This is a genomic window from Streptomyces gobitricini, from assembly GCF_039532985.1.
GTDB classification, from domain to species: domain Bacteria; phylum Actinomycetota; class Actinomycetes; order Streptomycetales; family Streptomycetaceae; genus Streptomyces; species Streptomyces gobitricini.
This window is the reverse complement of the sequence record NZ_BAAASR010000006.1, coordinates 169369-279707: the sequence shown is the minus strand read 5'-3', so window position 1 is coordinate 279707 and position 110339 is coordinate 169369. Positions and strand designations below refer to the sequence as shown.

Genomic DNA, 110339 nt, shown 5'->3' with positions numbered 1-110339 from the left:
GTCGGTTCCTCCTCGGTCCCTGCGAGGACGTTGCGGCACTGCTTCGTACCAGGCTCCCCACGCCCTGAGAGCCCTTGTTCACCCGCCTGTAACAACGGGCCGTAAACACAAAAGGATCCGGGGGCTGCGTCGCCCGGATCCTCTGCCCAGGAGAATAGCCCACATGAGTTCCGGGGGAGAGGGCGCATTTCACATCGTGGATGTTTCCTCGCTCACGTCCGGTCCCCCGCGCGCAACGCCGCGTACATCCGACGGTGTCCGGACCGGAGCGGTCCATTCGCCGTTCGCGGCACCGCACACACCCAGTGTCACGGACCCGGCCGTCGTTGTCGCCCACGGCTTCACGGGCTCGGCCGGCCCGCCGGCCCCCCGCCGGCCCGCGGCGCGGTGGGCGCGCGGCCGGTGGTGCTGCGGCACGCGGCGGGCGACGCCCTGCTCACCCGTACCGCGGACCGGCTGTCCGTGCCATAGCTCATGATGGATGCCGACGAGGCCGACGAAAGGAGTGCCGCTATGGCAGCGGGGACCATCCGCTACTGGGCCGCGGCCAAGGCCGCCGCCGGGATCGCCGAGGAGCCGTACGCGGCGGAGAACCTGGCCGAGGCGCTGGACGCCGTGCGCGAGCGGCACCCCGGGGAGCTGACGCGGGTGCTGCGGCGGTGTTCGTTCCTGGTCGACGGCGACCCCGTCGGGACCCGGAGCCATGAGACCGTACGGCTTGCCGAGGGCGGCACGGTCGAGGTGCTCCCGCCGTTCGCAGGAGGGTGAACCCCACAGCATGAGCAGCGATCAGCAGTACCCGTACGGGCACGGGCACGGGTACCAGGACCCGGACGTCGCGCAGACGTGGGAGGGCCAGACCTGGGACACCCAGTACCAGCCGGCCGTCCACCCCACGCCGCACCAGCAGCCCGCCCAGCCGTACGCGGTGGACACCGCCCACCTCCCCGCGCAGGGCGCGGGCGTGCCGGCGGGCCCGGGCTCGTACCCGCTGCCCCCCGAGGTGCCGTACGACACGCCGACCACGTACCTGCGGCCGGTCGCCCCCGACGCGGCGCCCGCACCGGCGCATGGGCCCACGCATGGGGCCGCACCCGCGCACGCACCCGCGCCCGCGCATCGGGCCGCGTCCGCGCAGGGCCCCGCCGCCGAGCCCGCCGGCCCGGGGTACGGCACGCCCACCACCTCGGGGCACGTACGGCTGACCGACGCCCAGCGGGCCCGCGCCGAGGGCCGTTCACCGATCATCGACCCGGGCATGCGGCCGGCCGTGCTGACCGCCGCCCTCGGCGGCCTCCTCGCGGCGGGAGCCGCCCTCGGGCCGTACGGCCTGCTCGTACCGCTGGTCCTGCTCCAGGCCGTCACGGCCGCCGGCTGGTTCCGCCTGAACGGCATGTGGCCCGCCCGCCAGGGCATCGCGCTCGCCTTCGCGGGCGGCCTCACCGCGGACGTCGCGCTGCTCGCCGCCGGCCGGGAGCACGCGCCCGCCGCGATCCTCGGCACGCTCGGGGTGTGGGTGCTTCTCGTGATCGTCCTCCAGCTGCGCAGCCACGCGGGCTCCGACGAGCGCCAGTACGGCCTGATGGCCACCGTCGCCTCGTCGGCGCTCGCGGTCGTCGCGGCCGGGTACCTGGCCGCCGCGTCCGACGCGGTCGTGGTGGGCGGCCTCGCGGTCGCCGTGACGATCGTGGCCCGCGCGCTGCCGCTGCCGGGCGCCGCGACGCTCGTGGTGGCGCTGCTCGCGTCCGCCGGTGCCGGTGTGGCCGCCGGCGGGGCGGCCGGCATGGGGGCGCAGGGCGCGCTGCTGGGGCTGGGCGCGGGGGTGTGTGCCCTGGTGGGGCACCGGGTGGCCGCGTACGACTACCCCTCCCGCTTCGTCCACATGACGGCGGGGGTGGCGCTGCCGCTCGCGCTCGCCGCGCCCGCCGTCTACCTGCTGGGGCGTGCGCTGGCCTGAGTGACGCGTGTGGGGGAAGGGGAACCAACGGGTGGCTTCGCGCGTCGATCATGACGTGACGGGGGCGGTCGCGGACAGGGTGGGGGAACACCGAGCAATGCGAGCACTGCGAATACTGCTGATCACCGCCGTGGTCCTGGGTGGTCTCTTCGTCATCGCCGACCGCCTGGCGGTGAACTACGCCGAGTCCGAGGCGGCCGAGCGCATACGGGCCAACCAGGGACAGGCCGGCTCCGCCGACGTCTCGATCAAGGGCTTCCCCTTCCTGACCCAGGTCATGGGCAAGGAACTGGACCGGGTCGACGTCACCCTCACGGGCGTGGAGGCGACGGCCGGCGGCCGCAAGGTCCGCGTCACCGAGATGAAGGCCGCCCTGCACGACGTACGGCTGGGGAACAACTTCTCCCGTGCCGTCGCCGCCTCGGCCGACGGCACGGCCCGCATCTCCTACGCCGACCTCCGTGAGGCGTCCAGCGAGGACGTCACCGTGGGCTACGGCGGCAACGGCAAGGTCAAGGTCACCGGCACGGTCGACATCCCGGTGCTGGGCAGCGTCACCCGCAGCGTGCTCTCCTCGGTCAGTCTGGCCGGTGACGACACCATCCGCGTGCGCGCCGACGAGGTCCCCGGTGAGGGCATCCCGGGCGTGGAGGAGCGCGTGCGCGAGCGCACCGACTTCGACCGCCAGGTCGGCGGGCTGCCGGCCGGCCTCAAGCTGCGGAAGGTCGAGGCGACGCCGGAGGGCGTGGTGGTCACCGTCGCCGGCACGGACGTCGTCCTGACCGGCTGAAAACCCGCCTTCCAGCCACATGCTGAGACGGGGTGGTCCGATCCGCAGATGGCGGGTGGCAAAGCCCCGCGCCACGGTCGGCCGCCGCCTCTCCCAGGCGTCTCTCGTCCCACATGGCGGACGATCGTGTCTCACGATACGACACGCCGGTGACACGGCCGCCCGACCGTCCCTACGATCGGCGTCATGAAGCGACAGGCGGACCTCACGAAGCGGCGGGCAGTAGACCTGTGCCGCGTCGCCGCCATGCTCTGTCGCTCCGTCTGAGCGGGAGCCCGCCTCCCGCATTCCCGGGCCCGTCACGCACCGCGAGGCCCACCCCTGTGCCGAATCCGCCGCGTCCACCCGTACCCCCGTACCGAGAAGCGCGCAGAGGCGAAGAGCACCCGGCACCACCCCGCCACACCCCGCCGCACACTGCCCCGGAGGAGAACAGTATGAGCCGCAGCGACGTCCTGGTAGACGCCGACTGGGTCGAGGCCCACATCGACGACCCGAAGGTCGTCATCGTCGAGGTCGACGAGGACACCTCGGCGTACGACAAGAACCACATCAAGAACGCCGTCCGGATCGACTGGAAGCAGGACCTCCAGGACCCGGTCCGCCGCGACTTCGTCGACCAGGAGGGCTTCGAGAAGCTCCTCTCCGCGAAGGGCATCGCCAACGACGACACCGTCGTCCTCTACGGCGGCAACAACAACTGGTTCGCCTCGTACGCCTACTGGTACTTCAAGCTGTACGGCCACGAGAGCGTCAAGCTCCTCGACGGCGGCCGCAAGAAGTGGGAGCTCGACTCCCGCGACCTGGTCGACGGCTCCGAGGTCCCGAACCGCCCGGCCACCCAGTACAAGGCCAAGGCCCAGGACACCTCCATCCGCGCCTTCCGTGACGACGTGGTGGCCGCGATCGGCAGCCTGAACCTGGTCGACGTGCGCTCCCCCGACGAGTTCAGCGGCAAGCTGCTCGCCCCGGCGCACCTCCCGCAGGAGCAGTCGCAGCGCCCCGGCCACGTGCCGAGCGCCCGCAACATCCCGTGGTCGAAGAACGCCAACGACGACGGCACCTTCAAGTCCGACGAGGAGCTGAAGGCGCTGTACGCCCAGGAGCAGGTCGACCTGGCGAAGGACACCATCGCCTACTGCCGCATCGGTGAGCGCTCGGCCCTGACCTGGTTCGTCCTGCACGAGCTGCTCGGCCAGGAGAACGTCAAGAACTACGACGGCTCGTGGACCGAGTACGGCTCCCTCGTCGGCGTGCCGATCGAGCTCGGCGCCAACAAGTAACCCGGACCTCCCGTCCTCCCTCCCCCGAAGACCCCTCAGGAGTACCCATGTGTGGAGCACAGGCCGGCGGCCCGGACGCTTCGACGATCAAGCCCGGTGAGACCACGATCCAGGGCCAGGTGACCAAGGACGGCGAGCCCGTCGTCGGTTACGTGCGCCTGCTCGACTCGACCGGGGAGTTCACCGCCGAGGTCCCGACCTCGGCGACCGGCCAGTTCCGCTTCTACGCGGCCGAGGGCACGTGGACCGTCCGCGCCCTCGTCCCGGGCGGCACGGCCGACCGCACGGTCGTCGCCCAGCAGGGTGGCCTGGCCGAGGTCGCCATCGCCGTCTGACGGCACCGCCGTACTGGCCGAAGGGCCGCGCCTCCTGGGGGTTGGACGCTTACCGGGACCGAGGTGCGGCCCTTCGGTCGTTCCCGTCCTACGCTGGACGTATGTACGCCCGGCGTCGGCACGTCTACTTCGGGATGATGACGGCCTGCCTGGTGCTCTTCGTGGGCGCCTGGGCCGTCGTACGGCTGTGGTCCACGCCCGCCGCCGTCGCCATGTGCTTCGTCGCCATGGTGATCCCGCCGGTCGCCGCGATGGTGGCCAACCGGCGGGGGCCGGAGGACCGCTGGTGGGACGATCCTTCCGGCGACCCGACGTCCGACGAGTGGTGGGACGAACTCGACGGCAAGAGGAAACGCCAGTGAGCGGAAGCGCCCCTGCGCCCCCGGCGTCAGTAGACGAGCGCCTGCGTACCGTCCGTCATCGCCTCGCTGACGAAGACCTGCGCCCCCGCGATCCGCACGCCCTCCAGCACGTCCTTCTCCGTGATCTCCCGCCGTGCCGCGCACTGGGTGCACAGCGTGATCCGCCCGGCCGCCAGGATCGAGTCGATCAGGTCCGGCAGCGGCGCCGCGTGCGGCAGCTCGAACTCGGCGGCCCGCCCCGGCAGCGCGAACCACGAGGACTCGCCGGTCAGCCAGAGCGAGACCTCCACCCCACTGGCCACGGCCACCGCCGCGACCGTGAAGGCCTGCGAGCAGCGCTCGGGGGCGTCGGCCCCCGCGGTCACCTTGATCACGAGCTTCTTCGCCATGTGCGGAACTGTAGTGCGCCCCGCTGGGCCGAACCTCACACGGAGGGCCGTGCCCCCACCCATTACGCTGGGACCCGGCCCTTTCTTCGCCCACACCGCTCACCGAGGAGCACCCTGTGCTTGAGGCTTTCTTCTCCGCCCTGCTGGTCCTGGTCTGCGTCGGCGTGCTCGGCTTCGCCGTCCTGGTCGTGAAGAAGCTGTACCAGGGCCAGCGCTGACCACTCCTACAGATCGACTGAGCTGCTCATGATCGAGATTCCGTCCGACCTGAACCCGGACCTCGTCCCCCTCGCGTTCCTCCTGGGCACGTGGGAGGGCGCGGGCGTCTCCGACTTCCCCGGCGCCGAGAAGTGCAACTTCGGCCAGTCCGTGACCTTCAGCCACGACGGCCGGGACTTCATCGAGTACACCTCCCGCACCTGGGTCCTGGACGCCGAGGGCAACAAGGTCAAGCCCCTGGAGTCCGAGAGCGGCTACTGGCGCGTCGACAAGGAGCGCAAGGTCGAGATCGTGATGGTGCGCGACCAGGGCATCGTCGAGGTCTGGTACGGCGAGCTCGCCGACCAGAAGCCGCAGATCGACCTGGCCACCGACGCCGTCGCGCGGACCGCCGCCTCCGGGCCCTACAGCGGCGGCAAGCGGCTGTACGGCTATGTGAAGGGCGACCTGATGTGGGTCGGCGAGAAGTCGACCCCCGAGGTGCCGCTGCGCCCCTACATGTCGGCCCACCTGAAGAAGGTCGTCACGCCCGAGCAGGTCGAGTCCTGGGCCAAGGACCTCGGTGACCTGCCGGACGACGGCATCGCGTTCTTCAAGTAACCCTCGGCCTTCGCGGTCGGTGCTCCTACACTGGAGCGCGTGGTGAGCACCGACTGGAAGAGCGACCTGCGGCAGCGCGGCTACCGGCTGACTCCCCAGCGCCAGCTTGTCCTGGAGGCGGTGGACGTCCTGGGGCACGCGACGCCGGACGACATCCTCGGCGAGGTGCGCAAGACCGCCTCGGGCGTGAACATCTCCACCGTCTACCGGACGCTGGAGCTGCTGGAGGAGCTGGGCCTGGTCAGCCACGCCCACCTCGGCCACGGTGCCCCCACCTACCACCTCGCCGACCGGCACCACCACCTCCACCTGGTGTGCCGCGACTGCACGGACGTCATCGAGGCGGACGTGGAGGTGGCCGCCGAGTTCACCGCGAAACTCCGCCGGACCTTCGGTTTCGACACCGACATGAAGCATTTCGCGATCTTCGGGCTGTGCGAGAGCTGTACGAGGAAGGCCGAGGGGGCGGGGGAGGCCGGGGAGGCCGAGGCTCCGTCCGGCGGCGAGTCGTAGGCTGATCACATGCTGCGACAACCACCGACCAGCCCCCTCCTGTCCCTGCCCGGCGCCGTACCCGCCGAGGGGCGCGACGAAGGTGTCGCCGCGCACTACGGCGACCTGTTCCGCGAACAGCGCGCCCTCGCCGCCGGCACCGGCCTGGTCGACCTGAGCCACCGCGGGATCGTCACCGTCACCGGCGACGACCGGCTCGGCTGGCTGCACCTGCTGCTCACGCAGGCCGTCAGCGATCTCCCGCCGGGCCGGGCCACCGAGGCGCTGATCCTCTCCGCCAACGGCCACATCGAGCACGCGCTGTACCTCGTCGACGACGGCGAGACGGTCTGGGCCCACGTCGAGCCCGGCACGCAGGAGGCGCTCATCGGCTACCTGGAGTCGATGAAGTTCTTCTACCGGGTCGAGGTCGCCGACCGGACGGACGACTTCGCCGTCGTCCACCTGCCGGCCGGTTCGATCGCCGACGTCCCGGACGGCGTCGCCGTACGGGAGACCTCGTACGGCCGTGACCTGTTCCTGCCGCGCGCCGACCTGGCCGCCTACGCCGGGAGCAACGGGCCGCTCGCCGGCATCTGGGCGTACGAGGCGCTGCGCGTCGAGGGGCACCGGCCCCGGCTCGGGTTCGAGACCGACCACCGCACCATCCCGCACGAGATCGGCCTGATCGGCACCGCCGTCCACCTCCAGAAGGGCTGCTACCGCGGCCAGGAGACCGTGGCGCGCGTCCACAACCTGGGGAAGCCGCCGCGCCGGATGGTCTTCCTGCACCTCGACGGCAGCGATGTGCACCTGCCCCCGCACGGCACGCCGATCAGGCTGAAGGCCGACGGCGAGGAGGGCCGCCAGCTCGGCTTCGTCACCACCGCCGTACGCCACCACGAGCTCGGCCCGATCGCGCTCGCCCTGGTCAAGCGCAACGTACCGGTGGACGCGGAGCTGCTCGCGGGCGCCACGGCCGCCGCCCAGGAGGTCGTGGTCGAGGCCTAGCGGGTCGTTCGACGCCCGGGAGGCCGCGGTCGGGGCCCGGGGAAGCTCAGACGTCGACGACGATCGTGAACGGGCCGTGGTTGGTGAGCGAGACCCGCATGTCCGCCCCGAACCGGCCCGTCTCCACCGTCGCCCCCAGCTCCCGCAGCCGCGCCACCACCTCGTCGACCAGCGGCTCGGCGACCTCGCCCGGCGCCGCGGCGTTCCACGTGGGGCGGCGGCCCTTGCGGGCGTCCCCATAGAGGGTGAACTGCGAAATCACCAGCAAGGGCGCATCCACGTCCGAGCAGGACTTCTCGCCCTCCAGGATCCGCACCGACCACAGCTTCCGGGCCAGCTGCGCCGCCTTGTCGGGCGTGTCCTCATGGGTCACGCCCACCAGGACGCACAACCCCTCGCCCACGATCCGGCCGACCGTCTCACCGGCGACGACGACCTCGGCCCCGTCGACCCTCTGTACCACTGCGCGCATACAGACCAACCTATCCGCGTCCGAACGGGTGCAGGCGACTGCATTGACACCGGCACAAATGGCACCATGCCTCTCAGGCGGTGCTTCCCCTCGGCCCTTCGGGCCCGGGGAGACCTCGAGCACCGGTCGAGGGGACGGATTCCTATGAGCACACCTGGCGCCGGGCAGACGCCGCATCCCGCACCGATGACATGCGCCGGTGGCAGGGGGCCGCTGCGGCCACCCACCCAGCGGACCGGTGACGCCGTCCTGCCGGAGGCGCGGCAGCACGACGTGAGGACCATGCGGCTGCCGGAGCTGCGCGCCCTCCGCCGGGACTCGCACGGCGACGAGGCGGACCTGAGTTACGTACGGAGGCTGCTCCAGGGCCGGATCGACATCCTGCGCGCCGAGCTGGCGCGCCGCGGCGGGACGGAGATGCCGGTGGTCGACCGGCTCTCCGAGATCCTCACGGACACCCCGTCGCGGCACCGGTCGTCGGCCCGCCACGTGACGATGGGCACCCCGCGCGGCGAGGAGTACCGGCGGCTGGCCGCCGAGATGCTGTCGGAGGTCGAGCTGTCGGACCTGACCGCCCGAACGGACGAAGAGCTGCACGCCGCGATGGGACGGCTGGCGCGCTACGAACAACAGGTCTCCCGCCGCCGGCAGCAGCTCCAGCGCACGGCCGACGACTGCAGCGCCGAGATCGCCCGCAGGTACCGTGAGGGCGAAGCACAAGTGGACGACCTGCTCCGCTGAGGACGCGCGGGGGCGGGTCGCCGTCCCCGGGAAGGAAGGCCGGCCGCCATGTCCTCCTCCGCCACCTCAGTCATCCGCCCGGTCCTCGCCGAGGTGGTCCGCTCCGGGTTCGTCGAGGGCCACCACCGGGGTTCGCTGGTCCTGCTCGCCGAGGACGGCACCGTCGGGACGTCGGCCGGGGATCCCGCGGCTCCGGTGTTCCCGCGCTCGTCCAACAAGCCCATGCAGGCCGCGGCGGTGCTGCGGGCGGGCGTGGACCTCGCCGGGGAGCGGCTGGCGCTGGCCGCCTCCAGCCACTCGGGCGAGCCGTTCCACCTCGACCTCGCCCGCAAGATGCTCGCCGAGCACGGCTTCACCGAGTCGGACCTGCGGACCCCTCCGGGCCTGCCGCTGGACCCGGTGGAGGCCGAGGCGCACCTGACCGCCGGCGGCCTCCGGGAGCGGATCGCCATGAACTGTTCGGGCAAGCACGCGGCGATGCTGGCCGCCTGCGCGGTGAACGGCTGGGACCCGGCCACCTACCTGGACCCCGGTCACCCGATGCAGCGGCTCGTCCGCGACGAGGTCCAGGCGGCGTCCGGCGAGACGGTGCGGGTGGTCGGCACGGACGGGTGCGGGGCGCCGCTGATGGCGATCAGCCTGGTGGGCCTCGCGCGGGCGTTCCGCTCCTACGTGCTCGCCGAGCCTGGGACGCCGCAGCGGCGGGTCGCCGACGCGATGCGCGCGCACCCCGAGTACGTGGCGGGGACCCGGCGGCCGGACACCTGGCTGATGCGGGAGGTGCCGGGGGCGCTGTCCAAGATGGGCGCCGAGGCCGTCCAGGCGGTCGCCCTGGCGGACGGCCGGGCGCTCGCCTTCAAGATCGACGACGGTTCGGGACGTGCCCTGGGCCCGGTCCTCGCGCGGGCGCTGCGGATGTTCGGCATCGACGCCCCGGTGGTCGCCCGCATCGGCGACGCGCCGCTGCTGGGTGGTGGGCAGCGGGTCGGGGAGATCCGCGCGGCCTTCTGAGCGGGTCCGGCGGGCTGGTCCCTCCGGAGCGGGCGCCGGGAAAACCGGATGCGGGTGGCGGGCTCCGCCGCCTAGCGTGCCGCGCATGAGCCTTGAGGTCCGTACGGTCAGCGAGTCCGAGTTCCCCGACTGGCTGCGCGCCCGCCGGGTCGGGTTCATGCAGCCGCCGACCGCCCCGGACGAGGAGGCCGCGCAGAAGCTCCCGTACGTGGACCTGGCCCGCACCCGGGGGGCGTTCGACGCCGGGCGCTGCGTCGCCACCTTCCGCTCGTTCGCCCAGGAGCTGACCGTGCCCGGCGGGGCCCGGCTCGGCGCGAGCGCCGTGACCAACGTGTCCGTCTCGCCGACGCACCGGCGGCGCGGGCTGCTGAGCCGCATGACGGCGGTGGACCTGGCGGCGGCAAAGGAGCGCGGTGAAGCCGTCTCGACGCTGGTCGCCGCCGAGTACCCGATCTACGGGCGGTACGGGTACGGACCGGCCACCTGGATCACCGAGTGGACCGTCGACGTGCGGCGCGCCGGTCTGGACCCGCGCTGGTCCGGGCCGGACGACGGCGGCCGCGTCGACCTGGTCCGGGCGGAGGACGTCCGCGAGGCCGGCCCCGCCCTCCACGACCGGCTCGCCACCGTCCGGCACGGCGTGGTCAGCAGGGACCGGCGCGCCTGGGAGGTCGGCACGGGCGCCGCGCTCCTGCCCGGACAGCCGTGGACGGAACCCTTCTACGTGACGTACTGCTCCGCGACGGGGGACCTCGAGGGGTACGCCTGCTACACCACGGACGACACCTGGGAGGACAAGCAGCCGCTGTGCGGCGTGTCCGTGCGCGACCTGATCGCCGTGACCCCGGCCGCCGAGCGCGCGCTGTGGCACTTCGTCTGCTCCATCGACTGGGTGACCACGGTCAAGTCCGGCTACCGCGCCCCCGACGACCTGCTGCCCCTGCTGCTGCCGGACCCCAGGGCGGCGCGCGTCACGACCCACGCCGACCTGGTCTGGCTGCGGATCCTCGATGTCGTACGGGCCCTTGAGACACGTGCGTACGCGGGGACCGGCGCCCTCGTGCTGCAACTGGCCGACCCGGCGGGCCTGGCGGGCGGCCGTTTCCGGCTGGACGCCTCGCCCCAGGGCGCGTCGTGCGCGCCGACCACCGCGTCGCCGGATCTCACCATGGACGTGGCGGAGCTGGGGACGCTGTACCTGGGGGACGAGTCCGCGGTACGGCTCGCGGCCCTCGGGCGGGTGGAGGAGTCGAGGCCGGGCGCGGCGGCGGTGGCCGACGCGCTGCTGCGTACCTCGCGCCGGCCCTGGTGCCCGGACGTGTTCTAGCCCTGTGCGGGCCCGCCGGTATCTGACACCCTCGTCCCACCTGGTCCCCGACCCTCTGGCGGCAAGCTGTGTACGACGACCTCCTCGACGTCATCGGCGGCACCGAGTACGTCCTGTTCGGTTTCGACGGCCCCCTCTGCCGTCCCCGCGCCGCGGCGGCCGCGTGGCCCACGCCGTACGCCGACCCTCTGGTCCGCACGCTCGCCGCGGTCGGTACGGGGCTCGCCGTCGTCGGCGGCACCTCTCCGGCGGCGGTGCGGCGCTACCTCGAGGGCCGGGGCCTGGCCGGCTGTTTCGGCGCGCGCGTGTACGGCGATGTCGCGGGCGCCCTGGCCTGGCCGGGAGCGCGGCCGGCCGTGTCCCTGATGATCGGCGCCACTCCCGCCGAACTGGCGGCCGCGGGGGAGGCGGGTGTGCCGTTCCTCGGTCACGGCCCTGACGAGCAGGGGGCCGACCTGCTGCGCCGGGCCGGTGCGCGGTGGGTGGTGCCGTCGCTGGAGCCGGTGCTCATCGCGGTGCGCGCGGCGGCCCGGCGCTCAGCGGGTACGTACACGGAACAGCGCGCCTGACAGGCGCCCCGCCGCCCACGCGGCTCCCGGCGCACCGGGCGCGCGCCGGGGCGCCGGTGCGGAGCCGACCGGCGCCCCGGCCGGGCTGGCCGGGCCGGGGCGACCGGGCCGGGGCGATCGTGCGTAGGCTCGGCGCCATGAGCGGTGAGATGGGGCTGCGCGAGCGCAAGAAGCAGCGGACGTACCGGACGATCTCCGACACGGCGATCGCCCTCTTCCTGGAGAGGGGCTTCGACGAGGTCTCGGTCGCCGAGGTCGCCGCGGCCGCCGAGGTCTCCAAGCCCACGCTCTTCCGGTACTTCCCGGCCAAGGAGGACCTGGTCCTCCACCGGTTCGCCGACCACCGCGAGGAGGCGGCGGGCGTCGTGGCGGGGCGCCCCGGCGGCGTCGGTCCGCTGGAGGCCCTGCGCCGTCACTTCACCGACGGGCTCGCCCGCCGCGACCCGGTGACCGGGCTGAACGACGACCCGGACGTGCTCGCCTTCCACCGGCTGCTGTACGGCACCCCCAGCCTGGTCGCCCGGCTGTACGCGTACCAGGGCGCCTCCGAGACGGCACTGGCGGACGCGCTCGGCGGAGGCGGGGTCCGGGAGCGCCTCGCGGCGGGCCAGATCGTCGCCGTACAGCGGATCCTGGCGGAGGAGAACTGGCGGCGTGTCGAGGCGGGCGAGAGCGCCGACGCGGTGGAGGCGGACGCGGCGGCCGCCGCCGCACTGGCCTTCCGGCAGCTGGCGGAGGGGCTCCGCCTCTGACCGACGGCGCCGCCGCGCTCCGGGCCGGGCCGCTCGGAGGCGGAACGGCCGCGCTCCGGGCCGGGCAGCACGGAGGCGGAACCGCCGCTCCCCCTGCTCGGAGCGGCGGCCCCCCGGGTGGTCACCACATGACGGGCAGCCGCTCCGGAATCCGCTTCATGAAGCCGGTCCGCCACACCAACTGCTGGATCGGCACGGCCAGCTGGAGGCCGGGCATCCGGTCCAGCAGGGTCTCCAGGGCGATCTCCGCGTGCTTCTTGCCCAGCGCGGTGGCGGGGCAGTAGTGCCGGCCGCCGCCGAAGGACAGGTGGGCGGTGTTGTTCTCCCGGGTGAGGTCCACGGTGTGCGGGTCGGTGAACGCCTCGGGGTCGAAGTTGGCGCCCTCGACCAGGACCAGGACGAGTTCGCCCTTCCTCACCTCCACGTCGCCGAGTGTCACGTCCTCCGTCGCCAGGCGGGGCAGCCCGTCGCCGATGGAGAGGTTGATCCGCAGCAGCTCGTCGACGGCCGCCGGGATCCTCGCGCGGTCCGCGAGGAGTTCGGCCGTCAGCTCGGGGTGCTGGATGAGGGAGAGCAGGGCCATGGTCAGGAAGCCGGACGTGGAGATCACCCCGGCGCCGAACATGGTCACACCGACCGTCGCCAGCATCTCGTCGGTGAGGTGGTCGTACTCCGGGTCCCCGCGCAGCGCCGCCAGCTCGGCCATCAGCCCGGTGGTGGCCGGGTCGTCCAGGCGCTCCACCATGTAGGCGATGTCGCGGTCCCAGTTGAGCGCGGCGCCGGTGACCGGGCACGCGGAGTTCATGAACGCGATGTCCAGGCTGCGCGTCAGCCGGGGCGCGTCCGCCTGCGGGATGCCGAGGATGTGGCAGTGCATGGCGGCGGAGTAAGGATCGGCGAACTGTCCCCGCAGGTCTCCCGGAGCTCCGGCGTCGAGGATGCGGTCGACCAGGTCGGCGGCGGCCGACCGCATCCACTCCACCAGGCCGGGAGCCTTCGGGTTGAGTGCCTTGAGCACGGCCTTGCGCAGGCCGGCCCCGGTGATGTTGCCCATGTTGTTGACGACCTCGGGCGGGATCGTCAGCGCGTACTGCCGGGGCACGCCCGGCGCCGAGGTGTCCTTGAGGCTGAAGCGCGGGTCTTCCAGGACCTGCTTGCACAGCGCGTGCGAGGACACCAGCCAGGCCTCGTCGCCGGCGATGGTCCGCACCCGCTTGACCGGTTCCTCGCGCAGCAGCGCGAGTTCGTCGGGAAGCCGGTCGCCGTGCCAGGAGAACGGGAACGCGAGGAGCTCGTCGGTCAGTGTCTCAACGGACATCGGAGGAGTCTCCTTCGGGGGCGTGCTGTGCGAGTGGTGCGTGCGGTACGGGGGTGACGACGGCGTGGCCCTGGTTGCGGGAGGCCCGCAGCCCGGAGCCGCGCGAGTAGAGCAGCTCGGCCATCGGCAGCAGCTGGTGGTAGCAGTTGAGGGACGACGGCACGCCCAGGATGGCGGGGGTGTCGAGGAACAGCGGGGCCTCGGCACAGACGTACTCGACGCACACCTCGCGCTGCCGCGCCGTGGGCGTCCTCCCGTCCAGGACCTTGGAGGAGAGGTACGCGCCGATGAGCGCGTCGCACGTCGCGCGGAAGTCGGGATCCGTCTCCAGCCGGCTCAGCAGGTGCCGGTGGATCTCCCGGTACGCCGGATTGTCCACGAAGGCCGACATGGGATGGGCGCGCAGGCGCCGTCCGTCGGGGTCGACGGAGGCGACGGCGTTGGTGACCTTGGCCCGCACGCCGCGCAGGTTCTTCACCGCCTTGCGGCGGGCGTCGTCGGGGGTGTAGCCGGATGCCTCGTACATTTCGGCCACATGGAGGTCGGTGTAGACGAAGTCCACCCGGTCGAAGTGGGCGGTGCCCCAGCGGGCCAGGTCGGTGACGCGCTGGGCGGAGAAGTAGCTGTTGCCGGGGGAGACGCCGATCACGGCATGGGCGCCCTCGGCGTGGATCACCCGGCAATGGGCGGTGTAGGGCTGAACGGTGAACGGTCCGGCAGTGGTGTCCGGAGTGGTGAAGGGCCGGATCTCCAAGACGGTGTCAGTCGTCAACTGGGAAGTCCTTCGCGCCGCAAGTCCCGGAGGAGCCTCGTGCTCCTGGTGTGGCGACGACGCCGTGAAGTTAACTTCCGGCCACGGAGAGTGTCAATGAAGAGCCGTTCGTTACTCGCGCGTACGTGCGGAATCACGCTCTGTGTCAGTCGCCGCCCACGATCCACGACCGAGTAAGAAATATTACTCAGTTGCATTATTCTGGCGGCATGACGTCACTCGACCAGGAACTGAGCAAGGAACGCACCCACCACGACACCTGCCGTGCCGCCCTGCGCCGCATGGTCGACGGCGCCGCCCACCAGGTCGTCACCGGCGAGGACGTCTCCGCGTCGGGCGCCGACGCCGAAATACTCGGCCGCCACCTGCGCGGCCGCGCCAAGGCGCTGTGCGAGGAGCCACCCGGCCCGCTGTTCTTCGGCCGCATCGACCACGAGGACGGCCTGCGCCACCACATCGGCCGCCGCCGTATCGGTGAGCACCCGGCGGCCCCGCCGCTCGTCGTCGACTGGCGGGCACCCGTCGCCCGCGCCTTCTACCAGGCGAGCGCCCGGGACCCGCAGGGCGTACTGGTACGCAGGCGGTTCGGCTGGGCACCGTTCAGCGACGGCGACTCCGCCGACCTGACCGGGCTGGAGGACGAGCACCTGGCCGCCGGAGAGGCCGGCCCGCCGAGCGCGATCCTCACCGGGGAGATCGAGCGCCCCCGGATCGGGCCCATGCGGGACATCGCCGCCACCATCCAGCCCGAGCAGGACGACCTGGTACGGGCCGGTCTCACCGAATCCCTGTGCGTCCAGGGCGCGCCCGGCACCGGGAAGACCGCCGTCGGGCTCCACCGGGCCGCGTACCTGCTCTACACCCACCCGCAGCGCATCCGGCGCGGCGGGCTGCTGATCCTCGGCCCGAACCGCACCTTCCTGTCGTACGTCTCCGAAGTCCTGCCCGCGCTCGGTGAGTCGGACGTCCGCCAGTCGACGATCGAGGAGGAGACCGACCGGGGGCACCAGGTGCGGGCCGCGGACCCACCCGAGGCGGAGGCGGTCAAGCACGACGCCCGCATGGCCGGCGTCCTGCGCCGCGCCTTGTACGCACGCGTCACCCCGCCCGCCGAGGCGCTCGCCGTGCCGGACGGCTCCTACCGGTGGCGGGTGCCGGCCGCCGAACTCGCCGAGATCGTCGACGGCGTACGGGCGGAGGCGCCGCCCTACGCGGTGGGGAGGGAGCGGGTACGGGGCCGGGTGGTGCGGGCGGTCCAGCTGCGGGCGGAGCGGCGGGCCGGACCGAGGAGCGCGGCGTGGACGCGGCGGACGGGGCGGGCGCGCGCGGTGACCGCTCTGGTGGACGTCTGCTGGCCGAAGGTCACGCCGGAGGAGGTCCTCGCCGAGGTGCTGACCGACCCGGACGACCCGGTGCTCACCGACGCGGAGCGGGAGGCGATCCGGTGGCGGCGGCCCCCGCGCTCGTACCGGTCGGCGAAGTGGAGCGCGGCCGACATGCTCCTGCTCGACGAGCTCGCCGGGCTGGTCGAACGCCCCGCCGGGTACGGCCACATCGTGATCGACGAGGCCCAGGACCTCTCCCCGATGCAGTGCCGCGCGATCGCCCGCCGCGCGGGCTCCGGCACGCTGACCGTCCTCGGCGACCTCGCGCAGGGCACCACCCCGTGGGCCGCCCGCGACTGGCCGGGGCAACTGGCCCACCTGGGACGGAAGTCGGTGCCCGTGATCGCCCTGACGACCGGCTACCGCGTCCCGGCGGGTGTCGTCGCGCTCGCCAACCGGTTGCTGGGCGCGCTCGACGTGGACGTACCGCCCGGCCGGTCACTGCGCCGGGACGGCGAGGTGACGGTCCGCGAGGTGCGGGACGTGCGGGAGGCCGTGGCCGGTGCCGTGCGGGCGGCGCTGGCGCGCGAGGGCTCCGTCGGTGTGATCGCCGCGGACCGCGCGGTCGCCGGTCTGCGCGCGGCGCTGGACGCGGCGGGTCTGGCCGGACCCCGGGTGGCGGTGCTGCCCGCCACGCTTGCCAAGGGCCTGGAGTACGACCACGTCGTCGTCGCCGAACCGGCCGACATCGTCGCGGCCGAACCGCGCGGGCTGAACCGTCTGTACGTGGTCCTCACCCGCGCGGTCTCCCGCCTCGACATCGTGCACAGCAACCCGTTGCCCACACCGCTCCGGCAGGCCTGAGCCGGCGCGGGCGGCCGAGCGGTCGGTCGGACCAGGATCGGCACGCTTTCGGCGAGGCGGGTCGGCGTGGCTCCGGGCGGCGCGCCAGAGGACACTTTTGCAAGCACTCGCTTGCAAAAGTTAGCAAGGCGGGGCACCATCGAGGCATGGCATCACTCAACGTCGGCAATCTCGGGGAGTACCTGCGCGAACAGCGGCGTAGCGCCCAGCTGTCGCTGCGCCAGCTCGCCGACGCCGCCGGGGTGTCCAATCCGTATCTGAGCCAGATCGAGCGCGGGCTGCGCAAGCCGAGCGCGGACGTGCTCCAGCAGGTCGCCAAGGCGCTGCGGATCTCCGCCGAGACGCTGTACGTGCGTGCCGGGATCCTGGACGAGCGGGAGCGCGAGGAGCTGGAGACGCGTGCCGTCATCCTCGCCGACCCGTCGATCAACGAGCGGCAGAAGCAGGTGCTGCTCCAGATCTACGACTCGTTCCGCAAGGAGAACGGACTCGATACGGAGACGAAAGGTGCCGACAACACCACTGAGGACGGCACCTCACCCGAACTCTGACTCTGCGATCCGGGAGGACCACAGCCGTGGCCATCATCGAAGAACTCCGCACCCCCCTCTACTTCGCCGCCGGTACGGCCGACCTCGCCGTGCGGCAGGCGAAGAAGGTGCCCGGCCTGATCGAGCAGATCGCCGCGGAGGCACCCGCCCGCATCGACGCGGTGCGCAACACCGACCCCAAGGCCGTGCAGGAGAAGGTGAGCACCCAGGCCAAGGAAGCCCAGGCCAAGGTCACCGAGGCGCTCGGCTCCCTGGACACGGACCTGAAGAAGTTCGGTGAGAACGCCCAGCACCTGGCACTGCGCGGCGTCGGCGTGGCGGCCGAGTACGCGGTCAGGGCCCGGGAGGCCTACGAGAAGGTCGCCGAGCACGGTGAGCAGGCAGTGAAGCAGTGGCGCGGCGAGGCGGCCGAGGAGATCAACGAGATCGCCATCGCCGTCGAGCCGGACCCGGAGCCGAAGACCACCGAGCCGGAGGCCGGGGCCGAGGCGCCCGCCGCGAAGAAGACCTCCCCGGCGAAGCAGGCCCCGGCGCCCCGCAAGCCGGCCGCGAAGAAGACGACGGCCTCCGACTCCTGACCGGCCGCCGCGGCGCGGCACCCCGGGCGGGTCCGCCCGCCCGCCGGCCGCCCCGACGGCGCACGGCTCCGGCCGGGCACGTTCGGGGTGGCCGGGGCGTTGTACGGGTACCTTGGCCGCGAGGTGTCCCACTCACTGACTAGGCGGTGCTCAGCATGTTGCTCGCTGGATTCAGCACGTTCCTCTTCCTGCTCAACCTGGCGATGCTCCTGATCGCCGTGGTCGCCCTGTTCATCGCGGTCACGGCCCGTGAGGACGCCTACCGCGCCGCCAACAAGCAGACCAAGATGTTCTGGCTGGTCATCCTGGGCGTCACGGTCGCGGTGAACCTGCTCGTGCCGATGCTGTTCCTGCAGATCGCCGGGCTCATCGCCTCGATCGTGTTCATGGTCGACGTGCGGCCGGCCCTCCAGCAGGTCTCCGGCGGCCGCGGCGGCCCCCGCGGCGGGTCCAGCAGCGACGGGCCGTACGGCCCCTACAACGGAGGCCGCTAGCCGCCGGGCCCGCACCGCCGCCGCGGGCTCCGGGCTCCGGCCCCGGTCAGCGGCGGCGGGATGCCCGGCGGCCCGCCGCGCGGTCCGGGCGCGTCACCCGGTCGGCCGACCGCTCGCGGGCGAGCAGCAGCACCGCCACGTCGTCCGTCAGCTCCCCGCCGTTCAGCTCCCGCACCTCCGCCACCGCGGCCTCCAGCAGCTCCTCGCCGCCCAGGCCCCGCGCAAGCTGGCGGTTGATCATCTCGACCATGCCGTCCTGGCCCAGCCGGGGCGACCCCGGGCCCGCCGAACGGCCCTCGATCAGGCCGTCCGTGTACATCATCAGGCTCCACGAGCCGCCCAGCTCCACCTGGCGGCGCGGCCAGCGGGCGCGCGGCAGCAGCCCCAGCGCGGGCCCGCCGTCCTCGTACGGCAGGAGCCGCGCCGCCGCGCCCTGCCGGGCGATCAGCGGCGAGGGGTGGCCCGCCAGGCACAGTCCGGCGCGGCGCCCGTCCGGCGCGATGTCCACCGTGCAGAGGGTCGCGAAGATCTCCTCGTTGTCCCGCTCGTGCTCCAGCACCTGCTGGAGCGTCGAGAGGAGCTCGTCGCCGCACAGGCCCGCCAGCGTCAGCGCCCGCCACGCGATCCGCAGCTCCACGCCGAGCGCGGCCTCGTCCGGCCCATGCCCGCACACGTCACCGATCATGGCGTGCACGGTCCCGTCCGGCGTGCGGACGGTGTCGTAGAAGTCGCCGCCCAGCAGCGCGCGCGAGCGCCCCGGCCGGTACCGGGCCGCGAAGCGCAGGTCGGAGCCCTGGAGCAGCGGCGTCGGCAGCAGGCCCCGCTCCAGGCGGGCGTTCTCCTGCGCGCGCAGCCGGGACTCGGCCAGCTTCACCTGCGCGGAGTCGGCCCGCTTGCGCTCCACCGCGTACCGGATGGCCCGGCTGAGCAGCGGTCCGTCCAGCTCCTCGCGGCACAGGTGGTCCTGCGCCCCGGCGCGTACCGCATCGGCCGCCAGCCCGGCGTCCCCCGACGGGGTCAGCGCCAGGACGGCGTGGCGCGGCGCGAGGCGCAGTACGTGGTGCAGCGGGGCGAGCCGGTCGTCGTCCGTCCGGCAGGAGGCCGGCGCGAGGTCGACGAGTACGCAGTGCACGTCGTCGGTGAGCAGCCGCTCGGCCTCGGTGAGGTTGCGGGCGGTACGGATGCGGACCCGGTTCCCGGACGCGTCGACCAGCTCGGGGACGGTGAACGTGCCCGCGGGGTCGTCCTCGATCACCAGCAGGACGAGGTCGGCGCCGCCGACCACCGCGGGGGCGTGCGCCGCCCGGCCGGGCGCGCCCGGGCCGCTGGAGACGTCCGGAGCACTCGGTGTGCCCGGTGTGCCCGGTGTGCCGGCACTGCTCGGGCCGCCGCTCGCTGTGCTCACCCTCTGTCGCGGTACGGGTACGGGCATCGGTTCGGTTCCTTCCCTCCCCCCGAGGGCACGGTGGCGCGTCGGCCGACACACCACCGACGGGGACCCTAGCGGTCGGCGACGGCCGAGCGGAATGGATATGAGCGAAGAGCCGATGGCATATGCCGCGCGGCGGGAGGTAGTTGGGCAGCCCGTCATGACGAACCTCACGCGCCCCGTGTAGACCCGGTCACATTCCGGACCTGTACGACACGCGTGGAGCACCTCTCACTTGTCCGGGCGTACGACTCCGAGGATCGCCATCGAGCCCGCCCCCGCCACCGTCACGTTCCGTCCCGGCCGCGGTGCGTGGATGATCGCCCCGTCGCCGATGTAGAGGCCGACATGGCTGGCGTCCGCGTGGTAGATGATCAGGTCGCCGGGCCGCATGTCCGTGACGTCGATCCGCGGCAGCAGCCGCCACTGCTCCTGCGAGGTGCGCGGGATGGCCGTGCCGGCGGCTGCCCACGCCTGCGACGTCAACCCCGAGCAGTCGAAGGATCCGGGACCCTCCGCGCCCCACACGTAGGGCTTGCCGAGCTGGGCCGTCGCGTACTCGATCGCCTTCCTGCCCCGTGGGCCGGCGGCGTCGGCCGCGGCACCCTTGAGCACACCGGACCCCAGCCACGCGGTCTGCGCCCGCGCCTGCTCGGCCTGCTCGAGCCGCAGCAGCCGCCCACGCTCCTCGGTCCGGAGCCGGGACTCCAGCTTCTTCGCGGCAGCGATCTTGGTTTCTATCCGCTTCTTCGTCCTGGCCTGCTGGAGCCGGGTGGCCTCCAGCCGGGTCAAGTGGGCGCCGGCGTCCTGGGTGTACGCCTCCAGGTCGGCCTGGCGTTCCCCGAGTTCGGCCAGGAGGTCCTTGGTGGCCTTCTGGCCCTGCTGGAGACGGCCGACGCCGTTGAGGAAGAGCTGCGGGTCGTCGGTGAGGACGAGCTGCGCCTCGTCGGGCATGCCGCCGTTGCGGTACTGGGCGCGGGCGGCCGCCCCGGCCCGGTTCCTCAGGTCCGCGATCCGGGCCCGGCCGTCCACGATCGCCTGCGCCAGCTTCACGATCTCGGCCGACTGCTTCTTCGCCCGCTCCTCGGCGAGGTTGTACGCGTCGGTGGCGGAGGCGGCCTGGCGGTAGAGGGCGTCGATCTCCCGGCGCACCTCTTCGAGGCTCCTGCCGGAGGACGGATCGGAGGACGGATCGGAGGGCGGAACGGGGGGCGCAACCGGTGGCGAGCCCGGCGAAGAGGCCGGGGGCGGGGCGACGGGCGGCGTGGGCGCCGCGTACGCGGCCTGGGCCGGTGACGCCAGCACGGTCAGCGCGCAGACCACGGTGAGCGCGGCTGCGGCACAGCGGCGTCGGTTCACGAAGACCCCCATCTCCCCATCTGGTTAACCGTCAGTAACTTCGGCTGCCGACCGAGATGGTGCCACGGCGGTGCCGAAAGCGACAGAGTCGCGACCACAGGGAGGGACGAAAGATCGTCGCGACGCGTTCCGTTCAGTACGAGCCCGGTGCCAGCGCCGACCACCGCACCGTCACCTCGCCCTGCCGCCACCGCCTCCGGCCGTCCACCAGCGGCCAGTCGGCCGCCAGGTCCCGCGCCGTCCTGATCCACCGCTGCCGGGCACCCAGCGAGGCGTAAGGAGCGGCCGCCGCCCACGCCCGGTCGAAGTCCCGCAGGAAGGCGTGCACCGGCTCGCCCGGCACGTTCCGGTGGATCAGCGCCTTCGGGAGGCGCTCCGCCAGGTCCGACGGCCGCTGGAGCGAACCGAGCCGCGTGGCGAACGTCACCGTCCGAGGCCCCTCCGGCCCCAGCGCCACCCACACATGGCGCCGCCCGATCTCGTCGCACGTCCCCTCCACCAGCAGCCCGCCGGGCGCGAGCCGCCCGCACAGCCGCGCCCACACCGCCGCGACCTCGTCCTCGTCGTACTGGCGCAGCACGTTCGCCGCCCGGATCAGCGCCGGGGAGCCGTCCACCGGGACCTCGAAGCCACCGTGGACGAAGGTGAGCCCGTCGCGCTCGTACGGCCGGGCGGCCTCCACCCGGGCCGGCTCGATCTCCACGCCCACGACCCGGGTGCGGGGGTCGGCGTCGCCGCGCAACCGGTGCAGCAACTCGACGGCGGTCCAGGGGGCGGCCCCGTACCCCAGGTCCACCGCCGTGGGCGCCCGCTCACCGCGGCGCAGCTCCGCGCCGTGGACGGCGGCGATCCAGCGGTCCATGCGGCGCAGGCGGTTGGGGTTGGTGGTCCCGCGGGTCGGGGTGCCGACGGGGCGGGTCCCGCCGGGACGGGTGGTGCGCGGGGCCATGGGGACGAGGGTAAGCGGTGCGGCGGCACCCCTCGGCGCGCGCATCCGGGGGGCGCACTCCTCACGGCACGTGTACGCCCCCGTTGTGTGCTCCCCTCGGCGCGCGCACGGCACGTGTACGTCCCGGGCGAGGCACCCTTCGGCGCGCGTACCCCTCGTGCGCGTTACCTCTCGGTCGGTGCCGCCGTCCCCGCGGGCGCCCCCGTAGCCGTACGTCGGCGCGCCCGACCGCCCGACCGCCCGACCGGCCGTCTGACGGCTTCCGTGTCGACCGCCCGTACCGGTATCACCCGCCCGCCCATCCGCCCGCGTAATGAATTGGCAAAGCGGAAATGTGGCGGGCCGGTCCGCTGTTGTCGGAGACGGGAGGGCCGTACGCACAGGCGCGCGCGTGTCCTCCGCTCGCCATGCCCGCCAGCGGAAGGACTGCCGACGTGAGCCAGTACGTGTCCCGGTTCGCCGGCACCCTGGCCGGGCCGCACCGGGCCGCCGGACCGCACCGGCTGCGTCTGCCCGGCCGGGCGCGGGTGCCGCGCCGGGTCGCCATGCTCAGCGTCCACACCTCCCCGCTGCATCAGCCCGGCACGGGCGACGCCGGCGGCATGAACGTCTACATCGTCGAGCTGGCTAAGCGTCTCGCGGCGATCAACATCGAGGTCGAGATATTCACCCGGGCCACCACCGGCGGGCTGCCCCCGGCCGTGGAGCTGGCCCCGGGCGTCCTCGTCCGGCACGTGGACGCCGGCCCCTACGAGGGGCTCGCCAAGGAGGAACTCCCCGCCCAGCTGTGCGCCTTCACGCACGGCGTGATGCGGGCCTGGGCGGGGCACCGGCCCGGCTACTACGACCTGGTGCACTCCCACTACTGGCTCTCCGGCCATGTCGGCTGGCTCGCCGCCGAGCGGTGGGGCGTCCCGCTGGTGCACGCCATGCACACCATGGCCAAGGTCAAGAACGCCTCGCTCGCGCACGGCGACACGCCGGAGCCGGCGGCGCGGGTCATCGGCGAGACCCAGATCGTGCGGGCGGCCGACCGGCTGATCGCCAACACCGCGGGGGAGGCGGACGAGCTCGTCCGCTTCTACGAGGCCGAGCCCTCGAAGGTCGCGGTCGTGCACCCGGGCGTGAACCTCGACCGGTTCCGGCCGGCCGACGGGCGGGCCGCCGCCCGCGCCCGGCTGGGGCTGCCGGCCGACGCGTTCATCCCCGTGTTCGCCGGGCGCATCCAGCCGCTGAAGGCCCCCGACATCCTGCTGCGGGCCGCCGCCCGGCTGCTGGACGAGGATCCGTCGCTGCGGTCGCGGATGCTCGTCCCCGTCGTCGGCGGGCCCAGTGGCAGCGGGCTCGCCAAGCCCGAGGGCCTGCAGAAGCTCGCCGCGTGCCTCGGCATCGCCGACGTGGTGCGCTTCCACCCGCCGGTCGACCAGGAGCGGCTCGCCGACTGGTTCCGGGCCGCGTCCGTGCTCGTGATGCCGTCGTACAGCGAGTCCTTCGGGCTCGTCGCCATCGAGGCGCAGGCGGCCGGCACGCCGGTCGTCGCCGCGTCGGTCGGCGGGCTGCCCGTGGCGGTACGGGACGGGACGACCGGCTACCTGGTGCGCGGCCACGACCCGGCGGACTACGCCGCCGCGCTGCGCCGCTTCGTCGTCGACCCGTCGCTGGCCGGCCGCCTGGGCGAGGCGGCGGCCCGGCACGCCGGGTCGTTCGGCTGGGACACGGCGGCGGCGGGGACGGCGGACGTCTACACCGCGGCCATGCACGAACACCGCCGTGGCGTACGCTCGCGTCATGGCTGACGCCCGGAAGATCATCGAATCCGCGCTGACCGACGCCGAGCTGACCTGGGAGTCCCCCGAGCCCGGTTCGTACGTCGTCACCCTTCCCGGTACGCGCAAGCTGTCCACCACGCTGTCGCTGCGCCTGGGCCGGCACTCGCTGTCCCTGAACGCGTTCGTGATCCGGCACCCCGACGAGAACCAGGCGGCCGTCCACCGCTGGCTGCTGGAGCGGAACCTGCGGCTGTACGGAGTGGCGTACGCGGTCGACGGCCTCGGCGACATCTACCTGACCGGCAGGCTGCCGGTCTCGGTGGTCACCCCGGAGGAGCTGGACCGCGTACTCGGCTCGGTCCTGGAGGCGGCGGACGGGGCGTTCAACACGCTCCTGGAGCTGGGTTTCGCGACGGCGATCCGCAAGGAGTACGCCTGGCGGGTCGCGCGCGGCGAGTCCACGCGCAACCTGGACGCCTTCAGCCACCTGACCCGCCCGGAGAAGTAGCCCCGGCCCCCGGCCCCCAACCCGCCGGGCCCCCTGCTCGCGCCCCCGCCCCGCCCCGGAACCCGTACGAGCGCCAGGGCATGTACGAGCGCCCGGCCCGCCCTCCTCAGGCGTCGGCGGTCTCCGGGGCGGCGGGCGCCCGCACGGGCACGGGCCGTTCCTCCTTCGTCTCCCCGTCCTCCGGCAGGCCCCGCATCAGCAGCCAGTAGCCGAGCCCGGCCACCGTCCCGAGGACGGCGCACGCACCCCACAGCCACTCCGCGCCGAACCGGTCGATCGTCCACCCCGACATCAGCGGGGCGATCAGCGCCGCGACCGACCACGACATCGTGTACACGCCCTGGTAGCGACCGCGTCCGTGGACCGGGGAGAGGCGCACCACCAGCCCCGTCTGCGTAGGGGCGTTGACGATCTCGGCGAGCGTCCAGACGCAGACGGTCAGCGCGTACACGGCGACCGACCCGGCGAAGGCGGTGAGCCCGAACCCGTACCCCGCGAGGAGCGACGAGACGATCAGCAGCCTGCGCGGGTCGCGGTGCTCGATGTACCGGGTGACGGGTATCTGGAGCGCCACGATGAGGACGCCGTTCACCGCCATCGCCAGCCCGAAGTCCGCCGCGCCGAAGCCGTCCGTGCCCATGGCGACCGGCAGGCCCACGTAACCCTGCTGGAAGATCAGCGAGATGAGGAAGGACAGGCCCACCACACCCATGAACCGCCCGTCCCGCAGCACGGTCCCCATGCCGATCCCCGTCTCCACGGCCTTCCCGGCGGTGGCGGTGGCGGGGGCCTGGACGGGACGGGACTCCGGGATCTTGACGAAGACGAGCACCGCGCAGGTCAGGGTCAGGACGGCCTCGCCGAGGAAACCGGCGAGGTAGCTGTACTCGGCGAGGAACCCCGCGCCCGCCGCCGAGACGGCGAAGCCCAGGTTGATCGCCCAGTAGTTGAGCGAGAACGCCCGTACCCGGTCCTCGGGCCGGACGATGTCCGCCATCATCGCCTGCACGGCGGGCCGCGAGGCGTTCGAGGCGGCGCCGACGACGAAGGCGACCGCGGCGATGGCGACCGGGTGCTGCATGAAGCCGAGGACGGCGACCGATACGGCCGTCGACACCTGGGCGATCAGCATCGTGGGACGCCGGCCGAGCCGGTCGGCCATCACCCCCGCCCCGATCGACGACACCACGCCGCCGAGCCCGTGGAGCGAGGCGACAAGACCGGCGTACGAGGCGGAATAGCCGCGGTCCAGGGTCAGATACAGGGCCATGAAGGTGGCGACGAAGGCACCGAGCCGGTTGATCAGCGTGCTGGCCCACAGCCACCAGAACGCCCGCGGCAGGCCCGAGACGCTCTCCCTGGCCGCCCGTTTGAGCGTGGCGATGGACATACGTAACCCCCCGTAAGCGACTGACCCGGTGATCGAAAATTACGGGGCGCTGCCTCGGGGATCCACTCGATTGACGGGAGCCGTCAAGTGTCATCGGCGTCCACTAATCTCGTACGCATGGCCGACGCACCGTACAAGCTGATCCTCCTCCGCCACGGCGAGAGCGAATGGAACGCGAAGAACCTGTTCACCGGCTGGGTGGACGTCAACCTCACGGAGAAGGGCGAGAAGGAGGCCGTCCGCGGCGGTGAGCTGCTCAAGGACGCCGGTCTGCTCCCCGACGTGCTGCACACCTCCCTCCAGAAGCGCGCCATCCGCACCGCGCAGCTCGCCCTGGAGGCCGCCGACCGCCACTGGATCCCGGTCCACCGCTCCTGGCGCCTCAACGAACGGCACTACGGCGCGCTCCAGGGCAAGGACAAGGCGCAGACGCTCGCCGAGTTCGGCGAGGAGCAGTTCATGCTGTGGCGCCGCTCCTACGACACCCCGCCGCCGGTCCTCGCCGACGACAACGAGTTCTCCCAGGCGGGCGACGCGCGCTACGCCACGATCCCGCCGGAGCTGCGCCCCCGCACCGAGTGCCTCAAGGACGTCGTCGTCCGCATGCTGCCGTACTGGTACGACGGCATCTTCCCCGACCTCCTGGCCGGCCGCACGGTCCTCGTCGCCGCCCACGGCAACAGCCTGCGCGCCCTGGTCAAGCACCTGGACGGCATCTCCGACGAGGACATCGCGGGCCTGAACATCCCGACCGGCATCCCGCTCGCGTACGAACTGGACGCCGACTTCAAGCCGCTCGTCAAGGGCGGCACCTACCTGGACCCCGAGGCGGCCAAGGCGGCCATCGAGGCGGTCAAGAACCAGGGCAAGAAGTAGGACGAGCAGGAGCTCCGGTTCGCGCCGGGCGCCCGGCCCGCGGGGGCTCCGTGAGCAGGGGCCCGGCGCGCGCACGGGTGGCACAGCGAAGGGCCCCGTCCACCGTGGTGGACGGGGCCCCCGCGTGGAACGCCCGGCCGGGTCAGCCGCAGCAGCCGCCGCACTGGCACGGTGCGCCCGACTGGCAGCCGCAGCCGCAGCCCGAGCCGCAGCCGCAGGCGCCCAGCACGGGCAGGCGGAGCACTTCGACGGGTACTTCCTGCTCGGGGTCGGTCATGGGCGTATCTGCCATGGGTCCCTCCTCGAAGGCGTACGTTCCAAGGCGTACGTCGCCTCTCCCCATTGCATGCCCAGTCACCAGGGCGCATCAACGGCGCACGGATGTGCGGACGCCCTCCCAGGCGCCCTGGCGCCCGGCGGTTCCCCGGGCGGCGCCCCTACGCGCCCTCTACCGGGGCCTCCGACTGCTGGAGCTCATCGGCGTGCTCGCCCGTGACCAGGTAGACGACCCGCTTGGCGACCGACACCGCGTGGTCGGCGAACCGCTCGTAGTAGCGGCCCAGCAGAGTGACATCCACCGCCGTCTCGATGCCGTGCTTCCAGCGGTCGTCCATCAGGTGCTGGAACAGCGTCCGGTGCAGCCGGTCCATCTCGTCGTCGTCGTGCTCCAGCTGGAGCGCCAGGTCGACGTCCTTGGTGATGATGACCTCCGCCGCCTTCGCCATCAGGCGCTGCGCCAGCTGGCCCATCTCCAGGATCGTGGCGTGCAGGTCCCGCGGCACCGCCGCGTCCGGGAACCGCAGCCGGGCCAGCTTGGCGACGTGCTGGGCCAGGTCGCCGGAGCGCTCCAGGTCCGCGCTCATCCGCAGCGAGGTCACCACGATCCGCAGATCCGTCGCGACCGGCTGCTGGCGCGCCAGCAGGGCTATCGCCCGGGCCTCCAGCTCGTGCTGAAGGTCGTCGACCTTCTGGTCGGCCGCGATCACGGCCTCCGCCAGCTTCAGATCCGCGTCGAGCATCGCCGTCGTGGCGCGCCCGACGGCCGACCCGACCAGCCGGGCCATCTCGACCAGACTCTCGCCGATCGAGTCCAGTTCCTCGTGGTACGCGTCCCGCATGGATGTCCCTCTCTCACTACGGCCAACAGGGGCCCGGGTGGGGCTCGGACCCCCACGCTCCCACGGTCCGAGTCCAAAAAGTCCGGGGCCTCCCTCACAAGTGAACCGTCACTTTCCCCTCGGTGAACTCTGGGCGACGAGTGTCCGAGGTCGCCCTCGGATGGCTGGGAGAGTGTCCGAGCACCCGCATAACCTGGACGCATGGACGTGAACGCGGCGGTCGCCGCAGTGGCCGCGATCGCCGGGGCGTGCACCGGCGTGATCGCCATGCTGGCGTTCCGCTGGAGCGAGCGCGACCAGGCGAGACCCACCCGGACCTCCCTCCACACCGACGCGGTGCTGCCGCCCGGTGTGGACACGGTGCTGTCCGTGCTGCGCTCCTCCGCCGTCGTCCTCGACGAGAGCGACTCCGTCGTCAAGGCCAGCTCCGCGGCGTACGCCCTCGGGCTGGTCCGCGGCGGCAAGCTCGCCGTCGAGCCGATGCTCCAGATGGCCCGCGACACCCGCCGCGACGGCGAGATACGCCAGGTGGAGCTGGACCTTCCCCGCCGCGGCACCGGGCGCGGCGAGGCCCTCGCCGTCTCCGCCCGCGTCGCACCCCTCGGCTCCCGCCTCGTCCTGCTCCTGGTCGAGGACCTCACCGAGGCGCGCCGCATAGAAGCGGTACGCCGCGACTTCGTCGCCAACGTCAGCCATGAGCTCAAGACCCCCGTCGGCGCCCTCTCCCTGCTCTCCGAGGCCGTCATGGACGCCTCCGACGACCCCGAGGCGGTCATGCGCTTCGCCGGGCGCATGCAGATAGAGGCCACCCGCCTCACCAACCTCGTACAGGAGCTCATCGACCTCTCCCGGGTCCAGAACGACGACCCGCTGGAGGACGCGGAGCCCGTCCGGGTGGACGAACTGGTCGCCGAGGCCATCGACCGCTCCCGGCAGCCCGCCTCCACCAAGCAGATCACCATGGCCGCCGGAGGCACCCCGGACCTGCACGTCTGGGGCCACCGCGGCCAGCTCGCCGCCGCCCTCGGCAACCTCGTCGAGAACGCCGTCAACTACTCCCCGGCCCACACCCGCGTCGGCATCGCCGCCCGCCGCGTCACCGCGCCCGGCGGTGGGGGCACCTCCCAGGCGGAAGGCCGAGGGGGACTCATCGAGATAGCCGTCACCGACCAGGGCATAGGGATCCCCGACAAGGACAAGGAGCGCATCTTCGAGCGCTTCTACCGCGTCGACCCCGCCCGCTCCCGTGCCACCGGCGGCACGGGACTCGGACTCGCCATCGTCAAGCACGTGGCCGCCTCGCACGGCGGCGAGGTCACCGTGTGGAGCACCGAGGGTCAGGGGTCCACCTTCACCCTCCGCCTCCCGGAGGCCGGCGCCGGACGGGACCGCTCGTCCCGGTCCCACCACGACCACACAACCACCGAACCGCTCACAGCCCCGGAGGTCCTTCCGTGACCCGAGTGCTCGTCGTCGAGGATGAGGAATCCTTCAGCGACGCCCTGTCGTACATGCTCCGCAAGGAAGGCTTCGAAGTCGCCGTGGCGACCACCGGGCCCGAGGGGCTGGACGAGTTCGAGCGCAACGGCGCCGATCTCGTCCTGCTCGACCTCATGCTGCCCGGTCTGCCCGGTACCGAGGTCTGCCGCCAGCTGCGCGGCCGGTCGAACGTCCCGGTCATCATGGTGACCGCCAAGGACAGCGAGATCGACAAGGTCGTCGGACTGGAGATAGGAGCGGACGACTACGTCACGAAGCCCTTCTCCTCCCGCGAGCTGGTCGCCCGCATCCGCGCCGTGCTGCGCCGCCGCGGTGAGCCGGAGGAGGTCGCCCCGGCGGCCCTGGAGGCCGGGCCGGTCCGGATGGACGTCGACCGCCACGTGGTGACCGTGTCGGGCGGCAAGGTCGACCTGCCGCTGAAGGAGTTCGACCTGCTGGAGATGCTGCTGCGCAACGCGGGCCGGGTGCTGACCCGGATGCAGCTGATCGACCGGGTGTGGGGCGCGGACTACGTCGGCGACACCAAGACCCTCGACGTCCACGTCAAGCGCCTCCGCGCCAAGATCGAGCCCGACCCCGGCGCGCCCAGGTACCTGGTCACCGTCCGGGGCCTCGGCTACAAGTTCGAGCCGTAGGCCCGGCCGGGTCCGTAGGCCGGAGGGGGGCCGGCCCGTAGGCCGGGCCGGGTCCGGCGCGGCGGCGCGAGGGGCGCGGAGCCCCGGGCGCGTCGCGGTGCCGGCGGCCGTACCCGTGCGTCACGGGGCCGTACGCCTCGGCCGGTACGGACCCGGGCGGCGGCTCCCGCCGTCTTCTCGTACGCCGCCTGGACGGCCGGGCGGGCGGCGCCGGGCCGTGGGCCCGGCGGCCGGTTCGCGTGTGCACACAACGGAGAGGGGCGCCCCACCGAGCCGGTGGGGCGCCCCTCTCTACGCGTACGTCAGTGGTCCTCGTCGTGCGAGGCCGAGGCCGAGTCCGACGGGGCCTCCGGCGCCTCGTCGCCCTCGGCCGGGGCGTCCGGCGCGGCCGGGGAGCCGCTGGGGCTGCCGGTCGGGGCGCCCGACGGCGGGGCGGGCGGGGTGGACGAGGGCTGCTCCGTCGGCTTCTGCGGCACCTCCGACGGGCCGAAGCCGGCGAAGTAGCTGGTCGCCGGGACGACGAGCGCCTCCAGCCGGATGTCACCGGTCTCGCTGAGCTTGAAGACGACCTCCTGCGCGCCGCCGTCCTTCGCCGCCTCGCGGCCCTTCTCGATCACGGCGGACGCGTTGCCCTCGCCGCCGAGGAGGACCGAACCGCCGGCCGGGACGGTGATGGGGCCGGAGCCGCTCGCGGCGGTGAGCTTGACCTGGGCGTTCGAGCCGGGCAGCTCGATCGCCTCCAGCGTCTCCGCCTTGGCGCCGTTGTTGAAGAGCATCGCCGAGACGACGGCGGGACCCTCCGCGTTCGGCTTCGGCTGCGTGATCACCATGGCGTTCTGGACCTTGACGGTGCCGACGGACGTGGCGGCGTGGTCCGGCCTGACCCCCAGGGTCTGGGCGTCGTTGCCCGCACCGCAGGCGGAGAGCGAGGCGATCGAGAACACGATGGCGGTGGCGGCGAGGGCGCCGCGTCGAAGGCTGCGGCTCACGGCGGCGGCAACTCCTAGGACGTACGGACGGAGGGACGGGCACGGTCTGGTGGTACTGGCTGCCCGGCCGACCCCCGAACCCGACCTGACACGGCCCGAGGATCAGTCGGCGCGCTCAGGTTACCGACCCGTCCACGGCGCCCCGCACCCGACCCGCCCCAGTCCCGTGTCGGGCTCGGCCCGCCCCGCCGCGTCGCCGTCCCTGCCCACCGGCCAGCCCGCCGCCGCGCCGCCCGCCCACGCCCACCCCGTCACCCCCCGGCTCGCCGACCCGCCCGCCCCCCGCCCACACGCGCACGTCCGTCCATGCCGGTTCCACGCGCCGACTTCGCATAACCACTCTTGATCAATTCCGCGGCGGTCGCGCATTCCCCGGAAAAAGCCCCTTCCGATCAAGCTCCTCGGTCAACGCGCGGGTCGCGGCCGTCAATTTCGACAAACGCCCGGGAGCGGCGTCCGTACGGGTGAGCGGCGACCGAACGGAGTACGGGAAGTTCACCTGCTGGAACCCGGCAAACCGGGATGATCCGCCCACCCGGGTCGCCCGTGGAGGGGTGTGACGTGGTCGTTTCGGGCCGCCCGCGCAGCCGCTCCGACCTGCGAATACCTCGTTCCGCAAGCCCTCCGCAGCACGTTCCTGTTGCTGTTGTCAAGCCCCGAGATATGCCCTGACCTGCGAAAACGCCATTCAGAAGAAGCCGTATCCGTGTTACCCTGGATAGCCACGGAAGGGGTACCTGTCACATGACGTTCAAGGTTGGCGACACCGTGGTCTATCCCCATCACGGGGCCGCGCTGATCGAGGCCATCGAAACTCGTCAGATCAAAGGCGTGGACAAGACCTACTTGGTGCTCAAGGTCGCCCAGGGCGACTTGACGGTTCGTGTGCCAGCGGACAACGCGGAGTTCGTCGGCGTGCGCGATGTGGTCGGTCAGGACGGACTGGACCGGGTCTTCGAGGTGCTTCGCGCGCCGTATGCCGAGGAGCCGACGAACTGGTCCCGTCGCTACAAGGCGAACCTGGAGAAGCTCGCCTCCGGCGATGTCATCAAGGTCGCCGAAGTGGTACGTGACCTGTGGCGCCGTGAGCGCGAGCGCGGTCTCTCCGCCGGAGAGAAGCGCATGCTCGCCAAGGCGCGGCAGATCCTGGTGAGTGAGCTCGCACTCGCCGAGAACACCAACGAAGACAAGGCCGAGGCCCTGCTCGACGAGGTCCTCGCGTCCTGACGCGTCCCATGCGGCCGATGGCGGATGGCCGACGTGGCGCGTAGCTGATTGAAGCGATGCCGCGGTGCCCGCTGACATGCTGTGACCAGCAGCCATGTCGCCGGGCGCTGCGGCATGTCCGGCGCCATGTCCGCCTTCAGCCCGCCCACGCCCTGCCCGGGGTGTCCGGCGCGCCCGTTTCGCCCGGGGTCACGGAAGGGTCCCGGCCGAGGCGTCACGCCGCCCCGCAGAGGCCATACCCAGATCGGCCGAGCCGACAAACCTGCCGGAGTGCAACCGATGTCAGACGCAGCACCCCCCGCCCGCACCGCCGCGGTGATCCCCGCGGCCGGCCGCGGCGTACGGCTCGGCCCGGGCGCTCCCAAGGCGCTCCGCGCGCTGAACGGGACGCCCATGCTCATCCACGCCGTCCGCGCCATGGCGGCCTCCCGCGCCGTCTCCCTCGTCGTGGTGGTCGCCCCGCCCGACGGCGCGCCCGAGGTCAAGAACCTCCTCGACACGCACGCCCTGCCCGAGAGGACCGACTACCTGGTCGTCCCCGGCGGAGCGACCCGCCAGGAGTCCGTCCGCCTCGGTCTGGACGCGCTGCCCGGCGACATCACCACCGTCCTGGTCCACGACGCGGCCCGCCCGCTCGTGCCCGTCGACACCGTCGACGCGGTCATCGAGGCCGTCCGCGACGGTGCCGTCGCCGTCGTGCCCGCCGTACCGCTCGCCGACACCGTCAAGCGGGTCGAGCCGCGCGAGAAGGGCGAGCCCGAGCCGGTCCTCGCCACGCCCGACCGCGCCACTCTCCGGGCCGTACAGACCCCGCAGGGCTTCGCCCGTGACACGCTCGTCCGCGCGCACCGCACGGTCACCGGCAACGTGACCGACGACGCGAGCATGGTCGAGCAGCTCGGTGAACCGGTCGTGGTCGTTCCCGGCCACGAGGAGGCGTTCAAGGTGACCCGACCGCTCGACCTCGTACTGGCCGAGGCGGTCCTCGCGCGCAGGAGGGCCAACGATGGCTTCTAGCCCGGCCGGCCTGCCGAGCGTCGGCATCGGCACCGACGTCCACGCGTTCGAGAAGGGTCGCGAGCTGTGGTGCGCGGGCCTCCGCTGGGAGGGCGAGGAGTACGGGCTCGCCGGTCACTCCGACGGCGACGTCGCCGCTCACGCGGCGTGCGACGCGCTGTTCTCCGCCGCCGGCGTCGGCGACCTGGGTGCCCACTTCGGCACCTCGCGCCCCGAGTGGTCCGGCGCGTCCGGCGTCACGCTGCTCGCCGAGGCCGCCCGGATCGTGCGGGCCGAGGGGTACGAGATCGGCAACATCGCCGTCCAGGTCATCGGCGTACGCCCGAAGATCGGCAAGCGGCGCGACGAGGCCCAGAAGGCGCTGAGCGCGGCGGCCGGGGCGCCCGTGTCGGTGTCCGGCACGACGACGGACGGCCTGGGGCTGACCGGCCGCGCGGAGGGCCTCGCCGCCATCGCCACCGCACTGCTCGTCCGTAGCACCTGAGGCACGGGGCACTGGCACCGGCCCACTACTCTGGAGTGGTGACTATTCGTCTGTACGACACCAGTGCCCGGCAGGTCCGCGACTTCGTCCCGCTCAACCCGGGCTGCGTCTCGATCTACCTGTGTGGTGCCACCGTGCAGGCGGCCCCGCACATCGGGCACATCCGGTCGGGACTGAACTTCGACATCATGCGCCGCTGGTTCACCTACCGCGGCTACGACGTGACGTTCATCCGCAATGTCACGGACATCGACGACAAGATCATCGCTAAGTCCGCCGACCAGGGCCGTCCCTGGTGGTCGATCGGGTACGAGAACGAGCGCGCGTTCAACGACGGGTACCAGGCCCTCGGCTGCCTCCCGCCCACCTACGAGCCGCGCGCCACGGGCCACGTCCCCGAGATGATCGAGATGATGCGCGGCCTCATCGAGCGGGGCCACGCCTACGTCGCGGACGGCAGCGTCTACTTCGACGTCCGCTCCTTCCCCGCGTACCTGGCGCTGTCCAACCAGGACATCGACGACCTGCGCCAGCCCAGCGAAGAGGGCATCACCGGCAAGCGCGACCCGCGCGACTTCGCGATGTGGAAGGCCACCAAGCCCGGCGAGCCCGACTGGGAGACGCCGTGGGGCCGGGGGCGCCCCGGCTGGCACCTGGAGTGCTCGGCCATGGCGCACAAGTACCTGGGCTCCGCCTTCGACATCCACGGCGGCGGCCTGGACCTGGTCTTCCCGCACCACGAGAACGAGATCGCGCAGGCCAAGGCGTACGGCGACGAGTTCGCCCACTACTGGGTGCACAACGCCTGGGTCACCATGAGTGGCGAGAAGATGTCCAAGTCGCTCGGCAACTCGGTGCTCGTCAGCGAGATGGTCAAGCAGTGGCGGCCCATCGTGCTGCGCTACTACCTGGGCACCCCGCACTACCGGTCGATGATCGAGTACAGCGAGGAAGCCCTGCGCGAGGCCGAGTCGGCGTTCGCCCGCATCGAGGGGTTCGTCCAGCGGGTCGTGGAGAAGGCGGGCGGCGCGGTCGAGCCCGCCCCCGAGGTCCCGCTCGCCTTCGCCGAGGCCATGGACGACGACATGGGCGTCCCGCAGGCGCTGGCGATCATCCACAACACCGTCCGGCAGGGCAACAGCGCGCTGGCCGCCGACGACAAGGAAGCCGCCGTCGCGCGCCTCGCCGAGGTCCGTGCCATGCTCGGCGTCCTCGGCCTGGACCCGCTCGACGAGCACTGGGCGGGCGAGACCGACCGCGGCGAGACGGTGCTCAACAAGAACGTCCACGGCGTCGTCGACAGCCTCGTCCGCATGGTCCTGGACCAGCGCGAGGCGGCGCGGGCGCGCAAGGACTGGAGCACGGCGGACGCGATCCGCGACCAGCTCGGCCAGTCCGGGCTCGTCATCGAGGACAGCCCCGACGGGCCCCGGTGGACGCTCGGCGCACGCTGAGCATCGCGCTGGCACACTTCATATATACGTACGCATCGACAGAGCAGGTAAGTCATGGCCGGGAACAGCCAGCGCAGGAACCGCCGCACGTCCAACAAGAAGGGCGCGACGGTCGGCAGCGGTGGCCAGCGGCGCCGGGGCCTGGAAGGGAAGGGCCCCACGCCGCCCGCGTCCGCACGCAAGGGCCATGTGAAGAACCGCGTCGCCAACGCCAAGGCCAAGCAGGCGCACCGCCGCCAGGTCGCCCGGCGCGGCGGCAAGGGCCTGTCCGAGATGGTCGTCGGCCGCAACCCCGTCTTCGAGGCGCTGCGCGACGGCGTACCGGCGACGACGCTGTACGTCCAGCAGTTCATCGACAACGACGAGCGGGTGCGCGACGCGCTCAAGCTCGCGGCCGACCGCGGCGGCATCAACCTCATGGAGGCCCCGCGCGCCGAGCTGGACCGGATGACCAACGGCCTCAACCACCAGGGCCTCGTCCTCCAGGTCCCGCCGTACGAGTACGCCCACGCCGAGGACCTGGCCGCGGCCGCCTTCGACGACGGCGAGGACCCGCTGATCGTCGCCCTCGACGGTGTCACCGACCCGCGCAACCTCGGTGCCGTCGTCCGCTCCGTCTCCGCCTTCGGCGGCCACGGCGTGGTCGTCCCCGAGCGGCGCGCCGCCGGGATGACCGCCGGCGCCTGGAAGACCGCCGCGGGCACCGCCGCCCGTACCCCGGTCGCCCGCGCCACCAACCTCACCCGCGCCCTGGAGGCGTACCAGAAGGCCGGCATCACGGTCGTCGGCCTCGCCGCCGACGGCGACACCGAGGTCGGTGAACTGGAGGCCCTCGGCGGTCCGGTCGTCATCGTCATCGGCAGCGAGGGCAAGGGCCTGTCCCGCCTCGTCGGCGAGACGTGCGACTTCCTCGTCCGCATCCCCATGCCGGGTGGCGCGGAGTCCCTCAACGCCGGCGTCGCCGCCGGTGTGGTGCTGTACGAGGCGGCCCGCCGCCGCGCCTGACCGAGCGCGATCCCGGGACCCGTCATGATCTTGACGGGTCTCGGACATTTCCCGGCCGTCAAGGCAGTGTCCTAAACCCACGTCACTCGGTTAGATGAGTGTGGACACCAGAACGCCCCGGCCCGGTTTCGACGATCAGCCTGCGCTGAGCATGGTCAAGGTGGATTGCGATCCCGCGCAGGTCATCGTGAACCACGCCAGTTTCCGTGTGCAGCTCGCCCCGGTGAACAAGCCCCGGTCGGCCGCCCCCGCCCGCGTCCCCGCCATGAGCGGCGCCGTCGGCGCCACCGGCGCGGTGACGCGGCGGCGCGCGCCGGTCGTCTGGAGCGGGAAGTCCTCGCCCGGCGACCCCGGAGCCACCGGGCTGCTCCAGGCCGTGCGGGAATCCACGGCCGTCGACACGCTCGACGCCGGAGCGACCCAGCTCATCCCGCGGCTCGACGACACCATGCCCACTCCCGTCGTCGGCGGCCGGCGCGGCCCCGACGCGCCACCGCTCCTGCCGCCCATGCGCCGCGCGGAGAGCGCCTACGACGAGGCGCCCGCCGCCCCGTACGCCGATCCCTACGACGGCGACGACCGCCACCACGACCGCGACGACGGCCCCGCGGCGGACGGGGCCTTCACCGGGCCGGCCCACCGGCACGCGTACTACCCCGGCCGCAGGATGAACCTCGGCGTGGTCCTGCTGCCGCTGCGCGTGTTCCTCGGCTTCATCTCCATCTACGCCGGCATGGGCAAGCTCTGCGACCCCGTCTACTTCGACGGCGGCGAACGCGGCTCCATGGTCAAGTGGCTCAACTCCCTGCACCCGTGGGCCCTCGCCGAGCCGCTGCGCGACTTCGCGCTCGCCCACCCCGTCGGCGCCGGTCTCACCGTCGCCTTCGCCCAGGTCGTCGTCGGCGTCCTCACCGTGCTCGGGCTCTGGCAGCGGGTCGCCGCCGTGTTCGGCGCGATGCTCTCCGCCGCGCTGATCCTCACCGTCAGCTGGAAGACCGTCCCCGTCTACGACGCGCCCGACATCATCTACCTCGCCGCCTGGTCGCCGCTGATCATCGCGGGCGCTCCCGTCTACTCCATCGACGGACGCCTCGCCGGCGAGGCCTGGCGCACCCTCGGCCCCCGCTCGGCGCTGTGGGACCTGCGCCGCCGGGTGCTGCGGCGCGGCGTGGTCGTCGCCTCCGTCGTGGTCGGCCTGACCCTGCTGATCGGCTCGGTGCTCGGTGGCGCCGTACGGTCCACGGAGATGGTCACCGTCCCCGGTCCGAACGACGACCCGACGAACCACCTGCCCGGCCGGCCGCTCCCCGAGGAGCCCGGCGAGAGCTCCCCCTCGGCAAGGGAGCCCTCCCGGCGTCCCGAGCCCTCCGTCTCCGCGTCCGCGGGACCGACCGCCGAGGAGCAGTCGTCCTCTCCGGCGGAGACGGCCACCGAGGAGGAGCGCGTCGAGGAGGAGCGGCCGACCGCCTCGCAGGGCACCGGCGAGGAGCCCCCGGAGCAGGCCGAGCCGGTTCCCCCGCCGACCAGCAGCGCCGGACCGACCTCGACGGGCGGCACCGGCAACGGCGGCGGCACCACCACCGGTGGGGGCGGCGACGACAGCGGTACGAGCGGCGGCAGCGGCTCGGGCGGCAACGACGGCGGCTCGTCCACCGGCGGCAACCGCAACCCGATCGGCGGCCTGCTCGGCTGACGTACACCAAGCAGGAGGGGCGGGCACCGTGACACGGTGCCCGCCCCTCCTGTCTGCCCTCGGCCGGGACGCCCCTCAGGAGGCGGCGGGTCCTCGGTCAGGCCCCCTCAGCCCCACGGGAGGCGGCGAGCTCCTTCGCCGCCTCCTGGAGGTCCTTCGCGGTGTCGATGGCCCTCCAGTACGCCCCCTGCGGCAGCGGGAAGCCCGCCAGGCGCCGCTCACGGGCCAGCCGGGGGAAGGTGGTGCGCTCGTGGTCCCCGCGGTCGGGCAGCGCGCCCGTGAAGTCCGGGGAGAAGACGTACACGCCCGCGTTGATGAGGTAGGGCGACGGCGGCGACTCGATGAAGTCGGTGATGTGCCCGAAGGCGTCCGTCTCGACGGCCCCCCAGGGGATACGGGGACGGGCCAGGGCGAGCGTGGCGGTGGCGTCGCGCTCGGCGTGGAACGCGGCCATCTCGCGCAGCGAGAAACGGGTCCAGATGTCACCGTTCGTGGCGTACCACGGCGCTTCGGGGTGCGGCAGGCGCGCGGCCGCGTACTTGAGGCCGCCGCCGCGGCCCAGCGGCTCCGGCTCCACAACGGTGGTGACCCGCAGGGGCAGTTCGGCCGTCGCCAGCCAACGCTGGAGCACTTCGGCGAGGTGGCCGCAGGATACGACGGCGTCGGTCACGCCCTCGGCGGCCAGCCAGGAAAGCTGATGGCCGATGATCGGGGTCCCGGTTCCCGGGATCTCGACCATCGGCTTGGGGCGGTCGTCGGTGTAAGGGCGCAGTCGTGAACCCTGGCCGCCCGCCAGGACCACGGCCTGCGTCGGAGAGGTGTGCATACCGCGCACGATAGGCGCACCCCGGTGCCGCTGACAGGCTCAGCTCTCGTGGGCGACGCCGGCGGCGTAGGACGTGTCGCACACGGGCCGGGAGTAGGTCTGCGCCCGGACGGGGCCGTAGTGCTGGACGGCGGCCTTGCCGAGCGCGCGGGCGATCGACATGCAGTGCTTGGCGAGCGACGGGCGCTCCTCCACGGTGCGCTGGAGGTGCGTCAACGCGACACCCGGGTCCTTCTCCTGAAGCTCTGCGAGGAGCTTGTCGCGGAGAATATCCTGCGGGGCACGGGGCTTGGCCCGTACCGAGACGTTCTCCGACGACGCGGTGAGCATCTGGGTCTGGGAGCTGGTGCCCGCCCACGGGACGCTGGTGACCGCGAGAGTTCCGGAGAGCACCAGGACGACGGGCAGGACGAGGGCGAGAGAGCGGCCGATTCGGCGTGCGGTGTGGGTCACGGACGTGAGCGTAGCGGGCGGTGATGATTTGGAGACATTTAGTCACCCCCACGGGGGATGGTTCGATGCTCCTTTTCGAATCAGGGGTTGACGAACAGGGTCCGAATTGACCGCTGTGCCGGGGTATTTGTCGACATCCGGGCGAGGCTGCGCAAACGGCCCCGCACCGAAGTGCGGGGCCGTGTACGCGTTTTGCCCGGGTCAGCCGGTGAGGCGCTCGCCGGTGGAGGTCGAGAAGACGTGGATCTCGTCCGCGCGCGGCACGACGTGCAGCGTCGAGCCCTTCTCCGGGATGGCGCGGCCGCCGACGCGGACCACCAGGTCCTTCTCCTCGCCGTCGACGCGGGTGGAGCCGTACACGTACCCGTCGGCGCCGAGCTCCTCGACGACGTTGACCGACACGGCCAGGCCCTGGTCGCTCTCGGCACCCGCCACGTCGAAGTGCTCGGGGCGGACACCGACCGTCACGGTCCGGTCGCCCTTGTCGGCGGCGGCGGACAGCGCCTCGCGGGAAACCGGCACGACGCTGTTGCCGAACTTGACGCCGCCGTCGGTGATCGGGACCTCGATCAGGTTCATGGCGGGGGAGCCGATGAAGCCGGCGACGAAGAGGTTGGCCGGGCGGTCGTACATGTTGCGCGGGGTGTCGACCTGCTGGAGCAGACCGTCCTTGAGGACGGCGACCCGGTCACCCATGGTGAGGGCCTCGACCTGGTCGTGCGTGACGTACACGGTGGTGATGCCGAGCCGCCGCTGGAGGCTGGCGATCTGCGTGCGGGTGGAGACACGGAGCTTGGCGTCGAGGTTCGACAACGGCTCGTCCATGAGGAACACCTGCGGCTCACGCACGATGGCGCGGCCCATCGCCACGCGCTGGCGCTGGCCGCCGGAGAGCGCCTTGGGCTTGCGGTCCAGGTACTCGGAGAGGTCGAGGATCTTCGCCGCCTCCTCGACCTTCTTGCGGATCTCCGCCTTGTTCACGCCGGCGATCTTGAGCGCGAAGCCCATGTTGTCGGCGACGGTCATGTGCGGGTACAGCGCGTAGTTCTGGAACACCATGGCGATGTCCCGGTCCTTCGGCGGCAGGTGCGTGACGTCGCGGTCACCGATGCGGATGGCACCGCCGTTGACGTCCTCCAGGCCGGCGAGCATGCGCAGGGAGGTGGACTTGCCGCAGCCGGAGGGGCCGACGAGGACGAGGAACTCGCCGTCGGCGATCTCGATCTCGAGCTGGTCGACGGCGGGCTTGGTGCCCCCGGGGTAGATCCGGGTCGCCTTGTCGAACGTGACAGAAGCCATGGTGATGCTGTCCCTTCACCGGCAGGAACGTGCCGGACGATCCGAGTAGAGGGAGTGAGGTGGTCTGGTCCACGTGAGTGAACCCGCAGTGACGCTACCTGGCCGGGGGGCGTCTGTCAGCAGTCGGCGGGCGCCGATATTCTCGACCTGAGGCGCACGGCGTCCGGTTACACTCGTGCGACGTGCCTCCTTAGCTCAGCCGGCCAGAGCAACGCACTTGTAATGCGTAGGTCGTCGGTTCGAATCCGACAGGGGGCTCCAGCGCTCGATGAGCAGGCCCCGGACGGACACGTCCGGGGCCTTCGTCGTGTGCGGGGTGTCAGCGGCGGCCGGAGACGCGGTCGGCGAGGGTGGCGATGCGGTCGGTGGCGGGGGTGTGGGCGGCGGCTTCACGGCGGTCGGCGGCGCGGTAGGCGGCGTAGAGGCCGTGGACGCCGAGCCAGCGGAGGGGTTCGGGTTCCCAGGGGCGGACCTTGTGGTTCACCCAGGGCAGGGTGGTGAGGTCGGTGGGGCCGCACTGGCCGGAGTCCTGCTGGATCAGGTCGCGGAGGGTGCGGGCGGCGAGGTTGGCGGTGGCGACGCCGGAGCCGACGTAGCCGCCGGCCCAGCCGAGGCCGGTGGAGCGGTCGAGGGTGACGGTGGCGCACCAGTCGCGGGGGACGCCGAGGACACCGGACCAGGCGTGGGCGATGCCGGTGCCGGCGAGCCGGGGGAAGAGGCGGACGAGGATCTCGCGGAGGGCGTCGACGGTGGCGGGCCGGGTGCGTCCGTCGTTGTCGGTCCGGGAACCGTAGCGGTAGGGGGCGCCGCGCCCGCCGAGGGCGATGCGGTCGTCGGCGGTGCGCTGCGCGTACATGTAGGCGTGGGCCATGTCGCCGAGGGCCTCCCGGCCGGACCAGCCGATGTCGTCCCAGAGGGACGCGGGGAGCGGGTCGGTGACGATCATCGAGGAGTTCATCGGGAGCCAGGTCCGCCGGTGGCCCTTGACATTCGCGGTGAACCCCTCGGTGCAGCGCAGGACGTAGGGGGCGCGGACCGTGCCGTACGGGGTGATGGCGTGCTTGGGCTTGATCTCGGTGACCGGGGTCGCCTCGTGGATCGTGACGCCCAGGGCCTCGACGGTGTCGGCGAGGCCCTTGACCAGCTTGACGGGGTGGACGCGGGCGCCGTGCGGGGTCCAGGTGGATCCCACGGCGCCGGTGACGCGCACGCGATCGGCGGTCTCGCGGGCGCCGAGCAGCCGGCGGTCGGTCTCGCCGAAGGCGACCTCGACGGAGTGGTACGCCTTGAGGCGGTCCAGCTGGGCCGGGGTGTACGCGACTTCGAGGACGCCGCCCCGGTGGATGTCGGCGTCGATGTTCTCGGCGGCGGCGGTACCGATGACTTCGGTGACGGTGTCGTTCATCGCCTGCTGGAGCCGCACGGCGGCCTCGTGCCCGTGGGCCCTGGCGTAGCGGTCGCGGCCGGCGATGCCGTTGTAGAGCCAGCCACCATTGCGGCCGGAAGCGCCGTAGCCGCAGAACTTGCCCTCCAGGACGATGATGTTGAGGAAGGGCACGGCCTTCTTCAGGTAGTACGCGGTCCACAGACCGGTGTAACCGCCGCCGACGACGCAGACGTCGGCCGTGGTGTCGCCGGGGAGGGGTTCGCGGGGAGCGGGGGTGCCCTCCTGGGCGTACCAGAACGATATGCCGCCGTTGACGGTGTTCATGTGGTTCCTCGGGTCCATCGCCAGTGAGTGGGTGTGGACGTTATCGGACGGGGTGTGGAGTGATCGAGGTACCGGAGGAGCTGGCCGGGACGCAGAGCCGGTGCAACGGCGCGGAGGGGCGGGCGTTCGTCGCCGCGCTGCCCGGGCGGGCGGAGCGGTTCCTCGAGGAATGGGGGCTGCGGCGGACGGGGCCGGTGATGTACGGGATGGCGTCGCTGGTGCTGCCGGTGACGGTGGTGGCGGACGGGGCGCGTGCGGCGCTGAAGCTGCAGCTGCTGGACGAGGAGACCGAGGGGGAGGCGGCGGCGCTGCGTGCCTGGGACGGCGACGGCGCGGTGCGGCTGCTGGCCGACGATCCGGCGACGGGCACGCTGCTGCTGGAGCGGCTGGAGGAGGGGCGGGACCTGTCGGGGGTGGAGGACACCCGGGAGGCGACCCGGGTGCTGGCGGAGCTGATGGCGCGGCTGGTGGCCGTGGCGGCGCCGGCGGGGATGCGGAGCCTGGGTGACATCGCGGCGGACATGCTCGACGAGGTCGCCGACGCGGTGGGGGAGTTGGAGCGGGAGGACGACCGGCGGCTGATGCGGGACTGCGCGGCGGCGGTGCGGGAGGTGGCGGGCGAGCCGGGGGACCGGTTGCTGCACTGGGATCTGCACTTCGGCAACGTGCTGGCGTCGCGGCGGGAGCCGTGGCTGGCGATCGACCCGAAGCCGTTGGCGGGGGATCCGGCGTTCGAGTTGTTGCCGTCGCTGTTCAACCGGTTCGACCGGGACGAGGTGCTGTGGCGGTTCGACCTGCTGACGGAGGTGCTGGGACTGGACCGGGAGCGGGCCAGGGCCTGGACGCTGGGGCGGGTGCTGCAGGACGCGCTGTGGGACGTCGAGGACGGGGAGACGGTGCTGGAGGGGGAGCGACCGGTGGTGGCGCGGTTGTTGCTGGGGCGGTGAGGGGCTCACGGGGTGGGCGCTGCTGGCGCGGTGGGGGGTGCGCGGGGCAGGCTGCGGTCATGATTCGTAGCGCTGTTGTCGATGACGTACCCGCCATCCACGCGATGGTCCGTGAACTCGCCGAGTACGAGAAGGCACTGCACGAGGTGCGGGCGGGCGAGGAGCAGCTGAGGGAGGCGCTGTTCGGGGAGCGGCCGGCGGCGTTCGCGCACATCGCGGAGACGGAGGAGGGCGAGGTCGCGGGCTTCGCGCTGTGGTTCCTGAACTTCTCGACCTGGCGCGGGGTGCACGGCATCTACCTGGAGGACCTGTACGTGCGGCCCGAGCTGCGCGGCGGCGGGCACGGCAAGGCGCTGCTGAGGGAGCTGGCGCGGATCTGCGTGGCGCGGGGGTACGAGCGGCTGGAGTGGTCCGTCCTGGACTGGAACACCCCGTCGATCAACTTCTACGAGTCGCTGGGCGCGCGGCCGCAGGACGAGTGGACGGTGTACCGGTTGACCGACGAGGCGCTGGCGGAACTGGGCCGGGCCTAGGCGCGGTCGCAGGTGAGGGTGGGGCCGGTGAGCATCCCGCCGGTGCTCTCCTGGCCCCGGGGCGTCCAGTATCCGAGCTTGGACACGACGGTGGAGCAGGCCGCGCCGAGGGTCGCGCGGACGGTGACGGTCGTCGGGCGGCCGGGCTGGAGGTCGGTGAGCGCGCAGTCGAGCGCGTACATGCTCCTGGTGGTCGACGGGTGGCGGCCGGGGAGCGGGTTGACGCAGCGCGGGTCGGTCGTGGTGAGCCGGATGCCGGTGGCCTCCTCGCCGATGAGGCCGAGGCGGGCGCTGCCGTCGCCGTGGTCGCTGACGCGGGCGACGGTGTAGGTGAGGGTGGTGGTCGTGTCAGGTCGCAGGGTGACCGGTGTGCCGTCCCCGGCGGTGACGTCGACGCGGTGGGTGGGCTCCGGCTTGGCCTCGGTGAGGGTGACGGTGGCGTGTACGGTGCCGCGCAGGTCGGTCTCCTGCGCGTCGGAGCGTACGTGGACGGTGGCGCTGAGCCGGTAGGTGCCGGGGCCCGGGTACTCGGCGCGGCCGGCGAGGGTTCCGGTGGCGGTGGGGCCGTCGGTGGGGCCGTCGGCCCGGTGGGCGGTCCAGGTGCCGGAGGTGCGGCAGACCGGGCGGATCCGGGTGGTGCCCCGACGGCAGGTGGCGGCGGCCGACACGGTCATGGTGGCGCCGGTGTTGGTGACGCACAGGGCGATGTCGGCGTACTGGCCGTGCGGCCCGCGCAGGGTGCCGCCGGGGGCGCAGTGGGTGACGGGGCTCGTGGAGGGCGGCGCGGCGGCCGGGGTGGGCGGCGGCGCGGCGTGGGCCGCGGTGGCGGTCCACAGCAGCAGCGCGGACAGGGCGCCCAGCGCGTACAGCTTGGTTCGGGGTCTCGTGGTCATCGTTGCCTCCTGCTCGGCGGGCTCGGCCGGCTCGGTCGGCTTGGATGGTGCGGGAGGCACGCGCCGGGGACGTCCGCCCCACGCGGGGACTGCGCCGGTTCCCTTACGCCGGTTCACCCGGGCGGGGTCATACCGATGGGCCCGGGACCGGCGGCGTGGGCCCGTCGGTCAGGGCACCCGCGGGAAGCGGGACTGGAGGGTCCAGATCGCCGGGTTGTCCGCCAGGCCCTCGTGCATGTCCGTGAGGTCGGCGATCAGGTCGTGGAGGAAGTCGCGCGCCTCCCGGCGCAGCACCGCGTGGCCGAACGTGAGCGGCGGTTCCTCGGCCGGCATCCAGTCGGCCTCGACCTCCACCCACCCGAAGCGGCGCTCGAAGAGCATCCGGTCCGTCGACTCGGTGAAGTCCAGCTCGGCGTACTGCGGCCGGGAGGCCCGGCTGCCGCGCGGGTCGCGGTCGAGCTGCTCGACGATGTCGCACAGCGCCCACGCGAAGTCGAGCACGGGCACCCATCCCCAGGCTGTGGACACCTCACGGTCGGCCTTGGTGTCGGCGACGTACACGTCCCCGCAGAACAGGTCGTGCCGCAGGGTGTGGACGTCCGCGAGGCGGTAGTCCGTCTGCGGCGGGTCGGGGAAGCGGCGGGAGAGGGAGTAGCCGATGTCGAGCACGTACTCGATGGTGTCACGGCCGGGGCACGCGTTCTCACGTGCGGGTGAACGGCTCCCGGCTGCCGCGACGGGGCGTGCCCCGCGCCGACGGCGCCGCTCCGCGTGACGGAGGCTCGCGTGGCACCACCCGTCCCCGGGCATGGGCCGTACGCGTCCGGGCACGAACCGCTCGACGACCCGGCGCTGGTCATGCCCGCGAGGGACCGGATACCGGCATGTCCGTGGAGGAAGCCTTCGACAGTCCGGGCAGGCGGTCGGGCGCACCGGGCTTTCCGGCGAGGACCGGCACGAGGCGGCGGACAGGCAGGGCGAGGCGGTCCCCGTTCCCCGGCCGCCCGGCTCCGGCCTCGGGACCGGCCGGTTCCGGCCGTCACGGCAGCAGCCGCCGCTCCTTCGCCACGGCCACCGCGCCCGCCCGGGTGTCGACGCCGAGCTTGGCGTAGACGCGGCCCAGGTGGGTCTTGACCGTCGCCTCGCTGATGAACAGCGCGCGGGCGATCTCGCGGTTGCCCAGGCCGTACGCGAGCTGGCCCAGGATGTCCCGCTCCCGGTCGGTGAGCGCCGGGGCGGAGGCGGCGGAGGCGGCCCGCCGGGCCACCGGGGCGGACAGGGCGGCGCGGCCCTGGGCGGCGGCGTGGATGGCGGCGAACAGTTCCTCGGGGCGCTCGGCCTTCAGCAGGTAGCCGGTGGCACCCGCGCCGATCGCGCGGGTGACGTCGGCGTCCGTGTCGTAGGTGGTGAGGACCAGCACGCGGACCTCGGCGGAGGCGATGCGCCGGGTGGCCTCCACGCCGTCGAGGCCGGGGCCCAGCTGGAGGTCCATGAGCACGACGTCCGGCTTCAGCTTGGCGGCCATCGCGACGGCCTCCTCACCGCTGCCCGCCTCGCCGACGACCTCGATGCCGGGCGCGCTGCCGAGGAGCGCGAGGAGCCCGGCGCGTACGACGGCGTGGTCGTCGCAGAGCAGGATGCGTACGGCACTCATCGCGGCGGCTCCAGGGGGATCGATACGGAGAGCACCGTGCCCTCGCCGGGCGCGGACTCGACGGTCAGGGCGCCGCCCAGCTGTTCGGCGCGGGCCCGGACGGCGGGCAGACCGTGGCCCCGGGAACCGGACGGCGGCACGGCCCGCGGGTCGAAGCCGCGCCCGTCGTCGGCGACGTCCAGCACCACCTGGTCGTCCAGGTAGGTGAGGGTCAGCGCGGCGGACGTGGCGTCCGCGTGCTCCCGCACGTTGGCGAGGGCGCCCTGCGCGATCCGCAGCAACGCCGCCCCCACCCGGTCGGGCAGGCCCACGGGCGGGCCGTCGACCCGGAAGCCGACCGGCAGGTCCGCCGACTCGCGGGCGGCCAGCGCGCGCAGCGCCTGCTCCAGACCGCCGCCCCCGGCCAGGTCGGCGGGCGCCAGGTCGTGCACGAACCGCCGGGCCTCGGCCAGGCTGTGCTCGGCGATCGACGCGGCCGTACGGACATGGCGGCGCGCGGCCGCCGGGTCGGTGTCCCACGTGCGTTCGGCGGCCTGGAGCAGCATCCGCTGGCTGGACAGGCCCTGGGCCAGGCTGTCGTGGATCTCCATCGACAGCCGCTGCCGTTCGGCGAGGGTGCCCTCGCGGCGCTCGGTCGCGGCCAGCCGCTCCGCCTGCCGCCGGCTGTGCACGAACACGGCGGTGGCGACGGCCGCGACGGCGGGCGGGGCGACCAGCAGGTTCGGGTCGAGGGCGCCGTCCGCGAGCTGGAGCTGCGCGGCGACCACGAACACCGTGAGCAGGGCGACCAGCACGAGCGCGGCGCGCGGGCGCAGCGTACGCAACCCGGTGTAGAACAGCGGGACCGCGCACCACGCGAAGCTCGGCGCCAGCACCACCAGCACCATCCACACGGCGACGACCGTGCACAGCCAGGCCATGCGGCGCGGCACGGGCAGCACGTACAGCACCGCCAGCGTCACCGAGAGCGCCACCACCCAGGGGCCCAGGTCCAGCCACGGGTGCCGCAGCAGGAACCGCGCCAGTGAGGCGCCCAGCAGCGCGAAGAACGCGGCGTGCATCACCCGGGCCAGCCGGCGGGCGTCGGGGTCCTGCTCCACGTCCACCACTCCTCGTACCGGATCTCCCTGTCCCATCCTCGCCCGCCCGGACCCGGGCGGCATCAACCGAACGGCTGACCCCAGGGCCCCGGTCCCGCCCCCAGGATCGAAGGCATGACGAACACGAAGCACTCGAAGAAGAAGACGTCGCCGCGCACCCGCCTCCTGGCCGGTACGGTCGCCGCCGCCGCGCTCGGCGCGGGCGCCTTCGGCGCGATCTCCGCGAACGCCGCCGAGCCGGCCCGGGCGCCCGCGGCCGTCACCGCCGACGCCGGCCACCCGCGTGACCTGACGCGGACCGCCCACCTGACCATCGACGCCGCCACCAGGGCCGCGCAGGCCGCCCTGGACGCCGCCGAGAGCGAGAACCAGCGGGTCACGGTCGCCGTCGTCGACCGCAACGGCAACACCGTCGTCACCCTCCGCGGTGACGGCGCCGGCCCGCAGTCCTACGAGTCGGCCGTCCGCAAGGCGTTCACCGCCGTGTCGTGGAACGCGCCGACGTCCGAGCTGGCCAAGCGTCTGGAGAGCGCCCCGAACCTCAAGGACATCCCCAACACCCTGTTCCTCGCGGGCGGCGCCCCCGTCGCCACCAAGGGCACGCCGATCGCGGGCATCGGGGTGGCGGGTGCGCCCAGCGGCGCCCTGGACGAGAAGTTCGCCCAGGCGGGCGTGGCCGCGCTCACCCGCTGAGGCGCCCGCTCCCGCCCTACGATCACGGGGTGGACCTACGCCGCCCCCGTGCCCTCGCCGCCGTCGCCGTCCTCCTCGGCGCCGCCCTCACCGGCTGCACCGGCGAGCAGGACGGGGCGGCGGGTGCGGCCGGGCTGGGCGACCCGTACTTCCCTGGGCTCGGCAACGGCGGCTACGACGTACGCCACTACGCCCTGACCCTCGCCTACGAACCCGGCAGCGGCCACCTCACCGGCACCGCCGACATCACGGCCCGCGCCACCCGGGACCTCAGCGCCTTCAACCTCGACCTCACCGGGCTCACCGTCCACGGCGCCACCGTCGACGGCGAGCCCGCCGCCGTCAGCCGCTCCGGCGGCGAACTCACCCTGCGGCCCGCCGGGGGCGTCACCGACGGCGGCACCTTCCGTACCGTCGTCCGCTACTCCGGCACACCCGCCACGATCACCGACGCCGAAGGGGCGCGGGAGGGCTGGCTGAGGACCGCCGACGGGGCGGTCGCTCTCGGTGAGCCGACCGGTTCCACGGCCTGGTTCCCGGGCAACCACCACCCCTCCGACAAGGCCACCTACACCCTCGCCGTCACCGTCCCGCGCGGGCTGCACGCCGTCTCCAACGGGGAACCGGCCCCGCGGCGGACCAGCGGCGGCCGCACCACCTTCACCTGGCGCTCCGCCGAACCGATGGCGAGCTACCTGGCGACGCTCGCCATCGGCCGGTACGAGACGACGACCTCCCGTACCCCGGACGGCATCCCCGTCCACACCGCCGCCCGGGGGAACCCGGCACTCCTCGGCGAGATCCCCGAACTGCTCGCCTGGGAGGTCGAGAAGTTCGGTCCCTACCCCTTCTCCTCCACCGGTGCGATCGTCGACCCGCGGGTGGACGTCGGGTACGCCCTGGAGACGCAGGGCCGGCCGTTCTTCGACAGGAACACCTTCACCGCCTCGACGCTGGTGCACGAACTCGCCCACCAGTGGTACGGCAACTCCGTCTCGCCGAAGTCGTGGCGGGACATGTGGCTGAACGAGAGCTTCGCGACGTACGCGGAGTGGATGTACGCCGAGGACTTCGGCGGCACACCCGTGCAGGCCAACTTCGACGAGGCGTTCGCCGACGCGGGGAACTGGGCGTTCCCGCCCGCCGAACCGCCCACGGCCGAGGACCTCTCGGGCCCGCCGGTCTACCACCGGGGCGCGATGGTGCTGCACAAGGTCCGCCAGGCGGTCGGCGACGACACCTTCTTCGCCGTCCTGCGCGGCTGGCCGGCGAAGTACCGGCACGCCAACGCCTCCACGGAGGACTTCGTCCGGTACGTGGAGGAGGAGGCCGGCCAGGACCTGACGGAGCTGTGGGACGTCTGGCTGTACGGGGAGGACCGGCCTACAGGGCCTTCCGCATGACGATGCGGTCGCGGGCGAGCCGGTGGTCCTCACGCCGGTCGACCTCCTCGTACCCGAGGCTGGTCCAGAAGGCGATGGCGTTCGGGTTGTTGTCCAGGACGGCGAGTTTGACGCCCTTGCGGCCGACCGCGCGGAAGCGCTTCTCGACGATCTCGGCCAGCTCGCGGCCGAAGCCGGCGCGGTGGTCGCGGGCGTGCACCATCAGCAGCCCGATCCACGGGTCGGGGTCGTCCGGGTCGGGGTGGGCGCGGGTCACCGAGACGCCGATGACGTGTCCCGCCGAACGGGCCAGCAGCACCTCGGTGTCGGGGTGGGACAACTCCTCCGCGAGCGACGCGGCGACCTGCTCCGGCCGGATGTCGTCGGGGTCCGGGAAGTCCCCGCTGAGCTGCTGGAACTCCCGGTTCGACGCGTACAGCTCGGTGAGCTCGGTGAGGAGCGGGCCGGGCAGCGCGCCGTCCTCGCCCGCCTCCAGCGGTTCGACGATCATGCAAAAACAGTAGGGCCCCGGCGCGGACTTCGCCGCCGGGGCCACCGCCTGTGCGCGTCGGTCAGAGGTTGACGCCGAAGTCGCGGGCGATGCCCTCGAGGCCGGAGGCGTAGCCCTGGCCGACGGCACGGAACTTCCACTCGGCGCCGTTGCGGTACAGCTCGCCGAAGACCATGGCGGTCTCGGTGGCGGCGTCCTCGCTCAGGTCGTAGCGGGCGATCTCGGCGCCGCCCGCCTGGTTGACGATGCGGATGTAGGCGTTGCGGACCTGGCCGAAGTTCTGCGAGCGGGCCACCGCGTCGTAGATGGAGACCGGGAAGACGATCTTGTCGACGTCGGCGGAGAGACCCGCGAGGTTGACGTTGATCTGCTCGTCGTCGCCGCCGCCCTCGCCGGTGCGGTTGTCACCGGTGTGGACGATGGTCTGGTCCGGGGTGGACTTGTTGTTGAAGAAGACGAAGTGGGCGTCCGAGGCGACCTTGCCGGCGGCGTCGACGCCGATCGCGGACGCGTCGAGGTCGAAGTCGGTACCCGTGGTGGTACGGACGTCCCAGCCGAGCCCCACAGTGACGGCGGTCAGACCCGGCGCCTCCTTGGTCAGCGAGACGTTGCCGCCCTTGGACAGGCTTACAGCCATGGAGAGTCCCTTTCCTCGTGCCTAGCGTCGTACCGCATAACGCTTCGCACGGCGGAGTGGTTCCATGACCGGAAAACGGGATGACGTGACCGCGTCCGGACAGGGACCATGGAGGCATGTCCGGTCCCTATGTCATCCGTGGTTCGGTCTCCCTGCCGGAGGCCGAGCTCATGTGGCGTTTCTCCAGGTCGTCGGGGCCGGGCGGACAGCACGTCAACACCAGCGACTCCCAGGTGGAGCTGCGGTTCGACCTGGCGCGTACGGAGGCGCTGCCGGCGGTCTGGAAGGAGCGGGCACTGGAGCGGCTGGCGTCCCGGCTGGCCGGCGGGGTGCTGACCGTCCGCGCGTCGGAACACCGCTCGCAGTGGCGCAACCGCGAGACGGCCGCGGTGCGCCTCGCGTCCCTGCTGGCCGAGGCGACGGCCCCGCCGCCGAAGCCGCGCCGCGCGACGAAGGTCCCGCGCGGGATCAACGAGCGGCGCCTGCGTGAGAAGAAGCAGCGCTCCGAGACCAAGCGCGGCCGGTCCGCCCGCGACTGGCCCTGACGTCCCTGGCGCCCCGGCCCCGGCGGGTTCCGTGCCCCCGCCTCCCGCCTCCCGCCTCCCGCACCCGCCCTCCGCCCCGGCGGGTTCCGTGCCCCCGCCTCCCGCGACCCGCACTCGCCCACGACGTCGGCGGGGCCGTGCAGGGTCGTCCCGCAGGGGTTGGCGGCGCCGTCACGGCTCCCTCGCCGGGGCCCAAGGCCGCCGGCTCCGAGGAGACGAGCCCGGAGGGGCCACGCCCCACCCACCGGCGGTGTCTGCGCCCCGTGCCGGTGGCCAACGGGAAAGGGCCGTCCCGCGCCGTTGTGCCCGCCCGTTCCGCCCTGCGGAACGAATGCCCACAACGGGAGGAGGTCCGGAGGAACGCGCGCCCACCCACAACGGGCCCCGGGCGGAACGCGCGGGCACGACGGGGGGCCGGCCGGGGGCCGGCGGGGCGCGCGGGGTTCCGGGGGCGGGGCCGCCGCTTCAGGACAGGTGGCGGTAGTTGCCGCGGAAGTACGTGAGCGGGCCGCCGTCCCCGCCGGGGAAGCCGACCGTGAGGACGCGGGCGATGACCAGCGTGTGGTCGCCCGCCGCCACGCGCTGTTCCGTACGGCACTCCAGCGTCGCCAGCGCCCCGCCGACCAGCAGCGCGCCGCTCGCCGCGCCCCGCACGGTGGGGATGTCCGCGAACAGCAGCCGGTCGCTGACGCGGCCCTTCATCGCGAACCGGCCCGCGATCTGCCGCTGCCCCTCCGCGAGGATCGACACGCCCCACAGCGGCTGCTCCGCGAGCAGGTCGTCCATGCGGGAGCCGTCACGGAGGCTCACCATCACCAGCGGCGGATCCAGCGACACCGACAGGAACGCGGTCGCCGTCATGCCGACGTCCTCGCCGCGCGGGCCCTCGTCGGGGTCGTGCGCCGTGACCAGCACCACGCCGGCGGCCAGTCGGGACATCGCGGCCCGGAACTCGTCGTTGCTCACCCCCTCAGGATGAGGGACGGCGGGGGCGGAGGTCTGGGTCGTCGTCGGCAGCACACCGGGAACGCTAGCCCGGCGCCCGCCGCGCCCGCATCGGGCGAAGGAACCAGCCCGTGGTCCTAGGACCTGGCGCGTTCATGGCCCCATACTGTGCGTTCACGGAAAGTTCATTGCTCGGTTACCACCGGTTCGGCCGGTTTCCGTTACCAACATCATCCTTTGTGACTTGAGTCACAGAGCGCAGGTTTTGTTGACCCTGTGTACCTGGGGTGCAGCTCGCTGTGATTCAGTGGCGGTGACAGTGCAACACGAGCGCCGATGAGAACCCTGGAGTTGCTGTCGAGGTCTCGGGGAGAGCGAGCAATGGAGACCGAGTCGGAGCCGTACGTCCGTCTTGCGACCCTGCGGCAGCTGCATCAGGTCGTCGCCAACCTCAACACGGCCCGCAGTCTGGCCGACACGCTGCAGACCGTCGCCGACGGCGTGACCGCCGGGCTCGGTTACGAACTGGCCTGCGTCAATCTGGTACGCCCCGACGGTGACCTCGTCGTCGCCGCGTTCGCCGGCAGCCCCGCCGCCGAGGCCCTGATCACCGGCCGGGTCGGCTCCCGCGCGTCCTGGGAGCGCCGCCTGGGCATGGGCGAGGCCTGGGGCGAGCTCCGCTTCATCCCGCACACCGAGGGCTGGGTCCTGATAGAGGACGACGTCCCGCAGTGGCACACCGACGGGCCCGAGCCCCGCTTCGAGGACGAGTGGCACCCCCGCGACCGTCTCTACGCCCCGATGTACTCCTCCGGCGCTCGCTCGGCTCACCCGGGCGGCCCCGCAGGCAGCGGCCGCGAGCTCCTCGGCGTCATCTCCGTCGACCGCCCCCGCAACGGGCGCCGCCCCGGCCCCTGGGGCCAGGAAGCGCTCCAGATGTACGCCTCCCAGGCCGCCATCGCGATCAGCAACGCCCGGCTGCGCGCCAACATGCAGCGCGCCCTGGTCCGCCTGGAGCGGGAGCAGCAGGCGCTGCGCGCGAGCGAGGAGTCGTTCCGCCAGGCCTTCGAGTACGCGCCCTCCGGCATGGCCATCGCCGAGATGGGCGGCGACCAGCACGGCCGGCTGCTGCGCGCCAACGACGCGCTGTGCCGGCTGCTCGGCCGCCCCGCCTCCGTGATGCGCCGCTACTCCTTCGCCGACCTGGTGCACCCCGAGGACATCGGCACCCTGCTGCGCACCTCCGCCGAGGGGGGCCGCGCCGAGCTGCGGCTGGCGCGGCGGGACGGCGGCTATGTGTGGGTGTCGCTGCGCAACTCGGTGGTCGCCGACACCGCCGACGGGCCGCGGTTCCTGCTGACCCACGTGGAGGACATCGAGGAGCGCAAGCGGCACGAGCTCCAGCTCGCCCACCGCGCCTCGCACGACGCGCTGACCGGCCTGCCCAACAGCGCCGAGCTGCGCGCCCGGCTCAGCTCCCGGTTGTGCTCCCGGCCGCACGCGGTGCGGTCGACGGCCGGGACGCACGAGGTCGACGCGTACGACAGCGGCGACTACGAGTACGGCGAGCACGCCTACCGGGGCGACGGCTTCGACTTCGCGGCCGGTGCGGAGGGCGGCGCGTACGACCACCATGTGCACGCCGTCGCGCCCGACGGCGAGGTCGACGACGGGACGAAGGGCCTCGCCGTCCTCTTCTGCGACCTGGACGGCTTCAAGTCGATCAACGACCGGTTCGGGCACCACACCGGTGACGCGGTGCTCATCGAGGTGGCCCGCCGGCTGAGCGCCGGCGTCCGGGACGGGGATACCGTGGCCCGGCTCGGCGGTGACGAGTTCGTCGTCCTGGCCGACGGGCTCGGTGCCGCCGACGCCGCCGACCTGGCCGTACGCCTGCGCAACGCGATCATTCCGCCGATCCGGGTGGACGGGCGCGCGGTGCGGGTAGGCGCCAGTTTCGGGATCGGCTGGGCGGAGTGCGGAATGTCCGTCGAAGAGGTGTTGAACTCCGCTGACCAGCGGATGTACATCGAGAAGCGCTCCCGCTCGAAGGTTCACCGCCGAGCGGGGTGAGCCGTTCGGGGTAGGCTCGCCCGGTCGGTGACCGCTGGCGAGCAGGAATGAGGAGTGACCAGGGATGGCTGCCGGTAACAACGGCGCGAGCACGCCCGAGGACGACGATCCGTTCGGCTACCTGTACGCGGACGGGCAGACGGCGGGCGCGCAGGCACCGCGCCAGGGCGGCGGCTACGGCTACCCGGGTCCGGCCGCTCAGCCGGGGGTGCCGAGAACCTCGTACAACCAGGTCAGGGCGGTCGGCGAGCGGCAGTACGGCGGTGCTCAGGTGCCGCCGCAGGCGCAGTACCAGCCGCAGTACGCCCAGCCGAGCCCCCAGTACGCGGCCCCCGAGACCTACCCGGGCGCCGACCGCACCCGCCCGGCGCCCCAGGCCCAGCCCCCGCAGCGCGGCGGCCCCAACACCAAGGGGCTGCTGATCGGCGCGATCGCGGTCGTCCTGGTCGTGGTGATCGGTATCACGGTCGCCGTCCTGACGAACAGCAACGCCAAGGACGACGGCAAGGGTGCCAAGGCCAACTCCTCGGGCCCCGGGGCCCAAGTCCAGCAGTCCCCGAGCCCGGACGCCTCCCAGAGTGGCAGCGATCACGAGCCCGACGCCGAACTCCCCAAGCAGGACGCGGCGACGCTCCGGCTGGGTGGGCCGGCTGTCCTGGCCAAGGACGTGAAGGGCGCGGAGGGCGTGGACGGCGCGTACGTCACCAACTTCAACGCGGTCGGCTCCTCAGTGACCTGGCACGCGGAAGTGCAGCAGGCTGGCGAGTACAAGCTGTACGTGCGTTACGCCATTCCAGCCCAAGACGCCAACGCGACACTGACCGTGAACGGCAAGGCCAACTCCAATCCACTGGGTTTGAAGAACTTCATCCACTCCACGGACCCGGACTGGGAGAAAAACTGGCAGACCACCTGGGCGCCGGTCACTCTCCAAAAGGGCGGAAACGAGCTGAAGATCTCGTGCGAGCAGGGTAACCAGTGCAATGCCATCCTGGACTGGCTCGAGGTCAAGCCCGCCTGACGTTCGTCTGCGGCAGGACGTGCGACCAGCGTTCCCTCATGATCGTATAGTCGTGGAGGACCGACTCCTTTCCGCTTGACCAGCGGAAAGGGCAAACGATCATGAATGAGGGATCGGCGTGCGCACTAGGCGTATGACGACTCTGGCCGCTGTGGCGGCTTCTTGTACGTTGCTGATAACAGCACCTTCAGCTCAGGCGAGCACGGCTGGCGCCTTTTCGAGCACTGCCTGGACGGTTCGAGCCACACCGTCAACGAGTGCCGCCGCCATAGTGCGTGTGTACCCGATGGGTAAGGGAACTCCTGACGCGGTACCTTGCTGGGACAACTGCCAGCCACGTGTGACGGGTGGAAAGTACCGTTGCACGAGCTCGGGCAAGGAGTACAAGACCTGGGCACCGCTGCGCTACAACGGCAAGAAGTACTGGGTCGCCGACCAGTGCGTGTCTTTCGGACGCATCGCCTAGGGCCTCGACGCTCCTCCGTGTGGGCGTATGACGCGGATGCGTCACGTCACGGGCTGATCACCGTCAGGAAGTGCGCCACCGTCCCCGTCATCGCCTCGCGAGCGGGGGCGAGGTATTTCCGGGGGTCCACCGTGTCGGGGTGGTCGGCGAGGTAGGCGCGTACCGCGCCGGTGAAGGCGGCGTTGAGGGCCGTGCCGATGTTGATTTTCGTCATGCCGGCGGCGATCGCGGCGCGGAGTTCGTCGTCCGGGACGCCCGACGAGCCGTGCAGGACCAGCGGGACGGGGACGGCGTCGCGGAGGGCGGTGATGAGGGTGTGGTCGAGCGTCGCCGTGCGCCGCGTCATCGCGTGGGCCGAGCCGACCGCGACCGCGAGGGCGTCGACGCCCGTGTCCGCGATGTACGCGGCGGCCTCCGCCGGGTCGGTGCGGACGCCCGGGGTGTGCGCGTCCAGCGGTGGCTCGCCGTCCTTGCCGCCGACCCGCCCCAGCTCCGCCTCGACCCAGATGCCCCGTCCGTGTCCCCACCGCACGGCCTCGGCGGTCGCCTTGACGTTGTCGCCGTAGCTCAGTTTCGACGCGTCGAACATCACGGAGCTGAAGCCCTCGGTGTGCGCGCAGCGCAGCAGGTCCGGCGAGACCACGTGGTCCAGGTGCAGGCCCAGCGGCGCGGTGGACGCGCGGGCGACGGCGGCCGAGGCGGCGGCGACGGCGGACAGCTCGCCGCCGTGGAACTTCACCGCGTTCTCGGAGATCTGGAGGATCGCCGGCCGTCCCACCCGTTCGGCGCCCCTCGCGATCGCCTCCGCGTGCTCCAGCGTGATGACGTTGAACGCGGCGACGGCGTCGTCCGCGGACCTGGCCCGTGCGATCAGTTCGCCGGTGGGAACGAGGGGCATGTGCGTACCTCCGTCAAGCGGCCGTGGCGTGCTCCGTCACCGTGATTCGGGAGAGCAGTTCCCGGTACGTCGTCATGTCGAACTCGCCCGCCGCCGGCGCCAGCACCGTGGCCGCCGACAGGGCCACCGCCCGCGCCAGCCGCTGGGGCCAGGCAATGCCCTCGACGAGGCCGTCCAGCAGGCCTGCCACCGCCGAGTCGCCCGCGCCGGTCGGGTTGCCCTTCACCGCCTCCGGCGGGGCGGCCTGCCAGATGCCGTCCGGGGTCACCGCCAGCAGCCCGTCCGGTCCGAGCGAGGCGACCACGGCGTGGGCGCCCCGGCGGCGGGCGTCGCGCGTGGCGCGCAGCGGCTCCCGGGCGCCGGTGAGCCGGGCCAGCTCGTCGGCGTTGGGCTTGACCAGGTCGGGCCGGGCGGCGATGCCCCGGCGCAGCGGCTCGCCGCTGGTGTCCAGCACCACGGGGACCGACGCGGCCCGGGCGCGGCGCACCAGGTCCGCGTACGCCCCGACGTGGATGCCGGGCGGCAGGCTGCCGCACAGGGCGACGGCGTCGGCCTCGCGCACCAGCTCGTCGTAGGCGCCGAGGAAGGCCGACCACTCGGCGGGCGTGATGGCCGGGCCGGGCTCGTTGAGCTGCGTGGTGTCGCCGGTCGACGCGTCCACGACGGCGACGGTGCGGCGCGTGGTGCCGGCGGCCGGGACGAGCGCGTCACGCACGGGCAGCGGCGCCAGCAGGCCGCGCAGTACGTCGCCGGTGGGGCCGCCCGCGAAGCCGGTGACCACGGTGTCGTGGCCCAGGGCGGCGAGGACGCGGGCGACGTTGACGCCCTTGCCGCCGGGCCGTTCGGCGACGTCGGTGACGCGGTGCGAGGCGTGCGGGGTGAGCGCGTCCACCCGGTAGGTGATGTCGAGCGCGGTGTTGAGCGTGACCGTCAGGATCACCCGTGACACCCCCGATGCGTACGCGCTCGCTTCCGCCTCGTGCTCGAAGCCTCCGGGACCTGATCATGCCAAACCGAAGGCGGTTGGCCCAGCCCCCCGGCCCAACCGCCTTGCGGCCATTCGGCGAGAAATCAGCCGAGTTGGGGCTCAACCACCCATTCGCCCCTGCGCATGACGCCCACCAGGGTGAATGCCGCGTCCAGCACCACCAGATCGGCGTCCTTGCCGGGTTCGAGGGAGCCGACCCGGTCGTACACGCCGAGCAGCTTCGCCGGGTTGGCCGAGACGGCGCGCACGATGGCTTCGACGGGCAGCCGGTCGACGGTGGCCGCCCGTTTGAACGCGGTGTCGAGCGTGAGGGTGGAGCCCGCGATCGAGCCGCCCTCCGCCAGCCGGGCGACGCCCTCGCGCACCTCCACCTCCAGCGGGCCGAGGTGGTAGACGCCGTCGCCGAAGCCCGCCGCGTCCATCGCGTCCGTGATGAACGCGACGCGGTCCGGGCCCGCGTGATGGAACGCCAGTTCCAGGGCGGCCGGGTGCAGGTGGGTGCCGTCGTTGATCAGCTCGACGGTGACCCGCTCGTCCTCCAGCAGCGCGGCGATCGGGCCGGGCGCGCGGTGGCCCAGGGCGGGCATCGCGTTGAAGAGGTGGGTGGCGACGGTGGCGCCCGCGTCGATGGCCGCGACCGTCTGCTCGTACGTGGCGTCCGTGTGCCCGATCGCGGCGATGACGCCGTGCTCGACCAGCAGGCGCACGGAGTCGAGGCCGCCGGGCAGCTCGGTGGCGAGGGTGACCATCCTGGCGTGCCCGCGCGCCGCGTCGACCAGCTTGCGCACCTCGGCCGGGTCCGGGTCGCGCAGCAGGTCCTCGCTGTGGGCGCCCTTGCGGCACGGCGAGATGAACGGCCCCTCGAAGTGGACGCCCGCGATGTCGCCCTGCTCGGCGAGCTCCGACAGCTCCCCGGCACGGTGCGCGAGGAAGTCCATCTCGCCGGTGACGGTGGAGGCGACGACGGTGGTGGTGCCGTGCAGCCGGTGCGTGTGGACGCCCTTCAGGACCTCCTCGACGGTGCCGGAGGTGAAGGAGGCGCCGCCGCCGCCGTGGTTGTGCATGTCGACGAAGCCGGGCACGACCCAGTGCCCGGTGAGGTCGACGGAGGGGGCGTCCGCCGGGGCGTGGCCCGCGATACGGCCGTTTTCGACGATCACCCGCCCGTTGTCCACGATCCCGGTCGGCAGCACCACGCGGGCGCCGGCGAGAACCTTGTGATCGGCCATCAGGCGGATACCTCCGAACTGGCGAGTAGGTCCCAGGCGAGGAGGCCCGCGCCCAGGCATCCGGCGGTGTCCCCGAGGGCCGCCGGCACGATGGCGGGCAGCTTCTGGAACGTCACGCGCTCCTCGACGGCCGCCCGGAGGGGTGTGAACAACGTTTCCCCGGCCTCGGCGAGACCGCCACCGATGATCAGCGTGCGGGGGTCCAGCAGGGTGAGCGCGGTGACCAGCCCGTCGGCGAGCGCGTCGACGGCGTCCCGCCACACCCGTACGGCACGCTCGTCGCCCGACGCGACGGCCTTGGCGCAGTCCGCCGCGTCCGCCTCCGGGTCGCCGCTCGCCGCCGCCCAGGCCCGCGACACCGCCGAGGCCGAGGCGAGCGTCTCCAGGCAGCCGCGCTGCCCGCAGCCGCACTCCGGCCCGCCGGGGCGCACCACGATGTGGCCGATCTCGCCCGCGTACCCGTGGGCGCCCGCCTCGATGGCGCCGCCGATGCCGATGGCGCCCGCGATGCCGGTGCCCAGCGGCACGAACAGGAACCGGTCGGCGCCCCGGCCCGCGCCCACGCGGCCCTCGGCAAGCCCGCCGGTGCGGACGTCGTGCCCCAGGGCGACCGGCAGGCCGCCGAGCCGCTGGGCGAGCAGGGCGCGCAGCGGGACGTCCCGCCAGCCGAGGTTGGCGGCGTACACGGCGAGGCCCCGGTCGGGGTCGACGATGCCGGGCACGGCGACACCGGCCGCGAGGGCCCCGGTGCCGTACCGCTCGCGGCCGAGGCCGTGCAGCTCGGCGGCGAAGCCGAGGATGGACTCCACGACCGCGTCGGGGCCGCGCTCACGGCCGGTCGCGCGGCGCGCCTCGTACAGCAGGGCCCCGTCGGCTCCGACCAGGGCGGCCTTCATCCCGGTGCCGCCCACATCCAGGGCGATGACGTGTCTCACGGGAGACAGTGTCGCTCGTGAACCCGTGAAAGGTCTAGTCCACTCGCGTGGATTGTTGTCCGCGCATACAAAACGCCGTCATGGACGTCTCACGACGGCAGGATCACGCTGCGCGTCAGGTTGCGCGGCCGGTCCGGGTCGTACCCCTTCGCCTCCGCGACCGCCACCGCCAGCCGCTGCGCCCGGACCAGATCCGCCATCGGGTCCGCCGACGGCTGCGCGTACAGCGTCCCGCCGACCCGCGCCACCTCCTCCGCCAGACCCTCCGGCGGAGCGCCGAACACCCACGTCACCCGGCCCGGACCGGTGATCGAGATGGGGCCGTGCCGGTACTCCATCGCGGGGTACGCCTCCGTCCACGCGCCCGCCGCCTCCCGCATCTTCAGCCCCGCCTCCAGGGCCAGCCCGTAGGCCCACCCCCGGCCCAGGAACGTCCACTGCTCCGCTCCCACCACGGCCTCCGGCAACGGCTCCGCCACCGCCGGCTCCGCGTCCGCCGCCGCCTCGGCCACCGGCTTCACCCCGGGCACGTCGCCCAGGGCCGCCCGCAGGAACGCCAGCGCCGTCGTCGCGAACCGGGTCTGCACCACCGACTCCTCGTCCGCCCAGTCCAGCGCCGCGACCGCGTCCGCCACGTCCATGACCGGCGTCTTCGGATCGGCCGTCAGCGCCAGCACCGGCACCCCCCGGCCGCGCAGCGTGCCCAGCAGATCCAGCACCTCCGTGGTCGTACCCGAACGGGTGATCGCCACCACCCGGTCGTACGTACGGGAGGACGGGAACTCCGACGACGGGAACGCGTCCGTCTCGCCCTGACCCGCCGCCTCCCGCAGCGCCGCGTACGCGATGGCCATGAACCAGGACGTCCCGCAGCCGGTCACCGCGACCCGCTCACCGGGCCGTGGCAGTCCCTCGCCGAACGACGCGGCCGCCTCGGCGGCCCGGCGCCAGCAGGCGGGCTGGGTGGCGATCTCTGCTGCGGTACGTGACATACGCGGTGTGCTCCTACGGCTGCGCGGAGGTGGTTGTGGCCAAGCGATACCCAGGTGGTGTAGACCTCATCCCCGCTGTGGGAAAATCACAGCGCAGGCAGGAAACCAAGGTGGGGAAGAGTTGTGCAGCGCCGCTACACAGGACTGACCGCGGCGATGGCCGCACTGGGCATGGCGGCGACGCTGGCCGGCTGCGGAGCCGGCGAGGACGCCGACGGCGTGACCCTCAAGCTCGTCGCCGCCGACTACGGCAGCAACGACGCCAACAGCTCCCAGAAGTACTGGGACGACGTGGCCCGCTCCTTCGAGAAGACGCACCCCGGCATCGCCGTGGACGTCGACGTCATGTCCTGGAAGGACGTCGACCGGGAAGTCGCCGACATGGTCAGGAACGGCGAGGCGCCCGACCTCGCGCAGATCGGCGCCTACGCGGACCACGCCGCCGAGGACCGGCTCTACAAGGCCGAGGACCTCCTCCCCATCCCCACCCAGGCCAACTTCCTGCCCCTCCTCGCCCGCGCCGGACAGGTCGAGCGGGCCCAGTACGGCATGCCCTTCGCGGCCAGCACCCGCCTGCTCTTCTACAACAAGGGCCTGTTCGAGAAGGCCGGCGCCACACCGCCGAAGACCTGGGACGACATCCGCACCGCCGCCGAGAAGCTCAAGGGCGAGGGCGTGAAGTACCCCTTCGCCCTGCCGCTCGGCTCCGAGGAGTCCCAGGCCGAGACCATGATGTGGATGCTGGCCGGCGGCGGCGGTTACCGCGACCCCGGCAACATCTCGTACGACATCGACTCCAACGAGAACGTCGCCTCCTTCACCTGGCTGAAGAACAACCTCGTCGGCAAGGGCCTGACCGGTCCCGTCGCCCCCGGCGAACTCGACCGGCAGGAGGCGTTCGACGCCTTCGTCCAGGGGGACGTCGGCATGCTCAACGGCCACCCCACGCTGATGGACGCCGCCGAGAAGGCCGGCGTGGACGTCGGCAAGGTGCCGCTGCCGAGCCCCGACGGCGAGGGCCGGCCGGCGATGGGCGTCGCCGACTGGATGATGGCGTTCAAGCAGAACGGCCACCGCAAGGAGATCGGCGCGTTCCTGAAGTACGTGTACGAGGACAAGAACGTGCTCGCCTTCTCCGACCGGTACGACATCCTCCCGGTCACCTCCACCGCCACCACCGCCATGCGCCAGGACCCCAAGCACCGGGAGCTGTGGCCGTTCCTGGAGGAACTGCCCACGTCCGAGCTCTACCCCGTCGGCCACACCTCGTGGGCGAAGGTGAGCGAGAGCGTCAAGAAGAACATCGGCAAGGCCGTCGCACCGGGCGGCGACCCCGACGCCGTGCTGTCGGACATCGCGCGCGACGCCAGGGACGCGGAGGCGGCCGAGTAACTATGTTGCTCATATGACCGCCTCTCCTCGCCCGACGGGCCCGGCCCCGGACCAGAGCCCCGGCCCGGGCCCCGGCCCCCACCCGGACCAGGGCTCCGGCCGGGACCTGACCGACCGGGACCTGACCGACCGGGACCGCGCCGTCCTCGCCATGGAACGGCGCTCCTGGCCCGGGCCCGGCGCCAAGGAACGCGCGATACGCGAACAGCTGGGCCTCTCGCCCACCCGCTACTACCAGCTGCTCAACGCTCTCCTCGACGACCCCGGGGCCCTCGCCCACGACCCCGTCACCGTCAACCGGCTGCGGCGGCTGCGCGCGTCGCGGGAGGCTCGGCGGTAGTGGCGGCAGGTGTGCGCGGGCGGGGCCCTGGATAGGTTCGGGGCATGGGCACCCAACCGGATTCCTTGCCGCGTCCCGCCACACCCGCCGGCCGCGACGGCCTGGCGGCGTTCCTGGCCCGCCCCGAGCGGGCGGTCGTCGCGCTCGACTTCGACGGCACCCTCGCCGACATCGTGGACGACCCCCAGCAGGCCCGGGCCCACCCCGGAGCCGTCCCCGCCATCGCCTCGCTCGCCCCGCGCGTCGCGTCCGTGGTGGTCATCACCGGCCGCCCGGCCGGAGTGGCGGTGCGCAACGGCGGCTTCGCCGGGGTGCCGGGCCTGGAGCAGCTGGTGGTCCTCGGCCACTACGGCGCCGAACGGTGGGACGCCGTCACCGGCACCGTCCAGGCCGCCCCCGAGCACCCGGGCGTCGCGGCCGTCCGCGCCGAGCTGCCCGGGTTCCTCGACCGGGCGGGCGCCTGGCGCGGCACGTGGATCGAGGAGAAGGGCCGCGCGGTGGCCGTCCACACCCGGCGCGCGGAGGACCCGCAAGCGGCGTTCGACGCCCTGCGCGCCCCGCTGGCCGGACTCGCCGCCCGCCACGGCCTCGTCCTCGAACCCGGCCGCATGGTCCTGGAACTGCGCCCCCCGGGCGTGGACAAGGGCGTGGCGCTGACGGAGTACGTGCGGGAGGTCGGCGCGGAGGTGGTGGTGTACGCGGGTGACGACCTGGGCGACCTGCCCGCGTTCGCCGCGGTCGAGAAGCTCCGCTCCGACGGGCTGCCGGGTCTGCTGGTGTGCAGCGGCAGCGACGAAGTCGCGGAGGTGGCCCAGCGCGCCGACCTCCAGGTCCCGGGGCCCGCGGGGGTGGCGCGGTTCCTCTCCGCCCTGGCCACCGCGACGGCCGGCGCCTGAGCGGCTGCGCGGTGCGGTGCCCCTGGCGGGGTACGGCGCCTTGCCGGTGCCGGTGCCGGTTGCCTGTCCGGGCCCCTGGTGGCCGGTGCGGCGTCTGCCGGTTCCCCTGGCCGGTGCCCGGTCGCCTGCCGGTGGGTGGTGGGGTGTGGCCGGAGGGGCCCCGACCCTTGCCCACCGGCAGCAACCGAACCGGTCACGCGCCGCACGGCAGGCGGCCGGGCCCCGGGGTCAGAGCGGGCGCAGGGCGTTGAGCTGGTCGAGGAACCAGCGGGCCGGGGGCAGGGACGTCGCGGCCGAGGCGAGGCGCTTGGTGCGGTCCGCGCGCTCGGCGGGGGGCATGGACAGCGCCTCGTGCAGGGCGTCCGCCGTGCCGGTCACGTCGTACGGGTTCACCGTGATCGCGTCGTCGCGCAGCTCCTCGTACGCGCCCGCCTCCCGGGACAGCACCAGCGCGCAGCCCGCGTCGGAGACGACCGGGACCTCCTTGGCGACGAGGTTCATGCCGTCCCGGATCGGGTTGACCAGCGCCACGTCCGCCAGGCGGTACGCCGCCAGCGAGCGGGCGAAGTCGTCCTCGACGTGGAGGATCACCGGGGTCCAGCCGTCACGGCCGTACTCCGCGTTGATCTCGTCCGCGAGGCGGGAGACCTGAGCGGTGTACTCGCGGTAGACGGGAAGGTCCTGGCGGGAGGGGTACGCGAAGGCGAGGTGCACGACCCGTTCGTGCCACTCGGGGCGCTCGGCCAGCAGGTGCCGGTAGGCCAGGAGGCCACGGACGATGTTCTTGGAGAGTTCCGTGCGGTCGACGCGGACGATCGTCCTGCGGTCCGGGCCGATCTGTTCGCGCAGCATCGCGATCCGGTCCTCCACGTCCGGGCGGTGCGACCGCTCGCGGAGGAAGTCGCCGTCCGCGCCCAGCCCGTGCACGCCCAGGTGCGTCTGGTGGGGCTTCCCGTGCGACCAGAACTGCACGCTCGGCGACTGGTCCTTGGGCCAGTGCGTCGTCACGTCCATGTCCCGCAGGGACTTCGCACAGCAGGCCTGGAAGGCCTTCAGCCAGCGCCAGGTCAGGAAGCCGAGCCGGTCCGCGCCGAGCATGCCGAGGAGGAGCTCCTCGGCGATGTCGTCCGGCAGCATCGCGAAGTACTCCGGCGGCGCCCACGGCGTGTGCGAGAAGTGCCCGATGCGCAGGTCGGGGCGGAGCTCGCGGAGCATGCCGGGGACGAGCGCCAGGTGGTAGTCCTGGACGATCACGACCGCGCCGTCCCCCGCCTCCTCGGCGAGGGCCTCGGCGAAGGCGCGGTTGTAGAGGCGGTACGACGCCCACTGGCGGCGGAACCCGGCGTCGAAGACCGGCTCCAGCGGCGTCTGGTACAGCATGTGGTTCACGAACCACAGCACGGAGTTGGCGATGCCGTTGTACGCGTCCGCGTGCACGGCCGCGTCGATGTCCAGCATCTTCACGCCCGGCTCGGCCGCCACACCCTGCCGCACCGCCTGCCGGTCACCGTCGCTCAGTGCCGCGCACACCCACAGGGCGCCCGCGTCCGGCCCGATCGCGGACAGTCCCGACACCAGTCCGCCCCCGCCGCGCCGGGCGTCGAACGTCCCGTCCTCACGAGGCACGTAGCTGACCGGACCGCGGTTCGAGGCGACAAGAATCTGGGCTGCCATGGAGACGAACCTAGCCCGTTGTGCAAACGCTCAAACGTACGGCCCTCACGCCACGCGGCGGCGCCGCGCGTACTCGGCCACCTCGATCATCGGCGGGCGTTCCTCGGTGTCGACGTCGTGCGTACGCGGTATGAAGCCGTCGTCCCCGCGGTCGAACTGGGTCAGCCGCGGCCGCACCAGGTGCCCTCGTGACAGCCGCAGCTGCGCCGTCCGGTAGATCGCCGCCGCCATCCGGCCCAGCGCCCGTTCGTCCTGGTGCCGGTGCTTGCGCACCCCCACGTCCACCTGGGCCAGGGCGTCGAGCCCCACGGTGTGCAGGGCGTCCACGAGAAGGCCGAGTTCCACCCCGTAGCCCACGGGGAAGGGGAGCCGTTCCAGCAGGGAGCGGCGCGCCGCGTACTCGCCGCCCAGCGGCTGCACGAAACCGGCCAGCTGCGGCCAGTGCAGGTTCAGCAGCGGCCGTGCCACCAGCTCGGTCACCCGCCCGCCCTGGCCGGCGACCCCGCCGAGGGGCCGGTCGTACATCGCCTTGACGAAATGGACGGACGGGTCGGTGAGGAGGGGGCCGACGATCCCGGTCACGAAATCGGCCGAGAAGTCGCGCAGGTCGGCGTCGACGAAGCAGACGATGTCGCCGCTCGTCGCCAGGAGCGAGCGCCACAGCACCTCGCCCTTGCCGGGGACGGCGGGTACGCGGGGGAGGATCGCGTCCCGGTGCACCACGCGCGCCCCGGCCGCGGCGGCGACCTCGGAGGTACGGTCGGTGGAGCCCGAGTCGATCACCACGAGTTCGTCCACGAGCGGGGCGGAGCCGGACATCAGCTCGCGGCGGATCACGGTGACGATCGCGCCGACCGTCGCCTCCTCGTTCAGCGCCGGCAGGACGACACTGACCGTCGTACCGCGCTTGGCCGCGAGCAGCCGGTCGAGCGGTCGGTCGGCCACGGACCAGGACCGCCGCTCGAGCCAGCGCTCCACCTCTTCCAGCACGTGATCTCCATCTCGCGTATCGGACGACCGTCTCAAGCGTCCAGGGGTTCGGTTACAGTCTTGAGCAACGCGGATGACCGTCGCATGTCGGGTCCCCACGTTGGTGAACAAGCACCGCCACAATCGAATACCGCTCATCCAGAGGGGCAGAGGGACACGGCCCGTTGAAGCCCCGGCAACCCTCCAGCCGGCACTCGCAAGCATCGCGCGAGGCCCCGGCTAGGGAAGGTGCCAAATCCGTCTCATGGCGAAGTGCGCCATGAGGAAGATGAGGAGAAAGGGCCTCGCCTCCAATGGCTGTACAGACTGTCGCCACCGCCAAGAACGTCGACCTCGGGCCTGCTTCCGCCCTCTCCTGCCGCGAATGCGGCGAGCGTTTCGAGCTCGGCCCCATTTTCGCCTGTGAGCTGTGTTTCGGGCCTCTGGAGATCGCCTACGACCTGCCGGTGGGCGACCCCGAGGCGCTGCGCGAGCGGATCGAGGCCGGACCCGCGAACATCTGGCGGTACGCGCCGCTGCTGCCCGTCCCGGCGGACGTGGCGGACAAGCCGAACCTGAACCCCGGCTGGACCAAGCTCGTCCGGGCCGACAACCTCGCCCGTGAGCTGGGCGTCGAGCCGGGCAAGCTGTTCGTCAAGGACGACTCCGGCAACCCGACGCACTCCTTCAAGGACCGCGTCGTCGCCCAGGCCCTGGAGGCCGCCCGCGCCTTCGGTTTCACCACCCTGTCCTGTTCCTCCACCGGCAACCTGGCGGGTGCCGTCGGTGCCGCCGCCGCCCGTGCCGGCTTCCGGTCCTGCGTGTTCATCCCGCACGACCTGGAGCAGGGCAAGGTCGTCATGGCCGCCGTCTACGGCGGTGACCTCGTCGGCATCGAGGGCAACTACGACGACGTGAACCGCTTCTGCTCCGAGCTCATCGGCGACCCGCTGGGCGAGGGCTGGGGCTTCGTGAACGTCAACCTGCGGCCGTACTACGCGGAGGGTTCGAAGACCCTCGCGTACGAGATCTGCGAGCAGCTGGGGTGGAAGCTGCCCGACCAGCTGGTGATCCCGATCGCCTCCGGCTCGCAGCTCACGAAGATCGACAAGGGGCTCCAGGAGCTCATCAAGCTGGGTCTGGTCGAGGACAAGCCGTACAAGATCTTCGGCGCGCAGGCGGAGGGCTGCTCCCCGGTGTCGACGGCCTTCAAGGCCGGTCATGACGTCGTACGGCCCCAGAAGCCGGACACGATCGCCAAGTCGCTCGCCATCGGCAACCCGGCCGACGGTCCGTACGTCCTGGACATCGCCCGCCGCACCGGCGGCGCGGTGGAGGACGTCGACGACACACAGGTGGTCGACGCGATCAAGCTGCTGGCCCGTACGGAGGGCATCTTCGCCGAGACGGCGGGCGGGGTCACCGTGGGCGTGACGAAGAAGCTGATCGAGGCGGGCGTGCTCGACCCGTCGCTGACCACGGTCGTGCTCAACACGGGCGACGGCCTGAAGACCCTCGACGCGGTGGCCCCGACCACCGGCCCGACCGCGACCATCCGCCCGAGCCTGGACGCGTTCCGCGCCGCCGGCCTGGCCTGAACGACCGAAAGGCAGCACCACGACATGAGCGTCAACGTCCGCATCCCCACCATTCTCCGTACGTACACGGGCGGCCAGGCCGAGGTCACGGCCGAGGGCGCGACCCTCTCCGAGGTCATCGAGTCCCTGGAGAAGAACCACCCGGGCATCGCCGCCCGCGTCCTGGACGACCAGGGCAAGCTGCGCCGCTTCGTGAACGTGTACGTCAACGACGACGACGTGCGCTTCGAGGACGGTCTGGGGACCGCCACGCCCGACGGTGCCGGCGTCTCGATCATTCCGGCCGTCGCGGGCGGCTGCTGACGCACGCGGTGTTACCGGAATTGCCCCCTCCGCGAGAGAAGCGGAGGGGGCAATTCTGCATGGTTGAGCGCGGTAGAGTTGGGGAAGCCCCCGCCGCTGCCTGTGCCGCACGCATATGAGAAAGTGCGCGGCCGCGACAAGATGCAGTCAATGTCCCCTTGCGAGTTGCGCCATTTGCGCACTTTGCCGGGCCCGACTTGCCCGGGATTCTGGGCCCTTCGGTCATATTTTCCGTTCACCCGTGCTCGGATTTCTCGTCCGATTGACCTGTTGCAGACGGCAGTTGGGCAGATACATTCAGCGGCGGTCGACGCGTTACGGCGCACGCTCACACCTGTCAGTGGGTGAGGTCTGACCCGGGTCCGCGAAGTGCGGTCCTGTGCAAGGGCCAGTAATAGGGGAGTTAGGCATGGCTCAGGGCACCGTCAAGTGGTTCAACGCGGAGAAGGGGTACGGCTTCATCGCGGTCGACGGTGGTGCGGATGTTTTCGTCCACTACAGCGCGATCCAGATGGACGGCTACCGCACCCTCGAAGAAGGTCAGCGAGTCGAGTTCGAGATCTCGCAGGGCCAGAAGGGTCCGCAGGCGGACATGGTCAAGCTCGCCGCCGGCTGAGAGCCGCGTCGCGATCGACCGACCATCGACTGTCGACATCGCAAGTGCCGAGGGGCCCGCGTTCCAGGGGACGCGGGCCCCTCGCGCATGTCCGGACGGGGGTCGGGCGGCCGTCCGGACGGCATTCCGGGGCGCCACGGTGGTGGTCCCGTGGCGGTCCAGTGGTGGTCCGGCGATGGTCCGGTGGTGGCCCGGCGGCGGTCCTTCGGCGGCCCGGCGACGTCCCGGATCTGCCGGAGGCGCTTGCACTCGCATGGGTCGAGTGCTAATCATTGGCGTTAGCACTCTGAAGGTGAGAGTGACAACGAAGGACCGGGTCGGTGAGGCCAGCAGGCCGGTGGGGCAAGGAACCACCTCAGGCAGGCAGGCCGTCCGTCGCGGGCGCCAGCGCGGTCCGGAGCATCCACCCCAGTCCGGGAGGACCACTTCACATGGCCAAGATCATCGCGTTCGACGAGGAGGCACGGCGCGGCCTCGAGCGCGGCATGAACCAGCTCGCCGACGCCGTCAAGGTGACCCTGGGCCCCAAGGGTCGCAACGTCGTCCTCGAGAAGAAGTGGGGCGCCCCCACGATCACCAACGATGGTGTTTCCATCGCCAAGGAGATCGAGCTCGAGGACCCGTACGAGAAGATCGGCGCCGAGCTGGTCAAGGAAGTCGCCAAGAAGACGGACGACGTCGCCGGTGACGGTACGACCACCGCGACCGTCCTCGCCCAGGCGCTCGTCCGCGAGGGTCTGCGCAACGTCGCCGCCGGCGCCAACCCGATGGCCCTGAAGCGCGGCATCGAGACCGCCGTCGAGGCCGTCTCCGGCGCGCTGCTGGAGCAGGCGAAGGATGTCGAGACCAAGGAGCAGATCGCTTCCACGGCCTCCATCTCCGCCGCCGACACCCAGATCGGCGAGCTCATCGCCGAGGCCATGGACAAGGTCGGCAAGGAAGGCGTCATCACCGTCGAGGAGTCCCAGACCTTCGGTCTGGAGCTGGAGCTCACCGAGGGTATGCGCTTCGACAAGGGCTACATCTCGGCGTACTTCGCCACCGACATGGAGCGTATGGAGGCGTCGCTCGACGACCCGTACATCCTGATCGTCAACTCGAAGATCTCCTCGGTGAAGGACCTGCTCCCGCTGCTGGAGAAGGTCATGCAGTCCGGCAAGCCGCTGCTGATCATCGCCGAGGACGTCGAGGGCGAGGCCCTGTCGACCCTGGTCGTCAACAAGATCCGTGGCACCTTCAAGTCCGTCGCCGTCAAGGCCCCGGGCTTCGGCGACCGCCGCAAGGCCATGCTGAACGACATCGCCATCCTCACCGGTGGCCAGGTCATCTCCGAGGAGGTCGGCCTCAAGCTCGAGAACGCCGGCCTGGAGCTGCTGGGCCGCGCCCGCAAGGTCGTCATCACCAAGGACGAGACCACCATCGTCGACGGCGCCGGTGACAGCGACCAGGTCGCGGGCCGCGTCAACCAGATCCGCGCCGAGATCGAGAACTCCGACTCGGACTACGACCGCGAGAAGCTCCAGGAGCGTCTGGCGAAGCTGGCCGGCGGCGTGGCCGTCATCAAGGCCGGTGCCGCCACCGAGGTCGAGCTCAAGGAGCGCAAGCACCGCATCGAGGACGCGGTGCGCAACGCCAAGGCCGCCGTCGAGGAGGGCATCGTCGCCGGTGGTGGCGTGGCCCTGCTCCAGGCGTCCAGCGTCTTCGAGAAGCTGGAGCTCGAGGGTGACGAGGCGACCGGTGCCAACATCGTGCGCCTGGCCCTGGAGGCCCCGCTGAAGCAGATCGCCGTCAACGGTGGTCTCGAGGGCGGCGTCATCGTCGAGAAGGTGCGCAACCTGCCCGTCGGCCACGGCCTGAACGCCGCGACCGGCGAGTACGTCGACATGATCGCCGAGGGCATCATCGACCCCGCCAAGGTGACCCGTTCCGCCCTGCAGAACGCGGCCTCCATCGCGGCGCTGTTCCTCACCACCGAGGCCGTCATCGCCGACAAGCCGGAGAAGGCCGCGGCCGGTGCTCCGGGCGGCATGCCGGGCGGTGACATGGACTTCTGATCCTCCCGGATCGGACACAGTCCTCTCGTTCCGAGGGCGGTACCCCCACTCCCAGGGGGGTACCGCCCTCGGGCGTTTCCGGCCCGGGGCGCGGTCCTGATGCGCGTGGTGTTGAGGCGCGTGGTCATGTGTGGCTGGTCATGTGTGGCTTCTCTCGGGCTGGAGGTACGCCCGTGCCTGGGCGGCATGGGCGCGGACCTGCGCGGGTGGGAGGGCCGCGAGGGGTGGTGGTGGCGTCTTGCCCCGGCAGGGGGCGCAGGCGCCGTCCAGGAGGGCTTCCGGGCGGGCCGGGGCGCCGCACCTGGCGCACTCCAGGACCCGGAGGGGCGGGCGTACGGGTCTGATCGGCTCGGGTGGGATCTTGGTGGTCAGGCGCATGCGCGCCAGGGCGAAGGGGCGGTGGACCGGCGACGGCAGGCCCGCCGTCAGGGCGTGCATGACGTGCCGCTCGTCGGCGCCGCGCTCGAACCACTCGGTGACCAGCGGCGCGAGGGCGGCGCACTCGGTGTCGGAGAGCGACATCATGGGCGCCTCCCGCCCGAGGGCGGCGAGCAGGATGAATGCCCGGGACCGGGTCCGGCGGCGCGGGGGCCCGTCCTCCGGCACGTCGCCCCGCTGGAACGCCGCCCACCAGTCGTCGTCCCGCGCGGTACGCGACCACCAGGTGCGGGTCACCCAGTGCTCGGTGCCGGAGGCCGACACGAGCTGCTCCAGGCCCCGCCGGAGGTGGCCGGCGCGGACGAGGTTGTTCAGCGCGGTACGGACGGCGCACTGGCCGTAGAGCGGGAGGATCTTGGCGAGCGTCTTGCAGGAGATGTCCGCGCCGTCCGTCAACCTGTCGATGTACCCCGCGATACTCCGCTCGCGCGGCGGCAGATGGTCGAAGTCGCTGGCAGTGGGCGGCTTCTGGCCGGGAGCGGAGCGTTTGCCGTAGCCGGGCTTGGCGAGGGGGTGGGGAGCAGCACTAAGCTGGTCGTCAGCCATGGATCGAGGTCCTGTCGATCTAGTTGGTCAGGCCCCCGCAGGTGTTGCCGCACCTCGCGGGGGCTGTTCGTTTATCGGGACGCTAGAGCCTGATCACCGTACGTGGCAAATTCGCTCCGCATAGTCAGGATGGCGACAACTCGCCGGGTGGGTGGGCGGGTTGATACCAGGCCCTTAAGTACCAATCACTGTTAAGAGCGCTCGGCGGTCGGCGCTTGAGCTTCGGGCCTACGCTGGGGTTATGGCCGTCGACGTCCTGACCGAGACCGTGATCGACGCCCCGTGCGACCTCGTCGCCGCGTACGCCGCCGACCCGTCGAACGCGCCCGAGTGGTACGTCAACATCGTCTCGGTGGAGTGGGAGACGACGTCGGAGGTCGAGGTCGGCGCACGGGCCGCGTTCGTCGCCCGCTTCCTGGGGCGGCGGCTCGTCCACACGTACGAGATCGTCGACCACGAGCCGGGCCGGCGGCTGGTGATGCGCGCCGATCAGGGCCCCTTCCCGATGGAGACCACGTACACCTGGGAGCCGTACGGCGCCGAGGGCGACCGCACCCGCATGACCCTGCGCAACCGGGGCGGAGGCGGCAGCCGCGTCCTGGCCGCCGCGATGCGCCGCGCCAACCGCAAGGACCTCGCGCTGCTGCGGCACCTGATGGAGACGCGGTACGGCCCCGGAGCGTGAGGCTCGAGCTCCGGGGCCGCGATGGCGCTCTATCGCTTGAGGCCCGCTACGAAGGCGGACCAGGCGGCTGCCCGGAACACGAGCTTCGGGCCGGTGGGGTTCTTGGAGTCACGGACGGGGACGGCGTCCGGGTGGCCGTCGGCGACTTCGAGACAGTCGGCACCGTCGCCACCGCTGTGGGTGGACTTGCGCCAGGCGGCGACTTCGAGGCAGTTGCCGCCGCTGCCGTCGCTGTAGCTCGACTTGCGCCACTCAAGGATGTCGATCTTCATGGGCGTAATCCTCCGCCACTGATTCGATCAGGGCCAGGGAGGCGTCCGGTGACAGCGCATTGGCCCTCAGCAGATCGTAAGTGAATTCGTGCCGTGCGACCGTCGCCGGATCATCCAACAATTGGCCTGTGCCGACCCCGTCGATGTAGGCGAGAGGAGGTGCGTCAGAGAAGTACATCAGCTTGATGCCGCCGCCGAGGGCGGCGATGGCGCCGGAGCTGAAAGGGAGCACTTGCACGATGACCTTGCGCTGCCTGACCAGCTCGGCCACATGATGCAAGGCTCTTGCCATGGTTGATGGCCCGCCGACAGGCCGTCGCAACGTCGACTCGTCCAAGACGGCCCAAAACAGGGGCCTTGTTGGATCGGCGAGCACGTGCGCGCGCTGCAGTCGTGCGTCGACCAGCTCTTCGATCTCCGCTTCCGACGCCATCGGGTGGTACGCCTGAAACAGGGCTTCGGCGTACCCCCCGATCTGCAACAGGCCCGGAATCAGCAGCGGTACGTACTGTTTGATCGTTGTCGCGACCGCTTCCGCTTCCACCGCCTCCGCGAAGTGGTTCGGGTAGGACGACTTGTTGGCGGCCTCGCAGTTGCGCTCGAAGAAGCCGTCCGTGCCCAGTATCGCGTCGATCTTGACCGCGAACTCCCGCTGCATCCGCCGTGTGCCGGCCTCCAGCTGGCCGATGAACGAGCCGCTCACGAAGAGCTTCTCACCCAGGGCGTCCTGGCTGAGACCGGCGTTCTCGCGGGCGTGGCGCAGCTCGGCGCCGAGCAGTGCCCTGGGTGAGGAGGACGGGTCGAGATCCTTCGGACCGGGCATGTGTCAACTCCCGTTAGCACAGATGGGGTTGTTGGGCCGCCTTTGTGGTCAGACTAGCCGCGAATCGACCACGCTGTGTACAGAAGCCGAACACTCAGCGTGGAGGTGCCAGGTCATGGGGATGCTATCCGTGGAGCAAGTGGTGACCCAGCTTCGGGACGAGCTCGGCAGAGTCGGTGTGACCCTGCCGTCCCTGCGGGTGGACCCGGTGTCGGCCGCGAGTGAGGTGCCGTGCCCGCTGGTGGACCTGGGCAGGTGCAACGTGGACACCGCGATGCGCCTGGTCGCCGCGCTGCACGAGGCGCGGCGATGAGTGCCCCCGAGTACATGATCGATTCCCGGGACGGGCGGATCGGCGAGGTCATGGGCCGGGTCGGCGGTTATGTGCAGCTCAGGCCGCTGGGCGGGGGGCGCGAGTGGGACTGCCCCGCTGACGCGCTGACCCCCGCCCCGCCGGGCGAGGTGCTGCGGGCGCGCGTTCGAGAGTTGAACCAGCGGGGGCGCCTGCCGTGAGGTGGCGGTTCGGTGCGCTGCTCACACGATCGTGGGACGCTGGAGGAAGCGCGCTTCCCCGGCGCCCCGTCGATCCACGTTCGCCTTCCGCAAGCCATGGGAGAAGGGACCCGCGATGACAGCCGCGACGGTCGAGAACGACCCGGCCCCCGAGACCCCCCCGTCATGGGAATTCATGCTGAACGCGTGGCGCGAGCTGGACGTGCCCGAGGGCTGGCGCGCCGAGATCGACAAGGGGAAGATTTTCTTGGTACCGCCGCCTCATCGGCACCACAACTCCATCGCGGCTCGGGTGCAGCGCGCGCTGTACAAGCGGCTGCCCGACGAGTTGGACATCTACCAGACCCTCGGCGTGCACGTCGCTCCGCTGGACAAGCTGTACGTGCCCGACCTGGTGGTCATGCCGGTCGACCTGGTAGAGGCCGCCGACCCGGACACGTACGACCCCGTCGACGCGTCCGAGGCCCTGCTGATCGTCGAGATCACCTCCAAGACCAATGCCACCGACGACCGGACCAGGAAGTACCACGCCTACGCGCGTGCCCACGTCCCGGCGTACCTGCTCATCGACCGGTACGACACCCGTGGCGCGATGGTCAGCCTCTTCACGGAACCGCAGGACGGCACGTACAAGCAGTCCGAACAGGTGCCGTTCGGGAAGGTGCTCACCCTGCCCCAGCCGTTCGGTGTCGCGCTGGACACGGCGGCGTTCCCGGGTGGCGCGGCGGCCGGCGCGTAACGTCCGATCCGCTTCTCATACGACTCTCACCGGGGCCTTAACCCCTCATCACCCGGCGTCCATAGCTTTCGCGCCATGTTCTTCACCTACCTCCGGCGCGAGTTGCGCCGTCGACGCAAGGCGGCGCTGGTCGTCGCCTCGGGGCTGGCCCTCGGGATCGCGCTGGTCATCGTGGTCGACTCGGTCACGGCCGGGATGAACCGGGCCCAGGGCAAGGTGCTGGAGTCGCTGTACGGGCTCGGCACCGACATGACGGTCACCAAGGCGGCCTCACCGCCCGAGGAGGGCGACGCCGTGCGGCGGCCCCGGTTCCGGTTCGACGCCGGCGAGGGCGCGGACGGCGAGCGGCAGAGCCAGGACGTCGTGATGGTGCAGGGGTTCGAGACGCTCGCCGCCTCGACGGTCGCGAAGGTCGCCCGGCAGGCCGGGGTGGCGGACGCCGTCGGCGGGTTGAACGCCCGGGTGATGAAGGTGGACGGGCGGTTCGCGCGCGGTGAGGTGCAGCCCGCACGGCCCGGACAGGGGCAGGGCGGGGGCGGTGGCGGCGAAGTACGCGGCGGCGGCGCGGACTTCGGGGTCGACTCGTACACGGTGTACGGGACCGACGTCGCCCATCAGGGGCTCGGGCCGCTGACCTCCTCAAGGATCACGTCCGGCCGTACGTTCGCGGTGACCGAGACGTCCGCCGAGGTGGCCGTCGTCGACAGCGCGTACGCCAAGGAGCAGGGGCTGAGCGTCGGGGAGAGGCTCACCATCTCCGGCACCGCGTACGCCGTCATCGGCGTCGCGACCGCCGACAGCGGGGACGCCGCCGCGTCTGTGTACCTGCCGCTCGCCCAGGCCCAGACCCTCGCCGGCGCGAAGGGCGAGGTGACGACCGTGTACGTCCGGGCGGCCGACTCGCAGCGCGTGGAGGAGGTCAAGGGCGCGGTGCAGAAGAACGTCCCGGGTACGACCGTCACCACGTCGGCCGACCTCGCCGACACCGTCTCCGGGTCCCTGTCGACCGCCTCCGGCCTGGCGGCGGGCGTGGGCAAGTGGCTGTCGGTCATCGTGCTGGGCGCGGCGTTCGTCGTGGCGGGCCTGCTGACGTCTTCGGCGGTCAGCAGGCGGGTGCGCGAGTTCGGCACCCTCAAGGCGCTGGGGTGGCGGAGCGGGCGCGTCACCCGGCAGGTGGCCGGCGAGGCGCTGGTGCACGGGCTGATCGGCGGGGCGCTCGGGATCGGCGCGGGGCTGGCCGGAGCGTGGGCCGTCACGGCGTTCGCGCCGACGCTCACCGCCGAGCTGGGCGCAGGCGGGGCCGGCGGTGGCGGTGGCGGGCAGCGGTTCGCCGGCGGCCCGGCGCGGGAGACCGCCTCCCGCGCGCTGGACGTCGCACTCACCGCGCCCGTCTCCCTCACCACCATCGGACTCGCCGTGGCCCTCGCCGTCGCGGGCGGCCTCGTCGCGGGCGGGTTCGGCGGCTGGCGCGCCTCCCGGCTCCGGCCGGCGGACGCGCTGCGCCGCGTCGGATGACCCGCACCCCCTTTACGTACGACTGGAGTTGACAGCGGATGTACCAGCTCAGTGGCGTCACCAAGCGCTACCGGCGCGGCAAGGAGACCGTCCGGGCCCTCGACGGGGTGGACCTGATCATCGAGGACGGCGGGCGGCTGGTGATCCAGGGCCCGACCGGTGGCGGCAAGTCCACGCTGCTGCAGATGCTCGGCGGCCTCGACCGGCCGACGGAGGGCAGCGTGCTCCTCGACGGGACCAATCTGGCGACGCTGCCGGAGGCGCGGCTGACGCGCGTGCGGGCGGAGAAGATCGGGTTCGTGTTCCAGGGCTTCAACCTGGTGCCGACGCTCTCCGCCCAGGAGAACGTGGAAACCGCCCTCGTACCGCTCGGGCTCAGGGCCCCCGAGCGGCGTGAGCGGGCGGTGGAGGCGCTGGTGTCGGTGGGGCTCGGGGAGCGGCGCCGGCACCTGCCCGGAGAGTTGTCCGGCGGGCAGCAGCAGCGGGTGGCGATAGCGCGGGCGCTGGTGAAGCGGCCGGCGGTGCTGCTGGCGGACGAGCCGACCGGGAACCTGGACGAGTCGACGCGCGACGAGGTCATGGACCTGCTGGAAGGGCTGTGGGAGGAGAACGGGCTGACGTTCGTGATGGTCACCCACGACACCGCCCTGGCGCGGCGCGCGCCCCGGCTCGCCACGATCCGCCAGGGCCGGGTCACGGTCAAGGAGCAGGTGGTGGGCTGAGCAGCGCTCTGCCGATGCCGAAGAGGTACGTGGCGGCGAACCCCGCCACGTACCCGGTCAGCAGCCCGCCCGCGTAGACGGCGACGGTGGTCACCGACAGGCCCCGGTCGCCGTGGAGCAACGGGAACAGGGCCCAGCCGGACGGGCCGATCGCCGTCGAGCCGACCGGGGCGCCGAGCATGTGGAACAGCCCGACGAACCCGCCGCCGAACGCCCCGCCGACGCAGGCCGTGACGAACGGCCGCCCGAGCGGCAGCGAGACGCCGTAGATGAGCGGCTCGCCCACGCCGAGGAGTCCGGCGGGCATCGCGGACCTGATGGTGCGGCGGAGGTCGGTGCGGTGGCGGAGGCGTACGTAGACGGCGGCGGCCGCGCCGACCTGTCCCGCTCCGGCCATCGCGAGCATGGGGAGCAGGACGGTGTGGCCCTGCTGCTCGATCAGGGTGGTGTGGATCGGGATCAGGGCCTGGTGCAGGCCGAGCATCACGAGAGGGAGGAACAGCCCGCCCAGGACGAGCCCGGCGACCGCTCCGGCGTGGGCGAGGAGCCAGTCGGCGGCCACACCGATGGCGGTGGACACCTCACCGGCGACGAACATCAGGCCGTAGACGGTGACGAGCCCGGCGACGAGCACGGTGACGGTGGGGGTGACGAGCACGTCGAGGGACTCGGGCACGTGGCGGCGGCACCACTTCTCCACGTGGACGGCGAGCACGGCGGCGGCCAGGGCGCCCAGCACGCCTCCCTGGCCGGGGGAGAGCTGCTGGCCGAAGGCCTCGACCTTGGCGACTCCCGCGTACACGATGATCGCGGCGACGGCGCCGCCGAGGATCGGGGTGCCGCCGAACTCCTTCGCCGTGTTGAGGCCGACGAACACGGCGATCAGCGCCATGAAGCCGGAGGCGACGGCGGCGAGGGCGGGGGTGAGGGCGGGGAGCCAGTGGAGGTTGAGGAGCAGGCCGTTGATGCCGGCGATGATGCCGCAGCCGATGAGGGCGGGGATCAGGGGGACGAAGATGTTCGCGAGGCGGCGCAGGAGGATCTTGCCGGGGGTGGCGTTCCTGTCCTTCTGCGCGGCTTTGATGGCGGCGCCCCTGGCCTGGAGGAGGAGGGCCTCGAACTCGGGGGTGACACGGGCGACGGTGCCGGGGCCGAGGACGATCTGGTAGGTCGTGTCGTCCTCGACGACACCGAGGACGGCCGGGTGGGCCTTGAGCGCCTCGTCCTGGACCAGGGCCCGGTCGTTCAGGCCGAGGCGGAGGCGGGTCATGCAGTGGGCGACGGAGGTGATGTTCGCGGCGCCGCCGACGAGGGGCAGGAGGGCGCCGGCGGTGGTGCGGGGATCGGGTGCGGGGGCGGGTGCGGCTGCGGTCATGCGCGGATGGTGCCAGGGGCGGGGGCCCCGGGCGGTGGGTGCGCGCCGGTGAGCGGGTGGCGCCCGCCTATTGGTCGAGCGCCGCGCGGAGGTGGCCGCCCGTCTTGGTGAGGAGCTGGTTCGCCGTCTCGGCGTCGACACCGGCGAGGAGGACGAGAATGGCGGGCTTGACCTCGCCGTCCGTCGCGGTGAGGGCCGCCTCGATGTCGGCGTCGGACGCGCCGGTGGCGAGGGAGACGATCCGGCGGGAGCGGGCGCGGAGCTTGTCGTTGGAGGCGCGGACGTCGACCATCAGGTTCCCGTACGTCTTGCCGAGCCGGATCATCGTGATCGTCGAGATCATGTTGAGGACCAGTTTCTGGGCGGTGCCCGCCTTCAGGCGGGTGGAGCCGGTGAGCAGTTCGGGGCCCACGACGACCTCGATGCCGTGCTCGGCGGCGGCCGTGAGGGCGCTTCCCGCGTTGCAGGACAGGCCGATCGTCAGGGCGCCCTTCCGGCGGGCGTGCTCGACCGCGCCGACGGCGTACGGGGTGCGGCCGGAGGCGGAGACGCCGACGACGGTGTCGTCCGAGGTGAGGGCGAGGGCGTCCAGGTCGGCGGCCGCGAACTCGCGGGAGTCCTCGGCGCCCTCGACGGCCTCCAGCAGGGCGGCCGGGCCGCCCGCGATCAGGCCGACGACCTGGGTGGGGGCGGCGTTGAAGGTGGGCGGGCACTCGCTGGCGTCCAGGACGCCGAGCCGCCCGGCCGTGCCCGCGCCGGCGTAGACCAGGCGGCCGCCGCGTGCCATGCGGTCGGCGGTGGCGTCGATGGCGGCGGCGATACGGGGCAGCTGGCCGGTGACGGCGCCGGGGACGGACCGGTCCTCGGCGTTCATCAGCCGGGCGATCTCGGCGGTGGGGAGGCGGTCGATGTCCGCGAGCTCCGGGCGGAAGGCTTCCGTGGTGAGGGTGGACAGTTCCGAGGGGTTCATCTGTACGCGCTCTTTCGGGCGAGTGGGGCGACTGGGGCGATCGGGGCGATCGGGGTGATCGGGGAAGTCGGGCGATCGGTGGGTGTGGCGGGTGCGGCGGGCGTGATGGGTGTGGCGCGTGCGTGATCGGGCGATCAGCGGGTGCGGGGCGAGTGGCGGTGCGCGAGGGCCTCGTAGGAGGCGGAGAGCGCGGGGGCGGCCGTCTCGTACGTACGCTGCGTGACTCCGGTGAACAGGCAGTCGATCACGAGGAGCTGGCTGGTGCGGGAGGACATGGCGGCGGGCCGCAGTTCGCTCTCCCTCGCCGTGGAGGTGGTGAGTATGTGGTCGGCGTACTGTGAGACCGGGCCGTCCGGGCGGCCGGTGACCGCGACGGTGGTCGCGCCGTGGTCGAAGGCGACACGGAGCGGTTCTATGACGTCGCCGGTGGAGCCCGAGTGGGTGATGGCGATGGCGACGTCGCCGGCGCGGAGCTGGACCGCGTTGGTGACCGCGAGGTGCGGGTCGCTGTGGGCGTGTGCGATCAGTCCGATGCGCAGGAGCTTCTGCGCGAGGTCCTGGGCGACCAGGCCGGAGGCGCCGACGCCGTAGATGTCGGTGCGTCGGGCGGCGGCCAGCGCGGTGACGGCGGCGCCGAGCTGGATGGTGTCCAGTCCGGCGGCGGTGTCGGCGAGGGTCTGCTGCTCGTCGTGGGCGAGCTTGGCGACGACGTCCGCTATCGGGTCGTCGACGGCGATGTCGGCGGTGACGGAGGGCGCCCGGCCGGACTGCTGCTGGGCCGCGAGCCCGGCGAGGGCGAGGCGCAGGTCGCGGTAGCCGGGGTAGCCGAGGAGGCGGGCGGTGCGCACGACCGTCGCCTCGCTGGTGCCGGTCAGCTCGGCGAGACCGGTGACCGTGAGGGCGGCGCAGCCGGCGGGGTCGGCGGCGACGGCCTCGGCGACGCGCTGCATGGAGCGGGTCATGGAGGGGGCGAGCGTGCGGACCTTGGCGGCCAGGGCGGCGGGCGCGGGGGCGGCTTCCCCGCCCGGTCTGCCGGGACCCACGCCGCTACCGTTGAAAATTTCCTTCACGTCATTGGTCACCACTGAAAGGTATTTTCAGCCCGGGGGGTCGTCAACCCTTCCCGACCTGGGGGCGACAATGACCGCATGGACGCCGTAGACCCTCTTGAGCAGGCCCTGCACGCCGCGCGGGCCCTGGTCCTCGCCGACCTCATGGCGCGGGACGTCGCCGAGGCGGAGGTGGTCTCGCTCGTGGAGAACGCGGTGACGCACCGCCGCTGGTGGGTCGAGCAGTGGCCGGAAGGCGTCGGGTACGTCGCCGGGCTGGTCGCCCAGGACGTCCAGGACGCCCTCCTGGAGCGGTACGGCCGCTGGCCGCTGTGCCCGGTGTGCGGCTCCGGCGACCCGCACGCGCTGGACGTCGAGCCCGAGCTGGGCCCGGACCCGCACTGGGTGTGCGGCAAGGCAGGCGTGGTGGTGGCACGGGTCGGCGGCCTCACGTGACGGTCTACATCGACCCGCCCGACTGGCCGGGCCACGGCCGCATGTGGTCCCACATGGTGAGCGACACGTCCTACGACGAGCTCCACGCCTTCGCCGCCCGGATCGGCGCCCCGCCGCGCGCCTTCGACCGCGACCACTACGACGTCCCCTCCGAGCGGTACGCGGACGCGGTGGCGGCGGGCGCGGTCGAGGTGCGCTCCAGGGAACTCGTACGCCGGCTCAGGGAGTCGGGCCTGCGGCGGCCGAAGCGCCGGCCGCCCGCCTGACCCGCCGGGGCGGCGCCGACCGGCGGGGGTCAGACGCGGGACGGGCGGGACGGCCCGCGGTCCGCCGGCGCCGCGCTAGACCGGCTCACCACGCGGGACGCCGAGCCGTGCAGGCGCAGGGCCACGGCCGCCGCCACGAGCGCCAGGACGGTCATCGCGGCGCCCGCCCAGGCCGTGGACGGGAAGCCGAGGCCCGCGTCGATGACCGTGCCGCCGAGCCAGGGGCCGCCGGTGTTGCCGAGGTTGAACGCGGCCGTCGTCGTGGCGCCGGCCAGCGTGGGGGCCGCCCCGGCGACGTTGAACATGCGGGCGTTGAGGGCCGGGGCGGTGTAGAACGCCGAGACGCCGAGGAGGAAGGAGAGGACGACCGTGGCGACGGGGCTGGACGCGAAGACCGCGAGCGCCACCAGGAACACCGTCGACGCGGTGATGCCGCTCAGCAGCACCCCGAACAGATGGGCGTCCGCGACCCGGCCGCCGATCGTCGTGCCGATCAGCGCGCCGATGCCGAAGAGGGCCAGCACGGTCGGCACCCAGCCCGCGTCGAGTCCGGCGACGTCGGTGAGCAGCGGCGCCAGGTAGGAGAACGCGCAGAAGACGCCGCCCGCCGCGAGGGCGGTGACCGCGATCGCCAGCCAGACCTGCCGGTCGCGGTAGATGGTCAGTTCGCGCCGCAGCCGAGGCTTCTCGTCGGGGAGCGGGATGCGCGGGATCAGGGTCACCACGCCGACCAGCGCGACGGCGGAGGCGGCGCCGACCGCCCAGAACGCGGAGCGCCAGCCCAGGTGCTCGCCGAGGAACGCGCCGGCCGGGACGCCGAGGACGTTCGCGATCGACAGCCCGCCGATCATCACGGCCATCGCGCGGGCGCGTGAGCCGACCGGCACCATCGCGATCGCCACGGCCGCGCCCACCGCCCAGAACCCGGCGCACGCGAGCGCGCTGACCACGCGGGACGCGAGCAGGATCCCGTACGAGGGAGCCAGCGCGCCCGCGAGCTGCCCGATGCCGAACGTGCCGATCAGCGCGGTGAGCGTCGTCTTGCGCGGCAGGCGCAGCGTGGCGACCGCGAGGAGCGGGGCGCCGACCACCATGCCGATCGCGAAGGCGGATATGAGCAGTCCGGCCTGCGGGATCGAGACGTCCATGTCGTCCGCGATCGGTGGCAGCAGACCCGACAGCATGAACTCGCTCGTGCCGAGCGCGAAGACGGACAGGCCGAGGATGTAGACGGCCAGGGGCATACGGGTGCGGTCACGTCCGGCGGTTCGGGGCATGCCCGGAGACAACGCCCCGCCGGGCGCTCACATTCCCGCCGACGTGCCCGAGGTCTCCAGCAGCTTCAGCTCCGTGGTCAGGTTCTGGCGGGCCCGCTCCTCCCACGCGCGTGCGCCGTGCGGCGTACGGAACAGGCACGGCAGCCCGAGCAGCTGCCGCAGCACCGCCGCGCGCCCCTCGCGGAACGCGTCGTCCGGCACGAAGCCGTACTCCTCCCGTACGGCGGCCGCGTAGGCGGCGTACGCGTCGGGCGCGGCGGCCAGGACGGCGAGGTCCGCGTCGCACAGCACCTCGCCGTTGCGGTCGCCGTCCGCCGGGTCGTGGGTGACCGTGAGCCGGACCAGGCGGGCGACCTCCGCCGTACGGGCCGTGCCGACGCCCAGTTCGGGCAGGGCGCGCTCGGCGAGACGGGCGCTGCGTTCCTCGTTGGTGGAGCGCTCGGGGAGGTAGACGGCGTCGTGGAACCAGGCGGCGAGGCGCACGGCGTCGGCGTCGTCCGCGTGGTCCGCGAGCTCGTCGACGCGGTGCAGGACCGCGAGGAGGTGGTCGGTGGTGTGGTAGCGCCGCTGCGGCTCGGCCCAGCGGGCGAGGAGGTCGTCGGCGTACCGGTCGGCATGAGCGGCACCGCGCACGGCCGACGCCCAGCGGAGGCGGAGTTCGTCGTGGGCGGGGTGGTCGGGAAGGGGCGCCATGGGGCCATTGTGCCGGTGCGAGCGGTGCGAGCGGTGCGAGCGGTGCGAGCGGTGCTCGGCGCCGGGCCGGTCCGGGTGCTGCCGGGTCGGTGGTGCCCGGCGGGGCGGGATGTCCCCCGGCTGGGGTGTCCGGCGGGGCGGGGCGCGGGCCGGGAGTGCCCCGGCGGGGCGGGTGCGCGTTCCAGGGCCGCAGCCTGCCACCGCGCCGGGCACGCGACCATTGCGCCGGCGGGGGCGGCGGTGTGGGCCGGGGGCGGGTCGCCGCCACGCCCCGCCTCCGCCCCCGGGGCGCTACGCGCGGGCGTCGATCGCCGTGCGCCAGGCGCGGACCGCCGTGGGGGAGACCGGGGCGGACCAGCCGGCGGGGCGGGCGGCGCCGCCGATGTGGAAGGCGGTGACGCCTCCGGCGAGGAGCGCCGGGACGTGGTCCAGCCGGAGGCCGCCGCCGACCAGGAGCCGGGGCTCGTAACCCGGCTCGCCGCGCCGTGCGGCGTCGGCCTCGTCCAGCAGGGTCGGCAGACCGTCGTCGACACCGGCCGCCGACCCGGCCGTGAGGTAGGTGTCCAGTCCCGGCAGGTCCGCGAGCTGCTTGCGCGCCGCGTCACGGTCGGCCACCCGGTCCAGCGCGCGGTGGAACGTCCAGTGGCAGCCCTCCAGCTCGGCGACCAGCCGCTCGACCGTCACCAGGTCCACATGGCCCTCGGCGTCGAGGAAGCCGAGGACGAACTCGTCGGCGCCCTCCTCGCGCAGTTCCCGCGCCACCCGCACCAGCGCGTCGACGTCGCCCGCGGCGAACCCGTCCGTCAGGCGCAGCATCACGCGCAGCGGGATGTCCACGGCGGCGCGGATCCGGCCGTAGGTCTCGCGGGACGGGGTGAGCCCGTCCGCGGCGATGTCCGTGACCAGTTCGAGGCGGTCCGCTCCTCCGGCCTGTGCGGCGATCGCGTCCTCCGCGTCGAGGGCGATCACCTCCAGGACTGCACGGTTGCTCACTGCCGACTCCATTCGCTACAGGTCTAGTCCAATGGCCACCCTAATGCGCGTGCACCGTGAAGGCAGCCGTACGGACCTTCCCGTCGTGCGCGCCGTGCGGGGCGGCCGGGCGCTCCTCCGTCGTCACGACCGGGCCGACGGCCTTGCCCACCCCGTACGCCGTGCCGAACGTCGCGGCGAGTGCCGCGGCGAATGCGGCGATCTTCACTCCGGTGTTCATGGTGACTCCCCTGGTGAGACGTGGTCCCGTGTCGCCCAATATACCCCAGGGGGGTACCAAGTCAAGGGGGTTGATCGCTTGCGGGTGTTACCCCTGGGGGGTATACATGTCACCATCGTAAGGGCATACCCTGTTGGGGTATCGATCGGCGAGGAGCAGTACTCATGAGCACCACCACGACGACGACACCCGGCCCCGCCGCCGAGGTCGAGCTCGCCATCGGCGGCATGACCTGCGCCTCGTGCGCGGCCCGCATCGAGAAGAAGCTCAACCGGATGGACGGCGTCACCGCGACCGTCAACTACGCCACCGAGAAGGCGAAGGTCGCGTACGCGGACGGGGTGCGGGTGGCCGACCTCATCGCCACCGTGGAGGCGACCGGGTACACCGCCCGGGAACCGGAGCCCGCCGCGGCCGAGACCCCCGAGCCGGCGGAGCAGCCGGACGAGCTGCGGCCGTTGCGGCAGCGCCTGGTCACGGCCGTCGTCCTCTCCGTACCCGTCATCGCCATGGCGATGGTCCCGGCCCTCCAGATCGAGTACTGGCAGTGGCTCTCCCTCACGCTCGCCGCGCCGGTCGTCACCTACGCCGGCTGGCCGTTCCACCGCGCCGCCTGGACCAACGCGCGGCACGGCGCCGCGACGATGGACACGCTCGTCTCGGTCGGTACGTCGGCCGCGTTCCTGTGGTCCCTGTGGGCGCTGTTCTTCGGCACGGCCGGTATGCCCGGCATGACGCACCCCTTCGAGTTCACCATCGCCCGCACCGAAGGCGCCGGGAACATCTATCTGGAGGCCGCGGCCGGGGTCACCGCGTTCATCCTGGCCGGCCGCTACTTCGAGGCGCGCTCCAAGCGCAAGGCGGGCGCGGCTCTGAAGGCGCTGCTGGAGCTGGGCGCGAAGGACGTCACCGTCCTGCGAGGCGGCCGCGAGACCCTCATCCCGACCGCCGACCTGCGGGTGGGCGACCGCTTCCTCGTCCGGCCCGGCGAGAAGATCGCCACGGACGGCACGGTCGTCGAGGGCACCTCCGCCGTGGACGCCTCCATGCTCACGGGCGAGTCCGTGCCGGTCGAGGTGGGCGTCGGCGACCCGGTCACCGGAGCCACCCTCAACGCGGGTGGCCGGCTGGTCGTCGAGGCCACCCGGATCGGAACCGACACCCAGCTGGCCCGCATGGCGAAGCTGGTGGAGGACGCCCAGAACGGCAAGGCCGCCGCCCAGCGCCTCGCCGACCGGATCTCCGCCGTCTTCGTGCCGGTCGTCATCGGGCTCGCGCTCGCCACGCTCGGCTTCTGGCTCGGCAGCGGTGCCGGGCTGACCGCCGCGTTCACCGCCGCCGTCGCCGTCCTGATCATCGCCTGCCCGTGCGCGCTCGGCCTGGCGACCCCGACGGCCCTGATGGTCGGTACGGGACGGGGCGCGCAGCTCGGCATCCTGATCAAGGGCCCGGAGGTCCTGGAGACCACCCGCGAGGTCGACACCATCGTCCTCGACAAGACCGGCACCGTCACCACCGGCCGGATGACCCTGATCAAGGTCCACCCGGCCGAAGGCACCGACGAGCACGACGTCCTGCGGCTGGCGGGCGCGCTGGAGCACGCCTCGGAGCACCCCATCGCCAAGGCGGTGGCCACCGGGGCGGCCGAGCGCGTCGGTACGCTCCCCACCCCCGAGGACTTCACGAACATCGCGGGCCTCGGCGTCCAGGGAGTGGTGGACGGCCACGCCGTGCTCGTCGGCCGCGAGAAGCTGCTGGCCGAGTGGTCCATGACGCTGCCCGAGGAACTCCGGCGTGCCCGGCGGGAAGCGGAGGCCGCCGGCCGCACCGCCATCGCCGTCGCCTGGGACGGACGGGCCCGGGCGGTCCTGGAGGTCGCGGACGCGGTCAAGGACACCAGCGCCGAGGCCATCACGCGCCTCCGGAGCCTGGGCCTGGCGCCCATCCTGCTCACCGGCGACAACCGGGCCGTCGCCGAGGCGGTCGCCGCGGAGGTCGGCATCGACGAGGTGTACGCGGAGGTCATGCCGGAGGAGAAGGTCGAGGTGGTCAAGCGACTCCAGGCGGAGGGCCGGTCGGTGGCCATGGTCGGTGACGGCGTCAACGACGCGGCCGCCCTCGCCCAGGCCGACCTCGGCCTGGCCATGGGCACCGGTACGGACGCCGCCATCGAGGCGGGTGACCTCACGCTCGTACGCGGCGACCTGCGCGCCGCCGCCGACGCGATCCGCCTCTCGCGCCGTACCCTCGCCACGATCAAGGGCAACCTCTTCTGGGCGTTCGCCTACAACGTCGCCGCCCTGCCGCTGGCCGCCGCCGGCCTCCTCAACCCCATGATCGCGGGCGCGGCCATGGCGTTCTCCTCGGTGTTCGTCGTCGGCAACAGCCTCCGCCTGCGCGGCTTCAAGCCCGCGGCCTGACGCCCCCCGCTGCCCGGCCTCGCACCGCCCGGCTTCGCCCCGGTGGTGCGGGTCGGGTGCCCGGGCCTGCGGCGGGCGGCACTCGGACTCTCGCTTCGCTCGTCCTACGTCCGAGCACCCCCCGCCTCCGGCCCCGCCACCCTACGTGGACGGGTGTGCCCGGGCCAGTCCCGGAAGGGGGACGGGCAGTGGGGGGTGTTCCGGGCGTAGAACGACTGAGCTTGCGAAGGAGAGCCCGGGTCACCCCCCACGGAGCGGACCCCGCCGCAACCGGCGCCCGGGCGGGCGGCCCCGTACGCGGCGACGCCCCGGAGCGGGCCCTACGGCAACCGGCGCCCGGGCGGGCCCTACGGCATCCGGCGCCCGGGCGGGCGAAGGGCGAGACGCGGGGGCGACGGGGCGCCGCCCCGTCAGCCGAGCTGCGGCGGCAGCGGGGCCGCGTGGAGGACCTTCAGACCGGAGACCGCCCTCGTGAGGACCACGTACAGGCGGCGGAGGCCGGTGCGTTCGTCGGGCTCGCCGTCCACGACGGCGGCCGGTTCGTCGAGGACGACGTAGTCGTACTCCAGGCCCTTCGCCAGCGAGGCGGGAACCAGCGTCAGGCGGGACTCGGGAGTCGTCTCCTCGCCCGGCGACAGCCAGGACAGGCCCGCCTCCCGCAGCGCCTCCGCGAGGACCGGCACGCGGGCGTCCGCCGCGATGAGGCCGATCGAGCCCTCGTGCCGCAGTGAGGCGCGGCACGCCGACACCACCGACGCAGGCAGGTCCTCCGCCCGGCACGGGACGATCTCCAGCGACCCCGGCGCCTCACGCACCGACCGCACCTCCGCCAGCCCCGGCGACATGTGCGGCAACAGCCGCGACGCGTACGCGATCACCTCGCGCGGCACACGGAACCCGGCCGTCAACTCCTCCACCACCGCGTCCGGCTTGCCCAGGTGCCCCAGCGCCTCCGCCCAGTCCGCCGTCGCCCACGGCGTCGTGCCCTGCGCCAGGTCGCCCAGGACCGTCGCCGAACCGGTCGAGCAGCGCCGGCCCACCGCCCGGTACTGCATCGGCGACAGGTCCTGCGCCTCGTCCAGGACCACATGGCCCAGCGACGGGGTGCGCTCCACCAGGTCGGCCGCCTCGTCGATGAGCACCGCGTCCGCCGCCGACCACTTCGCCGACCGCACCGAGCGCGGCGGCTTCGGCCACAGCACGGCCTTCCGCTCCTCGTCGGTCAGCAGCCCGTCCGCGTGCTCCGCCAGGAACGCGGCGTCCGACAGCAGCCGCAGCACCAGCTTCGCCGGGTCGACGGCCGGCCACACCGCCTTGACCACCGCCTTCACCGCCGGGTTCCGCGCCACCGCGTCCTGCACCCGGTCGTCCGGCGCCTCACCCGCCTGCTCCATCCGCACCAGCACCGCGTGCGCGATCCGCCGCGGAAGGGCGTCCCGGGCGGCCCCGTACCGGATGTCCCGGCCCAGCAACTCCCGTACGATCTCCTCCAGTTCGTACGCCGGCACCCGCCAGCGCCGCGATCCGCGCACCACCATCAGCGGCTCGGCGGGCAGCGTCACATACGACCGCAGCGCCCGCCGCAGCACCTCCGCCATCCGGGCGTCGCCCTTGACGACGGCCGCCGCCGCGTCGTCCTCGCCCCGCACCTCGACGTGCGCGACCAGCTCACCGACCGTCGCCTGCTTCACCTCCAGCTCGCCCAGCGCGGGCAGCACCTGCTCGATGTAGTGGAGGAACGACCGGTTCGGCCCGATGACCAGCGTCCCGGTGCGGGCCAGCCGCTCCCGGTGCGCGTACAGCAGGTACGCCACGCGGTGCAGGCCCACCGCCGTCTTGCCGGTGCCCGGCCCTCCCTGGACGCAGACCGAGCCGGACAGGCCGCCGCGCACGATCTCGTCCTGCTCGGGCTGGATCGTCGCGACGATGTCCCGCATCGGGCCGACGCGCGGCCGCTCGATCTCCGCCTGGAGCAGCCGGGACGCCCTCTCCGCCTCCGCCGGGTCGGAGAGATGCTCGTCCTCGTACGCGGTCAGCTCCCCGCCCGTGTACCCGAAGCGCCGCCGCAGCGCGACGTCCTGCGGGTCCTTCCGCGACGCCCGGTAGAACGGCTGCGACACCGGCGCCCGCCAGTCGACCACCATCGGGTCGCCGCCCGCGTCGTGGACGTGCCGCCGCCCGATGTAGAACTTCTGGCCCTCCTGCGTGGTGTGCAGGTAGTCCAGCCGCCCGAAGAACAGGGGGGTGTGCGACAGGTCGGCGAGCGCCTTGACGCGCTCGTCGATCTGCGCCGACAGCACGGCGGCGTTGACCCAGTTCGCCGTGACGTCACGGATGTCGAGGGCCTGGACGTCCTCGCGCATGGTGCGCAGGGCGGCGCGCGAGGCGGCGAGGTGGGCGCGCTCCCGCGCGAGCGGATCGGGCACGGCGAAGCCTCCGGGGGTCGTACACGGGGTGATGGCGGGCCGACCGGTTTCCGACCGGAGGGCGGCGCTCCACGAAAGGGAGGCGGGCAAGCCGGCGATTCTAGCGACCCGCCAGGAACGCGGGCGACCGAATATCCGTCCCGTAGGGGACGCCGTATGCCTGGAGTCGTACGGGGACGGCGCCACGGTTCGGTCTGCGGACCGATGTCCCGCCCCGGCACGGAAACCATCATGGAGACATGACCACAACCAGCCTCCACCACGCCTCCGGGGCCACCGCCCTGGGCACGGCCCGGCACCCCGCGCACCGCCTCGGCAACGCCCTGCGCGCGATCAAGGTGTTCGCCGAGGCGGCGTTCGAGGTCGCCGTCCTCGGTGAGTTCGCCGAGGAAGCCGGCGTCAGGCGCCGCTGAGATCCGGGTCCGCGTCCTGCGCGAGCAGCTCGTCCGCGTCGACGATCCGGTACGCGTACCCCTGCTCCGCCAGGAACCGCTGCCGGTGCGCCGCGAAGTCCTGGTCGATCGTGTCCCGCGCGACCACCGAGTAGAAGTGCGCCTGGTGCCCGTCCGCCTTCGGCCGCAGCACCCGGCCGAGACGCTGCGCCTCCTCCTGGCGTGATCCGAAGGTGCCCGACACCTGGATGGCGACGGTCGCCTCCGGCAGGTCGATCGAGAAGTTCGCCACCTTGGAGACCACCAGCACGCTGATCTCACCCTGACGGAACGCCTCGAAGAGCTTCTCGCGCTGCGCGTTCGGCGTCTCGCCCTTGATCACCGGGGCGTCCAGGTGCTCGCCCAGCTCGTCGAGCTGGTCGATGTACTGGCCGATGACCAGGATCTGCTGGCCCGCGAACTTCCGCACCAGGGCCTCCGCGACCTTCTGCTTGGTCGCGGTCGTCGCGCAGAAGCGGTACTTCTCCTCCGTCTCGGCGGTCGCGTACGCGAGCCGCTCGCTGTCCGTGAGGTTCACCCGGACCTCGACGCAGTCGGCGGGCGCGATGTAGCCCTGCGCCTCGATCTCCTTCCACGGCGCGTCGAATCGTTTCGGCCCGATGAGCGAGAAGACGTCCGACTCCCGGCCGTCCTCCCGCACCAGCGTCGCGGTCAGGCCGAGCCGCCGCCGCGCCTGGAGGTCGGCGGTGAACTTGAAGACCGGCGCGGGCAGCAGGTGCACCTCGTCGTAGACGATCAGGCCCCAGTCGCGGGAGTCGAACAGCTCCAGGTGCGGGTAGACGCCCTTCCGCCTGGTCGTCAGCACCTGGTAGGTGGCGATGGTGACCGGGCGGATCTCCTTCTTCGTCCCGCTGTACTCGCCGATCTCGTCCTCGGTCAGGGACGTCCGCTTCACCAGCTCGTGCTTCCACTGGCGGGCGGAGACGGTGTTGGTCACCAGGATCAGGGTCGTCGCCTTGGCCTTCGCCATGGCACCCGCCCCCACCAGGGTCTTTCCGGCGCCGCAGGGGAGGACGACGACACCGGACCCGCCGTGCCAGAAGCCCTCGACGGCCTGCTGCTGGTACGGGCGCAGCGCCCAGCCGTCCTCGGCCAGGTCGATCCGGTGCGCCTCGCCGTCCACGTAACCGGCGAGGTCCTCGGCCGGCCAGCCCAGCTTGAGCAGGGTCTGCTTGATCTGACCGCGCTCGGAGGGGTGCACGGCGACCGTGTCCGCGTCGATGCGCGGGCCGACGAGCGGCTGGACCTTCCTGGAGCGGAGGATCTCCTCCAGGACCGGCCGGTCGGTCGTGGTGAGGACCAGGCCGTGTGTGGGGTGTTTGGAGAGCGTGAGCCGCCCGTAGCGGGCCATCGTCTCGGCGACGTCCACCAGCAGGGCGTGCGGCACGGGATAGCGGGAGAACTCGACCAGCGCGTCGACGACCTGCTCGGCGTCGTGCCCGGCGGCCCGCGCGTTCCACAGGCCCAGCGGGGTGACCCGGTAGGTGTGGATGTGCTCCGGAGCGCGCTCCAGCTCCGCGAAGGGAGCGATGGCGCGCCGGCAGGCGTCGGCCTGCTCGTGGTCGACTTCGAGCAGGAGCGTCTTGTCGCTCTGGACGATCAGGGGTCCGTTCACGCCTCACCCTTTCCTGGCGGCCGCGGTCTGTGGCCAAACATCCAGTGTCGCCCATCGGGGGCGTGAGTGGCCGGGCCGCGGGGGATGAGGAGCGGCACACCGGGGCGGGGAACGGGACCGGCGCCGGTGCCGCTCACCGGCCACGGCTCGTGGTGACCGGTGAGGGAGGCGGGGCCGGCGGTTCAGATCAGGGGGCTGTTGAACAGCGGGCCCTCGATCTGGAGGTCGGCCAGCGGACCACCGATCGGTGGCAGCGTGGTGGCGGCGGCCGGGGTGGCGAGGGCGGTGAACAGCAGGGCGGCGCCCGTCAGCAGGAGGGCGATGCGTCGGCTCATTGCGGGTTCCTTTCGCGTCTGCGGCGGCAGCGGACGGGCCCGCACCTTCCGTGGTGGTGCGGGCCCGGTCGCGAGGGGCGGTCAGAGGACGAGACCGCCCCCGAGATCGATGCCGATCGCGGCGGCCTGGGTGGTGAGCGCGGACAGGAACGCGGTGGTGGTCAGCAGGACGGTGGCGACTCGACGCATGGTGCGACCTCTTTCGGTGCGGTGCCGTTCGGGACGCCCGGTGGCTGCCCGCGCAACGCCCAGGGAATGCGGAAGGTCCCCCTGGGGTGGGCAATCGGTCACTCACGGGCGGGAAATCCACCGCCCGCGCGCATGATCCGCGTCGGACGCGTCTCCTGTGCCCGGCGCGTCGGCGTGTTGGGCGTGTCGCGTGTCGGGCGCGCGCGCCGGGCGTGTCGGACGGCGTCGTCGGCCGGCGTCGTCCGGCCGGCTCGGGGCGGGTCAGACGGCGTCGTCGGCCAGCTCGGCGACGCCCGTGATGCGGTGCAGCGGGTAGGTGCGGACCTCGTCGGCGGTGTGGTCGTACGCGGTCACGAAGCCCCCCTCCACCCTGACCGGGGCGATGACGCGCTGGCTGGCCGCGCCCTCGGCGTTGACGTAGCCGATCCAGACGGCCGAGCCGGTCATCGCGGCGGCCTGGACGGTGGCGAGGGTCTCGGCGGCGGAGGTCCGGGGCAGTTCGCCGCCGCCGGCCGCACCGGGGGTGGCCGACTCGTCCTTGCGGACGACCGTCGAGGCGATGTCACCGGCGCGGATCGCCTTCACGGCGGCGCCCAGCAGCGTGGCGTCCGGCTCCGGCGGTCCCTCCGGCACCGGCGCGGGCGCCGTGCGCGCCGGGGTGCGGTACGCGTGCGCCCGGGTGATCAGGACGTCCCCCTCCGCGGACTCGGCCGCCGGGGCGAAGCCCATGGACCGCAGCCCCTCCAGCAGCGTCGCCGGGTCGGCCTGGGCGGCCAGCACGGTGGGCGCGAGGCGCCGCAACCGCAGGGACGCCGACCGCTTGTCGGCGAGGATCTCGCCCAGCACGGCGTCGTCGTCGCAGCGTACGTAGGCGGAGGCGGCGCCCACCCGGAGGTGGCCGTGCCTGCGGGCGACGTCGTCGATGAGGTACGCGAGCGGCTGCGGGACGGGTGTGCGGGAGTGGGCCGCCAGGAAGGCGTGCAGGTCGGCGGCGGCCTGCCCGGCGTCCAGGGCGCGGCGTACGGAGCCGGGCGTGAAGCGGTACACGGTGGCGCCGCCCTTGGACTCGACGTCCGCGAGCACGGCCAGCGTGTCGGCGAGCGGACGCTCGAGCGGGCCGGGCGCGACGGCCGTCAGGTCGGCCTGGAGGAGTACGTGATCGACCGGCTCGGGCAGCAGCGGCGCGAGGAGCGCGGCGGCGCCCGCGTGGCCGGCGACGGCGGCGTGGGCCGGGCGGCGGCCGTCGGACGCCTCGGAGCCGTCCGCCGCCGGGACGGGGGCGGGGCTCTTCCACGGGTGCTCGGGCGCGTGCCCGTCCACCGGGTGGTCCGTGCCCGGGGCCGGGGCGCCCGGCAGCAGCGCCCGGCCGTGGGCCGACAGGGCCCCGCGTCCGGTCACCCCCAGCAGCTCGGCCTCCGTCAGGGTCCAGCTCGCCAGGCGGGCCCGCAGGTCGGTGCCGCTCTCCCGCGCGGCGCCCCGCAGCGGGCGCTCCCACCGCAGCCGGGCCAGCAGCGTCTCCGGGTCGGGGGAGGCCCCGGCCGGGAGGCCGGCCAGCAGCGTCAGCACCCGGCGGCGCACCTCGGGCGCGATGCCCCGGTCGAGGTCCGGCCCGAGCGCCGCGAGCGTACGGCCCTTGGCGTCCTGGGAGCCCACCAGGCCCGGTGTGCGCGTCGCGGCCAGCCACGTCCCGGCGAGCCGCGCCCACCGCTCGGCGGCCGGCCGGTCGACCCACTCGTCGTACTCCGGTGTCGGCGCGAACCGTTCGGCCGCCTCGCCGTCCGGCGCGATCAGCCCCGCCCCGTACGCCACCTCCAGCCAGAACGCCGCCACCTGCTCCGTCACGTCCAGTGCCACCGCGGTGCGCTTCAGGTCCCGTACGGACATGCCGCCGGCGCGCAGGACGGCCGGTCCGCCCTCGTTCCACTCCTTGGCGAGTTCCTCGACGGTCGCGAGCGCGGTGTACGCCTGGCCCGCCGCCGTACTGTCCACAACCTGTGGACGGTACTCGCGGGCGGGCGTGACGGCGGGCGGCACCGGCTCGGGCAACCGGTGCGCGCGCCCGGCGCGCAGGTGCAGGGCCACCTCGCGCGGCAGCACCACCGTGCGCGCCGTCGCCGGCAGCAGCAGGCCCCGGTCGCGCAGCCAGCGCACCGGCGGGGCCGGGTCGGGAGTCACCTCGCCGTACGGCGGGCCCCACACCAGCCGGTCCAGCACCCCCAGGGCCTCCATCGGCGCGGTGTCGAGCAGCGCGCCCATCCTCTCCCGGTCGGTGAACAGGTCCGTCAACGCGGCGACCGCCGACACCGGATCGTGTGTCGTCGGCAGCCCCGCCGTCGCGATGATCTCCTGGAGCCGGGTCGGCGACATGCCCGCCGTCGCCTCGGCGACCGTCGGGCCCAGGCCCGTGGGGGAGGGGTGCTGCGGCGACGGCGCCAGCAGTTCGCGGGCGGTCCGCACCAGGCGCAGCCGCTCGTCGTCGCCCCAGACCAGGGCCTGTTCGCGCAGGATCCGGACCGCGCGCGGAAGCGCCGCCCCGGTGTCCGCGTCGCCCTCGTCGCCGGCCATCAGCCCGAGCAGCACCCGGTAAGGGGCCGGGTCCGGCGCCACCGCGAGCGCCTCGGCGGTCTGGAGCGTGAACCGGTCGAGCCGCTCCAGCGCGCGGACGACGGAAGCGCGGGTCCCCGCCCGGGTGGCGAGCTGCGTCAGGTCGCTCGGTACGGGAACCAGCAGGTCGGGGCGGGCGCGCAGCAGCGCGGCCAGGCCCTCGTCGCCACGGGCCCGCAGGGCTTCCGCGAGGGTGCGCGGAGCCGCTGTACCGCCATTGCCTTCGGTTCCTGCGGCCACGTGCGCCTCCCGATCGAGCTCACCGGTCCCCATCCGGACCACGTTAGCCCCTGCGCAGGCGCTAACGTCGTGACGGTGGGGATCGAGAGCGACCAGCTGGTCTTCGACTACCTGAGCCGGGTGGGTGACCTGGCCCAGCGACGGCAGCTGTCCTCGCAGGCGCGGATGCGGCTCGTGGCGTCGCTGCGCGGCGAGATCGACAGCAGGCGGGCCAAGGACGACAGCCCGGGCGCGGTGCGGGGCATCCTGGCGGCCCTCGGCACACCGGACGAGGTGGTCACCGCGGCGGCGACGGGTGCGCCGAGGGCGCCGGACGTGCCGAAGGCGCCGGGGCGGCCCGCCGTGCCGGAGCAGCGCACGCCGCGCACGCGGTTCCGCCGCCGCGCGGGCGCCGCCCAGGAGGCGGCGGACGCCGCGGGAGCCGCGGACGTGCCGCCGCCGGGGACACCCGCCTCGGACGCGTGGAGCCCGCACCTGGCCGGGATGGACGAGGCCGGCACGTCGGTGGAGCAGCCGGACTGGTGGCGTGTCGAGGAGGGCGCCTTCGGCGGCGCGGACGCCGTGCCGCCCGGGTTCCGGGGCGGGGTGGAGATCCCGGACATGCTGAAGCCCCCGCCCCAGCCGGAGCCCGCCCCGGAGGAGGCGGCGGACCCGGAGCCCCCGTCACCGCCCGCGTCCGCGTCCACGGCGCCCGCGCGCGTCCGCTTCCCCCGGCTCCGGCTGCCGCTCCGGTTCGGCCACCCGATGCTGGTGGCCGCCGCCGTGCTGCTGGTCGCCGGTGTCGTCCTGGGCTCGTGGCTCGCCCTCCTCGGCGGCTGGCTCCTGGCGTACGCCTCCGGCCGCCTCAGCCGCACGGAGGCGAAGGTGGCGGTGTTCGGCCTGCCGGGCGCGGTCGCCGCGGGCGTCGCGGTCTGGCTGTGGGGCCGCCTCGACGGTCGCTGGGGCGACCCGATCCCGCCGGGCGGGGACGCCATGGGAGAAGCGCTCGCCGCCGCCTGGCCCTGGACCCTCCGCGCGGCGGCCCTCGCCTCGGCCCTCTTCCTCCTCTGGCGCGCGCGCCGCCCATGACGCCCGGAGCCGCCCGGGCGGTCGTTCCCGAGCGGCGGACCGTCCGCGCGGCGTTGCCGATCAGGGCATCCGGCGGGCCCCGGCCGGCGAGCGCGACCACCTGGGCCGGGTGGCGCCGACGATCTTCAGGCGGTGGACCCACTCGTCGCGGTCCGGCATCGCCGCGGCCCGGGTGCTCGCTGGGGCTGCCGGGTTCGGTCGGGACGGGGGAAGGGTTCCCCGGCCGCCGGTCGGGCTCGGCGGACGTGTGGCGTGACGGCCGGTCCGGCTCCGGCCGGCGGTCCCGTAACGCTGCTCCCGCCCCTCCCGTGCCGGACGCCGGCCTGGCGGCTTCCCGTCCGGCCGCCGGACGGCTGCCGCGCGCCGCACCGGACCGGGCCCCGGCCCCGGGCGGGCGCCCGGACCGGTAGCGGCGGGCGGGGCCCACGGCCCCTGGGGCGGGACCTGGCGGCAGGCACAATGGCCCCCATGCTCTCCCCGCTGACGGTCGGCTTCGACCTCGACATGACGCTGATCGACTCCCGCCCCGGCATCCACGCCGCCTACCGGGCGCTGTCCGCCGAGACCGGCGTGCGGATCGACGCCGACCTGGCCGTCACCCGCCTCGGACCGCCCCTGGAGCAGGAGCTGGCCCACTGGTTCCCGGCCGACCGGATCCAGGAGATGGGCGACCGTTACCGCGAGATCTATCCCACCCGCGCCATCGAGCCGACGCTCGCGATGCCCGGCGCGAGGGAGGCGATTCAAGCCGTTCGCGCGGCGGGCGGCCGGTCCGTCGTCGTCACCGCCAAGCACGAGCCGAACGCCAAGCTCCACCTCGCCCACCTGGGCATCGAACCGGACGCCGTGGTCGGCTGGCTGTGGGCCGAGGCCAAGGCGGAGGCGCTGCGCGAGCACGGCGCGCGGGCGTACGTCGGCGACCACACCGGCGACGTGCGCGGCGCCCGCGCGGCCGGTGCCCTCGCCGTCTGCGTACCCACCGGGCCGTGCGGGGCGGACGAGCTGCGGGCGGCCGGCGCGGATGTCGTCCTGCCCGACCTCACGGCCTTTCCCGCCTGGTGGGACGCCTACAGGGCCGAGTTCGCCTGACGGCGCTGGGCGGCGATCGAGCGCAGCACACCGGCCGCGGCGATCACGAAGCCGACGCCCATCAGCATGCACACGGCGTACGCGATCGGCGGGAACGGGTCGGTGCCCAGGAACAGCGGGGCCACAGTGACGAGAGTGGCCACGGCGCCGACGATGAAGACGATCCCGCCGGCACGGACGAGTCCGTCACCGGGGGCGGCGCCGCTCACGGGGGTTTCACTATGCATTCGGCCAGGGTAGTTCCCTGGCCGGAGGAACGGACCGGCGACGTCTTGTCACCAGCCCCTGGACCATTAGCCTTGGGACGTTGGAGTCCCCCTGCTCGAGCGGAACCGAGAGCCCGGGGGAGGGTCCGAGCGGCCCGCTGCAGTGCTATCCAGAGCCAGTTTTCTTATCGAGTACGAGGACGAGGACAGACGTGCCTACCGGCAAGGTCAAGTGGTTCAACAGCGAGAAGGGCTTCGGCTTTCTCTCCCGTGACGACGGCGGCGACGTCTTCGTGCACTCGTCGGTGCTCCCTGCCGGGGTCGACGCCCTCAAGCCCGGCCAGCGCGTCGAGTTCGGCGTGGTCGCGGGCCAGCGTGGTGACCAGGCACTCTCGGTGACGGTCCTCGATCCGACCCCGTCGGTCGCGGCGGCGCAGCGGCGCAAGCCGGACGAACTGGCGTCGATCGTGCAGGACCTGACGACGCTGCTGGAGAACATCACCCCGATGCTGGAGCGCGGCCGCTACCCGGACAAGGTCCACGGCAAGAAGATCGCCGGCCTGCTGCGGGCGGTGGCGGACCAGCTGGACGTCTGACCCGTACGTACGACAGCGCTTCCCGGCCGAGGGGCGGCACGCGCCCCTCGGCCGTCGCACGCGTGCGCCCGGCCCCCGGCGGGCCGTCACGGGAACGACAGCGCGCCCGGCTTCAGGGGCGGCACCAGGCCCTCGGCCGCCGCGCGCGTCAGCAGGCCGCGCACCGCCGCGTAGCCGGCTTCGCCGAGGCCGGCCGTGAACTCGTTGACGTACAGGCCGATGTGCTGGTCGGCCACCGACCGGTCCATCTCCTGGGCGTGTTCGCGTACGTACGGGCGCGACGCCTCCGGGTCGTTCCAGGCCATGCGGACCGATGCGCGCGCCGACTCGGCGAGCAGCTCCAGCGTGTCCGCGCCCAGTGAGCGTTTCGCGATGATCGCGCCCAGCGGGATCGGCAGGCCCGTCGTGGACTCCCAGTGCTCGCCCATGTCGGCGAGGCGGTGCAGACCGTACCGCCCGTAGGTGAACCGGGCCTCGTGGATGACGAGACCGGCGTCGACCCTGCCGTCCCGCACGGCCGGCATGATCTCGTGGAACGGCATCACCACGACCTCGCCGACCCCTCCGGGGACGACGTCCGCCGCCCACAGGCGGAAGAGCAGGTAGGCGGTGGAGCGTTCGCCCGGCACCGCGACCGTCCGGCCCGTGAGGTCCCCGGGCCGGGGCGTGCTCCCGTCGGCCGGCTCCCGGGTGAGGACCAGCGGGCCGACACCATGGCCCAGCGCGCCGCCGCACGGCAGCAGGGCGTACTCGTCGAGCACCCAGGGCAGCACGGCGTACGACACCTTCAGCACGTCAAGCTCGCCGCGCTCGGCCATCCCGTTGGTGACGTCGATGTCCGCGAACGTCACGTCGAGCTCGGGGGCGCCCGGCACGAGGCCGTGCGCCCAGGCGTGGAAGACGAACGTGTCGTTCGGGCACGGCGAGTACGCGATCCTCACAGGTCCTCCAGGAAGACGGTGGAGCCGAGCAGCCGGAAGGTGTCCCGCAGCGAGTCCAGCGCCTCGCCGATCCGCCAGGCGGCGCGGTCGCGCGGGCCGACGGTGTTGGAGACGGCGCGGATCTCGACGACGGGTACGCCGTGGGCGGCGGCCGCCTCGGCCACGCCGAAGCCCTCCATCGCCTCCGCGGCGGCACGGGGATGACGGGCGATCAGCTCGGCGGTACGGGCGGCGGTGCCGGTGACCGTCGACAGGGTCAGGACGGGGGCGACGACGTGCCGCCGCCCGCCCTCCCGCAGGGCCTCCGCGATCCGGCCGGGCAGCGCGGGCGGCGGCAGGTGGACGGAGCAGCCGAAGCCGAGCTCCTCGACGGCGAGGTACCCGTCGGGCGTGTCGGCCCCCAGGTCGGCGGCGATGATCGCGTCGGAGACGACGACCGAGCCGAGGGGCGCGTGCGGGGCGAAGCCGCCGCCGATGCCGGCCGAGACGACGAGGTCGTACGCGTACGGGGAGGTGGTGAGCGCGACGGCGGCGGTGACGGCCGCGGCGGCGGGGCCGACGCCCCCCGCGACGACGTCCACGGCCGCGTGGGTCACGGCCGCACCGGAGGCGTCCGGGACAGGCAGGCCCGCCGGGGCGCCGGTGCCGTCCCCGCCGGGCGCGGGGCGGTGCCGTCCGGCCGGATCACCGGTGCCGGCGGCGTCCGAGGCGGGCCGCCCTCCCGGGGCGTCCGGGCCCGGCGCCGCGACGGTGCCGGGCGCGCCGGTCCCGTCGGGCGCGCCGCGAGGGGCGGGCGCGGGCGCGGGGCGCCGCAGGCGGGTGACGGTACGGCCCGACGGCAGGGCACGCGGGGCGGACGCCGCGTAGCCGTCGAGGCCGGCGGCGACGGAGTCCGACTCCACCGCCACCGCCGTGACGACCAGGACGCGCAGGGTCAGGATTCCTTCTTCAGCTGGAAGTGCCAGATGCCGGTCAGCTTCTTGCCACTGGTCTCCACGATGCTGACCTGCGCCGTGTTGGAGGTCTCACCGGTCTGGCTGGAGAGGAACGCGCTGGCCGGGATCGACCGGTACGTCTTCTTGTAGGGCTCCTGCTCGGCCTGCTGGCCGCCGATGAACAGCGTCCAGCCGTTCTCGGCGATCTCGGGGTCGACGCCGAAGCGGATCCGGTCGTCCGGCGAGACGGTGATGGTCTTCTCCGCCTTCTTGTTCAGGCAGGACTGGATCTGCGACTCCTTGATGGCCTTGCCGTCGTTGTAGCAGGTCGCCTCGGTGTTGACCGAGTCGGACCCGACCGTCACGGTCGCGAGCGGCGTCGGCTTGTCGCAGGCGGAGAGTACGAGGAGTCCGGCGGAGACGGCACCCAGAGCGACGCCGGCCCGGCGGGCCCTACCGGAAAAGAACGCAACGGTCATGGCCCGAAGGCTATACGTCGTCCCGCATCACGCGGCGCGGGGGTACGGCGTGCCGCGCCGCGCGGCGGTCAGCAGGCCCCGAACGGTCACCGCCACGCCCAGCGCCAGGATCCCCGCGGCGACCGACATCCCGAGGGCTCCGTGCAGCGGCAGCGAGATGCCGATCGCGCCACCGACCACCCACGCCATCTGCAGCAGCGTCTCGGAGCGCGCGAACGCCGACGTCCGCACCACCTCCGGCACGTCCCGCTGGATCATCGCGTCCAGCGACAGCTTCGACAGGGCCTGGGACAGCCCCGCCACCGCGCCCAGGGCCGCGACCGCGAACCCGCCGAAGAACACCGCCGCCACGAGCGCCGCCGTCATCGCGAGCGTCACCATCGTGGCGACGATCAGCTCCGGCGCCCGGGACCTCAGCAGCGCGCCGAGCGCCGTGCCGCACGCGTTGCCGACGCCCGCCGCCACGCCGACGATGCCCAGCGACACCGCGGCGCTCTGCCCGGGCAGCGGGTGTTCGCGCAGCAGGAAGGCGAGGAAGAAGATCAGGAAGCCGGACAGCACCCGGTGGGCGATATTGGCCTGGAGGCCGTGCAGGACGGACGGGCCGACCGTCCGCAGGCTCGGTTTGCGCTCGCCGTGGGTGAGCATGTGGGCCTTGCGCTCACCCTTCGCCGAGTCCACCTTGTGCGGCAGCGACAGCGCCAGCATCGTTCCCACGACGAACAGCACGCAGGCCCCGTACAGCGGCCACTGCGGCCCGATCTGCTGCAACCCGACCCCGGCGGGCGCGGCGATTCCCGTCGCCAGCAGGCCGGCGAGGGTCACCCGGGAGTTCGCCTTCACCAGTGAGAAGCCGTGCGGCAGGAGTCTCGGTACGACGGCGCTGCGCACCACTCCGTACGCCTTCGACGCGACCAGCACACCGAGCGCCGCCGGGTACAGCTCCAGGTCACCGGTGACGACCGCGCCGGACAGGGCGATGGCGAGCACCACCCGGGTGCCCATCGCGCCCGCCATCGCCGCCCGGCGGCCGTGCGGGATCCGGTCCAGGAGCGGGCCGATGACGGGAGCGAGGAGCGTGAACGGGGCCATGGTGATGGCCAGGTACAGCGCGACCCGGCCGCGGGCCTCGTCGGTCGGTACGGAGAAGAAGACCGTGGAGGCGAGGGCGACGGTGATCATGACGTCGCCGGCGCCGTTCACGGCGTGCAGTTCGATCAGCTTGCCGAGACCCGATTCCCCGGCGCCGTGGGCGTGCGTCGCTTTTCGGATACCGCGCGCCGTACCGGTGAACGGCAGGTGGAGGGCACGGCCCACCCGCCGGCCCGCCCTCCGCAGCGGCCCGGCGTCTTCCGACGACCTCACGGTTACCACCCCGTCATAGTGCCCCAGCAGCCGCTTCCGCGAACCGTGATGAGGGCTACTTGGGGCGGGCAGGTGGGCGGCGGGCTGCGGAGGGGGTAGCGTGCGTAGCGCGCCACCGGCGGAAGTTCTCGGCCGCGCGCCTCTTCGGCATCCCGCAGAATGGATGACGTGAGGTGTGCCCGAGACACGTCGGGCGCGGACGTCGATGCGGCCCGTTGGTCCGCTCCGCCCGCTGCCCGTACATCGCGAATCGGCCGGCGCATCTGTGAGACGGCGTAGGAGATGAGCGAGACCTGTGAGTGCTGCGACGACGCGAAGCCGTACTGCGCGTACCCCCGCCCCCGACCGCCTGTGCGCCGAGGCGGTGGACCTCGCCCGGGAGGCGGCCGCGGAGGTGGCGGCGCCCGGGGTGGTGGGTGAGCACGCCGGTGTCGTCGCCGAGGGCGACCGGGTCGTCACGCACTTCTTCGAGTGCCATGAGCCCGGTTACCGGGGGTGGCGCTGGGCCGTGACGGTGACCCGGGCGTCACGTGCGAAGGTCGTCACGCTCGACGAGACGGTTCTGCTGCCCGGACCGGACGCGCTCCTCGCGCCCGAGTGGGTGCCGTGGAGCGAGCGGCTGCGCCCGGGTGACCTGGGCCCCGGCGACCTGCTGCCGACCGAGCAGGACGACCTGCGGCTGGAGCCGGGCTACACCGGCGAGGACGTGCCGCCGCCGAACTCCCCCGTGTCGGAGGAGATGGCCGAGCTCGTCGACTCCGAGGACGCCGACCTCGTCGCCCGCACCCCCTCGCGGGGCTCCATCGCGGCCGTCGCGGAGGAACTGGGCCTGCGCCGGGCGCGCGTGCTGTCGCGGTACGGGATGCACGTGGCGGCCGACCGGTGGGAGGAGAACTTCGGGGCGAAGACCCCGATGGCCCAGGCAGCCCCGGCGCCCTGTGTGTCGTGCGGGTTCCTGATGCCGCTGGGTGGGTCGCTGAAGCAGGCGTTCGGCGTGTGCGCCAACGAGTTCTCGCCGGCTGACGGGCGTGTCGTCTCCCTGACGTACGGCTGCGGCGGCCACTCCGAGGCGGCCGTGATGCCCAAGCCTCCGCGCCCGGCGCCGCCGGTCCTGGACTCGGTGGGCACCGACGCGTTCCCCCTGCGCCCCGCCCGCGACAGCGGTTCCGTACCGCCCGTCCCGCCGGACGCGGCCTCGGAGGACCTGGGCCACAGCTAGCCCTCCCGCCGGGCGGGCGCGCTTGCCGGCGGGTCCGCCCGCCGTGCCCGGGTCCACCGGTGACCCGCCCGGTGCCGGCCCAGGCACCCGACCCCGCCCACCGGCAGGAGCCGGATGGCGAGGCATCCCGCCCATCGGCGCCGGCCGGCCGGCACCCGACCCGCACCCGCCGGCAGGAGCCGGACGGCACTCGACCCGCACCCACCGGCAGGAGCGGGGCGGCACTCGACCCGCACCCACCGGCAGGAGCGGGGCGGCGCCCGACCGCGCGGCGGCCGGGCGGTGGTGGGGACCGGAGGGCGCGGGCCGCCGACACCGCCGCAGGGGGTACCTTCGGGCTCCGTAGCAAACGCAGGGCGAGAGAGCGGAGCACGACGTGGGCGTGAGGGCGACGGCGACCGATGGGGCCGACCCGTTCGGGACCGCGCGGCTGCGGCGCGGGGTGCTCGACGCGTGGGGAGCCGGGCCCGCGCGCTTCCGGGAGGACGCCAACGCCGAGGAGGACCTCGCCCTCGGCGGCTACCGCGACCGGCTGGTGGTGGAACTCGCCCAGAACGCCGCCGACGCCGCCGCCCGTGCGGGCGTCCCCGGACGGCTGCGGCTGACGCTGCACCCCGCCGACGCGGACGGCCCCGCCGTGCTCGCCGCCGCCAACACGGGCGCGCCCCTGGACGCCACCGGGGTCGAGTCGCTCAGCACGCTGCGCGCGTCCGCCAAGCGGGAGGGCCACGAGGGCGCCGTCGGCCGGTTCGGTGTCGGGTTCGCCGCCGTACTGGCGGTCACCGACGAGCCGGCGATCGTGGGCCGGCACGGCGGCGTGAGGTGGTCGCTGAGCGAGGCCCGCGAGCTGGCCTCCCAGGCCGCGCAGGCCAGCCCCGGCCTGGGCGACGAACTGCGCCGCCGCGACGGCCACGTACCGCTGCTGCGGCTGCCGCTGCCCGCCGAGGGCACCGCCCCCGAGGGCTACGACACGGTGGTGATCCTGCCGCTGCGGGACGCCGCCGCCGTGGACCTGGCGGAACGGCTGCTCGCCGGGATCGACGACGCCCTGCTGCTGACTCTGCCGGGCCTCACCGACGTCGTCGTGGAGACCCCCAGGGGTACGCGGACACTCGCGCGCCGGGAACAGGACGGGTACGTCCACGTCGACGACACCGATGGCGGCACCCGGCGCTGGCGGACCGTCAGCCACCAGGGCGCCATCGATCCCGAGCTGCTCAAGGACCGGCCGGTCGAGGAGCGGCTGCGGCCCCACTGGTCCGTCACCTGGGCCGTGCCCGTGGACGACGCGGGCGCGCCGGCCCGCCCCCGTACCGCCCCCGTCGTGCACGCCCCGACGCCCACCGACGAGCCGCTCGGCATCCCCGCCCTGCTCATCGCGACGTTCCCGCTCGACACCACGCGTCGCCACCCGGCGCCCGGTCCGCTCACCGACCACCTGGTGCGGCGCGCCGCCGACGCGTACGCCGAGCTGCTGGCCGACTGGCAGCCCGTCTCGACGGGGACGATCGACCTCGTGCCCGGCCCGCTCGGCAAGGGCGTCCTCGACGGGGCGATCCGCGGCGCCGTGCTGGAACTGCTGCCGCGCGTGGCGTTCCTGCCGCCCGCGGCGCCGCCCGGCGACGAGGAGCCGCCCGCGCTGCGCCCGTTCGAGGCCGAGGTCGTCGAGGGCGCCGGCGCCGACACCGTACGCGTCCTGGCGGAGGTCCTGCCGACGCTGCTGCCCGCCGGTCTGGAGCGCCGCACCGAGCTGCGCGCCCTCGGCGTGGCCCGTCTCTCCCTCGGCGACGCCATCGACCGGCTGGCGGGCACCGAGCGCACCCCCGCGTGGTGGCACCGGCTGTACGAGTCGCTGGCGGGCGTCGACCCCGACCGGCTGACCGGCCTGCCCGTGCCGCTCGTCGGCGGCCGTACCGCGACCGGCCCGCGCCACGTCCTGCTGCCGCTGCCGGACACGCCCACCGACCTGACGAGGCTGGGGCTGAAGGTCGCCCACCCGGACGCCGCCCACCCCATCCTGGAGAAGCTCGGCGCCCTGCCCGCCACGCCGCGCGCCGTGCTCACCACGCCGCAGGTGCGGGCGGCCGTCGCCGGATCGCTGGACGCGGGCGAGGTGTGGGACGAGGACGCCCTGGACGCCGACGAGCTGGCCGGGACGGTCCTCGCCCTCGTACGGGACGCCGGTCTGGAGCCGGGCGACGAGCCGTGGCTGGGCGCCCTCGCGCTGCCCGACGAGGAGGGCGAGCTCGCCCCGGCGGGCGAACTGGTGCTGCCGGGCAGCCCGTTCGCGGCCGTCATGCGCGAGGACGAACTGGCCCTGGTGGACGCCGGACTGGCCGAGCGGTGGGGCGAGCAGCCGCTCGCCGCCTGCGGGGTGCTCGCGGACTTCGCCCTCGTACGGGCCACGGACGTCGTCCTGGACCCGGACGAACTGGAGCCCGGTGACGGGGACTTCGCCGAGCCCGACGACGTCGGCCTGCTGGACGCGGTCGACGTGTGGTGCGAGGACGTACTGGACCGGCTGCCCGAGGCGCCGGTACCGCCGGTGGCGACCGAGATCGTCGCCGTACGGGACCTGGACCTGGTCGACGACGACGCCTGGCCGCAGGCGCTGTCGCTGCTCGCCCGGCCGCCGCTGCGCGACGCGCTGACCCAGCCGGTACGCGTCCTGCTGCCGGACGGCACGACCGAGACGGTCCGCTCGTACACCGCCTGGTGGCTGCGCGACCACCCCGTGCTGGACGGCCGCCGCCCCGCCGGGCTGCGGGCCGCCGGAGTGGACCCGTTGCTGGAGGGCCTGTACGACTCGGTCGACATCGCGACCGGCTTCCAGGACCCGCAGGTGCTGCGCGCCCTGGGTGTACGGACCTCCGTCGCCGCGCTGCTGGACGAGCCGGGCGGCGCGGCCGAGCTGCTGGGACGCCTCGCCGACCCGGACCGTGAGGTGACCGCCGCGCAGCTGCACGGCCTGTACACCGCCCTCGCCGACCTCGACCCCGAGCAGGTGACGCTCCCAGACGAGCTGCGCGCGGTCGTCGACGGCGAGGTGCGCGTGGTGGACGCGGCCGACGCGCTGGTCGCCGACGCCCCCGACCTGCTGCCGCTCACCGGGGGCCGTGCCCTGCTGCCGGTGGCCCCGGCGCGGGCGGCCGAGCTGGCGGAGCTGTTCCAGGTGCGGCGGCTGAGCGAGGAGGTCGAGGCGGAGGTCACGACGGCCGGCGAGGAGCACGACGTACCGGATTCGGTGCACGCCCTGCTCGGTCCGGGCACGCCCGCGACGTACGTCGAGCACGAGGAACTGCGCGCGGGCGGCGTCGAACTGGACTGGCGCCGCACCCCGGACGGAACGGTCCACGCCGCCACCCTGGAGGGCGTCGCGGCGGGCTTGGCGTGGGCGGCCGGCCAGTGGCCGCGCCGCTTCGAGGTGGCGGCGCTGCTGGAGGACCCCTCCCGCACCGCGGAGCTGGCCCGGGACCGCTGGTTCGACTAGAGCGGGACGTCCGGCGCGGGGCCCGGAGCGTGAGCGGGTGCGGGGGCGGCCCCCACGCGCGCGTGGGGTGGCGTAGCGGGCCGCTGGGGGCATGGGCGGCCGGCGCCGACCGCCGCGGACGCGCGCCCCGGGGCACGCGCGCCCGCGGGACCCGGAAGGCACGCCTCCCGGCCGCGTCGCGAGAGTCGGCCGAGGCCGCGCGCGCGTGCCCGCGTCGCCTGGCAGGCGGTGACCTGCCGCGTGCCCCGTGGGCCGGGCCGGGACGGGGCCGTCACCGTCGAGGGCCGTCGGGGCCGTCGGGCCGGGCCGCCCAGCCGGTACGGAGGCGACGGCCGCCGATGGACGGCGTCCGCGCCCTGCCTGCCGGCGGACGGCGCGTGGTTCCCCGTGCCTCGCGGCCTGCCTGGCCGCCGGTCGACGGTCCGTACGGCCGGACTGGGCGCGAGCCTGCTCCGCGTCGGCCTCGCGCTCGTCGCCCGCCGGGCGGTGTCGTGGAGCGGCCGTCGTCGGCACGAGGAGCCTGCCCGCGTACGCCGCCCCCGTCCGCGCGGGCCGGACGGCCCGCCCGCCGGGGCCGGTCGGGGCGGGCGGGGTGTGGTCCGTGGTGCGTCGCCTGGGCGCGGTCCGGCCGGGTGGGGCCGGCGTGCCAGGGCGTGGGAGGCCGGGTCCCTGACGCGTCCCGGCGGCGGCCCGGCCGATCGCTCCGTCCACCACGGTGGGCGGGGCGATCGCCTTTTCACCGGCGGCCCTCCGCCTGTATCCACCGCACCCCGGCCGGGATCTGAAGTCGGCAGTGCTGGAACGAAAGACGGAGGAGCCGGTGACGACACGCCTTGCCGTGGGAGTCGACCTCGTGTCGGTGTCCCGGGTGGACCGGCTGCTGGCCGACAACCCGGCCGCCGAACGGGACATCTTCACCGCCCGCGAGGTCGGCTACTGCGCGCAGAAGCGCAACCGCCCGGCCCACCTGGCGGCACGGTTCGCCGCCAAGGAAGCCGTACTGAAAGCTCTGGGGACCGGACTCGGGCCGGGGATGCGGTGGACGGACGTGGAGGTGGTGAACACGCCCCTGGGACGGCCCCGCGTGCGGCTGAGCGGCGGGGCCGCCAGGCGGGCGGCCCGCGTCGGGGCCTCCTCCCCCGAGATCTCGCTGTCGCACAGCGGTGACTACGCCATCGCCCACGCCGTGATGTTCCTCTCGACCACCGCCGGCCCGGACGACGCGTCCACGGACGAAGGATGACGATGCGTTTCCACCTGATCGACCGAATCGACGCATGGGAGGCGGGGCGCACCATCAGCGCCCGCAAACTCACCTCCTTGCTGGAGGACCACTGGCGGGACGAGGGCGCCGGTCCGCAGATGCCCGCGCCACTGGTGCTGGAGGCGCTCTGCCAGGCCGGCACCTGGCTGATCATCGCCACCACCGGGGTGCGGCGGCGCGCCGCGCTGCTGTCCGTGGACGGCATCTCCTTCCACGGGCCGGTGCGTCCCGGGGACGTACTGCGGCTGGAGGGGACGGTCGAGTCCCTGAGCGAGGAGACGGCCGTCCTCTCCGGGACCGTGTCGGTGGACGGCCGGACCGTGATGGAGGCCGAGGCCGTCATGTGCGCGCTGCTGCCCGTGGAGGACCTGGAGGAGCCCGGCGACACCCGGCGCATGCTCGACCGGCTGCTCAGGGTGCCGGTGACGGGCGGCCGCCGATGAGAAGGGTCGCCATCACCGGGGTCGGCGCGGTCACCCCGCTCGGCAACAACGCCAAGGACACCTGGCGGGGCCTGGCCGAGGGCCGCAGCGGGGTGAGCCGGCTCGAAACCTTCGACGCCTCCGCCTTCCCCGTCCGTATCGCCGGTCAGGTCAAGGGCTTCGACCCGGCGTCGGCGGGCTCCGCCCGGCAGCGGCGCCACCTGTCGCGGGCGGCGCTGTTCGCCCTCGCCGCCGCCCGTGAGGCGCTCGCGGACTCCGGCGGCGGCTGGCAGGACCTCGACCCCTACGAGCGGGGCGCGGCCGTGGCCGGCACGGTCGGCCGGCCCGGGTTGCAGGAACTGGTGGACATGTCGCACCAGTTGAGCGTCAGCGACTTCCACGACCTGTACCGGCAGGCACCCGGTGACGTGCTGCTGCGCAACCAGAACGTGGGTGTCACCGCCGTGGCGCGGGCGGGTGACTGCCAGGGCCCGGTGATCAGTGTCAGCACCGCCTGCGCGGGCGCGGCGCACGCCATCGGCGAGGCGTACCGGAGGATCCAGGACGGCGAGTGCGCGCTGATGCTCGCCGGCGGGTTCGACGCCCTGACGACGTGGATGGACGTCCTCGGCTTCTCCCTGCTCGGCGCGGTCACCGACCGCTGGAACGACGACCCCGAGCGGGCCTCCCGTCCGTTCGACGCCGAGCGTTCCGGCTTCGTCCTGGGCGAGGGCGCGGTGATCGCCGTGCTGGAGGACTGGGACTCCGCGGTGGCCAGGGGCGCCCGCGTCCACGCCGAACTGGTCGGTTACGGCTCCACGCTGAACGCGTACCGGATCACCGACTCGCCGCCGGACGGCGGGGGCGCCATCTCCGCGATGCGCGACGCGCTGACGGAGTCGGGACTCGGGCCCGGAGGGGTCGACTACATCGCCGCGCACGGAACGGGCACGCCGGGCAACGACGCGAGCGAGACGGCCGCCATCAAGGAGGTCTTCGGCCGGCACGCGCACGAGTTGTGCACCAGCTCGCCCAAGTCCATGACGGGACATCTCACGTCGGCCGCCGCGGGCGTCAACCTCATCGCCGCACTGGGCGCGATCCGCGAGGGGCTGGTGCCGCCGACCATCAACCTCGACCACCCCGATCCGAAGCTCGACCTCGACTACGTACCGAACACGGCGGTACGCCGGCCGGTGCGCGCGGCCATGGTCAACGCCTTCGCGTTCGGCGGCACCAACGCCTGCTTCGTCGTCCGTTCCGCCGACGCGGAAGCCTCCGACGCGGATGCCTCCGACGCGGATGCCTCCGACGCGGAAGCCTCCGCCGGCGTTCCCGCCGACGCCTCCGAGAGAAGGGCAGCATGACCGCGCTCGACAAGATCCTTCACCTGACGCCGGGCGAGCGGGCCGTCGCCGTCCGCAACGTCACCGGCACCCTGGCGGTGTTCGACAGCCACTTCCCGCGCTTCCCGGTGCTGCCGGGCGTGCTGATCCTCGACGACATCGTCAGGACGGCCAGGCTCGCGGCCCCGGGCGCGCCCTCCGGCACGGTCTGGGCCCTGGCCGACGTCCGGCGCGTCCGTTACCGGCACTTCGCCGAGCCAGGCGACCAGCTGGAGATCACCGTGGACGTCACGGAGGCAACCGGGACCTCCGTCACCGCCAAGGCCGCCGTCCGGGTGGCGGGGCGGGACATCACCACCGTACGGCAGCTGCGTCTGGAGCCGGCCGGCGGCGACCGGGAGGCGTCATGAGGCGGGTCGCGGTCACCGGCATCGGCGTACTGACCGCGCTGGGCGAGGGCCGTGGCGAGACCTGGAAGGGGCTGCTGGAGGGCCGCACCGGCGTCGGCCCGATCCGTGGCTACGACGCGTCCTCCCTGGACACCCGGATCGCCGCCGAGCTGCCGGACTTCCGCGCCACGCGGTACGCGCACCGCAGGTCCCTGCGCATGACCACCCGCAATGACCAACTGGCCGTCGCGGGCGCGGCGCTCGCCGTCGAGGACGCCGGGCTCGACCTGGGCGCCGCGGGTTACGACCCGGAGCGCGCGGCGGTGTTCGTGGGCGGCAACAAGGAGATCTCGAACCCCGAACACCTGCTGACCGGCAGCCTGGCCGCGCGCCGCGAGGACGGCCGCGCGGACCTGCGGCAGCTCGGCGAGCGGGCCTCCTCCGCCTTCTACCCGCTGTACTTCGTGGAGGGTCTGCAGTCCGCGTCGCTGTTCCACCTCTCGCACGCCCACGGGTTCAAGGGGGCCAACTCCTACTTCCACGGCACCGCCGACGCCGGCGCGACGGCGCTCGCGCGCGGCTTCCGGTCGATCCGCGGCGGCGAGTCCGACGTGGTGATCGCCGGGGGTTTCGACGACGCCTCGTCGTGGTGGGTGATGTCGAAGATGGACGGCCTGGGGGTGCTCACCACCCGCAACGACCGGGAGGCCGAGGCCTTCCGCCCGTACGACCGGGAGCGCAGCGGCTCCGTGCTGGGCGAGGGAGCGGCGTTCCTGGTCCTGGAGGAGTGGGAGTCGGCGCGGCGCCGCCAGGCGCGGGTGTACGCGGAGATCCGCGGTTCCGGCACGACGCAGGACCCCGACCTGGTCTCGCCCCGCGAGGACGGCCGGCCGCTGGCCGCCGCCGTGCGGCGGGCGCTGCGCGAGGCGACCGTGGCGGCCGGTGAGGTGGACTACGTGGCCACGCACGGCTGTGCCACGCGGCTCGGCGACCTGACCGAGGCGCGGGCGCTGACCTCGGTGTTCGGCCGCGACTCGGGCGTGGTCGCGAGCAGCGTCAAGCCGGCCACGGGACATCTGGTCGCGGGGGCCGGCGCGCTCAACGCGGCGGTGTGCGCGATGGCGATCGACGGTGCGGCCGTGCCGCCGACGCTCCACCTCGACCGGCCCGATCCGGGCTGCGAGGGCATCGACTGGATCCCGCGGCAGGCACGGGAGCTGCGGGTGCGCACCACCGTGGCGCTGGCCCGCGGGCTGGAGGGCCAGCAGGTGGCGCTGGTGCTGAGCGCGCCGACGGCCGAGGCGTAGAGGGGGACATCATCATGGGCAAGGAACAGCAGACCACCGCGGGCGTGACCGTGGTCGGCGCCGGGGCGATCACCGCGCTCGGCCCCACGTCCGGGCACCTGTGGCAGGGGGCGCGGGAGGGGCGGGTCGCCATCGGTCCGGTGCAGCGGCTGCCGATGGAGGGGCTCTCCACCAAGCTGGGCGGCGAGGTCACCGATCCGGTG

Annotated in this window: 114 protein-coding genes, 1 tRNA gene and 1 riboswitch (1 of these 116 running past the window's edge); of the genes, 67 read left to right on the top strand and 48 right to left on the bottom strand. The window is 73.2% G+C overall.

Annotated features, from left to right (window positions below):
* Positions 1 to 513 precede the first annotated feature (513 nt).
* From ABD347_RS07015 to ABD347_RS06990, 7 genes are all read left to right on the top strand, one after another.
* Positions 514 to 768, top strand: coding sequence for a MoaD/ThiS family protein (locus ABD347_RS07015; RefSeq protein ID WP_344357797.1), 255 nt, complete (start codon positions 514 to 516; stop codon positions 766 to 768).
* On the top strand, positions 704 to 1957 hold the full coding sequence (locus ABD347_RS07010; RefSeq protein ID WP_425575589.1) for a hypothetical protein: 1254 nt from the start codon (positions 704 to 706) through the stop codon (positions 1955 to 1957). The genes ABD347_RS07015 and ABD347_RS07010 overlap by 65 nt, the downstream gene beginning before the upstream one ends.
* Positions 1958 to 2054: 97 nt before the next feature.
* Positions 2055 to 2747 carry an LmeA family phospholipid-binding protein gene (locus ABD347_RS07005; RefSeq protein ID WP_344357792.1) on the top strand — a complete coding sequence of 231 codons (693 nt, stop codon included), beginning with the start codon at positions 2055 to 2057 and terminating at the stop codon, positions 2745 to 2747.
* A gap of 186 nt (positions 2748 to 2933) precedes the next feature.
* Positions 2934 to 3014, top strand: coding sequence for a putative leader peptide (locus ABD347_RS30615; RefSeq protein ID WP_350497993.1), 81 nt, complete (start codon positions 2934 to 2936; stop codon positions 3012 to 3014).
* Between the two features lie 170 nt (positions 3015 to 3184).
* Positions 3185 to 4030 (top strand): sulfurtransferase, encoded by an 846-nt coding sequence (locus ABD347_RS07000; RefSeq protein ID WP_344357790.1) that lies wholly within the window; start codon positions 3185 to 3187, stop codon positions 4028 to 4030.
* A 47-nt stretch (positions 4031 to 4077) separates the two neighbouring features.
* Positions 4078 to 4365 carry a DUF1416 domain-containing protein gene (locus tag ABD347_RS06995; RefSeq protein ID WP_064067594.1) on the top strand — a complete coding sequence of 96 codons (288 nt, stop codon included), beginning with the start codon at positions 4078 to 4080 and terminating at the stop codon, positions 4363 to 4365.
* Between the two features lie 101 nt (positions 4366 to 4466).
* Positions 4467 to 4727: a DUF3099 domain-containing protein gene (locus tag ABD347_RS06990; protein WP_344357788.1), complete on the top strand. Its 261-nt coding sequence runs from the start codon at positions 4467 to 4469 to the stop codon at positions 4725 to 4727.
* A 26-nt stretch (positions 4728 to 4753) separates the two neighbouring features.
* Here the strand turns inward: ABD347_RS06990 and ABD347_RS06985 are convergent, their stop codons facing one another.
* On the bottom strand, positions 4754 to 5116 hold the full coding sequence (locus ABD347_RS06985; protein WP_344357786.1) for a DsrE family protein: 363 nt from the start codon (positions 5114 to 5116) through the stop codon (positions 4754 to 4756).
* 246 nt (positions 5117 to 5362) lie between these two features.
* On the opposite strand from ABD347_RS06985, the gene ABD347_RS06980 reads away from it, so the two are divergent.
* Genes ABD347_RS06980 through ygfZ form a run of 3 tightly spaced genes read left to right on the top strand, consistent with a single transcriptional unit; the run spans position 5363 to position 7438 of the window.
* Complete coding sequence (locus ABD347_RS06980; protein WP_344357785.1) at positions 5363 to 5935, top strand: heme-binding beta-barrel domain-containing protein; 573 nt, start codon at positions 5363 to 5365, stop codon at positions 5933 to 5935.
* Positions 5936 to 5974: 39 nt separating this feature from the next.
* On the top strand, positions 5975 to 6448 hold the full coding sequence (locus tag ABD347_RS06975; protein ID WP_344357783.1) for a Fur family transcriptional regulator: 474 nt from the start codon (positions 5975 to 5977) through the stop codon (positions 6446 to 6448).
* A gap of 9 nt (positions 6449 to 6457) precedes the next feature.
* Positions 6458 to 7438, top strand: a complete 981-nt coding sequence (gene ygfZ / locus ABD347_RS06970; protein WP_344357781.1) for a CAF17-like 4Fe-4S cluster assembly/insertion protein YgfZ — start codon at positions 6458 to 6460, stop codon at positions 7436 to 7438.
* Between the two features lie 46 nt (positions 7439 to 7484).
* Here ygfZ and dtd read toward each other — a convergent pair whose 3' ends face one another.
* Positions 7485 to 7910 (bottom strand): D-aminoacyl-tRNA deacylase, encoded by a 426-nt coding sequence (dtd, locus tag ABD347_RS06965; RefSeq protein ID WP_344357778.1) that lies wholly within the window; start codon positions 7908 to 7910, stop codon positions 7485 to 7487.
* A gap of 144 nt (positions 7911 to 8054) precedes the next feature.
* Here dtd and ABD347_RS06960 point away from each other — a divergent pair, with 144 nt between their 5' ends.
* From ABD347_RS06960 to ABD347_RS06940, 5 genes are all read left to right on the top strand, one after another.
* Positions 8055 to 8651 carry an RsiG family protein gene (locus tag ABD347_RS06960; protein ID WP_425575588.1) on the top strand — a complete coding sequence of 199 codons (597 nt, stop codon included), beginning with the start codon at positions 8055 to 8057 and terminating at the stop codon, positions 8649 to 8651.
* A gap of 48 nt (positions 8652 to 8699) precedes the next feature.
* Positions 8700 to 9662, top strand: a complete 963-nt coding sequence (locus ABD347_RS06955; RefSeq protein WP_344357772.1) for an asparaginase — start codon at positions 8700 to 8702, stop codon at positions 9660 to 9662.
* Positions 9663 to 9747: 85 nt separating this feature from the next.
* Positions 9748 to 10989 carry a GNAT family N-acetyltransferase gene (locus ABD347_RS06950; protein WP_344357769.1) on the top strand — a complete coding sequence of 414 codons (1242 nt, stop codon included), beginning with the start codon at positions 9748 to 9750 and terminating at the stop codon, positions 10987 to 10989.
* 68 nt (positions 10990 to 11057) lie between these two features.
* Positions 11058 to 11558 carry an HAD family hydrolase gene (locus ABD347_RS06945; RefSeq protein ID WP_344357767.1) on the top strand — a complete coding sequence of 167 codons (501 nt, stop codon included), beginning with the start codon at positions 11058 to 11060 and terminating at the stop codon, positions 11556 to 11558.
* A gap of 137 nt (positions 11559 to 11695) precedes the next feature.
* Positions 11696 to 12310, top strand: a complete 615-nt coding sequence (locus ABD347_RS06940; protein WP_344357764.1) for a TetR family transcriptional regulator — start codon at positions 11696 to 11698, stop codon at positions 12308 to 12310.
* Between the two features lie 121 nt (positions 12311 to 12431).
* On the opposite strand, the gene ABD347_RS06935 is transcribed toward ABD347_RS06940, so the two are convergent.
* Together ABD347_RS06935 and ABD347_RS06930 are read right to left on the bottom strand one after the other, a co-directional pair.
* Positions 12432 to 13628 (bottom strand): cytochrome P450, encoded by a 1197-nt coding sequence (locus ABD347_RS06935; protein ID WP_344357761.1) that lies wholly within the window; start codon positions 13626 to 13628, stop codon positions 12432 to 12434.
* Entirely contained in the window at positions 13618 to 14400 is a 783-nt protein-coding gene (locus ABD347_RS06930; RefSeq protein WP_344357758.1) for a cyclodityrosine synthase, read from the bottom strand. The genes ABD347_RS06935 and ABD347_RS06930 overlap by 11 nt, the downstream gene beginning before the upstream one ends.
* Positions 14401 to 14609: 209 nt before the next feature.
* On the opposite strand from ABD347_RS06930, the gene ABD347_RS06925 reads away from it, so the two are divergent.
* From ABD347_RS06925 to ABD347_RS06910, 4 genes are all read left to right on the top strand, one after another.
* Complete coding sequence (locus ABD347_RS06925) at positions 14610 to 16589, top strand: HelD family protein (RefSeq protein WP_344357755.1); 1980 nt, start codon at positions 14610 to 14612, stop codon at positions 16587 to 16589.
* Positions 16590 to 16735: 146 nt separating this feature from the next.
* Entirely contained in the window at positions 16736 to 17140 is a 405-nt protein-coding gene (locus ABD347_RS06920; RefSeq protein WP_344357752.1) for a helix-turn-helix domain-containing protein, read from the top strand.
* A gap of 26 nt (positions 17141 to 17166) precedes the next feature.
* Positions 17167 to 17718, top strand: a complete 552-nt coding sequence (locus ABD347_RS06915) for a hypothetical protein (protein WP_344357749.1) — start codon at positions 17167 to 17169, stop codon at positions 17716 to 17718.
* Between the two features lie 155 nt (positions 17719 to 17873).
* Complete coding sequence (locus ABD347_RS06910) at positions 17874 to 18212, top strand: DUF2516 family protein (protein WP_344357746.1); 339 nt, start codon at positions 17874 to 17876, stop codon at positions 18210 to 18212.
* A 46-nt stretch (positions 18213 to 18258) separates the two neighbouring features.
* On the opposite strand, the gene ABD347_RS06905 is transcribed toward ABD347_RS06910, so the two are convergent.
* The 3 genes from ABD347_RS06905 to ABD347_RS06895 form a co-directional block, all read right to left on the bottom strand.
* Positions 18259 to 19803, bottom strand: coding sequence for a PP2C family protein-serine/threonine phosphatase (locus ABD347_RS06905; RefSeq protein WP_425575593.1), 1545 nt, complete (start codon positions 19801 to 19803; stop codon positions 18259 to 18261).
* A 69-nt stretch (positions 19804 to 19872) separates the two neighbouring features.
* Positions 19873 to 21000, bottom strand: coding sequence for a C40 family peptidase (locus tag ABD347_RS06900; protein ID WP_344357740.1), 1128 nt, complete (start codon positions 20998 to 21000; stop codon positions 19873 to 19875).
* A 133-nt stretch (positions 21001 to 21133) separates the two neighbouring features.
* On the bottom strand, positions 21134 to 21949 hold the full coding sequence (locus ABD347_RS06895) for a class I SAM-dependent methyltransferase (RefSeq protein WP_344357737.1): 816 nt from the start codon (positions 21947 to 21949) through the stop codon (positions 21134 to 21136).
* 434 nt (positions 21950 to 22383) lie between these two features.
* Here ABD347_RS06895 and mshA point away from each other — a divergent pair, with 434 nt between their 5' ends.
* Positions 22384 to 23745, top strand: a complete 1362-nt coding sequence (gene mshA / locus ABD347_RS06890) for a D-inositol-3-phosphate glycosyltransferase (protein WP_344357734.1) — start codon at positions 22384 to 22386, stop codon at positions 23743 to 23745.
* Positions 23738 to 24226, top strand: a complete 489-nt coding sequence (locus ABD347_RS06885) for a type III secretion system chaperone family protein (RefSeq protein WP_344357731.1) — start codon at positions 23738 to 23740, stop codon at positions 24224 to 24226. Before mshA ends, ABD347_RS06885 begins: the two co-directional genes overlap by 8 nt.
* 106 nt (positions 24227 to 24332) lie before the next feature.
* Here ABD347_RS06885 and ABD347_RS06880 read toward each other — a convergent pair whose 3' ends face one another.
* Positions 24333 to 25616 carry an MDR family MFS transporter gene (locus ABD347_RS06880; RefSeq protein WP_344357728.1) on the bottom strand — a complete coding sequence of 428 codons (1284 nt, stop codon included), beginning with the start codon at positions 25614 to 25616 and terminating at the stop codon, positions 24333 to 24335.
* A gap of 117 nt (positions 25617 to 25733) precedes the next feature.
* Between ABD347_RS06880 and ABD347_RS06875 the strand changes: the two genes are divergently transcribed.
* Positions 25734 to 26492 carry a phosphoglyceromutase gene (locus ABD347_RS06875; protein ID WP_344357725.1) on the top strand — a complete coding sequence of 253 codons (759 nt, stop codon included), beginning with the start codon at positions 25734 to 25736 and terminating at the stop codon, positions 26490 to 26492.
* A 142-nt stretch (positions 26493 to 26634) separates the two neighbouring features.
* Here ABD347_RS06875 and ABD347_RS06870 read toward each other — a convergent pair whose 3' ends face one another.
* Complete coding sequence (locus ABD347_RS06870; RefSeq protein ID WP_344357722.1) at positions 26635 to 26784, bottom strand: hypothetical protein; 150 nt, start codon at positions 26782 to 26784, stop codon at positions 26635 to 26637.
* 145 nt (positions 26785 to 26929) lie between these two features.
* Positions 26930 to 27610 (bottom strand): phosphate signaling complex protein PhoU, encoded by a 681-nt coding sequence (gene phoU, locus ABD347_RS06865; RefSeq protein WP_064067559.1) that lies wholly within the window; start codon positions 27608 to 27610, stop codon positions 26930 to 26932.
* 201 nt (positions 27611 to 27811) lie between these two features.
* Here phoU and phoR point away from each other — a divergent pair, with 201 nt between their 5' ends.
* A complete protein-coding gene (gene phoR, locus ABD347_RS06860) occupies positions 27812 to 29068 on the top strand; it encodes a two-component system sensor histidine kinase PhoR (protein WP_344357718.1) in 1257 nt (418 codons plus the stop codon).
* Positions 29069 to 29073: 5 nt separating this feature from the next.
* On the top strand, positions 29074 to 29745 hold the full coding sequence (phoP, locus tag ABD347_RS06855; protein ID WP_486388589.1) for a two-component system response regulator PhoP: 672 nt from the start codon (positions 29074 to 29076) through the stop codon (positions 29743 to 29745).
* A 302-nt stretch (positions 29746 to 30047) separates the two neighbouring features.
* Here the strand turns inward: phoP and ABD347_RS06850 are convergent, their stop codons facing one another.
* The gene (locus tag ABD347_RS06850; protein ID WP_344357714.1) at positions 30048 to 30734 is read right to left on the bottom strand and encodes a DUF461 domain-containing protein; all 687 of its coding nucleotides are present in this window, start codon (positions 30732 to 30734) and stop codon (positions 30048 to 30050) included.
* Between the two features lie 744 nt (positions 30735 to 31478).
* Between ABD347_RS06850 and ABD347_RS06845 the strand changes: the two genes are divergently transcribed.
* The 6 genes from ABD347_RS06845 to ABD347_RS06820 all read left to right on the top strand — a co-directional run bounded on the left by ABD347_RS06845 (position 31479) and on the right by ABD347_RS06820 (position 37614).
* Positions 31479 to 31961 carry a CarD family transcriptional regulator gene (locus ABD347_RS06845; protein WP_003953493.1) on the top strand — a complete coding sequence of 161 codons (483 nt, stop codon included), beginning with the start codon at positions 31479 to 31481 and terminating at the stop codon, positions 31959 to 31961.
* Between the two features lie 279 nt (positions 31962 to 32240).
* The gene (gene ispD, locus ABD347_RS06840; protein ID WP_344357711.1) at positions 32241 to 32978 is read left to right on the top strand and encodes a 2-C-methyl-D-erythritol 4-phosphate cytidylyltransferase; all 738 of its coding nucleotides are present in this window, start codon (positions 32241 to 32243) and stop codon (positions 32976 to 32978) included.
* On the top strand, positions 32968 to 33462 hold the full coding sequence (gene ispF, locus ABD347_RS06835; RefSeq protein WP_344357708.1) for a 2-C-methyl-D-erythritol 2,4-cyclodiphosphate synthase: 495 nt from the start codon (positions 32968 to 32970) through the stop codon (positions 33460 to 33462). The genes ispD and ispF overlap by 11 nt, the downstream gene beginning before the upstream one ends.
* A gap of 38 nt (positions 33463 to 33500) precedes the next feature.
* The gene (gene cysS, locus ABD347_RS06830; protein WP_344357705.1) at positions 33501 to 34916 is read left to right on the top strand and encodes a cysteine--tRNA ligase; all 1416 of its coding nucleotides are present in this window, start codon (positions 33501 to 33503) and stop codon (positions 34914 to 34916) included.
* 54 nt (positions 34917 to 34970) lie between these two features.
* Positions 34971 to 35921: a 23S rRNA (guanosine(2251)-2'-O)-methyltransferase RlmB gene (gene rlmB, locus ABD347_RS06825; protein ID WP_344357703.1), complete on the top strand. Its 951-nt coding sequence runs from the start codon at positions 34971 to 34973 to the stop codon at positions 35919 to 35921.
* 94 nt (positions 35922 to 36015) lie between these two features.
* Entirely contained in the window at positions 36016 to 37614 is a 1599-nt protein-coding gene (locus tag ABD347_RS06820; RefSeq protein ID WP_344357700.1) for a DoxX family membrane protein, read from the top strand.
* 97 nt (positions 37615 to 37711) lie between these two features.
* On the opposite strand, the gene ABD347_RS06815 is transcribed toward ABD347_RS06820, so the two are convergent.
* The 3 genes from ABD347_RS06815 to ABD347_RS06805 all read right to left on the bottom strand — a co-directional run bounded on the left by ABD347_RS06815 (position 37712) and on the right by ABD347_RS06805 (position 40192).
* Positions 37712 to 38440, bottom strand: a complete 729-nt coding sequence (locus ABD347_RS06815) for a nucleotidyltransferase family protein (protein WP_344357697.1) — start codon at positions 38438 to 38440, stop codon at positions 37712 to 37714.
* Between the two features lie 39 nt (positions 38441 to 38479).
* Positions 38480 to 38893 (bottom strand): hypothetical protein, encoded by a 414-nt coding sequence (locus tag ABD347_RS06810; protein ID WP_344357694.1) that lies wholly within the window; start codon positions 38891 to 38893, stop codon positions 38480 to 38482.
* A gap of 201 nt (positions 38894 to 39094) precedes the next feature.
* Positions 39095 to 40192 (bottom strand): ABC transporter ATP-binding protein, encoded by a 1098-nt coding sequence (locus tag ABD347_RS06805; protein WP_344357691.1) that lies wholly within the window; start codon positions 40190 to 40192, stop codon positions 39095 to 39097.
* Between the two features lie 184 nt (positions 40193 to 40376).
* Between ABD347_RS06805 and ABD347_RS06800 the strand changes: the two genes are divergently transcribed.
* A tRNA-Thr gene (locus ABD347_RS06800) sits at positions 40377 to 40453 on the top strand.
* Positions 40454 to 40511: 58 nt separating this feature from the next.
* Here ABD347_RS06800 and ABD347_RS06795 read toward each other — a convergent pair.
* Complete coding sequence (locus ABD347_RS06795) at positions 40512 to 41903, bottom strand: NAD(P)/FAD-dependent oxidoreductase (protein WP_344357688.1); 1392 nt, start codon at positions 41901 to 41903, stop codon at positions 40512 to 40514.
* Positions 41904 to 41962: 59 nt separating this feature from the next.
* Between ABD347_RS06795 and ABD347_RS06790 the strand changes: the two genes are divergently transcribed.
* Positions 41963 to 42850: an aminoglycoside phosphotransferase family protein gene (locus tag ABD347_RS06790; protein WP_344357685.1), complete on the top strand. Its 888-nt coding sequence runs from the start codon at positions 41963 to 41965 to the stop codon at positions 42848 to 42850.
* 59 nt (positions 42851 to 42909) lie between these two features.
* The gene (locus tag ABD347_RS06785; RefSeq protein ID WP_344357682.1) at positions 42910 to 43383 is read left to right on the top strand and encodes a GNAT family N-acetyltransferase; all 474 of its coding nucleotides are present in this window, start codon (positions 42910 to 42912) and stop codon (positions 43381 to 43383) included.
* On the opposite strand, the gene ABD347_RS06780 is transcribed toward ABD347_RS06785, so the two are convergent.
* The 4 genes from ABD347_RS06780 to ABD347_RS06765 form a co-directional block, all read right to left on the bottom strand.
* Positions 43380 to 44276, bottom strand: coding sequence for a hypothetical protein (locus tag ABD347_RS06780; protein ID WP_344357678.1), 897 nt, complete (start codon positions 44274 to 44276; stop codon positions 43380 to 43382). The genes ABD347_RS06785 and ABD347_RS06780 overlap by 4 nt on opposite strands.
* A gap of 168 nt (positions 44277 to 44444) precedes the next feature.
* Positions 44445 to 44945, bottom strand: coding sequence for a hypothetical protein (locus tag ABD347_RS06775; RefSeq protein ID WP_344357676.1), 501 nt, complete (start codon positions 44943 to 44945; stop codon positions 44445 to 44447).
* 370 nt (positions 44946 to 45315) lie between these two features.
* Entirely contained in the window at positions 45316 to 45930 is a 615-nt protein-coding gene (locus ABD347_RS06770; RefSeq protein WP_344357673.1) for a response regulator, read from the bottom strand.
* Positions 45927 to 47066 carry a sensor histidine kinase gene (locus tag ABD347_RS06765; RefSeq protein ID WP_344357670.1) on the bottom strand — a complete coding sequence of 380 codons (1140 nt, stop codon included), beginning with the start codon at positions 47064 to 47066 and terminating at the stop codon, positions 45927 to 45929. The genes ABD347_RS06770 and ABD347_RS06765 overlap by 4 nt, the downstream gene beginning before the upstream one ends.
* Positions 47067 to 47144: 78 nt before the next feature.
* On the opposite strand from ABD347_RS06765, the gene ABD347_RS06760 reads away from it, so the two are divergent.
* Together ABD347_RS06760 and ABD347_RS06755 are read left to right on the top strand one after the other, a co-directional pair.
* Complete coding sequence (locus ABD347_RS06760; RefSeq protein ID WP_344357667.1) at positions 47145 to 47723, top strand: GlcG/HbpS family heme-binding protein; 579 nt, start codon at positions 47145 to 47147, stop codon at positions 47721 to 47723.
* A 29-nt stretch (positions 47724 to 47752) separates the two neighbouring features.
* Positions 47753 to 49126, top strand: a complete 1374-nt coding sequence (locus ABD347_RS06755) for a M1 family metallopeptidase (protein ID WP_344357664.1) — start codon at positions 47753 to 47755, stop codon at positions 49124 to 49126.
* Here ABD347_RS06755 and ABD347_RS06750 read toward each other — a convergent pair.
* Together ABD347_RS06750 and ABD347_RS06745 are read right to left on the bottom strand one after the other, a co-directional pair.
* The gene (locus tag ABD347_RS06750) at positions 49107 to 49616 is read right to left on the bottom strand and encodes a GNAT family N-acetyltransferase (protein WP_344357661.1); all 510 of its coding nucleotides are present in this window, start codon (positions 49614 to 49616) and stop codon (positions 49107 to 49109) included. The two genes, ABD347_RS06755 and ABD347_RS06750, sit on opposite strands and share 20 nt — an antisense overlap.
* A 61-nt stretch (positions 49617 to 49677) precedes the next feature.
* Entirely contained in the window at positions 49678 to 50253 is a 576-nt protein-coding gene (locus tag ABD347_RS06745) for a TerD family protein (RefSeq protein ID WP_344357658.1), read from the bottom strand.
* A 116-nt stretch (positions 50254 to 50369) separates the two neighbouring features.
* On the opposite strand from ABD347_RS06745, the gene arfB reads away from it, so the two are divergent.
* Positions 50370 to 50798 (top strand): alternative ribosome rescue aminoacyl-tRNA hydrolase ArfB, encoded by a 429-nt coding sequence (gene arfB / locus ABD347_RS06740; protein WP_344357655.1) that lies wholly within the window; start codon positions 50370 to 50372, stop codon positions 50796 to 50798.
* 465 nt (positions 50799 to 51263) lie between these two features.
* Here arfB and ABD347_RS06735 read toward each other — a convergent pair whose 3' ends face one another.
* The gene (locus ABD347_RS06735) at positions 51264 to 51737 is read right to left on the bottom strand and encodes a flavin reductase family protein (protein ID WP_425575592.1); all 474 of its coding nucleotides are present in this window, start codon (positions 51735 to 51737) and stop codon (positions 51264 to 51266) included.
* 387 nt (positions 51738 to 52124) lie between these two features.
* On the opposite strand from ABD347_RS06735, the gene cdgB reads away from it, so the two are divergent.
* From cdgB to ABD347_RS06720, 3 genes are all read left to right on the top strand, one after another.
* On the top strand, positions 52125 to 53816 hold the full coding sequence (cdgB, locus tag ABD347_RS06730; RefSeq protein WP_344357650.1) for a diguanylate cyclase CdgB: 1692 nt from the start codon (positions 52125 to 52127) through the stop codon (positions 53814 to 53816).
* A 64-nt stretch (positions 53817 to 53880) separates the two neighbouring features.
* Positions 53881 to 54837 (top strand): CBM35 domain-containing protein, encoded by a 957-nt coding sequence (locus ABD347_RS06725; protein ID WP_344357647.1) that lies wholly within the window; start codon positions 53881 to 53883, stop codon positions 54835 to 54837.
* 340 nt (positions 54838 to 55177) lie between these two features.
* On the top strand, positions 55178 to 55303 hold the full coding sequence (locus ABD347_RS06720; RefSeq protein ID WP_344357644.1) for a hypothetical protein: 126 nt from the start codon (positions 55178 to 55180) through the stop codon (positions 55301 to 55303).
* A 46-nt stretch (positions 55304 to 55349) separates the two neighbouring features.
* On the opposite strand, the gene ABD347_RS06715 is transcribed toward ABD347_RS06720, so the two are convergent.
* The 5 genes from ABD347_RS06715 to ABD347_RS06695 form a co-directional block, all read right to left on the bottom strand.
* Complete coding sequence (locus tag ABD347_RS06715) at positions 55350 to 56201, bottom strand: class II fructose-bisphosphate aldolase (RefSeq protein ID WP_344357642.1); 852 nt, start codon at positions 56199 to 56201, stop codon at positions 55350 to 55352.
* A 13-nt stretch (positions 56202 to 56214) separates the two neighbouring features.
* Entirely contained in the window at positions 56215 to 57141 is a 927-nt protein-coding gene (locus ABD347_RS06710) for a 1-phosphofructokinase family hexose kinase (RefSeq protein WP_344357908.1), read from the bottom strand.
* A 131-nt stretch (positions 57142 to 57272) separates the two neighbouring features.
* Positions 57273 to 58418 carry an N-acetylglucosamine-6-phosphate deacetylase gene (gene nagA, locus ABD347_RS06705; protein WP_344357639.1) on the bottom strand — a complete coding sequence of 382 codons (1146 nt, stop codon included), beginning with the start codon at positions 58416 to 58418 and terminating at the stop codon, positions 57273 to 57275.
* Positions 58418 to 59353, bottom strand: a complete 936-nt coding sequence (locus ABD347_RS06700) for an ROK family protein (RefSeq protein ID WP_344357636.1) — start codon at positions 59351 to 59353, stop codon at positions 58418 to 58420. Before ABD347_RS06700 ends, nagA begins: the two co-directional genes overlap by 1 nt.
* Positions 59354 to 59442: 89 nt before the next feature.
* Positions 59443 to 60345 carry an SIS domain-containing protein gene (locus tag ABD347_RS06695; RefSeq protein WP_344357633.1) on the bottom strand — a complete coding sequence of 301 codons (903 nt, stop codon included), beginning with the start codon at positions 60343 to 60345 and terminating at the stop codon, positions 59443 to 59445.
* Between the two features lie 123 nt (positions 60346 to 60468).
* Between ABD347_RS06695 and ABD347_RS06690 the strand changes: the two genes are divergently transcribed.
* The 3 genes from ABD347_RS06690 to otsB are packed head-to-tail and all read left to right on the top strand — an operon-like array spanning position 60469 to position 62973.
* Positions 60469 to 61737: an extracellular solute-binding protein gene (locus ABD347_RS06690; RefSeq protein ID WP_486388588.1), complete on the top strand. Its 1269-nt coding sequence runs from the start codon at positions 60469 to 60471 to the stop codon at positions 61735 to 61737.
* 13 nt (positions 61738 to 61750) lie between these two features.
* Complete coding sequence (locus ABD347_RS06685; RefSeq protein ID WP_344357630.1) at positions 61751 to 62077, top strand: DUF3263 domain-containing protein; 327 nt, start codon at positions 61751 to 61753, stop codon at positions 62075 to 62077.
* A gap of 44 nt (positions 62078 to 62121) precedes the next feature.
* Positions 62122 to 62973 carry a trehalose-phosphatase gene (gene otsB / locus ABD347_RS06680; RefSeq protein ID WP_344357627.1) on the top strand — a complete coding sequence of 284 codons (852 nt, stop codon included), beginning with the start codon at positions 62122 to 62124 and terminating at the stop codon, positions 62971 to 62973.
* 228 nt (positions 62974 to 63201) lie between these two features.
* Here the strand turns inward: otsB and ABD347_RS06675 are convergent, their stop codons facing one another.
* Positions 63202 to 64647 carry an alpha,alpha-trehalose-phosphate synthase (UDP-forming) gene (locus ABD347_RS06675; protein WP_344357624.1) on the bottom strand — a complete coding sequence of 482 codons (1446 nt, stop codon included), beginning with the start codon at positions 64645 to 64647 and terminating at the stop codon, positions 63202 to 63204.
* Between the two features lie 45 nt (positions 64648 to 64692).
* Positions 64693 to 65637, bottom strand: coding sequence for a glucosyl-3-phosphoglycerate synthase (locus tag ABD347_RS06670; RefSeq protein ID WP_344357621.1), 945 nt, complete (start codon positions 65635 to 65637; stop codon positions 64693 to 64695).
* A 131-nt stretch (positions 65638 to 65768) separates the two neighbouring features.
* A riboswitch (SAM riboswitch) is annotated at positions 65769 to 65912 on the top strand.
* 18 nt (positions 65913 to 65930) lie between these two features.
* On the opposite strand from ABD347_RS06670, the gene thrC reads away from it, so the two are divergent.
* From thrC to groL, 4 genes are all read left to right on the top strand, one after another.
* Complete coding sequence (gene thrC / locus ABD347_RS06665) at positions 65931 to 67214, top strand: threonine synthase (protein WP_344357618.1); 1284 nt, start codon at positions 65931 to 65933, stop codon at positions 67212 to 67214.
* A 24-nt stretch (positions 67215 to 67238) separates the two neighbouring features.
* Positions 67239 to 67517 carry a ubiquitin-like small modifier protein 1 gene (locus tag ABD347_RS06660; protein ID WP_064067524.1) on the top strand — a complete coding sequence of 93 codons (279 nt, stop codon included), beginning with the start codon at positions 67239 to 67241 and terminating at the stop codon, positions 67515 to 67517.
* A gap of 409 nt (positions 67518 to 67926) precedes the next feature.
* Positions 67927 to 68133 carry a cold-shock protein gene (locus ABD347_RS06655; RefSeq protein ID WP_008743607.1) on the top strand — a complete coding sequence of 69 codons (207 nt, stop codon included), beginning with the start codon at positions 67927 to 67929 and terminating at the stop codon, positions 68131 to 68133.
* Between the two features lie 431 nt (positions 68134 to 68564).
* Positions 68565 to 70187, top strand: coding sequence for a chaperonin GroEL (gene groL, locus ABD347_RS06650; RefSeq protein ID WP_344357614.1), 1623 nt, complete (start codon positions 68565 to 68567; stop codon positions 70185 to 70187).
* Positions 70188 to 70325: 138 nt separating this feature from the next.
* On the opposite strand, the gene ABD347_RS06645 is transcribed toward groL, so the two are convergent.
* The gene (locus ABD347_RS06645) at positions 70326 to 71171 is read right to left on the bottom strand and encodes a hypothetical protein (RefSeq protein WP_344357612.1); all 846 of its coding nucleotides are present in this window, start codon (positions 71169 to 71171) and stop codon (positions 70326 to 70328) included.
* 241 nt (positions 71172 to 71412) lie between these two features.
* On the opposite strand from ABD347_RS06645, the gene ABD347_RS06640 reads away from it, so the two are divergent.
* Positions 71413 to 71856, top strand: coding sequence for an SRPBCC family protein (locus ABD347_RS06640; protein WP_344357609.1), 444 nt, complete (start codon positions 71413 to 71415; stop codon positions 71854 to 71856).
* Positions 71857 to 71885: 29 nt separating this feature from the next.
* Here the strand turns inward: ABD347_RS06640 and ABD347_RS06635 are convergent, their stop codons facing one another.
* Complete coding sequence (locus tag ABD347_RS06635) at positions 71886 to 72128, bottom strand: DUF397 domain-containing protein (RefSeq protein ID WP_344357606.1); 243 nt, start codon at positions 72126 to 72128, stop codon at positions 71886 to 71888.
* Positions 72109 to 72951 (bottom strand): helix-turn-helix domain-containing protein, encoded by an 843-nt coding sequence (locus ABD347_RS06630; protein WP_344357604.1) that lies wholly within the window; start codon positions 72949 to 72951, stop codon positions 72109 to 72111. The genes ABD347_RS06635 and ABD347_RS06630 overlap by 20 nt, the downstream gene beginning before the upstream one ends.
* Positions 72952 to 73066: 115 nt before the next feature.
* On the opposite strand from ABD347_RS06630, the gene ABD347_RS06625 reads away from it, so the two are divergent.
* The 5 genes from ABD347_RS06625 (at position 73067) to ABD347_RS06605 (ending at position 76440) form a co-directional block, all read left to right on the top strand.
* Positions 73067 to 73264 carry a hypothetical protein gene (locus ABD347_RS06625; RefSeq protein ID WP_344357601.1) on the top strand — a complete coding sequence of 66 codons (198 nt, stop codon included), beginning with the start codon at positions 73067 to 73069 and terminating at the stop codon, positions 73262 to 73264.
* Positions 73261 to 73464 carry a hypothetical protein gene (locus ABD347_RS06620; protein WP_344357599.1) on the top strand — a complete coding sequence of 68 codons (204 nt, stop codon included), beginning with the start codon at positions 73261 to 73263 and terminating at the stop codon, positions 73462 to 73464. Before ABD347_RS06625 ends, ABD347_RS06620 begins: the two co-directional genes overlap by 4 nt.
* Before the next feature lie 115 nt (positions 73465 to 73579).
* Positions 73580 to 74203, top strand: coding sequence for a Uma2 family endonuclease (locus ABD347_RS06615; RefSeq protein ID WP_344357596.1), 624 nt, complete (start codon positions 73580 to 73582; stop codon positions 74201 to 74203).
* A gap of 75 nt (positions 74204 to 74278) precedes the next feature.
* Entirely contained in the window at positions 74279 to 75718 is a 1440-nt protein-coding gene (locus tag ABD347_RS06610) for an ABC transporter permease (protein ID WP_344357593.1), read from the top strand.
* A gap of 38 nt (positions 75719 to 75756) precedes the next feature.
* Positions 75757 to 76440, top strand: a complete 684-nt coding sequence (locus ABD347_RS06605) for an ABC transporter ATP-binding protein (protein ID WP_344357590.1) — start codon at positions 75757 to 75759, stop codon at positions 76438 to 76440.
* Here ABD347_RS06605 and ABD347_RS06600 read toward each other — a convergent pair.
* The 3 genes from ABD347_RS06600 to ABD347_RS06590 all read right to left on the bottom strand — a co-directional run bounded on the left by ABD347_RS06600 (position 76418) and on the right by ABD347_RS06590 (position 79867).
* Entirely contained in the window at positions 76418 to 77815 is a 1398-nt protein-coding gene (locus ABD347_RS06600) for a PTS transporter subunit EIIC (RefSeq protein ID WP_344357588.1), read from the bottom strand. The two genes, ABD347_RS06605 and ABD347_RS06600, sit on opposite strands and share 23 nt — an antisense overlap.
* Positions 77816 to 77882: 67 nt before the next feature.
* Entirely contained in the window at positions 77883 to 78785 is a 903-nt protein-coding gene (murQ, locus tag ABD347_RS06595) for an N-acetylmuramic acid 6-phosphate etherase (RefSeq protein WP_344357587.1), read from the bottom strand.
* Between the two features lie 134 nt (positions 78786 to 78919).
* Complete coding sequence (locus ABD347_RS06590; RefSeq protein ID WP_425575587.1) at positions 78920 to 79867, bottom strand: MurR/RpiR family transcriptional regulator; 948 nt, start codon at positions 79865 to 79867, stop codon at positions 78920 to 78922.
* A 66-nt stretch (positions 79868 to 79933) separates the two neighbouring features.
* Between ABD347_RS06590 and ABD347_RS06585 the strand changes: the two genes are divergently transcribed.
* Both ABD347_RS06585 and ABD347_RS06580 read left to right on the top strand, forming a co-directional pair.
* Positions 79934 to 80290 carry a hypothetical protein gene (locus tag ABD347_RS06585; protein ID WP_344357584.1) on the top strand — a complete coding sequence of 119 codons (357 nt, stop codon included), beginning with the start codon at positions 79934 to 79936 and terminating at the stop codon, positions 80288 to 80290.
* Complete coding sequence (locus tag ABD347_RS06580; RefSeq protein WP_344357581.1) at positions 80287 to 80556, top strand: DUF4031 domain-containing protein; 270 nt, start codon at positions 80287 to 80289, stop codon at positions 80554 to 80556. The genes ABD347_RS06585 and ABD347_RS06580 overlap by 4 nt, the downstream gene beginning before the upstream one ends.
* Before the next feature lie 29 nt (positions 80557 to 80585).
* Here the strand turns inward: ABD347_RS06580 and ABD347_RS06575 are convergent, their stop codons facing one another.
* The 4 genes from ABD347_RS06575 to ABD347_RS06560 form a co-directional block, all read right to left on the bottom strand.
* On the bottom strand, positions 80586 to 81800 hold the full coding sequence (locus ABD347_RS06575; RefSeq protein ID WP_344357902.1) for a Cmx/CmrA family chloramphenicol efflux MFS transporter: 1215 nt from the start codon (positions 81798 to 81800) through the stop codon (positions 80586 to 80588).
* 60 nt (positions 81801 to 81860) lie between these two features.
* Complete coding sequence (locus ABD347_RS06570) at positions 81861 to 82526, bottom strand: HD domain-containing protein (RefSeq protein WP_344357578.1); 666 nt, start codon at positions 82524 to 82526, stop codon at positions 81861 to 81863.
* A 291-nt stretch (positions 82527 to 82817) separates the two neighbouring features.
* On the bottom strand, positions 82818 to 83519 hold the full coding sequence (locus ABD347_RS06565) for a copper homeostasis protein CutC (RefSeq protein ID WP_344357575.1): 702 nt from the start codon (positions 83517 to 83519) through the stop codon (positions 82818 to 82820).
* A gap of 40 nt (positions 83520 to 83559) precedes the next feature.
* A complete protein-coding gene (locus ABD347_RS06560) occupies positions 83560 to 83739 on the bottom strand; it encodes a hypothetical protein (protein WP_344357920.1) in 180 nt (59 codons plus the stop codon).
* Between the two features lie 164 nt (positions 83740 to 83903).
* On the opposite strand from ABD347_RS06560, the gene ABD347_RS06555 reads away from it, so the two are divergent.
* The gene (locus tag ABD347_RS06555; protein WP_344357572.1) at positions 83904 to 86159 is read left to right on the top strand and encodes a heavy metal translocating P-type ATPase; all 2256 of its coding nucleotides are present in this window, start codon (positions 83904 to 83906) and stop codon (positions 86157 to 86159) included.
* Positions 86160 to 86569: 410 nt separating this feature from the next.
* Here the strand turns inward: ABD347_RS06555 and ABD347_RS06550 are convergent, their stop codons facing one another.
* Positions 86570 to 88522, bottom strand: a complete 1953-nt coding sequence (locus tag ABD347_RS06550) for a HelD family protein (protein WP_344357899.1) — start codon at positions 88520 to 88522, stop codon at positions 86570 to 86572.
* Between the two features lie 302 nt (positions 88523 to 88824).
* Between ABD347_RS06550 and ABD347_RS06545 the strand changes: the two genes are divergently transcribed.
* Positions 88825 to 88998 carry a hypothetical protein gene (locus ABD347_RS06545; RefSeq protein ID WP_344357569.1) on the top strand — a complete coding sequence of 58 codons (174 nt, stop codon included), beginning with the start codon at positions 88825 to 88827 and terminating at the stop codon, positions 88996 to 88998.
* Here the strand turns inward: ABD347_RS06545 and ABD347_RS06540 are convergent.
* From ABD347_RS06540 to ABD347_RS06530, 3 genes are all read right to left on the bottom strand, one after another.
* Entirely contained in the window at positions 88985 to 90652 is a 1668-nt protein-coding gene (locus ABD347_RS06540) for a DNA repair helicase XPB (protein ID WP_344357566.1), read from the bottom strand. The two genes, ABD347_RS06545 and ABD347_RS06540, sit on opposite strands and share 14 nt — an antisense overlap.
* Before the next feature lie 182 nt (positions 90653 to 90834).
* Entirely contained in the window at positions 90835 to 90987 is a 153-nt protein-coding gene (locus ABD347_RS06535; RefSeq protein ID WP_344357563.1) for a hypothetical protein, read from the bottom strand.
* 450 nt (positions 90988 to 91437) lie between these two features.
* On the bottom strand, positions 91438 to 94053 hold the full coding sequence (locus tag ABD347_RS06530) for a helicase-associated domain-containing protein (RefSeq protein WP_344357561.1): 2616 nt from the start codon (positions 94051 to 94053) through the stop codon (positions 91438 to 91440).
* A gap of 42 nt (positions 94054 to 94095) precedes the next feature.
* On the opposite strand from ABD347_RS06530, the gene ABD347_RS06525 reads away from it, so the two are divergent.
* Positions 94096 to 95088 carry a hypothetical protein gene (locus tag ABD347_RS06525; protein WP_344357558.1) on the top strand — a complete coding sequence of 331 codons (993 nt, stop codon included), beginning with the start codon at positions 94096 to 94098 and terminating at the stop codon, positions 95086 to 95088.
* Between the two features lie 459 nt (positions 95089 to 95547).
* Positions 95548 to 96177 carry an HAD family hydrolase gene (locus ABD347_RS06520; protein ID WP_344357555.1) on the top strand — a complete coding sequence of 210 codons (630 nt, stop codon included), beginning with the start codon at positions 95548 to 95550 and terminating at the stop codon, positions 96175 to 96177.
* On the opposite strand, the gene ABD347_RS06515 is transcribed toward ABD347_RS06520, so the two are convergent.
* Positions 96156 to 96404 (bottom strand): hypothetical protein, encoded by a 249-nt coding sequence (locus tag ABD347_RS06515; RefSeq protein ID WP_344357552.1) that lies wholly within the window; start codon positions 96402 to 96404, stop codon positions 96156 to 96158. The two genes, ABD347_RS06520 and ABD347_RS06515, sit on opposite strands and share 22 nt — an antisense overlap.
* 191 nt (positions 96405 to 96595) lie before the next feature.
* On the opposite strand from ABD347_RS06515, the gene ABD347_RS06510 reads away from it, so the two are divergent.
* Positions 96596 to 96979, top strand: coding sequence for a cold-shock protein (locus ABD347_RS06510; RefSeq protein WP_031073201.1), 384 nt, complete (start codon positions 96596 to 96598; stop codon positions 96977 to 96979).
* Positions 96980 to 97065: 86 nt separating this feature from the next.
* Here the strand turns inward: ABD347_RS06510 and ABD347_RS06505 are convergent, their stop codons facing one another.
* The 4 genes from ABD347_RS06505 to ABD347_RS06490 are packed head-to-tail and all read right to left on the bottom strand — an operon-like array spanning position 97066 to position 100708.
* Positions 97066 to 97920, bottom strand: coding sequence for a 1,4-dihydroxy-6-naphtoate synthase (locus tag ABD347_RS06505; protein ID WP_344357546.1), 855 nt, complete (start codon positions 97918 to 97920; stop codon positions 97066 to 97068).
* Positions 97917 to 98852, bottom strand: a complete 936-nt coding sequence (locus tag ABD347_RS06500) for a futalosine hydrolase (protein ID WP_425575591.1) — start codon at positions 98850 to 98852, stop codon at positions 97917 to 97919. Before ABD347_RS06500 ends, ABD347_RS06505 begins: the two co-directional genes overlap by 4 nt.
* Before the next feature lie 2 nt (positions 98853 to 98854).
* Positions 98855 to 99334: a DUF2771 domain-containing protein gene (locus ABD347_RS06495; RefSeq protein WP_344357544.1), complete on the bottom strand. Its 480-nt coding sequence runs from the start codon at positions 99332 to 99334 to the stop codon at positions 98855 to 98857.
* 27 nt (positions 99335 to 99361) lie between these two features.
* The gene (locus ABD347_RS06490) at positions 99362 to 100708 is read right to left on the bottom strand and encodes an MFS transporter (RefSeq protein ID WP_344357542.1); all 1347 of its coding nucleotides are present in this window, start codon (positions 100706 to 100708) and stop codon (positions 99362 to 99364) included.
* A gap of 286 nt (positions 100709 to 100994) precedes the next feature.
* On the opposite strand from ABD347_RS06490, the gene ABD347_RS06485 reads away from it, so the two are divergent.
* The 8 genes from ABD347_RS06485 to ABD347_RS06450 form a co-directional block, all read left to right on the top strand.
* A complete protein-coding gene (locus tag ABD347_RS06485) occupies positions 100995 to 101918 on the top strand; it encodes a DUF3027 domain-containing protein (protein WP_344357539.1) in 924 nt (307 codons plus the stop codon).
* A 376-nt stretch (positions 101919 to 102294) separates the two neighbouring features.
* The gene (locus tag ABD347_RS06480; RefSeq protein WP_425575586.1) at positions 102295 to 105408 is read left to right on the top strand and encodes a sacsin N-terminal ATP-binding-like domain-containing protein; all 3114 of its coding nucleotides are present in this window, start codon (positions 102295 to 102297) and stop codon (positions 105406 to 105408) included.
* A gap of 820 nt (positions 105409 to 106228) precedes the next feature.
* Positions 106229 to 106651: a holo-ACP synthase gene (gene acpS, locus ABD347_RS06475; protein ID WP_344357534.1), complete on the top strand. Its 423-nt coding sequence runs from the start codon at positions 106229 to 106231 to the stop codon at positions 106649 to 106651.
* The gene (locus tag ABD347_RS06470; RefSeq protein ID WP_344357532.1) at positions 106648 to 107115 is read left to right on the top strand and encodes a hotdog domain-containing protein; all 468 of its coding nucleotides are present in this window, start codon (positions 106648 to 106650) and stop codon (positions 107113 to 107115) included. The genes acpS and ABD347_RS06470 overlap by 4 nt, the downstream gene beginning before the upstream one ends.
* On the top strand, positions 107112 to 108461 hold the full coding sequence (locus tag ABD347_RS06465) for a beta-ketoacyl-[acyl-carrier-protein] synthase family protein (RefSeq protein ID WP_344357529.1): 1350 nt from the start codon (positions 107112 to 107114) through the stop codon (positions 108459 to 108461). Before ABD347_RS06470 ends, ABD347_RS06465 begins: the two co-directional genes overlap by 4 nt.
* Positions 108458 to 108850 carry a 3-hydroxyacyl-ACP dehydratase FabZ family protein gene (locus ABD347_RS06460; protein WP_344357526.1) on the top strand — a complete coding sequence of 131 codons (393 nt, stop codon included), beginning with the start codon at positions 108458 to 108460 and terminating at the stop codon, positions 108848 to 108850. Before ABD347_RS06465 ends, ABD347_RS06460 begins: the two co-directional genes overlap by 4 nt.
* A complete protein-coding gene (locus tag ABD347_RS06455; RefSeq protein ID WP_344357524.1) occupies positions 108847 to 110136 on the top strand; it encodes a beta-ketoacyl-[acyl-carrier-protein] synthase family protein in 1290 nt (429 codons plus the stop codon). Before ABD347_RS06460 ends, ABD347_RS06455 begins: the two co-directional genes overlap by 4 nt.
* Before the next feature lie 14 nt (positions 110137 to 110150).
* On the top strand, positions 110151 to 110339 hold the start of the coding sequence (locus tag ABD347_RS06450) for a beta-ketoacyl synthase N-terminal-like domain-containing protein (protein ID WP_344357522.1). Its footprint extends 2211 nt past the window's final position; 189 of the gene's 2400 nt are visible here — the first part of the coding sequence; its start codon is at positions 110151 to 110153; its stop codon lies beyond the right edge, outside the window.

Bases quoted from the DNA above. Each gene is read 5' to 3' on its own strand.
- ABD347_RS07015 (WP_344357797.1), top strand. From the start codon at position 514: ATGGCAGCGGGGACCATCCGCTACTGGGCCGCGGCCAAGGCCGCCGCC.
- ABD347_RS07010 (WP_425575589.1), top strand. From the start codon at position 704: ATGAGACCGTACGGCTTGCCGAGGGCGGCACGGTCGAGGTGCTCCCGC.
- ABD347_RS07005 (WP_344357792.1), top strand. From the start codon at position 2,055: ATGCGAGCACTGCGAATACTGCTGATCACCGCCGTGGTCCTGGGTGGT.
- ABD347_RS30615 (WP_350497993.1), top strand. From the start codon at position 2,934: ATGAAGCGACAGGCGGACCTCACGAAGCGGCGGGCAGTAGACCTGTGC.
- ABD347_RS07000 (WP_344357790.1), top strand. From the start codon at position 3,185: ATGAGCCGCAGCGACGTCCTGGTAGACGCCGACTGGGTCGAGGCCCAC.
- ABD347_RS06995 (WP_064067594.1), top strand. From the start codon at position 4,078: ATGTGTGGAGCACAGGCCGGCGGCCCGGACGCTTCGACGATCAAGCCC.
- ABD347_RS06990 (WP_344357788.1), top strand. From the start codon at position 4,467: ATGTACGCCCGGCGTCGGCACGTCTACTTCGGGATGATGACGGCCTGC.
- ABD347_RS06985 (WP_344357786.1), bottom strand. From the start codon at position 5,116: ATGGCGAAGAAGCTCGTGATCAAGGTGACCGCGGGGGCCGACGCCCCC.
- ABD347_RS06980 (WP_344357785.1), top strand. From the start codon at position 5,363: ATGATCGAGATTCCGTCCGACCTGAACCCGGACCTCGTCCCCCTCGCG.
- ygfZ (WP_344357781.1), top strand. From the start codon at position 6,458: ATGCTGCGACAACCACCGACCAGCCCCCTCCTGTCCCTGCCCGGCGCC.
- dtd (WP_344357778.1), bottom strand. From the start codon at position 7,910: ATGCGCGCAGTGGTACAGAGGGTCGACGGGGCCGAGGTCGTCGTCGCC.
- ABD347_RS06960 (WP_425575588.1), top strand. From the start codon at position 8,055: ATGAGCACACCTGGCGCCGGGCAGACGCCGCATCCCGCACCGATGACA.
- ABD347_RS06955 (WP_344357772.1), top strand. From the start codon at position 8,700: ATGTCCTCCTCCGCCACCTCAGTCATCCGCCCGGTCCTCGCCGAGGTG.
- ABD347_RS06950 (WP_344357769.1), top strand. From the start codon at position 9,748: ATGAGCCTTGAGGTCCGTACGGTCAGCGAGTCCGAGTTCCCCGACTGG.
- ABD347_RS06940 (WP_344357764.1), top strand. From the start codon at position 11,696: ATGAGCGGTGAGATGGGGCTGCGCGAGCGCAAGAAGCAGCGGACGTAC.
- ABD347_RS06935 (WP_344357761.1), bottom strand. From the start codon at position 13,628: ATGTCCGTTGAGACACTGACCGACGAGCTCCTCGCGTTCCCGTTCTCC.
- ABD347_RS06925 (WP_344357755.1), top strand. From the start codon at position 14,610: ATGACGTCACTCGACCAGGAACTGAGCAAGGAACGCACCCACCACGAC.
- ABD347_RS06920 (WP_344357752.1), top strand. From the start codon at position 16,736: ATGGCATCACTCAACGTCGGCAATCTCGGGGAGTACCTGCGCGAACAG.
- ABD347_RS06910 (WP_344357746.1), top strand. From the start codon at position 17,874: ATGTTGCTCGCTGGATTCAGCACGTTCCTCTTCCTGCTCAACCTGGCG.
- ABD347_RS06905 (WP_425575593.1), bottom strand. From the start codon at position 19,803: ATGACGGGCTGCCCAACTACCTCCCGCCGCGCGGCATATGCCATCGGC.
- ABD347_RS06895 (WP_344357737.1), bottom strand. From the start codon at position 21,949: ATGGCCCCGCGCACCACCCGTCCCGGCGGGACCCGCCCCGTCGGCACC.
- ABD347_RS06885 (WP_344357731.1), top strand. From the start codon at position 23,738: ATGGCTGACGCCCGGAAGATCATCGAATCCGCGCTGACCGACGCCGAG.
- ABD347_RS06880 (WP_344357728.1), bottom strand. From the start codon at position 25,616: ATGTCCATCGCCACGCTCAAACGGGCGGCCAGGGAGAGCGTCTCGGGC.
- ABD347_RS06875 (WP_344357725.1), top strand. From the start codon at position 25,734: ATGGCCGACGCACCGTACAAGCTGATCCTCCTCCGCCACGGCGAGAGC.
- ABD347_RS06870 (WP_344357722.1), bottom strand. From the start codon at position 26,784: ATGGCAGATACGCCCATGACCGACCCCGAGCAGGAAGTACCCGTCGAA.
- phoU (WP_064067559.1), bottom strand. From the start codon at position 27,610: ATGCGGGACGCGTACCACGAGGAACTGGACTCGATCGGCGAGAGTCTG.
- phoR (WP_344357718.1), top strand. From the start codon at position 27,812: ATGGACGTGAACGCGGCGGTCGCCGCAGTGGCCGCGATCGCCGGGGCG.
- ABD347_RS06845 (WP_003953493.1), top strand. From the start codon at position 31,479: ATGACGTTCAAGGTTGGCGACACCGTGGTCTATCCCCATCACGGGGCC.
- ispD (WP_344357711.1), top strand. From the start codon at position 32,241: ATGTCAGACGCAGCACCCCCCGCCCGCACCGCCGCGGTGATCCCCGCG.
- ispF (WP_344357708.1), top strand. From the start codon at position 32,968: ATGGCTTCTAGCCCGGCCGGCCTGCCGAGCGTCGGCATCGGCACCGAC.
- rlmB (WP_344357703.1), top strand. From the start codon at position 34,971: ATGGCCGGGAACAGCCAGCGCAGGAACCGCCGCACGTCCAACAAGAAG.
- ABD347_RS06820 (WP_344357700.1), top strand. From the start codon at position 36,016: ATGAGTGTGGACACCAGAACGCCCCGGCCCGGTTTCGACGATCAGCCT.
- ABD347_RS06815 (WP_344357697.1), bottom strand. From the start codon at position 38,440: ATGCACACCTCTCCGACGCAGGCCGTGGTCCTGGCGGGCGGCCAGGGT.
- ABD347_RS06805 (WP_344357691.1), bottom strand. From the start codon at position 40,192: ATGGCTTCTGTCACGTTCGACAAGGCGACCCGGATCTACCCCGGGGGC.
- ABD347_RS06795 (WP_344357688.1), bottom strand. From the start codon at position 41,903: ATGAACACCGTCAACGGCGGCATATCGTTCTGGTACGCCCAGGAGGGC.
- ABD347_RS06785 (WP_344357682.1), top strand. From the start codon at position 42,910: ATGATTCGTAGCGCTGTTGTCGATGACGTACCCGCCATCCACGCGATG.
- ABD347_RS06780 (WP_344357678.1), bottom strand. From the start codon at position 44,276: ATGACCACGAGACCCCGAACCAAGCTGTACGCGCTGGGCGCCCTGTCC.
- ABD347_RS06770 (WP_344357673.1), bottom strand. From the start codon at position 45,930: ATGAGTGCCGTACGCATCCTGCTCTGCGACGACCACGCCGTCGTACGC.
- ABD347_RS06765 (WP_344357670.1), bottom strand. From the start codon at position 47,066: ATGGGACAGGGAGATCCGGTACGAGGAGTGGTGGACGTGGAGCAGGAC.
- ABD347_RS06760 (WP_344357667.1), top strand. From the start codon at position 47,145: ATGACGAACACGAAGCACTCGAAGAAGAAGACGTCGCCGCGCACCCGC.
- ABD347_RS06750 (WP_344357661.1), bottom strand. From the start codon at position 49,616: ATGATCGTCGAACCGCTGGAGGCGGGCGAGGACGGCGCGCTGCCCGGC.
- ABD347_RS06745 (WP_344357658.1), bottom strand. From the start codon at position 50,253: ATGGCTGTAAGCCTGTCCAAGGGCGGCAACGTCTCGCTGACCAAGGAG.
- arfB (WP_344357655.1), top strand. From the start codon at position 50,370: ATGTCCGGTCCCTATGTCATCCGTGGTTCGGTCTCCCTGCCGGAGGCC.
- ABD347_RS06735 (WP_425575592.1), bottom strand. From the start codon at position 51,737: ATGTCCCGACTGGCCGCCGGCGTGGTGCTGGTCACGGCGCACGACCCC.
- cdgB (WP_344357650.1), top strand. From the start codon at position 52,125: ATGGAGACCGAGTCGGAGCCGTACGTCCGTCTTGCGACCCTGCGGCAG.
- ABD347_RS06725 (WP_344357647.1), top strand. From the start codon at position 53,881: ATGGCTGCCGGTAACAACGGCGCGAGCACGCCCGAGGACGACGATCCG.
- ABD347_RS06715 (WP_344357642.1), bottom strand. From the start codon at position 56,201: ATGCCCCTCGTTCCCACCGGCGAACTGATCGCACGGGCCAGGTCCGCG.
- nagA (WP_344357639.1), bottom strand. From the start codon at position 58,418: ATGGCCGATCACAAGGTTCTCGCCGGCGCCCGCGTGGTGCTGCCGACC.
- ABD347_RS06695 (WP_344357633.1), bottom strand. From the start codon at position 60,345: ATGTCACGTACCGCAGCAGAGATCGCCACCCAGCCCGCCTGCTGGCGC.
- ABD347_RS06685 (WP_344357630.1), top strand. From the start codon at position 61,751: ATGACCGCCTCTCCTCGCCCGACGGGCCCGGCCCCGGACCAGAGCCCC.
- otsB (WP_344357627.1), top strand. From the start codon at position 62,122: ATGGGCACCCAACCGGATTCCTTGCCGCGTCCCGCCACACCCGCCGGC.
- ABD347_RS06675 (WP_344357624.1), bottom strand. From the start codon at position 64,647: ATGGCAGCCCAGATTCTTGTCGCCTCGAACCGCGGTCCGGTCAGCTAC.
- thrC (WP_344357618.1), top strand. From the start codon at position 65,931: ATGGCTGTACAGACTGTCGCCACCGCCAAGAACGTCGACCTCGGGCCT.
- ABD347_RS06660 (WP_064067524.1), top strand. From the start codon at position 67,239: ATGAGCGTCAACGTCCGCATCCCCACCATTCTCCGTACGTACACGGGC.
- ABD347_RS06655 (WP_008743607.1), top strand. From the start codon at position 67,927: ATGGCTCAGGGCACCGTCAAGTGGTTCAACGCGGAGAAGGGGTACGGC.
- groL (WP_344357614.1), top strand. From the start codon at position 68,565: ATGGCCAAGATCATCGCGTTCGACGAGGAGGCACGGCGCGGCCTCGAG.
- ABD347_RS06645 (WP_344357612.1), bottom strand. From the start codon at position 71,171: ATGGCTGACGACCAGCTTAGTGCTGCTCCCCACCCCCTCGCCAAGCCC.
- ABD347_RS06640 (WP_344357609.1), top strand. From the start codon at position 71,413: ATGGCCGTCGACGTCCTGACCGAGACCGTGATCGACGCCCCGTGCGAC.
- ABD347_RS06635 (WP_344357606.1), bottom strand. From the start codon at position 72,128: ATGAAGATCGACATCCTTGAGTGGCGCAAGTCGAGCTACAGCGACGGC.
- ABD347_RS06630 (WP_344357604.1), bottom strand. From the start codon at position 72,951: ATGCCCGGTCCGAAGGATCTCGACCCGTCCTCCTCACCCAGGGCACTG.
- ABD347_RS06625 (WP_344357601.1), top strand. From the start codon at position 73,067: ATGGGGATGCTATCCGTGGAGCAAGTGGTGACCCAGCTTCGGGACGAG.
- ABD347_RS06620 (WP_344357599.1), top strand. From the start codon at position 73,261: ATGAGTGCCCCCGAGTACATGATCGATTCCCGGGACGGGCGGATCGGC.
- ABD347_RS06615 (WP_344357596.1), top strand. From the start codon at position 73,580: ATGACAGCCGCGACGGTCGAGAACGACCCGGCCCCCGAGACCCCCCCG.
- ABD347_RS06610 (WP_344357593.1), top strand. From the start codon at position 74,279: ATGTTCTTCACCTACCTCCGGCGCGAGTTGCGCCGTCGACGCAAGGCG.
- ABD347_RS06605 (WP_344357590.1), top strand. From the start codon at position 75,757: ATGTACCAGCTCAGTGGCGTCACCAAGCGCTACCGGCGCGGCAAGGAG.
- ABD347_RS06600 (WP_344357588.1), bottom strand. From the start codon at position 77,815: ATGACCGCAGCCGCACCCGCCCCCGCACCCGATCCCCGCACCACCGCC.
- murQ (WP_344357587.1), bottom strand. From the start codon at position 78,785: ATGAACCCCTCGGAACTGTCCACCCTCACCACGGAAGCCTTCCGCCCG.
- ABD347_RS06585 (WP_344357584.1), top strand. From the start codon at position 79,934: ATGGACGCCGTAGACCCTCTTGAGCAGGCCCTGCACGCCGCGCGGGCC.
- ABD347_RS06575 (WP_344357902.1), bottom strand. From the start codon at position 81,800: ATGCCCCTGGCCGTCTACATCCTCGGCCTGTCCGTCTTCGCGCTCGGC.
- ABD347_RS06570 (WP_344357578.1), bottom strand. From the start codon at position 82,526: ATGGCGCCCCTTCCCGACCACCCCGCCCACGACGAACTCCGCCTCCGC.
- ABD347_RS06560 (WP_344357920.1), bottom strand. From the start codon at position 83,739: ATGAACACCGGAGTGAAGATCGCCGCATTCGCCGCGGCACTCGCCGCG.
- ABD347_RS06555 (WP_344357572.1), top strand. From the start codon at position 83,904: ATGAGCACCACCACGACGACGACACCCGGCCCCGCCGCCGAGGTCGAG.
- ABD347_RS06550 (WP_344357899.1), bottom strand. From the start codon at position 88,522: ATGCGCGAGGACGTCCAGGCCCTCGACATCCGTGACGTCACGGCGAAC.
- ABD347_RS06545 (WP_344357569.1), top strand. From the start codon at position 88,825: ATGACCACAACCAGCCTCCACCACGCCTCCGGGGCCACCGCCCTGGGC.
- ABD347_RS06535 (WP_344357563.1), bottom strand. From the start codon at position 90,987: ATGAGCCGACGCATCGCCCTCCTGCTGACGGGCGCCGCCCTGCTGTTC.
- ABD347_RS06530 (WP_344357561.1), bottom strand. From the start codon at position 94,053: ATGGGGACCGGTGAGCTCGATCGGGAGGCGCACGTGGCCGCAGGAACC.
- ABD347_RS06520 (WP_344357555.1), top strand. From the start codon at position 95,548: ATGGCCCCCATGCTCTCCCCGCTGACGGTCGGCTTCGACCTCGACATG.
- ABD347_RS06515 (WP_344357552.1), bottom strand. From the start codon at position 96,404: ATGCATAGTGAAACCCCCGTGAGCGGCGCCGCCCCCGGTGACGGACTC.
- ABD347_RS06495 (WP_344357544.1), bottom strand. From the start codon at position 99,334: ATGACCGTTGCGTTCTTTTCCGGTAGGGCCCGCCGGGCCGGCGTCGCT.
- ABD347_RS06470 (WP_344357532.1), top strand. From the start codon at position 106,648: ATGACGATGCGTTTCCACCTGATCGACCGAATCGACGCATGGGAGGCG.
- ABD347_RS06465 (WP_344357529.1), top strand. From the start codon at position 107,112: ATGAGAAGGGTCGCCATCACCGGGGTCGGCGCGGTCACCCCGCTCGGC.
- ABD347_RS06460 (WP_344357526.1), top strand. From the start codon at position 108,458: ATGACCGCGCTCGACAAGATCCTTCACCTGACGCCGGGCGAGCGGGCC.
- ABD347_RS06455 (WP_344357524.1), top strand. From the start codon at position 108,847: ATGAGGCGGGTCGCGGTCACCGGCATCGGCGTACTGACCGCGCTGGGC.